General features: G+C 34.0%; 97 protein-coding genes, 3 pseudogenes and 2 riboswitches (2 of these 102 only partly in view). Of the genes and pseudogenes, 78 read left to right on the top strand and 22 right to left on the bottom strand.

Going from position 1 to position 115,343, the window contains the following annotated elements; all coding sequences use genetic code 11:
• Nucleotides 1–1,088: the 3' portion of an SNF2-related protein gene (locus J0J69_RS06965; protein WP_212725696.1), read on the top strand. Its footprint begins 2,152 nt before the window's first position; the window shows 1,088 of its 3,240 coding nt (coding positions 2,153–3,240); the start codon falls outside the window, past its left edge; its stop codon occupies nucleotides 1,086–1,088.
• Nucleotides 1,089–1,173: 85 nt separating this feature from the next.
• Here J0J69_RS06965 and J0J69_RS06960 read toward each other — a convergent pair whose 3' ends face one another.
• Nucleotides 1,174–1,569, bottom strand: coding sequence for an HI0074 family nucleotidyltransferase substrate-binding subunit (locus J0J69_RS06960; RefSeq protein ID WP_055242700.1), 396 nt, complete (start codon nucleotides 1,567–1,569; stop codon nucleotides 1,174–1,176).
• Entirely contained in the window at nucleotides 1,550–1,846 is a 297-nt protein-coding gene (locus J0J69_RS06955) for a nucleotidyltransferase domain-containing protein (RefSeq protein ID WP_055242698.1), read from the bottom strand. Before J0J69_RS06955 ends, J0J69_RS06960 begins: the two co-directional genes overlap by 20 nt.
• A gap of 301 nt (nucleotides 1,847–2,147) precedes the next feature.
• Between J0J69_RS06955 and J0J69_RS06950 the strand changes: the two genes are divergently transcribed.
• The 4 genes and pseudogenes from J0J69_RS06950 (at nucleotide 2,148) to J0J69_RS06935 (ending at nucleotide 3,867) form a co-directional block, all read left to right on the top strand.
• Complete coding sequence (locus J0J69_RS06950; protein WP_055242696.1) at nucleotides 2,148–2,330, top strand: SGNH/GDSL hydrolase family protein; 183 nt, start codon at nucleotides 2,148–2,150, stop codon at nucleotides 2,328–2,330.
• A 181-nt stretch (nucleotides 2,331–2,511) separates the two neighbouring features.
• Nucleotides 2,512–2,679: an NUDIX hydrolase gene (locus tag J0J69_RS06945; RefSeq protein ID WP_201023074.1), complete on the top strand. Its 168-nt coding sequence runs from the start codon at nucleotides 2,512–2,514 to the stop codon at nucleotides 2,677–2,679.
• A 111-nt stretch (nucleotides 2,680–2,790) separates the two neighbouring features.
• A complete protein-coding gene (locus J0J69_RS06940) occupies nucleotides 2,791–2,967 on the top strand; it encodes an NUDIX hydrolase (protein ID WP_201023073.1) in 177 nt (58 codons plus the stop codon).
• A 75-nt stretch (nucleotides 2,968–3,042) separates the two neighbouring features.
• A pseudogene (locus J0J69_RS06935) lies at nucleotides 3,043–3,867 on the top strand (Rpn family recombination-promoting nuclease/putative transposase).
• A 53-nt stretch (nucleotides 3,868–3,920) separates the two neighbouring features.
• Here J0J69_RS06935 and J0J69_RS06930 read toward each other — a convergent pair.
• Complete coding sequence (locus tag J0J69_RS06930) at nucleotides 3,921–4,358, bottom strand: globin domain-containing protein (protein WP_055242694.1); 438 nt, start codon at nucleotides 4,356–4,358, stop codon at nucleotides 3,921–3,923.
• Between the two features lie 171 nt (nucleotides 4,359–4,529).
• Between J0J69_RS06930 and J0J69_RS06925 the strand changes: the two genes are divergently transcribed.
• The 9 genes from J0J69_RS06925 (at nucleotide 4,530) to J0J69_RS06885 (ending at nucleotide 16,179) form a co-directional block, all read left to right on the top strand.
• A complete protein-coding gene (locus J0J69_RS06925) occupies nucleotides 4,530–4,925 on the top strand; it encodes an RrF2 family transcriptional regulator (RefSeq protein WP_055242692.1) in 396 nt (131 codons plus the stop codon).
• A 102-nt stretch (nucleotides 4,926–5,027) separates the two neighbouring features.
• A complete protein-coding gene (locus J0J69_RS06920; RefSeq protein ID WP_212725695.1) occupies nucleotides 5,028–6,599 on the top strand; it encodes a glycerophosphodiester phosphodiesterase family protein in 1,572 nt (523 codons plus the stop codon).
• Between the two features lie 319 nt (nucleotides 6,600–6,918).
• Nucleotides 6,919–8,598: an aspartate-alanine antiporter gene (gene aspT, locus J0J69_RS06915; protein WP_212725694.1), complete on the top strand. Its 1,680-nt coding sequence runs from the start codon at nucleotides 6,919–6,921 to the stop codon at nucleotides 8,596–8,598.
• 699 nt (nucleotides 8,599–9,297) lie between these two features.
• Nucleotides 9,298–9,398: riboswitch (purine riboswitch) on the top strand.
• Nucleotides 9,399–9,429: 31 nt separating this feature from the next.
• The gene (locus J0J69_RS06910) at nucleotides 9,430–10,263 is read left to right on the top strand and encodes an ABC transporter permease (protein ID WP_212725693.1); all 834 of its coding nucleotides are present in this window, start codon (nucleotides 9,430–9,432) and stop codon (nucleotides 10,261–10,263) included.
• Nucleotides 10,256–11,038 carry an ABC transporter permease gene (locus J0J69_RS06905; protein WP_055275123.1) on the top strand — a complete coding sequence of 261 codons (783 nt, stop codon included), beginning with the start codon at nucleotides 10,256–10,258 and terminating at the stop codon, nucleotides 11,036–11,038. The genes J0J69_RS06910 and J0J69_RS06905 overlap by 8 nt, the downstream gene beginning before the upstream one ends.
• An 11-nt stretch (nucleotides 11,039–11,049) precedes the next feature.
• Nucleotides 11,050–12,078 (top strand): ABC transporter ATP-binding protein, encoded by a 1,029-nt coding sequence (locus tag J0J69_RS06900; protein ID WP_212725692.1) that lies wholly within the window; start codon nucleotides 11,050–11,052, stop codon nucleotides 12,076–12,078.
• Nucleotides 12,079–12,103: 25 nt separating this feature from the next.
• On the top strand, nucleotides 12,104–13,150 hold the full coding sequence (locus J0J69_RS06895; RefSeq protein WP_055305703.1) for an ABC transporter substrate-binding protein: 1,047 nt from the start codon (nucleotides 12,104–12,106) through the stop codon (nucleotides 13,148–13,150).
• A 19-nt stretch (nucleotides 13,151–13,169) separates the two neighbouring features.
• Nucleotides 13,170–14,876, top strand: coding sequence for an adenine deaminase C-terminal domain-containing protein (locus J0J69_RS06890; RefSeq protein WP_212725691.1), 1,707 nt, complete (start codon nucleotides 13,170–13,172; stop codon nucleotides 14,874–14,876).
• On the top strand, nucleotides 14,860–16,179 hold the full coding sequence (locus J0J69_RS06885; RefSeq protein WP_212725690.1) for an amidohydrolase: 1,320 nt from the start codon (nucleotides 14,860–14,862) through the stop codon (nucleotides 16,177–16,179). Before J0J69_RS06890 ends, J0J69_RS06885 begins: the two co-directional genes overlap by 17 nt.
• A gap of 228 nt (nucleotides 16,180–16,407) precedes the next feature.
• Here the strand turns inward: J0J69_RS06885 and J0J69_RS06880 are convergent, their stop codons facing one another.
• The 3 genes from J0J69_RS06880 to J0J69_RS06870 form a co-directional block, all read right to left on the bottom strand.
• Entirely contained in the window at nucleotides 16,408–17,748 is a 1,341-nt protein-coding gene (locus J0J69_RS06880; RefSeq protein WP_212725689.1) for a sensor histidine kinase, read from the bottom strand.
• Nucleotides 17,749–17,758: 10 nt separating this feature from the next.
• On the bottom strand, nucleotides 17,759–18,490 hold the full coding sequence (locus J0J69_RS06875) for a LytR/AlgR family response regulator transcription factor (RefSeq protein WP_055242671.1): 732 nt from the start codon (nucleotides 18,488–18,490) through the stop codon (nucleotides 17,759–17,761).
• A 752-nt stretch (nucleotides 18,491–19,242) separates the two neighbouring features.
• On the bottom strand, nucleotides 19,243–20,706 hold the full coding sequence (locus J0J69_RS06870) for a Ppx/GppA phosphatase family protein (protein WP_055275113.1): 1,464 nt from the start codon (nucleotides 20,704–20,706) through the stop codon (nucleotides 19,243–19,245).
• Between the two features lie 197 nt (nucleotides 20,707–20,903).
• Here J0J69_RS06870 and J0J69_RS06865 point away from each other — a divergent pair, with 197 nt between their 5' ends.
• The 8 genes and pseudogenes from J0J69_RS06865 (at nucleotide 20,904) to J0J69_RS06830 (ending at nucleotide 30,895) form a co-directional block, all read left to right on the top strand.
• The gene (locus J0J69_RS06865; protein ID WP_055275111.1) at nucleotides 20,904–22,988 is read left to right on the top strand and encodes an RNA degradosome polyphosphate kinase; all 2,085 of its coding nucleotides are present in this window, start codon (nucleotides 20,904–20,906) and stop codon (nucleotides 22,986–22,988) included.
• 149 nt (nucleotides 22,989–23,137) lie between these two features.
• Nucleotides 23,138–23,629, top strand: a complete 492-nt coding sequence (locus tag J0J69_RS06860; protein ID WP_055242665.1) for a hypothetical protein — start codon at nucleotides 23,138–23,140, stop codon at nucleotides 23,627–23,629.
• 101 nt (nucleotides 23,630–23,730) lie between these two features.
• Nucleotides 23,731–24,348, top strand: coding sequence for a hypothetical protein (locus tag J0J69_RS06855; protein ID WP_212724149.1), 618 nt, complete (start codon nucleotides 23,731–23,733; stop codon nucleotides 24,346–24,348).
• Nucleotides 24,349–24,544: 196 nt separating this feature from the next.
• A complete protein-coding gene (locus tag J0J69_RS06850) occupies nucleotides 24,545–25,849 on the top strand; it encodes a hemolysin family protein (protein ID WP_212724148.1) in 1,305 nt (434 codons plus the stop codon).
• Nucleotides 25,850–26,139: 290 nt separating this feature from the next.
• Nucleotides 26,140–27,351, top strand: coding sequence for an N-acetylmuramoyl-L-alanine amidase (locus J0J69_RS06845; RefSeq protein WP_212725688.1), 1,212 nt, complete (start codon nucleotides 26,140–26,142; stop codon nucleotides 27,349–27,351).
• Nucleotides 27,352–27,416: 65 nt separating this feature from the next.
• Complete coding sequence (locus tag J0J69_RS06840; protein WP_055244956.1) at nucleotides 27,417–27,719, top strand: hypothetical protein; 303 nt, start codon at nucleotides 27,417–27,419, stop codon at nucleotides 27,717–27,719.
• Nucleotides 27,720–28,402: 683 nt separating this feature from the next.
• Nucleotides 28,403–29,131 (top strand): HAD family hydrolase, encoded by a 729-nt coding sequence (locus J0J69_RS06835; protein WP_055275105.1) that lies wholly within the window; start codon nucleotides 28,403–28,405, stop codon nucleotides 29,129–29,131.
• A gap of 491 nt (nucleotides 29,132–29,622) precedes the next feature.
• Nucleotides 29,623–30,895, top strand: a pseudogene (locus J0J69_RS06830) (IS256 family transposase).
• 264 nt (nucleotides 30,896–31,159) lie between these two features.
• On the opposite strand, the gene J0J69_RS06825 reads toward J0J69_RS06830, so the two are convergent.
• Nucleotides 31,160–33,193 (bottom strand): beta-galactosidase, encoded by a 2,034-nt coding sequence (locus tag J0J69_RS06825; protein ID WP_212726210.1) that lies wholly within the window; start codon nucleotides 33,191–33,193, stop codon nucleotides 31,160–31,162.
• 509 nt (nucleotides 33,194–33,702) lie between these two features.
• On the opposite strand from J0J69_RS06825, the gene J0J69_RS06820 reads away from it, so the two are divergent.
• Complete coding sequence (locus J0J69_RS06820; RefSeq protein ID WP_212726211.1) at nucleotides 33,703–35,256, top strand: nitrite/sulfite reductase; 1,554 nt, start codon at nucleotides 33,703–33,705, stop codon at nucleotides 35,254–35,256.
• A 137-nt stretch (nucleotides 35,257–35,393) separates the two neighbouring features.
• Here the strand turns inward: J0J69_RS06820 and J0J69_RS06815 are convergent, their stop codons facing one another.
• Complete coding sequence (locus J0J69_RS06815) at nucleotides 35,394–35,906, bottom strand: hypothetical protein (RefSeq protein ID WP_055243556.1); 513 nt, start codon at nucleotides 35,904–35,906, stop codon at nucleotides 35,394–35,396.
• Nucleotides 35,907–35,952: 46 nt separating this feature from the next.
• Nucleotides 35,953–36,477: a flavodoxin domain-containing protein gene (locus J0J69_RS06810; RefSeq protein WP_055243557.1), complete on the bottom strand. Its 525-nt coding sequence runs from the start codon at nucleotides 36,475–36,477 to the stop codon at nucleotides 35,953–35,955.
• A 167-nt stretch (nucleotides 36,478–36,644) separates the two neighbouring features.
• Here J0J69_RS06810 and J0J69_RS06805 point away from each other — a divergent pair, with 167 nt between their 5' ends.
• Nucleotides 36,645–37,295: a YoaK family protein gene (locus J0J69_RS06805; RefSeq protein ID WP_237252808.1), complete on the top strand. Its 651-nt coding sequence runs from the start codon at nucleotides 36,645–36,647 to the stop codon at nucleotides 37,293–37,295.
• A 60-nt stretch (nucleotides 37,296–37,355) separates the two neighbouring features.
• Here the strand turns inward: J0J69_RS06805 and J0J69_RS06800 are convergent, their stop codons facing one another.
• Both J0J69_RS06800 and J0J69_RS06795 read right to left on the bottom strand, forming a co-directional pair.
• Complete coding sequence (locus J0J69_RS06800; RefSeq protein WP_212726212.1) at nucleotides 37,356–37,865, bottom strand: hypothetical protein; 510 nt, start codon at nucleotides 37,863–37,865, stop codon at nucleotides 37,356–37,358.
• Nucleotides 37,866–37,918: 53 nt separating this feature from the next.
• Nucleotides 37,919–38,566 carry a putative ABC transporter permease gene (locus tag J0J69_RS06795; RefSeq protein ID WP_237252810.1) on the bottom strand — a complete coding sequence of 216 codons (648 nt, stop codon included), beginning with the start codon at nucleotides 38,564–38,566 and terminating at the stop codon, nucleotides 37,919–37,921.
• 165 nt (nucleotides 38,567–38,731) lie between these two features.
• Between J0J69_RS06795 and J0J69_RS06790 the strand changes: the two genes are divergently transcribed.
• The 4 genes from J0J69_RS06790 (at nucleotide 38,732) to ltrA (ending at nucleotide 47,305) form a co-directional block, all read left to right on the top strand.
• Nucleotides 38,732–40,171 carry an NADP-dependent glyceraldehyde-3-phosphate dehydrogenase gene (locus J0J69_RS06790; RefSeq protein WP_055305827.1) on the top strand — a complete coding sequence of 480 codons (1,440 nt, stop codon included), beginning with the start codon at nucleotides 38,732–38,734 and terminating at the stop codon, nucleotides 40,169–40,171.
• 12 nt (nucleotides 40,172–40,183) lie between these two features.
• Complete coding sequence (gene tpx / locus J0J69_RS06785) at nucleotides 40,184–40,669, top strand: thiol peroxidase (protein WP_055305828.1); 486 nt, start codon at nucleotides 40,184–40,186, stop codon at nucleotides 40,667–40,669.
• Between the two features lie 468 nt (nucleotides 40,670–41,137).
• Entirely contained in the window at nucleotides 41,138–45,430 is a 4,293-nt protein-coding gene (locus J0J69_RS06780; RefSeq protein ID WP_212726214.1) for a 2-hydroxyacyl-CoA dehydratase, read from the top strand.
• A gap of 597 nt (nucleotides 45,431–46,027) precedes the next feature.
• Nucleotides 46,028–47,305, top strand: a complete 1,278-nt coding sequence (gene ltrA, locus J0J69_RS06775) for a group II intron reverse transcriptase/maturase (RefSeq protein WP_055305912.1) — start codon at nucleotides 46,028–46,030, stop codon at nucleotides 47,303–47,305.
• A 68-nt stretch (nucleotides 47,306–47,373) separates the two neighbouring features.
• Here the strand turns inward: ltrA and J0J69_RS06770 are convergent, their stop codons facing one another.
• Genes J0J69_RS06770 through J0J69_RS06760 form a run of 3 tightly spaced genes read right to left on the bottom strand, consistent with a single transcriptional unit; the run spans nucleotide 47,374 to nucleotide 49,425 of the window.
• The gene (locus J0J69_RS06770; protein ID WP_055244071.1) at nucleotides 47,374–47,691 is read right to left on the bottom strand and encodes a hypothetical protein; all 318 of its coding nucleotides are present in this window, start codon (nucleotides 47,689–47,691) and stop codon (nucleotides 47,374–47,376) included.
• A 16-nt stretch (nucleotides 47,692–47,707) separates the two neighbouring features.
• Nucleotides 47,708–48,895 carry a zf-HC2 domain-containing protein gene (locus J0J69_RS06765; protein WP_212726215.1) on the bottom strand — a complete coding sequence of 396 codons (1,188 nt, stop codon included), beginning with the start codon at nucleotides 48,893–48,895 and terminating at the stop codon, nucleotides 47,708–47,710.
• A gap of 11 nt (nucleotides 48,896–48,906) precedes the next feature.
• On the bottom strand, nucleotides 48,907–49,425 hold the full coding sequence (locus J0J69_RS06760) for an RNA polymerase sigma factor (RefSeq protein WP_212726216.1): 519 nt from the start codon (nucleotides 49,423–49,425) through the stop codon (nucleotides 48,907–48,909).
• 657 nt (nucleotides 49,426–50,082) lie between these two features.
• Nucleotides 50,083–50,167: riboswitch (cyclic di-GMP riboswitch) on the top strand.
• A gap of 290 nt (nucleotides 50,168–50,457) precedes the next feature.
• Between J0J69_RS06760 and J0J69_RS06755 the strand changes: the two genes are divergently transcribed.
• The 4 genes from J0J69_RS06755 to J0J69_RS06740 all read left to right on the top strand — a co-directional run bounded on the left by J0J69_RS06755 (nucleotide 50,458) and on the right by J0J69_RS06740 (nucleotide 55,421).
• Complete coding sequence (locus J0J69_RS06755; protein ID WP_212724138.1) at nucleotides 50,458–50,868, top strand: Ig-like domain-containing protein; 411 nt, start codon at nucleotides 50,458–50,460, stop codon at nucleotides 50,866–50,868.
• A 681-nt stretch (nucleotides 50,869–51,549) separates the two neighbouring features.
• Entirely contained in the window at nucleotides 51,550–51,849 is a 300-nt protein-coding gene (locus J0J69_RS06750) for a PTS sugar transporter subunit IIB (RefSeq protein ID WP_212724137.1), read from the top strand.
• A 283-nt stretch (nucleotides 51,850–52,132) separates the two neighbouring features.
• A complete protein-coding gene (locus J0J69_RS06745; RefSeq protein WP_212724136.1) occupies nucleotides 52,133–53,428 on the top strand; it encodes a TrkH family potassium uptake protein in 1,296 nt (431 codons plus the stop codon).
• 697 nt (nucleotides 53,429–54,125) lie between these two features.
• Nucleotides 54,126–55,421 carry a TrkH family potassium uptake protein gene (locus J0J69_RS06740; protein WP_212724135.1) on the top strand — a complete coding sequence of 432 codons (1,296 nt, stop codon included), beginning with the start codon at nucleotides 54,126–54,128 and terminating at the stop codon, nucleotides 55,419–55,421.
• Nucleotides 55,422–56,198: 777 nt separating this feature from the next.
• Here J0J69_RS06740 and J0J69_RS06735 read toward each other — a convergent pair.
• Entirely contained in the window at nucleotides 56,199–56,471 is a 273-nt protein-coding gene (locus J0J69_RS06735) for a hypothetical protein (RefSeq protein ID WP_212724134.1), read from the bottom strand.
• 144 nt (nucleotides 56,472–56,615) lie between these two features.
• Here J0J69_RS06735 and J0J69_RS06730 point away from each other — a divergent pair, with 144 nt between their 5' ends.
• Complete coding sequence (locus tag J0J69_RS06730; RefSeq protein WP_212724133.1) at nucleotides 56,616–57,158, top strand: putative ABC transporter permease; 543 nt, start codon at nucleotides 56,616–56,618, stop codon at nucleotides 57,156–57,158.
• Nucleotides 57,159–57,168: 10 nt separating this feature from the next.
• Nucleotides 57,169–57,663: a DNA-deoxyinosine glycosylase gene (locus J0J69_RS06725; protein WP_212724132.1), complete on the top strand. Its 495-nt coding sequence runs from the start codon at nucleotides 57,169–57,171 to the stop codon at nucleotides 57,661–57,663.
• A 118-nt stretch (nucleotides 57,664–57,781) separates the two neighbouring features.
• On the opposite strand, the gene cls is transcribed toward J0J69_RS06725, so the two are convergent.
• Nucleotides 57,782–59,317, bottom strand: a complete 1,536-nt coding sequence (gene cls, locus J0J69_RS06720; RefSeq protein WP_212726217.1) for a cardiolipin synthase — start codon at nucleotides 59,315–59,317, stop codon at nucleotides 57,782–57,784.
• 153 nt (nucleotides 59,318–59,470) lie between these two features.
• Here cls and J0J69_RS06715 point away from each other — a divergent pair, with 153 nt between their 5' ends.
• The 19 genes from J0J69_RS06715 to J0J69_RS06625 all read left to right on the top strand — a co-directional run bounded on the left by J0J69_RS06715 (nucleotide 59,471) and on the right by J0J69_RS06625 (nucleotide 78,780).
• Complete coding sequence (locus tag J0J69_RS06715; RefSeq protein ID WP_212724130.1) at nucleotides 59,471–60,349, top strand: MurR/RpiR family transcriptional regulator; 879 nt, start codon at nucleotides 59,471–59,473, stop codon at nucleotides 60,347–60,349.
• Nucleotides 60,350–60,479: 130 nt separating this feature from the next.
• Nucleotides 60,480–61,892 (top strand): glycoside hydrolase family 1 protein, encoded by a 1,413-nt coding sequence (locus J0J69_RS06710; protein ID WP_212724129.1) that lies wholly within the window; start codon nucleotides 60,480–60,482, stop codon nucleotides 61,890–61,892.
• A gap of 146 nt (nucleotides 61,893–62,038) precedes the next feature.
• Nucleotides 62,039–63,448 (top strand): IS66 family transposase, encoded by a 1,410-nt coding sequence (gene tnpC, locus J0J69_RS06705; RefSeq protein ID WP_256637946.1) that lies wholly within the window; start codon nucleotides 62,039–62,041, stop codon nucleotides 63,446–63,448.
• Nucleotides 63,449–63,619: 171 nt separating this feature from the next.
• The gene (locus tag J0J69_RS06700) at nucleotides 63,620–64,012 is read left to right on the top strand and encodes a hypothetical protein (RefSeq protein ID WP_212726125.1); all 393 of its coding nucleotides are present in this window, start codon (nucleotides 63,620–63,622) and stop codon (nucleotides 64,010–64,012) included.
• A gap of 552 nt (nucleotides 64,013–64,564) precedes the next feature.
• Complete coding sequence (locus tag J0J69_RS06695; RefSeq protein ID WP_212724128.1) at nucleotides 64,565–65,644, top strand: metal ABC transporter substrate-binding protein; 1,080 nt, start codon at nucleotides 64,565–64,567, stop codon at nucleotides 65,642–65,644.
• Between the two features lies 1 nt (nucleotide 65,645).
• The gene (locus J0J69_RS06690; protein WP_055275074.1) at nucleotides 65,646–66,356 is read left to right on the top strand and encodes a metal ABC transporter ATP-binding protein; all 711 of its coding nucleotides are present in this window, start codon (nucleotides 65,646–65,648) and stop codon (nucleotides 66,354–66,356) included.
• Nucleotides 66,349–67,170, top strand: a complete 822-nt coding sequence (locus J0J69_RS06685) for a metal ABC transporter permease (RefSeq protein ID WP_068759065.1) — start codon at nucleotides 66,349–66,351, stop codon at nucleotides 67,168–67,170. The genes J0J69_RS06690 and J0J69_RS06685 overlap by 8 nt, the downstream gene beginning before the upstream one ends.
• A 50-nt stretch (nucleotides 67,171–67,220) precedes the next feature.
• A complete protein-coding gene (locus J0J69_RS06680) occupies nucleotides 67,221–67,847 on the top strand; it encodes a Crp/Fnr family transcriptional regulator (RefSeq protein WP_212724127.1) in 627 nt (208 codons plus the stop codon).
• Between the two features lie 94 nt (nucleotides 67,848–67,941).
• On the top strand, nucleotides 67,942–68,478 hold the full coding sequence (locus J0J69_RS06675; RefSeq protein WP_212724126.1) for a YeeE/YedE thiosulfate transporter family protein: 537 nt from the start codon (nucleotides 67,942–67,944) through the stop codon (nucleotides 68,476–68,478).
• Nucleotides 68,479–69,039: a YeeE/YedE thiosulfate transporter family protein gene (locus J0J69_RS06670; RefSeq protein ID WP_212724125.1), complete on the top strand. Its 561-nt coding sequence runs from the start codon at nucleotides 68,479–68,481 to the stop codon at nucleotides 69,037–69,039. It abuts the gene before it with no gap.
• Between the two features lie 265 nt (nucleotides 69,040–69,304).
• Nucleotides 69,305–70,516: an anaerobic ribonucleoside-triphosphate reductase gene (gene nrdD / locus J0J69_RS06665; RefSeq protein WP_256637945.1), complete on the top strand. Its 1,212-nt coding sequence runs from the start codon at nucleotides 69,305–69,307 to the stop codon at nucleotides 70,514–70,516.
• Between the two features lie 288 nt (nucleotides 70,517–70,804).
• Complete coding sequence (gene nrdD / locus J0J69_RS06660; RefSeq protein WP_212726124.1) at nucleotides 70,805–71,764, top strand: anaerobic ribonucleoside-triphosphate reductase; 960 nt, start codon at nucleotides 70,805–70,807, stop codon at nucleotides 71,762–71,764.
• Between the two features lie 224 nt (nucleotides 71,765–71,988).
• The gene (nrdG, locus tag J0J69_RS06655; RefSeq protein WP_055305674.1) at nucleotides 71,989–72,492 is read left to right on the top strand and encodes an anaerobic ribonucleoside-triphosphate reductase activating protein; all 504 of its coding nucleotides are present in this window, start codon (nucleotides 71,989–71,991) and stop codon (nucleotides 72,490–72,492) included.
• Nucleotides 72,493–72,586: 94 nt separating this feature from the next.
• The gene (locus tag J0J69_RS06650; RefSeq protein ID WP_237252745.1) at nucleotides 72,587–72,829 is read left to right on the top strand and encodes a dCTP deaminase/dUTPase family protein; all 243 of its coding nucleotides are present in this window, start codon (nucleotides 72,587–72,589) and stop codon (nucleotides 72,827–72,829) included.
• Between the two features lie 171 nt (nucleotides 72,830–73,000).
• A complete protein-coding gene (locus J0J69_RS06645; protein WP_212726123.1) occupies nucleotides 73,001–74,122 on the top strand; it encodes an LAGLIDADG family homing endonuclease in 1,122 nt (373 codons plus the stop codon).
• A gap of 311 nt (nucleotides 74,123–74,433) precedes the next feature.
• Nucleotides 74,434–74,619 (top strand): hypothetical protein, encoded by a 186-nt coding sequence (locus tag J0J69_RS06640; protein ID WP_237252743.1) that lies wholly within the window; start codon nucleotides 74,434–74,436, stop codon nucleotides 74,617–74,619.
• Nucleotides 74,620–74,698: 79 nt separating this feature from the next.
• Nucleotides 74,699–75,727 carry an acyltransferase family protein gene (locus tag J0J69_RS06635; RefSeq protein WP_212726122.1) on the top strand — a complete coding sequence of 343 codons (1,029 nt, stop codon included), beginning with the start codon at nucleotides 74,699–74,701 and terminating at the stop codon, nucleotides 75,725–75,727.
• 696 nt (nucleotides 75,728–76,423) lie between these two features.
• Complete coding sequence (locus J0J69_RS06630) at nucleotides 76,424–76,885, top strand: GNAT family N-acetyltransferase (RefSeq protein WP_212724120.1); 462 nt, start codon at nucleotides 76,424–76,426, stop codon at nucleotides 76,883–76,885.
• A gap of 128 nt (nucleotides 76,886–77,013) precedes the next feature.
• The gene (locus J0J69_RS06625; protein ID WP_237252741.1) at nucleotides 77,014–78,780 is read left to right on the top strand and encodes a LysM peptidoglycan-binding domain-containing protein; all 1,767 of its coding nucleotides are present in this window, start codon (nucleotides 77,014–77,016) and stop codon (nucleotides 78,778–78,780) included.
• A 125-nt stretch (nucleotides 78,781–78,905) separates the two neighbouring features.
• Here the strand turns inward: J0J69_RS06625 and J0J69_RS06620 are convergent, their stop codons facing one another.
• Nucleotides 78,906–79,814, bottom strand: a complete 909-nt coding sequence (locus J0J69_RS06620) for an SDR family oxidoreductase (protein ID WP_212726121.1) — start codon at nucleotides 79,812–79,814, stop codon at nucleotides 78,906–78,908.
• 272 nt (nucleotides 79,815–80,086) lie between these two features.
• Here J0J69_RS06620 and J0J69_RS06615 point away from each other — a divergent pair, with 272 nt between their 5' ends.
• From J0J69_RS06615 to J0J69_RS06590, 6 genes are all read left to right on the top strand, one after another.
• Nucleotides 80,087–82,039, top strand: coding sequence for a GGDEF domain-containing protein (locus tag J0J69_RS06615; RefSeq protein ID WP_212726120.1), 1,953 nt, complete (start codon nucleotides 80,087–80,089; stop codon nucleotides 82,037–82,039).
• A gap of 351 nt (nucleotides 82,040–82,390) precedes the next feature.
• Nucleotides 82,391–83,188 carry a tetratricopeptide repeat protein gene (locus J0J69_RS06610; protein WP_212726119.1) on the top strand — a complete coding sequence of 266 codons (798 nt, stop codon included), beginning with the start codon at nucleotides 82,391–82,393 and terminating at the stop codon, nucleotides 83,186–83,188.
• Between the two features lie 152 nt (nucleotides 83,189–83,340).
• Nucleotides 83,341–83,847 carry a DUF6933 domain-containing protein gene (locus J0J69_RS06605; RefSeq protein ID WP_212726118.1) on the top strand — a complete coding sequence of 169 codons (507 nt, stop codon included), beginning with the start codon at nucleotides 83,341–83,343 and terminating at the stop codon, nucleotides 83,845–83,847.
• A gap of 615 nt (nucleotides 83,848–84,462) precedes the next feature.
• The gene (locus J0J69_RS06600) at nucleotides 84,463–85,062 is read left to right on the top strand and encodes a DedA family protein (RefSeq protein ID WP_212724116.1); all 600 of its coding nucleotides are present in this window, start codon (nucleotides 84,463–84,465) and stop codon (nucleotides 85,060–85,062) included.
• Nucleotides 85,062–87,662 carry a cation-translocating P-type ATPase gene (locus tag J0J69_RS06595; RefSeq protein ID WP_212726117.1) on the top strand — a complete coding sequence of 867 codons (2,601 nt, stop codon included), beginning with the start codon at nucleotides 85,062–85,064 and terminating at the stop codon, nucleotides 87,660–87,662. The genes J0J69_RS06600 and J0J69_RS06595 overlap by 1 nt, the downstream gene beginning before the upstream one ends.
• 207 nt (nucleotides 87,663–87,869) lie before the next feature.
• On the top strand, nucleotides 87,870–88,271 hold the full coding sequence (locus tag J0J69_RS06590; protein ID WP_212726116.1) for a hypothetical protein: 402 nt from the start codon (nucleotides 87,870–87,872) through the stop codon (nucleotides 88,269–88,271).
• Between the two features lie 106 nt (nucleotides 88,272–88,377).
• Here the strand turns inward: J0J69_RS06590 and J0J69_RS06585 are convergent, their stop codons facing one another.
• Nucleotides 88,378–89,568 (bottom strand): IS701 family transposase, encoded by a 1,191-nt coding sequence (locus J0J69_RS06585; protein WP_212726115.1) that lies wholly within the window; start codon nucleotides 89,566–89,568, stop codon nucleotides 88,378–88,380.
• A gap of 287 nt (nucleotides 89,569–89,855) precedes the next feature.
• On the opposite strand from J0J69_RS06585, the gene J0J69_RS06580 reads away from it, so the two are divergent.
• The 3 genes from J0J69_RS06580 (at nucleotide 89,856) to J0J69_RS06570 (ending at nucleotide 95,042) form a co-directional block, all read left to right on the top strand.
• Nucleotides 89,856–90,362: a hypothetical protein gene (locus J0J69_RS06580; RefSeq protein WP_212726114.1), complete on the top strand. Its 507-nt coding sequence runs from the start codon at nucleotides 89,856–89,858 to the stop codon at nucleotides 90,360–90,362.
• A 366-nt stretch (nucleotides 90,363–90,728) separates the two neighbouring features.
• A complete protein-coding gene (locus J0J69_RS06575; RefSeq protein ID WP_256637944.1) occupies nucleotides 90,729–94,616 on the top strand; it encodes an Ig-like domain-containing protein in 3,888 nt (1,295 codons plus the stop codon).
• A gap of 231 nt (nucleotides 94,617–94,847) precedes the next feature.
• Nucleotides 94,848–95,042 carry a hypothetical protein gene (locus J0J69_RS06570; protein WP_212726242.1) on the top strand — a complete coding sequence of 65 codons (195 nt, stop codon included), beginning with the start codon at nucleotides 94,848–94,850 and terminating at the stop codon, nucleotides 95,040–95,042.
• A gap of 385 nt (nucleotides 95,043–95,427) precedes the next feature.
• On the opposite strand, the gene J0J69_RS06565 is transcribed toward J0J69_RS06570, so the two are convergent.
• The 3 genes and pseudogenes from J0J69_RS06565 to J0J69_RS06560 form a co-directional block, all read right to left on the bottom strand.
• The gene (locus J0J69_RS06565) at nucleotides 95,428–96,723 is read right to left on the bottom strand and encodes an ISL3 family transposase (RefSeq protein ID WP_055277709.1); all 1,296 of its coding nucleotides are present in this window, start codon (nucleotides 96,721–96,723) and stop codon (nucleotides 95,428–95,430) included.
• 135 nt (nucleotides 96,724–96,858) lie between these two features.
• Nucleotides 96,859–97,071 (bottom strand): annotated as a pseudogene (locus J0J69_RS13510) (transposase); the annotation flags it as partial.
• A 41-nt stretch (nucleotides 97,072–97,112) separates the two neighbouring features.
• Nucleotides 97,113–97,592, bottom strand: a complete 480-nt coding sequence (locus J0J69_RS06560) for a transposase (protein WP_256637952.1) — start codon at nucleotides 97,590–97,592, stop codon at nucleotides 97,113–97,115.
• 280 nt (nucleotides 97,593–97,872) lie between these two features.
• On the opposite strand from J0J69_RS06560, the gene J0J69_RS06555 reads away from it, so the two are divergent.
• The 14 genes from J0J69_RS06555 to J0J69_RS06490 all read left to right on the top strand — a co-directional run bounded on the left by J0J69_RS06555 (nucleotide 97,873) and on the right by J0J69_RS06490 (nucleotide 112,960).
• On the top strand, nucleotides 97,873–98,640 hold the full coding sequence (locus J0J69_RS06555; RefSeq protein ID WP_212726035.1) for an ABC transporter permease: 768 nt from the start codon (nucleotides 97,873–97,875) through the stop codon (nucleotides 98,638–98,640).
• 15 nt (nucleotides 98,641–98,655) lie between these two features.
• Entirely contained in the window at nucleotides 98,656–99,834 is a 1,179-nt protein-coding gene (locus J0J69_RS06550; protein WP_212726034.1) for an ABC transporter ATP-binding protein, read from the top strand.
• Between the two features lie 2 nt (nucleotides 99,835–99,836).
• The gene (locus J0J69_RS06545) at nucleotides 99,837–101,093 is read left to right on the top strand and encodes a methyltransferase domain-containing protein (RefSeq protein ID WP_212726033.1); all 1,257 of its coding nucleotides are present in this window, start codon (nucleotides 99,837–99,839) and stop codon (nucleotides 101,091–101,093) included.
• A gap of 17 nt (nucleotides 101,094–101,110) precedes the next feature.
• Nucleotides 101,111–103,237 (top strand): glycosyltransferase family 2 protein, encoded by a 2,127-nt coding sequence (locus J0J69_RS06540; RefSeq protein WP_212726032.1) that lies wholly within the window; start codon nucleotides 101,111–101,113, stop codon nucleotides 103,235–103,237.
• 1 nt (nucleotide 103,238) lies between these two features.
• Nucleotides 103,239–104,108 carry a glucose-1-phosphate thymidylyltransferase RfbA gene (gene rfbA, locus J0J69_RS06535; protein WP_212726031.1) on the top strand — a complete coding sequence of 290 codons (870 nt, stop codon included), beginning with the start codon at nucleotides 103,239–103,241 and terminating at the stop codon, nucleotides 104,106–104,108.
• A complete protein-coding gene (rfbC, locus tag J0J69_RS06530) occupies nucleotides 104,108–104,689 on the top strand; it encodes a dTDP-4-dehydrorhamnose 3,5-epimerase (protein ID WP_212726030.1) in 582 nt (193 codons plus the stop codon). Before rfbA ends, rfbC begins: the two co-directional genes overlap by 1 nt.
• On the top strand, nucleotides 104,689–105,717 hold the full coding sequence (rfbB, locus tag J0J69_RS06525; protein WP_212726029.1) for a dTDP-glucose 4,6-dehydratase: 1,029 nt from the start codon (nucleotides 104,689–104,691) through the stop codon (nucleotides 105,715–105,717). The genes rfbC and rfbB overlap by 1 nt, the downstream gene beginning before the upstream one ends.
• On the top strand, nucleotides 105,717–106,556 hold the full coding sequence (gene rfbD, locus J0J69_RS06520) for a dTDP-4-dehydrorhamnose reductase (RefSeq protein WP_055243729.1): 840 nt from the start codon (nucleotides 105,717–105,719) through the stop codon (nucleotides 106,554–106,556). The genes rfbB and rfbD overlap by 1 nt, the downstream gene beginning before the upstream one ends.
• Before the next feature lie 21 nt (nucleotides 106,557–106,577).
• Nucleotides 106,578–107,606 (top strand): glycosyltransferase, encoded by a 1,029-nt coding sequence (locus J0J69_RS06515; RefSeq protein WP_212726028.1) that lies wholly within the window; start codon nucleotides 106,578–106,580, stop codon nucleotides 107,604–107,606.
• Nucleotides 107,596–108,459, top strand: a complete 864-nt coding sequence (locus J0J69_RS06510) for a glycosyltransferase family 2 protein (protein WP_212726027.1) — start codon at nucleotides 107,596–107,598, stop codon at nucleotides 108,457–108,459. The genes J0J69_RS06515 and J0J69_RS06510 overlap by 11 nt, the downstream gene beginning before the upstream one ends.
• 10 nt (nucleotides 108,460–108,469) lie before the next feature.
• The gene (locus tag J0J69_RS06505; RefSeq protein ID WP_212726026.1) at nucleotides 108,470–109,474 is read left to right on the top strand and encodes a glycosyltransferase family 2 protein; all 1,005 of its coding nucleotides are present in this window, start codon (nucleotides 108,470–108,472) and stop codon (nucleotides 109,472–109,474) included.
• 58 nt (nucleotides 109,475–109,532) lie between these two features.
• The gene (locus J0J69_RS06500; RefSeq protein WP_212726025.1) at nucleotides 109,533–110,213 is read left to right on the top strand and encodes a glycosyltransferase family 2 protein; all 681 of its coding nucleotides are present in this window, start codon (nucleotides 109,533–109,535) and stop codon (nucleotides 110,211–110,213) included.
• A 7-nt stretch (nucleotides 110,214–110,220) separates the two neighbouring features.
• Nucleotides 110,221–110,598, top strand: coding sequence for a DUF2304 domain-containing protein (locus J0J69_RS06495; RefSeq protein ID WP_212726024.1), 378 nt, complete (start codon nucleotides 110,221–110,223; stop codon nucleotides 110,596–110,598).
• Nucleotides 110,599–111,037: 439 nt separating this feature from the next.
• Entirely contained in the window at nucleotides 111,038–112,960 is a 1,923-nt protein-coding gene (locus tag J0J69_RS06490) for a hypothetical protein (RefSeq protein ID WP_212726023.1), read from the top strand.
• A gap of 253 nt (nucleotides 112,961–113,213) precedes the next feature.
• Here the strand turns inward: J0J69_RS06490 and J0J69_RS06485 are convergent, their stop codons facing one another.
• The gene (locus tag J0J69_RS06485) at nucleotides 113,214–113,516 is read right to left on the bottom strand and encodes a glycosyltransferase family protein (protein WP_212726022.1); all 303 of its coding nucleotides are present in this window, start codon (nucleotides 113,514–113,516) and stop codon (nucleotides 113,214–113,216) included.
• Nucleotides 113,517–114,421: 905 nt separating this feature from the next.
• Between J0J69_RS06485 and J0J69_RS06480 the strand changes: the two genes are divergently transcribed.
• Nucleotides 114,422–115,114, top strand: coding sequence for a YveK family protein (locus J0J69_RS06480; protein ID WP_212726021.1), 693 nt, complete (start codon nucleotides 114,422–114,424; stop codon nucleotides 115,112–115,114).
• Nucleotides 115,115–115,126: 12 nt separating this feature from the next.
• Nucleotides 115,127–115,343: the start of a CpsD/CapB family tyrosine-protein kinase gene (locus tag J0J69_RS06475; RefSeq protein ID WP_212726020.1), read on the top strand. 500 nt of this gene lie beyond the right edge of the window; the window shows 217 of its 717 coding nt (coding positions 1–217); it begins with the start codon at nucleotides 115,127–115,129; its stop codon lies beyond the right edge, outside the window.

Genomic DNA, 115,343 nt, shown 5'->3' with positions numbered 1-115,343 from the left:
TGACGTCATACGATTTGCTGCGTCGTGATATTAAGGAATATGAGGCAGCATTTAAATATGTGATTTTAGATGAGGCGCATTATATTAAAAATCAGGCGACACAAAATGCGAAGGCGGTAAAAAAACTGAACGGTGAGATCCGTTTTGCCTTAACAGGAACACCGCTTGAGAATTCAATTGCAGATGTATGGTCAATTTTTGATTTTATTTTGCCAGGATATTTATTGAGTTATGCGAAGTTTAAAAAGCAGTACGAGAATCCGATTATTAAAGATAAAGATGAAAAGTTACTTGCGCGTGTTCATCAGTTAGTAGCACCATTTATTTTACGCCGATTGAAAAAAGATGTCTTAACGGAATTACCAGATAAGGTAGAATCAGTTGTTTACTGTGAGTTAGACAAGGCACAACGTAAGTTATATGAAGCAACACTTATCAGTATGAATAAAGAACTTCAAGCTGAACTTGGAGAAGGGAATGAAGGGCAAAGTCGTATGAAGATGTTAGCGATGTTAACACGTCTTCGCCAGCTCTGTTGTCATCCTGCACTTTATTTGGAAAACTATAAAGATGAAAGTGCAAAGTTAAATTTATGTTTAGAATTAATTCAGGAATGTAAAGACAGTGGACACCGTATGTTGTTATTCTCACAATTTACATCAATGTTTGATTTAATCGCACCAAAGCTTGATGAGTTAGGTATTTCTTATTTTACGTTAACAGGTGAAACAAAATCGGAACAACGTGTTGCCTTAGCAAACCGATTTAATGAAGGTGAAGCTGATGTGTTCTTGATTTCATTAAAAGCAGGTGGAACGGGATTGAATTTAACAGGAGCGGATGTCGTGATTCATTATGATCCATGGTGGAATATGAGTGCACAAAATCAGGCGACGGATCGTGCATACCGAATGGGACAACAAAATAAAGTTCAGGTTTATAAGTTAATCGCAAAAGATACAATCGAAGAAAAAATTGAAAAACTTCAACAAAGAAAATTAGAATTATCAGATTCTCTTGTTAAAGAAGGCGAAACATTCATTACCCATCTTTCAATGGATGATATTCAAGAACTATTTGAATCTTAATATGAAAGCTTAAAGGAAATATACGTTTATTTGTGTATATCCTTTAAGCCTTTTTTATGTAAAAAAAGCCCATCATATAATGGGCTTAAATTAATTCGTCTAATTTTTCAATCAGTTTTCCAATTACTTCAACATAATCAGTAACAATACGATGAGCAATTTCATTAGCAATCTGTTCGCTGTATAAATGGGACGTTGCATTTCGATCTTCTAATAAGTTAATCCATATTTTATCATTATCAATCAAATGGTTCGCGTAAGCTTTTTTGTAAATCATTCTTGGAAATGAATTTTCCATTGTAATACCAGAATATTTAAAAAATTCTTGAAGGGTTTTGTGTGTTAATTCATATGTGAATTCAAAGCGCTGAATCAAACTATCTCGAATGATTTCATTTTTTCCATCATATAGATTTGCAACCTCAACTAGTCTTTGATAGGCTTTTTTTAAATTAGTAAATTTATATTGAATTTTTCTCATAAATTACGATTCCTTCTCTATTAATTTGTTCTAAAAAATAATCTTCTGTTAATTCAGTAATATGTGTTATATCGTATTCAAGCAATGTCGTCGTCATAAGTTCTATTTCTTCAATAAACGTGGAGATAGATCCTTTGGCATAGACAGCTAAATCAATATCACTTCTCTCACTATTATCTCCTCTAGCTCGTGAACCAAATAATAATATTTTTTGGATTTCTGGGTGATGAGTCGCAATCTGTCCGATTTCTTTTAGTATTTGCTTATCTAGATTCATTAATATCACCTCTAATATGGGAAAAGTCAAAAGTTAATTATGTCATATTCATATTGTAACATAAGTGTAAAAAATAACGACAGATAATCATTGAGTATTTCATGTTTTATGGAAAGATATTGGAGTAATGAGATTTATTACATCAACTTGAAGTATACAATAAGAGTGAAATTCAAGTGTAAAGTTAGAAGTGATTCCTTTTAAAATAGTATTTTACTATATGAAATATAAAGCTAAAATGGAGGGGGTAATGAAAAAGTATGATTCTGATTGCAAGGTGATTACTAATGGTTGAAGTGGAATGAATTCTACTCAATTAAGAAGTTACTTATCGGAATTAGTTGAGGTAGATGATGATGTGGTGTTACTGATGATTGGTACAAATAATCGAAAGCTTTTTAATGAAATGGAGATTTTGTTTCATGATTTAGTAGCTATTATTAATCAGTTAAAAAATATAATAAAGAAGTTATTTTATTGCTGACAAATTCAGTTACCACATTAGACGATAGTTATGAGAATCGTTTGTTTAAACAGGCTGATGTAAACGAGGTTTTGAAGTGTTAATGGCAGAAGGAGATGGTTTGCATCCAACTGATAAGGTGTATGAATTGATGTTTAAGTATCGAGTCAAACGTTTGGAATTATAAAAGGAGAGAGTGATTATGGGATACATAATGGATTTAAGACAATTAGTTGGTTCACAACCCATTGTGATGGGGGGAGCTAATGTAATTTTATTAGATGAGAATGAGCGTCTTTTGCTTAAGCTAAGACACGACAATAATTGTTGGAGATTGCCTGGTGGAACTTTAGAACTTCTGGAAGTTTAGAAGAAGTCGCGAAGCGAGAATTATATGAAGAGAGTGGGTTCATTGCTAAAAGATTAACTTTGTTTAATATATTTTCAGGTGAGGAGTTTTATTACGGATATCCAAATGGGGATGAAGTATATAAATTTCATCGCGACTTATAGTTGCACTGATTATCGAGGAAACTTGAAAAAAGATGCGGCAGAAGCAAAGGATTTAAAATTCTTCTCTTTAGATGACTTACAAGAGAATATTAATCCTCCGGAAGTAGTAATTATTAAAGCTTTTTTAGAGTCAGATTTAATGTAATCTATTGATTAAAAATCAATTAATATCCGTTATAATAGAGGCAAAGGTTATATTTGATTTTTAAGGAGGTTTAAGATGAGTAGAGGTTTATTGGATCCTAAAGTTGATTTTGTATTTAAAAATATCTTTGGTTCACATAAGCACCCTAAAGTATTAATTTCATTTTTAAATGCAGTCTTAAAACCAGTGAATAAAATTACTCGAGTAGAAGTTCAAGGGACAGATTTAGAAAAATAATTTTTAGAGGATAAATATTCTCGATTAGATGTTGAAGCAACAACAAGTAATCAGGAGATTATCAATATTGAAATTCAGTTGAAGAATGAATATAACATGATTAAGAGGAGCCTCTACTATTTAAGTAAGATGTATGCAGAGCAGTTAAGTAATGGAGAAGATTATTCTCAATTAAATAGAACGATTTGTATTAATATTTTGAATTTTAAATATTTAAGATCAGAGAAGTTTCATACTGCTTATCGTTTTAAAGAGTTAGAAACGCATGAGGAGTTAACAGATGTTATGGAAGTTCATTTTATAGAGATTCCTAAACTTCCGAAAAATAGTGATGCTAAGGATATGTTAGTCGCTTGGACTGAGTTTTTAATCGATCCTGAAAGTGAGGCTGTACGTCGATTAGAGATGAGTATTGAGGAAATCCGGGAAGCAAAGGATGAACTTATCCGTATGAATAGTAATAGGGAGGAACGTTTATTATATGAAATGCGTTCTAAAATTTTACAAGATAACATAAGTGTTTTGAATGAGGCAGAGTGTAAAGGTGAGCAAAATAAAGCTTTTGAAATAGCAAGAAATTTATTAAAGTCTCTAGATAATGAAACGATTTGTAAAATGACGGGACTCTCGTCTGAGGTCATTGATAATTTAAGAAAAGAATAGATGAAAAAAATCCCCTGACCTAAATAGTTGGTAGGGGATTTTTTTGTTTTAAATTAAGCACGAGAAGCGTAAATTTCCTTTTCTGCATCGATGAAGACTTGTGCAATGACTTCATATGTTTTTGCCCATGCATCGATAATTTCATCTGTAGCAGCCTCACCTAAAACTTGTTTGATAGCCTCTAATAAATGCTTTCCTACGATTGGGTAGTGTTCTTCTTTTACTCCACAGTCGCAGTGACGAATGGCAATACGTTGTACAACGGGCATAATAGCGCCTAAGTTATCAACGTTTTGTGCAGCTGCTAAAACTGTCATAGCTAATGCTTTTGGTTGTTCCCCTGATTTTTGTTTACTCATATCAAATAAAGGTGCTACTTCTGGATTTTGTTCAAACATATTTTTGTAGAATGTTGTGGTAATATCTAAACCGTGCGCTTTTAATGCAGGGACAGTACTTTTAATGATATCAATTGTATGTTGATCTAACATATAAATCTCTCCTTATTCATTGTTTTTCTTACTGACAGTGATAGAATAACATACAGAAATTAAATGTGCAAGTAAAATGCACATTTAAGATGATGAAGGATTTTTAAGTCTTGTTTTCATTCAAGTGAAGACAGTTTCTGTTGTATAATTGAAACAAAGGTGGTGTTTAATATGCAATTATCAAAGTTTAGTGATTATAGTTTTCGAGCGCTCATTTATTTAGCTCATCATAGTGATGAATTATGTACCGTTGATGAGTTAGCAAAGGCATTAAATACATCAGAGCATCATATGAAAAAAGTTATCCATCATCTTGGAAAAACGGATTATATTATTTCAATTAAAGGTCGTGCTGGTGGATTAAAGCTCGGGTTAAAACCAAGTGAAATTAATCTAGGTGATCTTTTAAAGGTGACGGAAGATAATATGAACATTGTCGAATGTTTCAGTAAACCAGAGAGTTGTCCTTTAATGTCATCAGGATGTAAATTAAAGCACATTTCTTCTCAAGCACTCAATCAATTTATAAAAGAATTTTCAAAGTATACATTAGCAGATTTACTATAAAAAAAGTGCTCCATTAACTAGACAGGTCTAATGGAGTTTTTTTGCATATATGGGCCATGAATTTTGTATAATTTAGAGAATATACAGACTGGGGTGAAGAGGATGTATAAGAAGTATGTTCGCTTAAAGTTAAACGAAAGTAAAAAAACGATTTGTCGGATACGATATGATGAGTACGGAAGTCAGGTTGAAGTTAAATTGTTTAGTGAAGAAGAAGAAGAAGTACTAGATTTATCAGGATACCGAGTTAATGTTTGTGCGAATCAGACGAATGGGAAAAGTGTTTTTAATAGATGTGAAGTTGTTTCAAATAAAGTAGGAAGTGTGTCTTTAAATTTAACTAATTATTTAAGTGATTTTGATGTACGTATACCATGTGAAATAATGGTGTATGGGCCTGACGAGGAGTGTTTAGGCACAGCTTCTTTTTACTTGGTTGTTCCCCATCCATTGGCGCTAGGTGATCAAGAGATGAGAGCGACTGATGTGAAGAAATCGACGTTATCACCAAAGATAAGAATGATTGCACATCGAGGTCTAAGTTCATTAGCACCAGAAAATACGTTGCTAGCTTATGAGTTAGCAGGGAAATATGGTTACTATGGGGCGGAATGTGATATTCATGAAACAAAAGATGGGGAGTTTGTGTTACTGCATGATGACACATTAGAACGAATGACAAATGGAAGTGGAAAACCGGAACATTATTCATTGGATGAGTTAAAAGAACTTATTATAAATGGTGGGAATCAGGTGAAAAAGTATCCTCATCTAAGGATTCCAACGCTTGAGGAGTATTTAGCAGTCTGTAAAAAATGGGGATTAGTACCGGTGATTGAGATAAAAGAAATTGAACCGAAGAGTGTGGCTCGATTGTTAGAGGTTGTTGCTCAGTGGGGAAGCCTTCAATATGTGGTGATTATTTCTTTTTCAAAAGAGATTGTGACAGAGGTTCGAAAATTAAATCATCAAGTAAATATTCAGTGGTTAGCAGAGATGACCATAGAAAATATTGATTATTGTGCGAGATATGACATGGATATTGACTGTTATAAAAAGCAAGTTTCAAAAGAAATGGTCGATTATGCACATAGTAAGGGAGTACTCGTGAATACTTGGACGGTTGATCATGGGGAAGAGATGCAAAACTTAGTGGATATGGGTGTTGATTGCATTAGTACGAATGTGTTGCTTTATAATCAAGCGTTACAAAGTAGCGGAAAAGTAAAAAGTTATTTATTTGATCATCGTGTAAATTATGTGACGTGTCTTCATTCATCCATTGATAATCAAGATGAAAATGAATGGATGTGGAGAGAGACGGGGAGTATTTTAGAGATTCGGGGAAATCATGAAGCTAAGAAGATGTTACAAATTAAGTTGCCAGCATTAAATGCTGGGGATGTTGTGAGTGTCTCGTTTTTCTATCGAAATATTTCAGGGGATGAAGTTCGAGCAGGACTTGAATATATTGAGATGGATGAGGCTTCGACGATCGAGCGAAGTATTAAAACAAAGGCTATTAATGATTGGGGATATGTTGATTGCCAGTTTATCGTGATGAATCAAGTGAGTGGGAATAAAGACTATTATAATGTCCTGATAGGATCCTGGAATATGAGTAACTCCCATTTCATGCTCCGAGACGTCCGTATTAAAATAGAATATATGTAGTCAAGCTATAAAGGAGCTTTCAGAATTGAAAGCTCCTTTTATGGTATATTTAATGTTTTTATACATTAATTTACAACTTGTTTCTTGACATTGATGAAAATGCTATTATAATAGACTCGGCACAATAAATGATTTTTCGACAAAACGTGAGAATTTGACTCGAGAGGATAAATGAAGTACCTCATTTTTGTACTACCATGTGTAGATTTAAAAAGCAACAGAAATGGTCAATCAACGAGGAAAAATCGCATGATGAGTATTAAGAGGAAAGCAATTTAAATAGTGATTGCTTTCAATATTTTAAAATGAGGTGAAAGAGATGTCATGGTTAGTTGAAATCCTTCAATCATATCCAGAGCTAGCATTATTTTTAACACTAGCCATCGGATATGCGATTGGAAAGATTCAAATAGGTTCATTTAAGATTGGAACAGTACCGGGTGTATTAGTAACAGGTGTATTAGTCGGTCAGTTAGGAATTACAGTCGATAATACGGTTAAAGCTGTTTTCTTCTTATTATTTTTATTTGCATTAGGATATAATGCAGGTCCTCAATTCTTTAAGGGATTGAAAAAAGAAGGAATTCCACAGATGATTTTTGCTGTTATCGTTTGTGTGATAGGTTTAATTTCAGCCATCCTTGTTGGGAAAATGATGGGGTTCAATGCAGGACAAGCTGGAGGACTTGCAGCTGGTGCTTTAACGCAATCTTCTGTTATTGGCGTGGCCCAAGATGCTATTTCTAAGATGGATATTTCAAATCAAAAACAGATGATGGACTTTGTGCCAGTTGGATATGCTGTTACTTATATTTTTGGGACGCTTGGATGTACCTTTATTTTAACGACATTCGGACCAAAGATTTTAGGTGTTGATTTAGAAAAAGAATGTTTAGAACTAGATCAACAAGCGAAAGAATCATTTGAAGATGAGTTCGTTAGTTCACATGCAAGTGATGTTTTATATCGTATGTATAAAGTCAATGATGAATATGCAGGGAAAACTGTTTCTGAGATTGAAGCACAGTTATCACAAAAAAATATTCGATGCTTTATTGTTAAGATTAAACGTGATAATCAGGTGTTTAAAGCTAATACAAGCACTCTTATTCATACAAATGATTGTCTTGCGATCGCGTTTAAAGAGAAGGATGTACAACACATTAAATTTCTTGATTTAGGAGAAGAAATTTATGATCATCAATTAGTTAATTTTAGAACAGAATCGTTAGATGTATGTGTGAAAAATCAAGCGATTATCGGAAGATCTATTCAAGAAATCCAAGACAATGATTTAACACGAGGAGTTATTATTTCTAAACTTAAGCGTGCAGGTGAAGAGGTTGCTTATACGCTAGAGACGAAGCTTGATAAACATGATGTCTTAACGTTAGCAGGACCTGTTGATGATGTTGAAGGATTAGTTTCTCGTATCGGGAAGCCTGTTCGTCAATCAGATGAAACAGATATGACGTTTGTTGGTCTTGGAATTTTATTCGGTGGATTAATCGGTGTTCCATCTTTAATGATTGGTAAGATTGGTATTACGTTATCAACAAGTGGTGGAGCGTTGATTATGGGACTAATCTTTGGATACCTTCATTCCCGTCGTCCAACGATTGGCCGTATCCCATCGGGTGCCACTTGGTTCTTAAGTAACGTTGGTTTAGCTGCCTTTGTTGCAGTGGTTGGAATTAATGCAGGACCAGGATTTGTGGATGGATTACAAAGTTCGGGATTGAGTTTCTTCTTAGCTGGAATGATGGTAACAGCTATTTCCACTTTCTCAGGAATTTTCCTTGGCAAGTATGTATTTAAATTTTCAGCTCCCGTTATATTAGGGGCAACAGCTGGGGCTTTAACAACAACAGCTGCTGTCGGTGGACTTTGTGAAAAAGCAAAAAGTAATGCGCCTGTTCTAGGATACACAATCCCATATACAGTAGGAAATATTTTATTAACCGTTTGGGGATCATTAATCGTGATGTTTTTCTCTTAACATAATAACAAAGCCTTAGATTGGAAGTCATTTGACTTCTCATCTAAGGCTTTTTCTATTATAATTTAGCTAAATTTAAATACTGATTTAGTGTAGCTCTAAAGTTAAGTAGCAAAGCTTTTAGCTATCTTACCTGTGGTGGGAGAATATCAAGGTTGTTGATTGATAGTTGTAGATCAAATTATATTAAATACTTTTTTCATTTCAACGGTATAAATATGTCTCATTAGATTTCTCATTTTAAAATAGATGACTAGTTAATAACATTGAATGGTATTTTTAAGTAGGGGAGAGAGAAAATAAAGAAATCAAATTTATTATATTTTAGGGATATATGAACGAGGACCACCCTGCGTAGCTGGTTTCCTCAATTAATGGGGTGAATACAAAGTACAAATAAATTACCCTAGCAATTATAGATAAGATTGTCATAGACAATCGCTATGTGACCCAGTTGAGGAAAGCTAAGGTATCGTCTTTGACGATTTGCTTAGCGCAGGTAACACGATATTTAAGAAGTTTAAAAGTTATTAATCAAGGTATTGAATCTTAGGGTTCAATGCCTTTTTCTTTTTGAAAATGCCGAATTTACTTTTCACAAAGGTGTGTTTTTTATTTAACGAAATGGATTTTTAATACATATATCTACAAATTTTTACATAAATGCTGCAAAAATGTATAAAAATTTGATATAATGACGGTAGTTATCAAGGTTATTTTCATATATAACGCAAATATGGTGCGTAAGTTTCTACCCGATTTCCGTAAAAAATCGGACTATGAGAAGAGATAGAACAGAGATCATTCGCTCTATCGCAAGGAGGTAACTACATGAAGAAAAATTCAGCTTATATATTAATGGTTCCAGGATTTGTACTATTACTATTATTTTTAATGTTGCCATTATGTTCAACATTGTGGCCAACAATTTTTGATAATGGATTTTCTCTAAATCAATATATCGCATTTTTTAAGGATGAATATTATTTAGAGATTTTCTATCGTACGCTGAAAATCTCCTTGATTGCTACCTTGGTGTGTACAGTATTTGGAGTACCGACCGCCTATTTTATTTCACGTTGTTCAACAAAATGGAAAGGTTTATTAATTGCTATTTCGATTTTCCCATTATTAACGAATTCAGTTGTTCGTAGTTTTGCTTGGATTAATATCTTAGGTAAAAACGGGATTATCAACAATGCATTAATGAGCATGGGGTTAATTGAACAACCATTAAGTATGTTGTATACCGAATTTGCTGTCTTAGTCGGAACCATCTATTTATTCCTACCAATTATGATTATTACATTAGTTGGGGTTATGGATAATATCGATAACGATATGATGGAAGCCGCGGAGAGTTTAGGAGCTAATCGAATAACCGCCTTTATGAAAGTTGTGTTACCGATGAGTGTTCCAGGAATGATTACGGGGGCAGTTCTTGTGTTTACAGGATCTTTAACAGCATACACAACTCCACAGCTTTTAGGTGGAAACAAAGCATTAGTTTTACCAACTTTAATCTATCAACGTTCAATGACATTAAATGATTGGACGGGAGCAAGTGTTATCGCAGCCATCATGATTGTGACAACATTAATCGTTATGAAGGGATTAAACTTCGTAGCAGCCAAAGTAGATAAGCGAGGTGAACTTGATGCGTAAACATAAAATGTTAACATTCATTTCAATGTTCGTTTTTGCTTTTTTATTCTTCCCATTAGTTATTATTACTGTAACTGCGTTTGGGACAGAGAATACCATTTCATTCCCAATTAAAGGGTTCACCTTTGACTGGTTTGTTAAAGCATTAACGTCAAAAACATTTATAGATTCTTTCTATTTAAGTTTTAAATTAGCATTTATATCAACTTTAATTGCGTTAGTCATTGGGATTCCAGCAGCTTATGGAATGTCACGTTACTCAGTTACAGGGAAGAAATTATTAAAAAGTTTCTTCTTATCCCCAACAATTGTTCCTGGGATTGTAATCGGATATGCTTTATTCCAATTCCTTGTAATTAAATTACAAATTCCAGTCTTCCAAGGATTATTATTAGGACACTTCTTAGTTGTATTGCCTTATATTATTCGTATTGTTGGCGCTTCACTTGAGCAATTTGATTTCTCAATTGAAGAAGTAGCATGGAGTTTAGGATGTAATAAAATTCAGACATTCTTTAAGATTGTTTTACCAAACATCTCTAGCGGAATTATTTCAAGTTTCTTGTTAGCATTCATTAATTCATTTAATAATATTCCGGTTTCAATGTTCTTAACAGGTCCAGGGGTGACAACGTTACCAACGGCGTTAATGAATTATATTGAGTATTATTATGATCCAACGGTGTCAGCTGTTTCGGTCTTATTAATGGTGGCAACAATTGTAATCATGTTTATCGTGGAAAAAACACTTGGAATTAATTCATTAGCAAAATAGGAGGATACACCATGGCATTCGTAGAATTAAATGATATTCGTGTAACTTATGATGGAAAAAATGATATTTTAAAAGGTTTAAATTTACAGATGCGTGAAGGTGAGTTAGTGTCATTACTTGGTCCAAGTGGATGTGGTAAGACAACCACTTTACGCGTGATTGCAGGTTTTATTGATATAGCAGATGGGGACTTCTTAGTTGATGGTGATAACTTTACTAAGATTCCAGTTCATAAACGTAACTTTGGGTTAGTTTTTCAAAGCTATGCTTTATTCCCACATTTAACTGTAAAAGACAACGTCGCTTTTGGATTAAAGCTACGTAAAATGGACAAAAAACAAATCGAGGAAAAAGTCGATCATATGTTAGAAGTCTGTGGATTATTAGAGTATAAAGATCGTTTACCAAAACAATTATCAGGTGGTCAACGTCAACGTGTTGCATTAGCACGTGCTTTAGTCATCGAACCTAAATTGTTATTACTTGATGAACCATTAAGTAACTTAGATGCAAAACTTCGTATTCAAATGCGTGTTGAAATTAAACGAATTCAAAAAGCATTGGGAATTACAACTGTCTTTGTTACTCATGATCAAGAAGAATGTTTCGCTATTTCAGACCGTGTAGCTGTTATGAATAAAGGGGTTATTGAGCAATACGATACACCTGAGAATATTTATGCTAGACCAAAAACTGAGTTCGTTGCTCGTTTTATCGGATTTGAAAACTTTATTCCAATGAAGCATAAAGAAGGAAACACATTCTTAAGTGAGGACTTAGCATTTACGGTAACAGAATTACCAGAAACGGAAGCGACAATTGGAACAATTCGCCCAGACGATATTGAGATTGTTAAAGAAGCAAAGGAAAACTGTGTGAGTGGAAAGGTTCAAGTTCGCACATTCCTAGGTAAGAGTTATCAGTATGAAGTTGAAACAAAGTTAGGGAAAATTGTTGTAAATCATGATGGAGCAGATGTATATGAGATTAATGATGAATTAACAGTACATCTTCCAGCAAACAAAATCGTTTTAGTTTAAGCAAGTATAAAGGAGAATGAGAAGTATGAAGAAGACATGGAAATTAGCATTAGGTGCTGCAATGGCATTAACACTTGTAACAGGATGTTCAGCAACGGAAGATTCAGGGAAACAACAATTAGTCGTTTCAACTTGGGGATTAAGTCAAGATGTATGGGAACAAGAAGTTAAAATTCCATTTGAAGAAAAATATGATGTTGAATTAGTTTTAGATACAGGTGGCACAAACGATCGTTATACAAAATTAGCTAACAATCCAAACTCTACAGTTGACATCATTGAATTATCACAAGCAACTGCAGCAAATGGATATGAAGCGGGATTATTTGAAAAATTAGATTATTCAAAAATTCCAAATGCTAGTCAGTTAATTGAACCAGCAGCTGAATTAGCTGAGAACGGTTTTGGTGCCGCTTATACAGTAAACAGTATTGGAATTATCTACAATCCGGAAGCTGTTGGATTTGAAATCAACGATTGGTCAGATTTATGGAATGAAGAATTACAAGGAAAAATCTCAATCCCGGATATCTCAACAACGTTTGGACCAGCAATGGTTTATGTAGCAAATGATGTTGTAGGTGGAGATATTGAAGCCGATCAAGGTGAAGCTGCATTCAAAGCATTAGAAGAGTTAAAGCCAAACATTGTTAAAACTTATTCTAAATCAAGTGATTTAGCAAATATGTTTGCATCAGGTGAAATTGCAGTAGCGGTTGTTGGAGATTTCGGAATCCCTACAATTGAGCAAGCACAACCAAATGTTAAATTCGTCGTACCAGCATCAGGAACTTACGTAAACTTCAATACGATTGATATTAATAAAAATTCTCAAAATAAAGAGTTAGCTTACGAATATGTAAACTGGCGTTTAAGCCAAGAATTACAAAGTGCAACAGCAGTTAGCTTAAATGAAGCACCAACTAACAAAGATGTTGTTTTAGATGAAGAAACAGCACAAAATAAAACTTATGGTGAAGTAGCTGACAATGCTAAAGTGATCAACTATTCATTTGTTAATCCATTATTAAATAACTGGGTTGATCAATGGAACCGTATTGTTAATCGTTAATTAGGGCAGAGAATTCAATATGGATATGATCATTAAAAATATTTTAGTTTATCAAACATTTACACAACAATTTGAAATGAAAGATGTATTAATTGAGAATGGCCGTTTTTCTAGGATTGCTGATCAGCTATCAATCACTCATGAAGAGGTGATGGATGGAACAGGGAAATGGATGATACCAGGTCTAATTGATATACATATGCATATTGAAAGTTCTATGACGTTACCTTCACGTTTCTCTCAAGCCGTTTTACCTCATGGGGTTACAACCGTTGTGGCTGACCCTCATGAGATTGCAAACGTGTTTGGATTAGAAGGCATTCAATCATTTTTATCCAATGCAACTGAATTGGATATTTTTTATGGAATTCCTTCTTCAGTTCCGTCAACTTCACCTCAGTTAGAAACAACAGGTGGCTTCATTGGAGTAGAAGAAGTAAAGGAATTGCTTCAACACCCAGCTATTTTATGTCTTGGTGAAGTCATGAACTTTCAAGATTTATGTAAAAAAGAAACATCAACGATTAAAGAGATTATTAAAGTCTGTCAAGCGCTTAGACCATCTTTACCCATTGAAGGGCATTGTCCCAAAATTAGTGGAAAAGATTTAGCCGATTTCATTGGGGCAGGGGTAACAGCTGATCATACACAACAAACACCTGAAAGTATCATTGAAAAAATTAAGAGTGGAATGTTTTTAGAAATTCAGAAAAAATCAATGAATAAAGAAACGATTCAAACCTTGATGGATTATAACTTCTATGATTACTTTGCATTTGTCACTGATGATGTCATGGCGGATAAATTACCAAAAGGCCATTTAAATGAAATCATCAAATTAGCCGTTTCTTTAGGAATGCCTGTGGAAAAAGCGATCTATTGTTCAACATATACGCCAGCTAGACGAATGCATTTAGATGATCGTGGAATGATTGCTCCTGGTCGCTTAGCCGATTTTATTCTTCTGAGTAATGTCACTGACTTTACGATTCATTCAGTTTATAAAAATGGAAAGTGTGTTGCAAGTGAGACTGTTTCACTAGAGGAAAATCATGATCAGAAGTTTCCTAATCACTTCTATCAATCCATTCAATGTAAAAAAGCTTCAGTTGAAGATTTTCAAATTCATGTGAATGGCGTAAAAGCATTATGCAATGTCATTCAAACACAACCTCATTCAACATTTACGAAACAGCTTCAAAAAGAAGTCCCAATTAGAGGTGGGATCCTAGATTATTTATCAGAAAACCTCTGTTTATTAACGATTTATGAACGTTACGGGAAGAATGGAAATAGGGCTCATGCCTTATTAGATGCCCCTATCAACAAGCGTGGTGCGATTGCAACATCTTGGGCGCATGATCATCATAATGTCATGGTGATGGGGAATCATACTGAAGATATGATGTTAGCCCAACAGACGCTTTGCGAGATGCAGGGAGGGTATGTCGTTGTACAAGATGGTCATGTGGTAGCTAAAGCTTACTTAGAAATTGGAGGTATCATTAGTGCTCAGCCAATTGACGTTTTAGCTAAGCAACTTGAAGATGTTCGATTGGCGATGCAACAATTAGGTTATCAACATGATAATGAAATCATGTCTTTCTCAACATTATCACTTCCAGTCTCACCTGAACTGAAGGTAACTGATATTGGAATGATTAACACAAAAACACAAGAAATTGTTCCGTTGATTGAGGAGGTTTATTATGAAGACATTAATTAAAAATGCTTGGATTTTAACAATGGATGAAGTATTAACAACCTATCCTAAAGGAATGTTAGTCATCAAAGATGATAAGATTTCTTATGTAGGAGAATATAAGGCGGAAATGGAGCAACATGTGGATGAAATTATTGATGCGGCAGGGGGACTACTGATTCCAGGGATGATTAATACGCATGCTCATGTTTCAATGATTCCATTTCGTTCATTAGGTGATGATTGTCCAGACCGACTTCGTCGTTATCTTTTTCCATTGGAAATTGAATGTATGACAGAGCCACTTGTTTATGAGGCGGCACGTTATGGGATTTTAGAGATGCAGCGTAGTGGTGTGACGACGTTTTTAGATATGTATTATTTTGAAGAAGAAGTGGCCCGTGCCTGCGATGAATTAAATATGCGTGGTATGCTTGGTGAAACGGTGATTAACTTCCCAACTTGTGATTGTAAGGAAGCTTATGGTGGGTTAGCTTATAGTGAGGCATTCATTAGTAAATGGAAAAATCATGAGTTAGTAACCCCTATTATTGCCCCACATGCGACAAATACGAATGATGCAAATGCATTAAAGGAAGCACATGAGATCGCTGAAAAATACGAGACGTTAATTTCGATGCATGTAGCCGAGATGGATTATGAAATGAAAGAATTCCGTGAAACGTACGATATGACACCCGTTGAATATCTGGATTCAATTGGTGTTTTAAGTGATCGATTAGTCGCTGCTCATTGTATTCATGTAAACGAGCATGATATGAAGTTAATGGCAGGACGTGGGACAAGTGTTGCTCACTGTGTGGGATCAAATATGAAGGCAGGAAAGGGAATTGCCCCTGTTAAAGAGATGATCGAGCATGGAATTGCTGTTGGCCTTGGAACAGATGGACCAAGTAGTGGGAATACACTCGATTTATTTACACAAATGAAAATAGCCGTTTATGCGCAAAAGACTCATTATAAAGATCGTTCATTATTTAAAGCTGAAGAAATCGTTAAATTAGCGACGATTGGTGGGGCGAAGGCATTAAAAATGGATGATCGCATTGGTTCACTTGAAGTTGGGAAACAGGCTGATATTGTCTTAATTGAAACAGATTCGGTAAATATGTTCCCAATTTATGATGCATATTCAGCAATTGTTTATAGTGCAAATGCCTCAAATGTCGATAGTGTTTGGATTAATGGAGTTCGAGTTTTAAATCATAAACAATCTATTTTCAATCAACAAGAAATAAAAATAGCTCTTCAACAAGAAATGCAACAATTTCAAAAACGAGCAGTTGAACGTTCAAAAGAATTATAATCGGTATAAGAAAACCTCAGATGGAAAATCTGAGGTTTTCTTATTTTCTATTTAAATTATTGCTTTTAGGCTATAGTCTAAATAAATAGATGGGTGTAATTAAGCGCCATGCACAGGGGATTAAATTAATTGAGTTCATTTATAAGTAAGTATAGTGTATAATCCATCTTATAAAAAACATTCTGTCTTAGAGAGAACAGAGTGTTTGAAAATGTGGAAACAAAGATCTTACTCATGACTAAGAGGGATTTTAATGTAAAATCTGAACATATTTTTTTCCTCATTGACATCAAATAAGGCGATCCCATTAGCGGATTCGACGATGTTTTTAATACTTTCAATCCCAACGCCATGTTGTTTTTTATTTTGTTTTGTTGTTCTGATTCTATTGTGTTCAATAATAATTTCACCATTAAAGCTATTTTGAGTATAGATAATAAAGAAATCATCTTTAATATAACTTTTAAATGTGATTTTTCTCTCATCGTGTTGATCTTGTTTGATGCAGGCTTCATATGCATTATTTGCAAGATTACCAAAGATGCGACTTAATGATAAGTCTGTTAGTGATAAATGTTCAGGAATCAAGCATTCGGCATTAAACTCAATATTAGCTTGTTTACATTTTTCAGCCAAGGAGTTTAGAATGACATCAACAATGAGTCGATTTGAATAAGACTGATTTTCTGTAATAATAACTTTAATATCCGAATCAATCGTTTTTAAAATTTCTTTTGCTTTTTGGATATCTCCTTGATCGAGAAAATAACTGACATTAGTTAAGACACTTTTAAAGTCGTGATTATACGTTCTTAGAATTTCCGCATAGTGATCTCGCTTTTTATAAAGTTCCTCTTGATGTTCAAGTTGTAGTGAAATCAGCTTATTATTTAACTCAACTTCTTTAAATTTTATTTGTTGAATTTGTGTAAACAAAAGGAAATAGTAACAAAGAGCAATAATTCCTCGATTCATTAACAGTGGAATAGTTGTTGTTTTGATATTAGCAGAGTAAAAGTCAATATAGTTAGAATTTAGCATGAGAATCACGAGTGTTCCTTTTACTAAAATCGTAAACTTTAAAATAGGGATATTCATTAATATTTTCTTAGCAATATCTAATGGAAGTAGTTTATTAAAATTAAACAGGATAAAAAGTACAATAATGCGGGAGACACAGAATGAAAGCATATAGTTTCCTTTATCCTGGACAAGAGTATACATACTTTGGTTTGTGATGAGTGATGAGACACCAATGACGATATCACGTGTCAGAACGAGTTGAAAGACGATGTTAATGCAGATAATAAAAATAACTGACTTGAGATCAGTAAAACAAAGTCTTAGAGAAAAATATAAAACGATACTTAAAATAAAGTAGGTTAGAGGAATGAAAATCTTATAGGTGATTAAAAACATTGAAACAAGTGTTAAAAATAGTGATAAGAAGATAATCATCATGCGAGAAGAAAATCGCGTCGTTAATAGCTTGTTAAAATAGTTTAGCTGACAAACATTATAAATATAGATTAAAATAAAAAGAATTAATTGAATTAGCTGCTCACTCATAAGGGTACCTCTATAAAAGGATATGGTCTAGCTCATTTTTTAGATAGTTCTCTTTGAAGGTAGACGAGTACTTTCGTCCAATTGGAATCGTAATCCCTTGCTTAAGAGAGCATTCTGATTTATTAAAGGAGCTGATGTAGGTTGTGTTAACGATGTATGATTTGTGACAACGGATGAATCCATACTCGTTAATTTTTTCAGCTAAACTATTAAGTGTTGTATTCAGTTCTTCTTTTTCACCGGATAGATTATATAAGATGACCTTTTTTCCGATACTTTCAATATACAAAATATTATCAAGTTTAATTAGTTTATTTGTCTGTTTACTTGAAATCATAATACTTTTCTTTCTCTTTTTTTCAACTTCCATCATCGCTCTTAAAAAGGTTCCTTTTAATTGTTCTTCATCACGTAAATCTTTAATTAGATAATTGAATGGCTCAACTGAGAAAGAGTCGAGTGCATATTCTTTACTAGAAGTTAAAAAGATAATAATGCCAGTATAACCGAATTTTCTTAAAAGTTGCCCCGCTTCAATTCCATTCAACTTCTTCATAATAATATCAATAATAACAATATCGATTCGATTAGGATTGTCTTCTAATTCAAAAGTAAGGCTTTCACCGCTGGTATAGGTTTCCATCATAATCGGAATATGATAGATATCTGCTAATTCATTAATTTTTGTAGAATAGTAATTTAAATAATTAAGATCATCATCACATAAACAAATATTAATCATTGTTAAATTTCCCCCCTATAAAAATTCAATATAATACAAAAAATGTTCAATACGTATCATGAAAAAATAATGACTTATGCAGAGCTTGGAATCATTCTCATAATGACGACAAAATGTTTGTTTTTTCTACTATTCATATCTTACCATAAAAGAATTAGGAGACATAGGAAAAAACTATATAAAATAGAGGGAAGAATTATACTAAAATCTGAACAGTTTAAATTAATCCATTAGTTGATTTAAATGTCGTTTATGCCTTAGAAGATGTTGTTTGTACCCAAGTCGTAACTTTCTACTAGTTTCTTGTTATAATAAACATGTTCTTAGAGGTTTAATCTTTAAGAGAATATTCTCTATAAATTCCCAAAATCATATATTACCCTATTTACTCTAAGCAGATTCTCTTTCCCATATTTACAGAGATTTTTACTGAAGAGTATCGTTTTTAAAAGAAGCTACCTCCCAATAGCTTCTTTTTATATTGTAAATGAAACTATTAAATAATCTTTTTAGGAAAGACCTAAATTTTTCTATACAACTGGGTGGAATTTAGATAATCATGAATTGTAACATTTTATTATTGTTTAAGAATTAAGCGTGTTTAATGGAAAAAACCTCCCTTATCAAAGGATTTAAGATCTTTGGTAAGGGAGGTTTTAATTTATTAGAGATAAAAGAAGTAGTTATTTTGTTCTTTAGTTTGAAGATGACTCTAGCTTCGACTTTAGTAATATAGGCTTCATACCATCAGTTTAATGAATCATTAACTTTTTATTAAAGACTTCTGTGTAAAGTTTAGATAGGGTTTCAAGTTTTCCGATATAAATGCTTGGAATTGGATGTGAAAATTGGATTTGTATGTTATTTTCCTTTACATGAAGTGAGGTGAATTCTTGTTTTAATGCAGTTAGATAGCTTGCAAGTTGAAGGATAAGTGAAAGTTTTTTACAGTGAGCAAGATCTGGCTCATTTAAGACATTGGCATGTTCTAATTTAATATTGAAGCGATCTAACAATTTCACAGTATAAGCACACATTAATTGTTCCTTTGGAGTTAAGCCGTTTACTTGGACATTCATGAGTAAATGGAAGGTATGTTTATTCACATTTTGGTATGAGATGACTTGTCCAATCTGATGAAGTTTACTAATCGTTTTTAGAATATTGACTGAAGAAGGATCATTAATGCCTAATTGATTAGCAAGTGTTAACGTTGATTGTTTTAGTCGGTCGTTATGATGCTCATCAAGTTTAAAATGAGTGAGCAAGTTACAAAGTGAATAATCGAGAACTGAATGAGTTGGAAGATCAAGTTGTTTAAAGATTAAACCTTGACGGATTCCATAGCGGTTAATGACAAGTTCTTTAGAATCAATGTAGCTCATTAAAGCTCGAATTGTCATTAAACAACCTAACACAATATCCGCACGTTCCTTCGTAATTCCTTTTACACCTAAGCGATCTTTTAAAGAGAGAGGCGCTAACATATCGTAAACAGTTTGAAAGTTCTCACATGTGAGGATGTATTGATGTTGAAGTTTAAAGTTATCGCCAATAAGATTACGATAGATTTTACTAATCATACGAATTGTACCACCAATTCCGACGATTGGTAGATGAATGGCATCTTTTAACCAAGGAATGTCGTTAAACGATGAATTAATAAAATTCTTGAAAGCTTCCGATTTTTCTTGGGTAATTTCGTCTCCTAAATTGAAATTTTTACTTGTGACAATTGCTCCAAGTGGAAGACTGATCGAGTTAATCAATTTTTTATTTTTTACGAGGACGACTTCCATACTTGATCCTCCGATGTCGATTTGTAAATAATCTGATAAATCAATCGTATGAAGTGTTGCTAAGTAACCGTAATAAGCTTCCATTTCCCCAGGAAGAAGCTCGACCTGAATATTTAACTGCTGATTAATTTGATTTAAAATATGTTCTGAGTTTTTTAGACGGCGCGTCGCTTCGGTTGCAATTGCTAAGATGGTTTTCGATTGATGATAATCACTAAGATGTTTAAAGTAGCTTAGAATATCTATTAATTTCTTTGATCCCTCTTCACTTAAGGTTTGATCTGGCGTCATGTATTGACTCATACGGAATGGGACTTTTTCTTCACAAAGAATATCATAATATATCTTGGAATTAAGATTAGTAATTAAGACCTTAATTGAATTTGACCCAATATCGATAATACTTAATTTTTTCAATGAAATCACACCTTTGTTTTCGAGTTATTACTTATTATAACAAAATCTTATTGAAGAAAAACGTGATTTTAGACAAAGATAAAAAGGATGAATTTTTTAACCAAAAATTAATAAAAATATAACAGAAGATTAACAATTACCCCCAAAAAATATGGTAGTTTGAAATAAAATGGGTAAAAAGAATAGGGAGATGTGTGATGGAATCATTAGATCAGCCAAGTTATTTTTTTAATCGTGAATTAAGCTTATTAGAATTTAATCAACGCGTATTAGAGCAAGGGAAGAATAAAGAAAACCCGCTGCTAGAGCGTGCGAAATTTCTATCGATTGTTAGTTCAAATTTAGATGAATTTTTTATGGTGCGTGTTGCTGGTTTATATGATATTTGCCAGGCAAAAGTTCAGACAGAGGATATGTCTGGTCGAAGTCCAATTGAGCGAATGAAGGAAAGTTTGTTTAAGACTAGAACGATTGTTTCCGAGCTTTATCAGACGTATGATGCATTGTTAGATGAACTCAAAGAGTATGGGATTGAGCTAGTAAAATATGAGGAGTTAGATCAAAAAACAAAAGGATACATGGATTATTATTATCAAAATCAAATTTATCCTGTTTTGACACCGATGGTCATTGATCAAGCCCGTCCCTTTCCACTTATTTTAGATAAGACATTAAATATTGGGTTGTTACTGATGGGAAAACAAGATCATGAGCAAGTTTTTGCTACGATTCAAGTTCCCTCTGTTTTACCGCGAATCGTTCCTGTTCCGACGGAAAAAGGATCGGTCCATATGCTACTTGAAGATTTAATTAAACCAAAACTATCCGAGCTTTTTAGTAGCCATGAGGTCTTACATAGTTGCTGTTATCGAATCACGAAGAATGCAGCGATGCACGTTGATGAAGAAGACGCTGAAGATTTATTAGAAACGATTGAACAATCATTAAAACAACGTAAGTGGGGAGAAGTGATTCGTCTAGAAATTGAATCTTCAGCTCCGCGTGAAATTGTACAAATTCTTGAAGAGGAACTCGAAGTAGAAGACGCTTATGTTTTCCGTGTTCATGGACCAGTAGACTTAACCTTTTTATCTAAATTAGGTAATATTGAAGGTTATAATGAGTTGAAGTTTACACGCATTATACCTAATTCAATTTCTGAATTAAAAGAACGTTCCATCTTTGATGTCTTGCGTGAGAAAGATATATTATTACATCATCCGTTCCAATCCTTTGATCCCATTGTTAAAATGGTCCAACAAGCTGCGGATGATCCAAAGGTTTTAGCGATTAAACAAACGCTTTATCGAGTCAGTGGACATTCGCCAATTGTTGAAGCATTAGCACGTGCGGCTGAGAATGGGAAACAGGTAACAGTGCTAGTCGAGTTAAAAGCCCGTTTTGATGAGGAGAATAATATTCACTGGGCTCGTAAGCTTGAAAAATCGGGCTGCCATGTGATTTATGGTGTTATTGGATTAAAAACACATTGTAAAATTCTTTTAATTGTTCGTAAAGAAAAGGATGGCTTAACTCGTTATGTTCATTTTGGAACAGGTAATTACAATGATGTCACTGCTAATTTTTATACCGATATGGGGATTTTAACATCGAATCACCAAATGGGTGAGGATGCATCGATTCTATTTAATATGTTATCAGGTTATGCTTCAGCAGATAAAATGAAGAAAATTACGATTGCTCCCCATAAGCTTCGTTTAAAATTTGAAGCATTGATTGATCGAGAAATTAAGCATGCTAAAGCAGGGAAAAAGGCACATATCATTGCTAAAATGAATGGCTTATATGATAAACAGATGATTATGAAATTGTATGAAGCTTCCATGGCTGGCGTTAAGATTGAATTGATCGTTCGAGGCGTTTGTTGTTTGCGTCCACAAATGAAAGACATTAGTGAAAACATCACCGTACGTAGTATTGTTGGACGGTTCTTAGAGCATAGCCGTATTTATTATTTCTATAATGATGGTGAAGAAGAAATTTATATTTCAAGTGCTGACTGGATGTATCGTAATTTAAGTAAACGCGTGGAGACAATGGGAATTGTTGAGGATGAAGGTATTAAAGAAAAAATAAAACAAATCTTAGACATTTATTTAAGTGATAATACAAATGCCTATGAGTTACAGGCAGATGGAGGTTATGTTCCAGTTGAGATTAAGAAAAGAATTGTTAATTCTCAAATGGAGATGCTCCATGTAATGAAAGATGAAGCACCAAAGATTAAAATCTGCGACGTATTAATGCCAATTTTAAAATAACTGAGCAGTCTAAAAGCTAGTTTTAGCTTTGATAATTTAAGTGAAAAGCACCGATTAGATATTAATTTAATCGGTGCTTTTTTTCGTTCTGATTACCTATCTGTAGGAATAAAGTGATAGTAGAGTTAGACGAAATGAGGTGTTTAAGATTGGATTGGTTACATGTTAAAGATTTAGACGAATTAAAAAAATTAGGAAATTTTAAGGAAGTTAGAGCAGAAATCAAAAAGTTTGGTGGCAAAACAATTCATGTTTCTGGTCGGAGTTGGAAGGAGCTATTGGTATCGATTGAAGACTTTCAAAAAGCGATTCAACAATTAAATTTAAGCGAATGTAAAAACCTCGTAGATGAGGCAATGGTTAGTCCATCGAGTGAAAATACCAACCAAACGGTTAGCGAAAGCGGTTATTTTACAACAAAAGCAAGCGAATACATTTTTTACTTAACCGAATTGGATGGTGAAGCGCGAATGAATAAATTAGGAATTACGGCCACACATTTTAGTAGTAAACGAAAGGCTAAAACTTGGCGTGATCATATTTCTAAGGTCATTCATCCTGATGTTTGCAAACATGTTCATGCGAGTGATGCAATGGCTCAACTTAATGATTTGTACAATCAAATGGTTGGGAGGGAATAGCCATTGGGAAGAATGATTTAATTCTTTATCATCCAGGCAAAGATTTGAATTATCCCATTCCAGACATGGATGAAAGAATCTATAAAGGAGTTAAAACACAGTTGAAAAATGCATGGCGTGATGGTGTTTTAGTTGATGAAAAAGGATGGATATGGGTTAAAAAAGAGAAACTTCATACGATTTTACGAACTAGTGTGGATAATGCGAGATATATCGCAATGAAACTACCGAGTGAAGATAAGCAGTACTTTAATGGGGAGCCTTATATTAGAGGTTTTCAAGTCGTTGCGCAGTTAGCTAAAGAGATTGAAGAAAATGGAGTAGGAAAAAGAGGATTAGCTCTTATTGCATCAAAAGAATTTTATGAGAGTATTTATATGTGTGATACGGTTGTTCGTCTGAGGTTAGAATACGATAAAGATAAAGCGGTAGCGCGTCGGACATTAAAGAAAAAACGTAAGAAAACTTATAATGTTAAATATGATGAATTAACAGGTGATCCATTAAAGCTGAATTGTGAATTCTCACATATACGTAGTTATGCAATTTATAAACAATATGCTGATGATATAGACAATGGTTTAATGGTTAATAAAATGACACATCGCTTAATTACCGAGCGAGGTATTAATGATGAAAATCAATTACTCGCACTTTGCCAGGAACAAGGGTGGAAAACGGATTGGTATGAGCCGTATATAAATAAGTTTCGTTTTTAAGGGGGATATCTCAAGTTTGAGACAGCCCTTTTATGCGGGGATTTTTTGTTACCACCTGATAGGAAGTGAATATAGTATTAGTATCAAGGTAGATATTCAAAGAGAGTTGTAAAGATAATTTCCTGACTCATACTGAAGAGTCTTTCATATATTAGGATAACCGTAAATTCTATAATATAGAGGAGAGATAAATTTTATGGACCCGGAACCGATGAGCTTAGTGTCACAATTTATTTTGATTTTAGTATTAACGTTATTGAATGCATTTTTTGCGTCAGCGGAGATGGCGATTGTATCGGTCAATCGAAATCGAATAAAAATGTTAGCAGATGACGGAAATAAGAAAGCATCCTTACTCGTTGATTTATTAGAAGAACCAAATAAGTTTTTATCAACCATTCAAGTGGGGATTACATTAGCAGGATTTTTTTCAAGTGCTTCAGCAGCTACAGGAATCTCAGAAGTTATTGGTGCTTCCTTATCACAGCTCGGTATACCTTATGCACAATCTATCTCGCTAGTAGTCATTACCTTACTCTTATCTTATGTTACACTCGTCTTTGGTGAGCTTGTGCCTAAACGTATTGCTTTACAAAAATCAGAACAGATGGCGATGTTATCGGTGAGACCGATTGTCTTTGTTTTTAAATTTGCGAAGCCTTTCGTTAAACTTTTGTCTTTATCGACTAACGTATTACTTCGAGTCATTGGAATGAGTGACACGGATTTAGAAGAAAAAGTATCTCGTGAGGAAATAAAATCACTGGTTGATGCAGGAGAAGAATATGGTGTCATTAATCAAATTGAAAAAGAAATGATTAATAGTATCTTTGATTTTGATGATAAACTTGCTAAAGAGGTTATGACTCCTCGGACTGAAGTTTATATGATTAATATTAAGCTACCATTATCAATTGAAGAATTATTAGAAGAAAATTATTCACGTATTCCAGTTTATGAAGGCGATATGGACAACATTATTGGAATTTTATATCTTAAAGATTTTTTGCATGAAGCTTATCAAGTTGGATTTGAAAATGTGGGTATTAAAAAATTACTTCATCGGCCTTATTTCGTACCTGAGTGTAAAAACATTGATCAACTATTTAAGGAGTTACAAAAATCTAAAAACCATCTTGCTGTATTGATTGATGAGTATGGAGGGTTCTCAGGAATTGTAACGATTGAAGATTTAATTGAAGAAGTGATGGGTGACATTAATGATGAATACGATGACGATGATCCTGTTATTCGAAAAATTGATAATGATACATATATTGTTAACGGATTGATTAGCATAAAAGAACTTAATGATAAATTGCAATTAAATCTTGATGAAGAGACAGAAGACTATGATACATTAGGTGGATTTTTAATTAACCAAATTGACTATATTCCAAGTGAAACAGAAGAGTGCATGGTCGAATATGAAAACCTTGTATTTAAAATCGAATGTGTGAAAGATAAACGAATCGAAATGGTTAAGATTCATATTCAATAAATGATTTTATGAGCGACCACCTCGAAATGAAAAAGAGATGATTTCTGTATTGTGCAGGAGTCATCTCTTTTTAACTAATATTTCTAATTATTGTAAGATGAAATTAAATACAGAGGTGGTGAAACGACCATTCAATAAACTATTTTTTTGAATATGATAAAACAGGAACTAAGATATATAAGATTATAAGATATGTAACCGTCCCAGTGCATTATCCAAGTAATTGATTTAGTTCAAGAACTTCTAAATAACAATACAATATAAGACTCTTTAGAGGGAGGTTAATAAAAATGAGTTATATTTTTAAAGAAAACTTAGTTTCAAGTAGTAAATATTCAATCAAGTGTCCCTATCCCATGAAACCTAGATATGTTGTCTGTCATAATACTGCAAATGATGCATCAGCAACTAATGAAGTCAGCTATATGATTCGTAATAATAATTCAGTTTCTTATCATCTTGCCGTAGATGATACGTGTGTTATTCAAGGAATACCGCTTAACCGTAATGCTTGGCATGCCGGTGATGGTAGTAGTGGACCTGGTAATCGTTATGGAATTGCCGTTGAAATTTGTTATTCAAAATCAGGGGGGTCTAAATATACCGCTGCAGAAGAAAATGCAGTTTATGTAATGGCACGACTACTATATCAATATGATTTAGGAATTGATGCTTTAAAACAACATGCTGATTTTTCAGCTAAAAATTGTCCACACCGAATCCGGGATGAAGGTCGTTGGAATAGTGTCAAAACAAGAGTAGAAACTGTTTTGCAAGCGATTAAAGAGGGAAGATGTGACCCTAAATTATCTAGTGGAACAACGGTTATCTTACCTCCGTATTCACCTGGTGATGAGTCTCCAAGTTTACCAGGATTAAAATTTACAGTAAAAGTGATTTGTAATGAATTAAATATTCGTAAAGAAGCCTCATTCACAAGTCAAGTTGTAGGAACTGTTAAAAAAGGTGAAGTTTATACCATTGTAGAAGTATCCAATGGATTAGGACGCTTAAAATCTGGAGTGGGTTGGATTTCGATGGGAACAGACTATGTTGAAAAAGTTACAGTTGATTCATCATCAACTTCAACCGATAGTTTTTCAAGTTTTACTGTAAAAGTGATTTGTAATGAATTAAATATTCGTAAAGAAGCCTCATTCACAAGTCAAGTTGTAGGAACTGTTAAAAAAGGTGATGTTTATACCATTGTAGAAGTATCCAATGGATTAGGACGCTTGAAATCTGGAGCGGGTTGGATTTCAATGGGGACAGATTATGTTGAAAAAGTTACAACCACTTCATCTTCCAGTTCATCTGGCTATCAAGTTAAAATTGTGAATTGTTCCGTATTAAATGTTCGATCGGGTGCAGGTACTAGTTACCCTGTCGTTACTACTGTTAAAGCTAACGAAGTTTATACAATTGTTGATGAAAGTAATGGCTTCGGAAAGCTAAAAAGTGGGGCTGGTTGGATCAGTTTATCCTATACCAAAAAAATATAAGGTCAGGAAAGGATTTAACAATCAATCTTTATGAATAACTAATATTTTCGGGGGGAGGTTAACTAATGATGGAACTGCTAGCAGTTGTCGTAGTCGCAATTCTGATAGAATCAGCCGTTGAAACATTCAATACATTATTCAAAAATAATGGGAAATTAAGCTATAAAAAAATCGGAGCAATTATATTAAGTATCGCAGTTTGTGTTTGTGCTAAGTTAGATTTATTTAGTATATTAGGAATAACTATGGTTGTTCCATATGTTGGGGAGATAGTTACTGGGCTAGTTGTGAGTCGTGGTAGTGGCGTCGTCAATTCCCTAATTGAAAAACTTATGCAATTAAGATCTTCAAAATCTACACAAGTATAGCGAAGAAAATAATTAATTTGAAATAAGATGAACAATATAAAGGACCATAGAAAAAGCTAAATTCGCCTTCTTTTATGATCCTTTTATTCTTCTTTAGTTAATTCATGAACTGGAACGGGATTTCCTATTACACTAGTATCATTGATTGCGAGATCTAATTTTTCATAACATTCGATTGTTTGCTCGCCCATTTGTTTTGCATTTTCTTCAATGGAGGTATCTAAGTTTAGAAAGAGTGCCTCTCCAACTTTATCCTGAATATAAACTAGTGTTTTTGCGCCATTTACTTAATCATTATCAACAACGACGATTTTAGCGCCTTTTAATGGTCCTCTCATAGCAGTCACTCGTCCAATTTCCCATAATAATCATTAATTTATCTTTAAATCAATTTTTATAATAAGTTCCCATATAGATCCCTTTTCGATTTATCGTTCTTGATTAAAGGTATGATATTGTATGAACGTAATAGAATTTATTATCGCTGTAAATGATAAAAAATAGAATTTTATAAATCGACAAAGTAAAACGCATACAAAACTGAATGGTAAGAATAAATTTAATGTTGTTTTATTCTTGATTTTTTTTAATTAGTTTGCTATTATAGTCCGAACACCATTTGTTAACACTAAATCTTAGTGTCAGTATGTTGTTCAAAATTTAATTTCAGCAGGAGGGGTAACATGTCTAAGATTGCAGCCTTTTTTGATATTGATGGTACGATTTATCGTGAAGGACTTATTACGGAAGTATTCAAGAAAATTATTAAATATGAATTAATCGAAGAGGATGTTTGGCATAACGAAGTGAAACCTGTTTATTTAAAATGGGATCGTCGTGAAGGTGACTATGATGAGTATCTATTGAAGATGGTGGATGCTTATAAACAAGCTATTCTTGGTGTAAGTAAAGAACACATTGATCATGTTGCACAAAAAGTAATCAATCAAAAAGGAGATCGCATCTACACGTTTTCACGTGAACGTATGAAATGGCACAAAGAACAAGGTCATATTGTCATTGCGATTTCAGGCTCACCCCTTGAATTAGTTAGTAAAATGGCAAATAAATATAAAATGGATGACTTCAGAGGAACCATTTATGAAACAGATGAGCAAGGATGTTACAATGGAAATGTCATTCCGATGTGGGATGCTGTTAGTAAACAAAAAGCCATTAATGAGCTTCAAGCCAAATACGATATTGATTTAAGTAAAAGTTATGCTTATGGTGATACAACAGGCGATTTAACAATGTTTCATGCAGTTGGAACACCATTTGCCATTAATCCAACAAAAGAGTTGATTACAAAGTTAATGGAAGATGAACAATTAAAAGAAAAAATCAATGTCATTGTTGAACGTAAAGATGTAAAATACAAACTTGATATGAATCATATTGAATTACTATAGAAATGAGCTAAAGGGAGATGTCTCAAAATATATGTAAATAGCTAAAATTTGTTATAGAGAGACTCTCTTTGAATTAAAAATAAGTATTAGAATAAATCAAGGACTCTTTAGTCTACGAAAACATCTTAAATGGGTGGGGAAATTGTATTTCCTCATAAATAGCGAGCAAGCTCGCTAATCATCCCATATTTTCAGTTTTCTTGACTTTAGAGTCCCTTTTTAATACTTATTAAAAGAAATCATGAAGTTTTATTAGTTCTATAAGTGAGCATTCACTGATTACTTTAATAGTTTCCCCTAATAAATGACACACTGTTTTGATACTTTTTATATTCATCCTGTATCAAAATGATTTTCCATAAAGTGAAAGTTTCATTTTTGATGATTAATAAACGATACACTTTTTCTATTAAGAGGGTGTAAGATAAAGTGTGTAAACTCTTAGAACAGTTACCATAATAAGTTAACTATTTCAAAGGAGTTTATTATTTATGACAAGAAAAGCTACGATGAACCAATTATTTAATCTCCTCCAAGATGAATACAACATTAAATCTGCTAGTGATATTGAAGCTGTTTTATTAGACATGTTTGGAGGCTTTATTGAACAAGCATTAGAAGCTGAATTAGATCAACATCTAGGATATAGCCGATATGATTTTCGTAATAAATCAACTTCAAATGCACGAAATGGACGTCAATCTAAAACCATTCAAACGCGTCTTGGTGAAACAACGATTCAGACTCCCAGAGATCGGCAAGGTTCATTTGAACCTCAAATCGTGCCTAAACGTCAAACCAATGTCATCGGAATTGAAGAAAAGATTCTATCGCTTTATGCTAAAGGTTTATCAACGCGTGATATTTCTAAAACATTAGCAGAGATTTATGGCTTTGAAACGTCACATGAAACGATCTCTGCTGTAACTGATAAAGTGATTCCACTGATTCAAGATTGGCAACAACGGCCTTTAGAGCCTGTTTATCCTATCATTTATTTAGATGCGCTTCATGTCAAAGTGCGTGATGGAATGAGTGCCTCAAACAAAGCAGTTTACTGTATCATAGGTGTGTCTTTAGATGGTCGCAAAGATGTTTTAAGCCTCTCTATCGGAGAAGCAGAAAGTGCCTCTTATTGGATGAGTTTATTAGATGAATTAAAGGCTCGTGGAGTGCAAGATATTTGTATTGCCTGTGTGGATGGTTTAAGTGGCTTTAAACAGGCCATTCAAGCTGTTTTTCCTCATGCCCTCGTTCAACGTTGTTTAGTTCATTTAATCCGACAATCAACGAAATTTGTTTCTTATCAAGATAGAAAATCATTCTGTTATGATTTAAAACAAATCTATCAAGCGATTAATCGATCAGTAGCAGAACAAGCCTTTGAGACCTTTAAAAATAAATGGAGTCCCCTGGTACCTTTAGCCGTTAGAGTGTGGGAAAATAACATCGAAGAAGTTTATCAACTCTTTAATTTTCCTAAAGAAATTCGAAAAATGATTTATACGACAAACGCCATTGAAAGCTACAATAGCCAATTAAGAAAAGTTCTAAAAGGAAAAGGAGCTTTTCCAAATGAAACATCGGTGATGAAATTAATCTAACTTCAAACCATGGGTCCCCTGGCAGAGAACGAAGTGAACCATCCTCCGCTGCTAGGGAATGGAAGTTACTAAGAAGTGGCGACGTCAACTTTCAAATTGGAGTCAAATATTAAATCAATTATTAATCTTATACCCAGATCGTTTAACACCCTATCTATAATTTTTAAAAATTAGTTTACACACTTAACTTGACAGGCTCTCTATTAAAATAAACTGATATAAAAACTTTCATTATTTGAATTAGCCAATTCGTTTTAAAATAGTTGTGCTATTTTGTATAAAGACAGATGCCAATAATCAATGAGAACTAGGTAGTAGAACTAACTGAATTTCATTACTCATTAGGATTAGTATTTAAAAAGGGCTTAAAAGTTTTCATCGACTAATAAGCCCTTTAATTATTTTGAGATTATCTCTTTTTATATTAGTTATGAACGATTAAAACTTCAAATGGATTAAGGGTGAAATCATGGTGGATATCTTTATCTCCATCTATTAAATGACAACTTGTTGGAAGTGCTGGAATTATAACTGCTTCACGGTTAAAGTTTTGGATGAACAAGTAACCTTCACGATCAGTTATAATGATACCTTCTGGTAATGCAGTATCAAGTGGACGTTTAATTCCAAGTTCCTCTAGTACTTGAGCATAAAAATCATCGTAGAATTTATCTTCAAATTTCGTAGCGATATAGTAAGCTTGTCCTTGTCCAAATGAATTAACAGTTAGAGCCGGTTGATTAGTATAGAAATCTTCATTATAAGTCATTAATGTTTTTGCTGTACTTGGGATGATGAGATCACATAATTCAGAACATGTATAAGACTCTGATTGAGTTAACCATGAAGAGGTTGTGGCAGAGGCGCTATTTGTTTCTCCATCAAATAACCCATCGATTTCTTCGCTGCGAAGGCCTACGACGTCCATTAATCCATGTGGTGTACCTTCTAAGTAGCAAAGATCTGTTTCATTTACGATTCCTGACCAATAGGTCGTGATTAATGTTCCACCTGCTTCAACGAATGCCTTTATTTTTTGTTCAAATCCGTTGCGAAGTAAATACATCATTGGAGCAACTAATACTTTGTATTTTGAAATATCGCAGCTCATATCAACAAAATCAGTTGGAATCCCCATTTTCCAAAAGGCTTTGTAATGCTGTTGAACGGTTTCCTTATAATGCATCCCAATGTTACGAGGTCCTTGCATGTCATCAATGGCCCAACGATTTTCCCAATCAAATAGGATAGCGACTTGTGCTTGATTACATGTTTTTGTTAATGGTGTTAATCCTTCTAAGCGTTGACCCAGTTCAGACACTTCACGGAAAACGCGTGTATCAGATTTTCCATAATGATCAACAACGGCACCGTGGAATTTTTCAGAAGCTCCACGACTTTTACGCCATTGGAAGTATTGAACTGAATTTGATCCATGAGCGACAGCCTGCATTGAAGAAAGCATATGCATCCCTGGTTTTTTGAGTTTAGCGACGTTTTGCCAGTTTGTCATACTTGGTGTGCTTTCCATTAATAAGAAGGGTTCATTTTTAATAGAACGCATGATATCATGCATCATTGCTGTATCACAACCAATTTCTAAATCAGTAGTTCCGGCTTTATGCCAAACTGGGTAAGAATCCCAAGAAACAATATCGATTAAATCTTTCGTGTCAAAGTAGTTAATCCCATAGAAGTAGTACATCATGTTAATGGTGACTGGTAGTTCTGGGTTATATGATTTAACACTATCTTTTTCCCATTTCACGAAATCAAGTGTTTGGTGGCTGACAAATCGGTACCAATCTAAGTTTAATCCATGTAACATCATTTCTCCGTGCGGAGCGGGACTTTCGATTTGATCCCAAGACGTATAACGGTGACTCCAAAAAGTTGTCCACCAGGCATCATTGAGAGCATCAAGTGTTTGATATTTTTGTTTTAACCAATTGCGGAAAGCTTCCTGACAAAGTGGACAGTGACACTCTCCTCCATATTCATTGGAAAGATGCCAAAGAAGTACTCCTGGATGATTGGCAAAACGTTTAGCTAATTCACCATTAATCTGAGCCACTTTTTCACGATAAGCAGGTGACGTGTAGCAGTGATTATGGCGAAGCCCGAATAAGTTACGGACACGATTTTTTTCTACGCGTAAGACTTCAGGATACTTTTTTGCTAACCAGTGTGGACGAGCCCCACTTGGTGTTGAAAGGAAGGTATAAATTCCATTATTGTATAAATTATTAATCACTGATTCTAGCCATTCAAATTGATAATTGCCTTCTTCTGGTTCTAGCATTGACCAAGAGAACATCCCCATACTCACCACATTACAGTGAGCCTCTTTCATTAATTCAATATCTCGCGCTAAAATATCTGGATGGTCTAGCCATTGTTCAGGATTGTAATCAGCTCCATGTAATAAATCAGCAATGCGTAATTTGTTTGCCTCCATTTTTTAAATCCCCCTCGTATATAAAAAATACACTTTCATCTTAACAGATGAAAGCGATTAAATAAAGTAATTATTAGTAAAAATTTCTAATTATTTTACTGATTCAATCATATCTTGTATAAAGTGTTTTTGTATTAAGAAGGAAATTAAGATAGTGGATATAGTTATTTCTATCATGGAAACTTTTAAATCTTTAAAAACTGTAAGTGATATATCTCCTTCGAAAACTCCAGGTCAGTTGTCCCTAGTCATGAAGAGCAGTCAGAGATGGCCTATTGAAGGTGAGAATCTAAAGAGACATTTAGGAGAATTAATGACTTACATTATGTAATAACTAAGCTTTACGATGATAAAGTTATGAAAAGCGGGAGAATGCTGATGACCTTAGTCAGGTGAAGTTCAACTTTAAAACATAGTTTATAGGAATTTATCCATTAATATTTTGTATTTCTTTTTCAATTATTTGGTATACTTGAAACAGTAGAAAATATAAGAAGGGGAGTAATAGTATGCAGGATTTAAAGCAAGTCTTATATTCCGAGATTGAAGACTTTCGCCAAGTGGGTCATCAGTTTTTAAATGGTGAAATTAATATGATGAAATTTAAACATGTTTCTGGTGGATTAGGAGTGTATGCGCATCGTGATAAAAAAGAATTAATGATTCGTTTACGTATTCCATCAGGTGTTTTAACATTAGAAAATATGAAACTTGTAGGTGATTTAGCGAAAAAATATGGTCTTGAACGGATTCATTTAACAACACGTCAGGCTATTCAATTACATGGATTATCAATCGATGAGGTCTGTGATTTAATGAAAGAGGCTTTAGATCATGATTTGTATACACGTGGAGCAGGTGGAAATTTTCCACGAAATGTTGCCATTTCACCTTTATCAGGAGTTGATCCTAATGAAGCGTTTGATGTGACACCTTATGCTTTAGCAACAGGGGATTATTTCTTAAAAGATATTTATAAGTACAAGTTACCACGAAAATTAAAAGTTTCTTTTTCATGTAGTAATGCTGATGAAGCACATTGTACCGTACAGGATCTAGGATTCTTAGCAGTAACAAAAAACGGTGAAGAATATTTCCAAGTTTATTTAGGTGGAGGGCTTGGTCAAAATCCGCGTCTTGCCATTAAATATGAACCATTAATTAAACCAAATGAAGTATTATACTATGTGGAAGCAATGGTTCAACTGTTTATGGCAGAAGGAGATTATGAAAATCGTAATAAAGCACGTGTTCGTTATATTGTTGAACGATTAGGAGAAGAAGCCACGTTAGAAGCTTATCAAAAACATGTGGATGAGGTTAAAGCTAAAGGTGGTTTAGATTTAATCAACCTCCAAAAAACAATAATTAATAAGACAGCACAACCTCAACCGCTAGAAGATAAACGTATATTTGTTCAAAAGCAATCGGGGTTATACAGTGTTTATTTACATCCAGTTGGAGGTCAGCTGGAACTTAATGATTTTGTAAAATTAATTGAATTCGTTGAATCAGTAGAAGGGGTAGACGTCCGCTTAGCGATGGAAGAAGGAATATATTTTAGAAACTTAAGTGGTGAAGAAGCTAAACAGTTATTACAGATAACGGATTCAATGAGTGGAAAAACAAAGCTTGAACAAAGTGTTTCTTGTATTGGGGCCCCAACTTGTCAAATTGGTTTATGTAATAGTCAAGGAACGTTACGTCAAATTTTACAACACTTTAAATTTAAGAACTATAATCAGGATGTATTACCGCGAGTTTATCTTTCTGGATGTCAAAATTCATGTGGAGTGCATCAAATTGGCGCCCTTGGATTTACAGGTAAAAAGAAAAAAGTTGATGGAGCTGTAGCGGAGTGTTTCACATTTAGTGTGGGTGGAAAATTTGGTGCTGACAAGACTCAACTAGGTCATAGTTATGGTGAGATGGTTTCAACGAAAATTCCTGAATTCTTATATGAGTTAGCTCAAGCAGTAGAGAAATCTAATCTTGATTTTGAACGTTATATTGTTGAAGAAGAAGCAGTATTTAATGCGCTCGTTGAGAAGTATATAGTTTAAATGAGAAAACGCTAAGTATTAAGCATAACGTTTTGATTTTTTGCTAATGGTATGGTTGAAGAATTATTAGATTTATAAAAATATTGACTTATCAATGAAAACTGAAAAAGCTCAGGAATGGATTTTCCTGAGCTTTTTCAGTCTTCATATTGTGCACGTAGCCGGAGGAAGACATAAATTAAATAAATACTTTGTGCGATTCCAATAAGGATGGCTATAAAAGCAAAGATTGGGATGAGATACGTTAGGCAATTAGCTGCAAAACTAGTAATGGCTAAAACCAAATAAGTGTCAACATATTGTCTTGTTTGTTTTGATGGATGCCAGATATATTCAGCTTTTAATAATGAATAGTACATATAAATACTAGCTAAAGAAGCAATGAGTGTTAAGCATACTAATGCACTAGAATTGTTTAGAGATTGATTACTAAATAGAAAAGGTTGGATCAGTGCATAAATTCCTAGCGCAATCCCTAAATACTTGGCTTGGATAAATTCTTGAATGGGACGCTGTCTCTCTCCTTCTATAACCCCAAGTACAATGAGTAAGTAACCGATTGAATCATGAAGTAAGTCAATTTCATTGATTGTAATACTTAAAAAGATAAAGAAAAAACCAACAATAATATACGTATAGGCTCTTCTCATTTAATCCCCCCATTGGTTTCTATTATTATAACACAGATAATGGAAATTACAGTAATGCATTTTTTTGAACATAATGAATCAATGGTAGGATAAATTGACGATTTGTTTCATCAACTAGGTGATTGAAACTATTTAAAATTCGTTGTTCTTCATCCGTGAGTGATTGATGTTTTTTAATTTGAGCCTTCAATCCTCGCATTAAAAACTTATCTAACAACGTTAGATGTTGATAATCGAGTTTCCCTGGAAAGTAAAAAACTTCATCATCTTCAATGTTATTTTGTTTTTTTATGACTTGGATATATTCCTCACTTGGATCTTTTAATCCAACAGCAAAAATAAGAAATAATTTTGGTGGGTATAGCATCATAGTGTTTAGCATTTGATTATATTGATGAAGTTTGCCTATATAAAGTGGTGCTCCGAAAATGACTGTATCATAGTAGATTAGTTCATAAGATTTAACTTCAGAAATTTTTTTCAAATCAGCTTTTAATTCCTTTGCAATCCAGTTAGCATAGAGTTCTGTTGTTCCATATTTTGAACTATAAATCACGATTGTTGATGACATACTGCTCCCCCTTAAATCTGTCCTATTATAATGTATTCATTCCCTGTGAAAAATAGAAAAAATTGATGATTTTTAAATTCTTAAAGTAAATTAATTGCAATATTATGAACGCTTTTTGGGTAAAAAATTAGGTAATCATCATAGGTTAAATAGGAGGGGGGATTTTTTTGTTACAAAGTGTGACTAAGGTAAAGATTCATGAGACGAGAAGGGTAGGAATATTACTAGCTTTTGTTGGTGGATTTTTAGATGTGAATACTTATTTACTCCGTGGAGGAGTTTTTGCGAATGCTCAAACAGGAAATATGGTTTTATTGATGCTACAGATTTCAGAAGGTCAATGGATGAAGGCTTTGTATTATATCGTTCCGATTATAGCTTTCTTTAGTGGCGTAGTGGTGACAGAGTTTGTTAAATTACATGAACGGTGGCATGAATACGTGCTAATCATTGAGATTGGTTTATTATTTTTAATTGGCTTTTATCCTGTTACTTTTCCAGCCATGATTGTTAATATTACGATTTCATTTATTTGCGCCATGCAAATTAGTAGTTTTAGAAAACTAAGGGGAGCTGCTTATGCAACAACTGTTTGTACAGGGAATTTACGCTCAGCAGCTGAACAGTTAACTTTGTTTTATATTCGGCGCGATGAAGAAGCAAAGAAAAAGTGTTTAAATTATTTCATTATTATCTTTTCATTTTCTCTAGGGGCCTTAATTGGAGCTCTTCTAATTAAATGTCTAGAAATTTATGCGATTTGGATTTGTTGCTTTATCTTGATTGTCGTCGTTGTTCTTTTATTAAGGGAAAATTAAAAAGCTCGTCAGAACAGTGATTTCTGACGAGCTTTTTAATTTATGTTTCATGTATTTTTATTAATAACTATATGCGTTGATAAGCTTATAAAAAACATACACAATAAAAAAATAGAAACACAAATTAAGAATTGCAAATAAGGAAAAGGCAAGCGTGCTGAAATAAGAAATAAAATATAGGCCGAGAAGTCCAATACTCAATAAAAGCTCAGCTTGTTGATAAGTTTGGACTTCAAGCGATTCAGAAGCATCTCCTTCTGATTTAATGATAAGGTAAAAAATTGATAATTGCGTCACGAGAATTAATGTCATGAATCCAATAGATAATAGTGTATTTGACATAATGGCACGTGCGACTCCTACTTTTAATAGTTCGAAAATTAAAAGTCCAATGGTTAACTGGCTGGCAATCAATAATGATGGAGATTCACGTTGTTGAAGAATTAAAAGCATCCCTAAAATCATTAGCCCATATCCTGCTATATGAATAATAAGATCGAGAGCTATAATTCCCAGTGAAAAAAACATTAAGATTGTGCCAATTAGTAAGTAAAGATACGCTTTTTTCATTATTAACACCCCCTAAAATCGTGTTACTTCATAATGGACATTTTTGTGAAATTTTACTCACTCGTGATGATCATATTTGGATAAATTTTTAGTAAACGTTCATCAGGGTAATGATAATCAAGGAAGGTGTCGAGTTGAGTCGTTGCTGGAACATCATGACGACGTTCGGCCTGCCGTTCAAGGGCAAGGGCTGATATAGCACTGTCAAAAATAATAAATATAAGAAGAAATATAGCGAGTAGATGACCAATTTTCTTTGGAATTTTTCTAATTTCTATGAGGAGATAAGGATACATCCATTTCATCCAAGCGAGAGATAATAGTCCCCAAAAGCAAGAATAGAGTAAATTGACTCGTCCATTAAGATTAAATAGAAAATGACTATAATCCCAGGATACAGTTCCAAACCATAGCTCTTGAAAATAGCTACAAATATATTCAAATACGGTACCAATCATAAACCCAAAGAAAAAAATAGTCTTATCTTTTTTATGCTGTAAAGGATTTAAGCCAATCGTCATAAGTAAAGCCCCAAACCCATAGATGAGATTAAAGGGTCCATAAATGAGTCCGCTACGACTTTCATAATAACCACGAGTTAAGACACACCATATACTTTCGATTACAACACCTAAAAAACATCCGATGAAAAAAATCCAAAAAAGCTCATAAAATAACTGGCCGAGATGTTTTTTACTCATCATGTTGCTCCTCCTCCAAACTCATAATAGTCTATCTCTTATTAATCTATACAAAAGCTGGGAAACAGTACCTATTAAGAAGGGAAATAATAATAGATAATTTAGAAACACTAAAGAAGAGATATCGGTCGATATCTACTAAAGATAAGGAAGGTGAGTAAAACGGTGCAGACAGTTTATCAATATTACAGTCAAGGTCAGTGGAAAAGCAGTGAGTCCGGTGAAACCATTGCTATTGTATCCCCTTACTTAAAAACATCCATTGGTTCAGTACAAGCTTTAACGCAGGATGAAGTAAATCAATGTATTCAGAGTGCTAAAGCAGCTCAACCTGATTGGAGCTTAATGAGTATTTATGATCGAGCTCATTATTTACATGCGTGGGCAGATGAGTTATTGAAAATGAAAGAAGAATTGGCAACCATCATGATGAAAGAAGTTGGGAAAGCTTATCAAGATGCGATTAAAGAGGTAGAAAGAACAGCCGATTTAATTCATTATACAGTGGAAGAGGCGATTCACTTAAGTGGAGAAAGTTTAAATGGTGAACATTTCCCTGGTGGCAGTCGTTCCAAACTTGCTGTCATTGAGCGTGTTCCACTCGGAGTTGTTCTTGCGATTTCGCCTTTTAACTATCCTGTGAATCTTGCTGCCGCCAAATTAGCACCGGCGCTTATTACAGGGAATACAGTCATTTTTAAACCGGCAACACAAGGTTCTATTAGTGGAACAAAAATGATTGAGGCTTTAGCGAAAACAAATCTTCCTGCGGGTGTTTTAAATTTAGTAACAGGAAAAGGCTCTGTGATTGGAGATTATCTCATTGAACATGATGATATTGCTTTAGTAACCTTTACAGGAGGAACGAGTACAGGAGAACGTATCGCACAAAAAGCGAAGATGATTCCGCTTGTCATGGAGCTCGGTGGAAAAGATCCGGCCATCATTTGTGAAGATGCTAATTTAGAACTTGCTGCCAAACAAATTGTTTCAGGAGCCTACTCGTATTCAGGTCAGCGCTGTACAGCGATTAAACGTGTGTTAGTTCACCGTTCGGTAGCAGATGAATTAGTATCGCTTATTCAATCAGAAGTCGAAAAGTTATCCGTTGGCTCACCTGAAGATAACGCCACGATTGTGCCATTAATTGATGAACAATCTGCCGACTTTGTACAAGGGCTCATTGATGATGCACTAGAAAAAGGAGCAACCTTAGTACTAGGAAATAAACGAGAAGAAAATTTAATCTATCCAACATTACTCGATCATGTGACGAAAGAGATGCGCATTGCATGGGAAGAACCTTTCGGTCCAGTCTTACCAATTATTCGAGTGGACTCTCAAGAAGAAGCGATTGAAATTGCGAATGCCTCTGAATATGGATTACAAGCTAGTGTATTTACACAAAATCTTGATAAAGCTTTAACGATTGCACGAAAACTTGAGACGGGTTCAATTCAAATTAATGGTCGTACGGAGCGTGGGCCTGATCATTTACCATTCATCGGGATTAAAAAATCAGGGCTTGGAATTCAAGGGGTTCGCCGCAGTATTGAATCCATGACACGAGAAAAGGTCATTATTTTAAATATTAATGAAAAATAAAGGAGATTTATTATGCAAGTAACTTTTAAAGGCAATCCTGTGACATTAGAAGGAACTGTGATTAAAGCTGGAAATCCAGCCCCAACTTTCACGGCTATCGATAATCATTTAAAACCTATTTCATCGGATTTATTCACAGGGAAAAAAGTTTATGTTAGTGTTCCTTCCATTGATACAGATGTTTGTGATACAGAAGTTCGTCGTTTTAATCAAGAAGCAGCAAATTTAGAAGGGGTAAAGGTTTATACCATTTCAATGGACTTACCATTTGCTCAGGCACGTTGGTGTGGAGCAGCAGGGATAGAAAATGTTCAAACCTTATCGGACTATAAAGATCATGATTTTGGAGCGAAATTCGGAACGTATATTAAAGAGTTAGGTTTATTAGCACGTGCTGTGTTTGTTGTTGATGAACATAATACAGTAACATATGTGGAATATTGTAAAGAAGTTTCACAAGAACCAGATTACGAAGCTGTTTTAAATGCTCTAAAATAAAAATGAAAAAGCATGATTGTACATTATGTCACAATCATGCTTTTTGTTTTTTAATGATTTTGAGATCTCCTCATCCATAAGTTTTTATATAGAGTCAAAAGGTAATTTTATTTTGGAAGATAATTTTAGTTAACTCTTCATATTGATTAAATCATGAAATTTTGAAGAAAAAATGAAAGCCAAGTCTTATTATACTAAGGGTCTCTCATATAATACTTCTATAATGGGAATCGTCAGAAATATACTGAAGGGTAGGAAGAAAAATTAAGATCGATGGGAAATGATAAAATGCAGTTTAGTTTCTATATACAAACAGAAATGTTTTCTACATTTAATACAGCAACCGAAATATGAGATGGTTATGCCGTGCAAGGCAGACTATAGTCCAGCTAAAAGTTTTTACGATGTAAAAAACTTATCTGGACTTATATATAAAGAAGGGGGAGAAGCAGACAGACTGCGAACAGGATGAGTAAAACTCTACTTCATGTTGGAATTGATATTGGCTCAACAACAGTTAAGGTGATTGTTTTAGATACAAACCAAAAGGTATTATTTAGTGATTATCAACGGCATTTTGCAGATATCTTAAAAACACTCACACAAATATTAGAACAGGCGGAAAAAGTCATGAAATCCCATGACATAACAGTGATGATCACAGGTTCAGGTGGGATGGCATTAGCTAAATATATCGATGTTTCTTTTATTCAAGAAGTGGTAGCTGCAACGAAAGTAACAAAGCTTTATTATCCAGAAGTTGATGTCGCGATTGAACTTGGGGGAGAAGATGCAAAAATCACCTATTTTAAAGATGGAATTGAGCAACGAATGAATGGAACCTGTGCGGGAGGAACAGGTGCTTTTATTGATCAAATGGCATCTTTATTACAAGTGGATGCACTTGGATTGAATGAATTAGCTAAACATTATCAAGTGATCTATCCGATTGCAGCACGATGTGGTGTCTTTGCAAAAACGGACGTGCAACCTCTTTTAAATGAAGGGGTGGCTAAGGAGGATATTGCAGTTTCGGTGCTACAAGCGGTAGTCATTCAAACGATTAGTGGCTTAGCTTGTGGACGTCCAATCAAAGGAAATGTTGCCTTTTTAGGAGGACCGTTATATTTCTTATCAGAATTACGACAGCGATTTATTGAGACGCTTGAATTAGATGAATCTCAAGTGATCTTTCCAAAAAATTCACAGCTTTATGTGGCATTAGGAGCCGCACTATCAAGTATAGATGAACAATCAATCACTTTTTCCGAGTTAATTCATCGTTTGAAACATGTTAAATCAGCTGAAACAGAAGAGTCTGCTCGTTTGCAACCTTTATTTGAAACAGAAGAAGCGTACGAGTCTTTTAAGAGTCGTCATCAAGATTCGCGGGTTGGGCGTTGTGAGTTAGATACATATGAGGGAAACTGTTTTTTAGGAATCGATGCAGGATCAACCACTACGAAAGTAGCGCTAATTAATGAAGCGGGAGAGTTATTGTTTACTCATTATGGAAGTAATCAAGGAAGTCCACTTCAATCTAGCATTGCTGTTTTAAAAGAACTTTATCAACGACTTCCTAAAGGTGCTAAAATTGTAAATTCAAGTGTGACAGGTTATGGAGAAGCCCTACTTAAGGCAGCTTTAAAAGTCGATATTGGTGAAATTGAAACGGTCGCTCACTATAAAGCAGCTGATTATTTCTGTCCAGGTGTGGATACGATTTTAGATATTGGTGGACAAGACATGAAATGTCTTAAAATTAAAGAGGGGAATATTGAAAGTATTCTTTTAAACGAAGCTTGCTCTTCTGGATGTGGATCGTTTCTAGATACATTTGCGACGTCGATGAACCTTAACATTTCCGAATTTGCTAAGACAGCCATTAAATCAAAACGTCCGGTCGATTTAGGATCTCGTTGTACCGTCTTTATGAATTCTCGTGTGAAACAAGCACAAAAAGAAGGAGCTGAAGTGGGAGATATCTCGGCAGGGCTTTCCTATTCAGTCATTAAAAATGCTTTATTTAAAGTGATTAAACTTCGTAATCCGGAGGAGTTAGGCGATAAAATTGTCGTTCAAGGGGGAACCTTTTATAACGATGCGGTTTTACGAGCATTTGAATTATTATCAGGACGCGAAGCCATCCGTCCCGATATTTCAGGAATTATGGGGGCTTTTGGAGCGGCTTTAATTGCGAAAGAACGGTATGTAGCAGGAGAGGCTTCAACCCTTCTGGATGAAAAAGCACTAGAAAGCTTTGACATTAAGACGCGAAGTACTCGCTGTGGGCTTTGTAGTAATCATTGCTTGTTGACCATTAATAAATTTTCAAGTGGGGAACGATTTATTTCAGGAAATCGTTGTGAACGTGGAGCGGGAAAATCAAATGATGACAATGCCTTACCTAACTTAGTTCGTTATAAATATAACCGATTATTTAACTATAAAACAAAAGAATTAGAAGAAGCCCCACGCGGAACGGTCGGCATTCCACGTGTGTTAAATATGTATGAAAACTATCCATTTTGGGCAACGTTCTTTACCCGTCTGGGTTTTAGTGTTGTTCTTTCAGATTCATCATCCAAGGCAATTTACGAAAAAGGAATTGAAACCATTCCATCAGAATCAGTGTGTTATCCTGGAAAACTTGTTCATGGTCATATCATGAATCTTATTGAAAAGAACGTCGATTTTATTTTTTATCCCTCATTGACTTATTCGAAAAAAGAAGATTCAAAGGCAAATAATCATTATAACTGTCCGATTGTTATTTCTTACCCAGAAGTTATTAAAAATAATGTTGATGAGTTGAGAGAAAAAGAGATTCCTTATTATCATCCATTCTTACCATTTGATCAAAAAGATAAATTAGCAAAACGTCTTTATGAGATTTTTGAAGACTTAGATATTTCATGGACGGAACTTTATGATAGTGTCGATCAAGCTTGGAAAGAATTAGAGCGGTTTAAAGAAGATATTCGTCAAAATGGCGAACAGACACTTTTATATATGCGTGAGCATCACTTAAAAGGAATTGTTTTAGCAGGACGCCCTTATCATATCGACCCTCATATTAATCACGGGATTCCTGAAATGATTAACTCCTTAGGGATGGTGGTATTTACTGAAGATTCGATTGCTCATTTAGGAGAGGTCGAACGACCACTTCGTGTCGTTGACCAATGGGTCTACCATACAAGGTTATATCAAGCAGCAAGCTTTGTTGCTTTTCAAGACGACTTAGAACTTGTTCAACTCAATTCATTTGGTTGTGGACTTGATGCAGTGACCACTGATCAAGTTCACGATATTTTAGCACGTCATTCCAAAATTTATACGACGTTAAAGATTGATGAAGGAAGTAATTTAGGAGCGGCTCGTATTCGATTACGCTCATTAAAAGCAACGATGTTAGAACGTGAGAAAAATCATTTTGAACGTCATCTTGTTGATAATATTTATCGTCCAGTTGAATTCACCAAAGAAATGAAACAGTCCTATACGATTTTAGCCCCTCAGATGTCACCCATTCATTTTGGAATGTTACAAGAAGCGTTCCGCTATTCGGGATATCAGATTGAGGTGCTACCTTCACTCGATCATGGGGCTGTTGATGAAGGGTTGAAGTATGTAAATAACGATGCGTGCTATCCAGCCATTTTAGTGGTAGGACAAATGATGAGTGCCTTAAAATCAGGGCATTATGATGTGAATAAAACAGCACTTCTCATTACCCAGACAGGTGGAGGGTGTCGTGCTACAAATTACATCGGTTTTTTAAGAAAAGCCTTACAAGATTCAGGTTTAGAACAAGTTCCTGTCATCTCATTAAGTGCGCAAGGCTTTGAAAAAAATGAAGGATTTACGATTTCATATTCTCTTTTAAATCGTGCGATGCAAGCTCTCATGTATGGCGATTTATTGATGACCGTCCTCTATCGAACACGACCTTATGAAGTAGAGGAAGGCTCAGCCAATGCTCTTTATGAGAAATGGGAGCAAACGTGTAAACATGCTCTTAAAAAGGCAAGTCATCGAACATTTAGAAGCAATGTGAAAAAAATTGTGAAAGATTTTGAAGACTTACCGATTTTTAATACGAGAAAACCACGGGTTGGACTGGTTGGTGAAATTCTTGTTAAATTCCATCCAACAGCGAATAATAATGTAGTGAGTGTTGTTGAATCTGAAGGGGCGGAAGCTGTTGTACCAGGACTGGTTGATTTCTTATTATACTGTGCTTATCATAGTGATCAGCAATTGCTGCTTGGTAGTAAAGTGTCAAAAATTATTGGAGAATCATTAATCCAAGTGATTGAGTGGTATCGTAAACCAATGAAAGAGGCATTAGAAAAAAGCTCCCGCTTCACAGCACCTAAAACGATTCATCATGTAGCTAAAGGAGCTGAGCAATTTGTCTCATTAGGACATCGGACAGGGGAAGGTTGGTTATTAACCGGGGAAATGGTTGAACTCATCGAAATGAATGTTAAAAATATTATTTGCATGCAACCCTTTGCTTGTTTACCAAATCACGTCACTGGAAAAGGAATCATTAAAGAGCTTAAGAGAGCTTATCCAGGCACTAATATCGTTGCCGTTGATTACGATCCAGGAGCTAGTGAAGTCAACCAACTCAATCGAATTAAGCTGATGATTTCAACGGCCTTTGAAAACATGCCTGTTGAAACAGAAATCAAGGTTAAAGCTAAATCTAAACAAGAACCCAATGAAATAAAAGGGTTAGTCACAACCTAGAAGGCTAGCCTCAATACGGAATGACATAAATGATAACGAAAAAGAGGAAGCGTTATGACTGAACGCTTCCTCTTTTTTTTTGTGCGCCCGGCATGGGTATTATCTAACGGGTTAAAGTCCCGAGTACGACCAAGTAGCGGAAAGTACATAGCCTAAGACAAGGGTGTCCTCTGCGAGGAGGAATCTGAAGGAAGTCCGTGGGCAAACTTCTGGTCTGACGAACAGGAATCACATCAGGCAGGATACAAGGATAAGACTGCATAACAAGTTAAAGTCCAATAGCTACACAGAAAAAAAATGTATGTTGTAAATGTGGCAGATAGATGGAAGGGAAGATAATACACCTTACCCGGGGAGGTCTTATATTCTATCCCAAAGGTTGACCGTGAGGTAAACATGGAATATAAGAAGTCAGCCGAGGTCGTAGTAGTGAAGAGAGTTAGTGAAAACTAAAAGGAGCGAAGGACCGAACTATTTTATCCGTTAAAGAAATGATACTTGCACCTTCCTAATTAACCATTAGGTGATAAGACACATATCTAAAAAAAAAATAGATACGATGGATGGAAGGTTACGAAACTCATGGAGGTAACAAATATGAACACAGAGAATTTATTAAAACAAATCCTACACCCAAATAATCTAAACCAAGCTTATTTACAAGTTAAGCGTAATAAAGGTGCGGCAGGAGTGGATGGGATGACGATTAATGAATTGGGACACTATTTAAAAGAAAATGGTGAAGAGATAAAGGACCAAATTCGTACGCGTTCGTATCAACCTAAACCGGTGAAACGAATCGAGATTCCCAAGGCAGATGGGGGTGTGCGAAATTTAGGTGTCCCAACCGTGGTTGACCGATTCATTCAACAAGCGATGGCTCAAGTTCTCACCCCTATCTATGAAGAAAAGTTTCATGAAAACAGCTATGGATTTAGACCGGGACGATGTGCAGAAATGGCGATTATTAAAAGTCTAGAATTCATGAATGATGGGTATACATGGATTGTTGATATCGATTTAGAAAAGTTCTTTGATAAAGTCAACCATGATAAGTTAATGAGGTTGATATCAAATACGATTAAGGACGGAGATGTCATTTCACTCATCCGAAAATTCTTAGTCAGTGGAGTCATGATGGATGATGAATATAAAGAATCGGTGATTGGAACCCCACAAGGAGGCAATCTATCCCCATTACTGAGCAATATCATGTTAAATGAACTTGACCAAGAGCTAGAAGCAAGAGGGTTAAATTTTGTCCGATACGCAGATGATTGTTTAATTCTAGTGAAAAGTGAGAAGGCAGCGAAGCGAGTGATGAAAAGCATGACGAAATACCTTGAAGAAACGCTAGGTCTTAAAGTCAATGTGACAAAAAGTAAGGTTGAGCGACCAAGTGGAATTAAATTTCTAGGATTCGGTTTCTTTTGGGATAAAAATGCCTATCAGTTCAAAGCTAAACCTCACCAGATATCGATCATGAGAGTGAAAGAGAAATTAAAAAGACTCACCCGACGAAGTTGGAGTGTGAGTTTTGACTATCGACTGAAGAAACTAAAGCAGTTAATCATCGGATGGGTGAATTATTTTAAAATCGCTAAGATGAGGACGGTATGTGGAAATCTAGATAAAAATATTCGATTCCGATTAAGAATGTGTATATGGAAACAATGGAAGAAGGTTCAAACCAAATATAGAAGTTTAATGAGGTTGGGAATCGATAAGGATAAGGCGTGGGAATGGGCAAATACCCGAAAAGGATATGCGAGAGTCGCTCGCTCATTTATTTTATGTCGAACCATCACGAATGAAAGACTAAAAAGAAGAGGTCTAGTATCACTACTAGACCACTATCAAACTGTTCATATTTAGAGATAAAATAGAACCGCCGTATACGGAACCGTACGTACGGTGGTGTGAGAGGACGATGATTAAATTAATTAATTATCTCCTACTCGATTGATATATGAAAGGCCTGCTCCAAGATAGGCAATCATTGTATATCGAATAGGATATACCCATGCAGATTCATTATAGAAAAGATAGATGGCAGGAATAAATAATAGCCCAATACATAAGGGAAAAACTAATCTCCATTTAGGTACTATAAATCCGGCAACTAAGCTATAAAGTGGATAAAGAACTAATAAGGCAATCACCATTAATCCTAACGTCTCTATTCCAATCATTTTGAAAAAAACAGGACTAATGTAAAATAATAAAATTCCAATTCCAAGTAAAACTAATAGCTTTTTCATTTCATCTTCTCCTTTTTTATATACCGAATTCTTTTCCTTTTAAGGAATCTTCAATCGTTAGTTGATGGATAATCTCTTCTAAACTTAATGATAAATTAGATGTTTTTAACGTATAGGTACGATTACCATCTTCTAAAAACGAATAAATAGAAATAGTTTCAAAACGTAATCCACTGAATTGTAACACTTGTAATAGTTCGTAGCATTGTTTGGCAAACGCCTCTTTTGAATCATAAGTTATATCGTCTAAAATATTTAAACTAACAGGTAAAGTAGGATCATATGAGTCGGTTGATTTGTACGTATTTATTGGAACATCGATTTGTGGATAAAGTGATAACTGCCAGGCATTAATATCTGAATGCACAGCGATGAATAATTCTAAGACTTGTTGAACTTCGTCCTCCATTTTTAGTTGAGTTCTAAAGTGATAATCATCATATATTTCATTACCTTTAATATAGCAATAAATCGTTCCGCTATTTCGAGAATCTTCTTGATCGACAACGTCACCTAAATAACTCGCTTCTTTTGGGTTGTATCTAACATTAGTTAATATGAGCTGCTGATCGTAAACGTCATCAATATAAGCTTGTATTGCTGTTTTAGCCTGCCAATAAGTAAGCAAAGTCCCCTTCGTTGAAGAGTAAGCCATTAATGCATAGCCAAATAGTCCGCCACAAATGATGAGAGATAGAATCTGCATTGTTGTTGACTTATGTTTACGTAAAATCCAACTTGCAAGTGCGACGCCACAGGTGCTAAAAATAAAGATTTGTAAAAACATAACGATACAATAAGCGACTTGTTTAGTTGTAATCATTAAACAAAGCATCATGACGAGTAGCATGTAAAAAATCTTTTTTGGCTGTTGATAAAGTAGGGTTAAACAAAATGGAATAAGAACAATCCAAGGAATCGTATCAATTCCAGCAAGAGGCTGTAAAAATAAATAAACGGCAAGAATTAAACTAATAAAGACCGCAAAATATTGTTGACGAGTTAGCATTCTTTTTAGTTGCTTGAGTCCTTTTTTCTCTTGTTCATTGATTGGAACCTCAATCTTTGGAAGCGGGGCTCGATATAGTGACGAGCAATTAGCGCAACTTTTTAAATGTTCTTCAATTTCTTTTTTTGTCTGTTCACTTACTAAGTCCTCCTCATAAAGAGGTAACAAATCTTTAATCATTTCGCATTTACACATGCTATCCCTCCCTAATTGATACTGTCATCTTTTAATAAATGAGCTAATTTTTGTCGATTTCTAAAAAAGTTAACCCGACAATAATTTTCACTTCGCTTTAGAATACTACCAATTTCAACAAAGGACAATTGATTAATAAGCCGTAAAATCAAAATTTCTTTAGCTGGGGTTTCAAAGGTCTGTATGAACTTTAAGACCTCCTCAGTTGTATTATCCACTTGAGAGATTGTCGCCATTTCTGGCACATGATCGAGTGAATATATGCTTGGATTCTTTTTAATATAAGCAAAGTATTCATGTCGAGCAATTCCAATCAGCCAAGACTTGATGCTGGAATCTCCGCGAAATTTTTCAATCGCTCGAATAGCAACTAAAAAAGTTTGTGAAACGATATCCTCTGTCTGATAATGATTCAATGTTAATGAAAAAACATACCGATATAAATCATCAGAATACGTTTGATAGAGCCGTTCAATTTCATACACATCACTCCTTACTTGCGAAGGAAATATTCGTTTTGAAAATGGCATAAGATCCACCTCCTCCTTCATGAACCTAATAATAAGTGGAAAAAAATCAGTAAATCGTTACACTGTATCCATAATTTTCTTATCTATTATTTTATCGTTAAGGATATCTTATTGTAAATCGAGGAATAACTTTCACTAATCGAATCAATCAAAAATCTATACGCCATTAAAAATCGCTGAAGGAAGTAACTTAGGAGCCGCTCGAATTCGAATTCGCTCATTAAAAGCAACGATGCTTGAACGTGAAAAAAATCAGTTTATAAGACATGAAGTATATAAGTCCAGATAAGTTTTTCATATCGTAAAAACTTTTAAAGCCCTACTAATGGAGGATTAGATTATCTTTGATAATCGCTAGGAGACCATACCCCAGCAAAGGAGGATTGTTCGCTATGCTCACTGCTGTGGGCCCCATTCCTTACCAATGGTCGATTGTTTTACAAGTAAAACTGCTAGGTGACCCATTCCCTACTAATTGAGGAAATATGCTTCGCATGGTAGGTGACCCCTGGACGATAGTTTGTCTTAGTATTAAAAAGAATTGCCAACTAAGCCTACTATAGAATGATGAAATACATTTCTGTTTCCATATCGATTTTTTTATAAACAATTTGTGGAAATAATTGTATTTTTAATTACTTTATGATAAAATTTTGATGAAAGATGAGAAATGAGGAAGTATATTCTGTATGTGGGCACTTTGGAATATACGGAGTTAGTAGTGCAACCGGCTCTAAAAAAGATTATGGTAGATAATCTTTTTTAGAGTTTTTTTCTTACTTAAGAAAAAAATTTAGAAACGAAGAAGTATTTCTGTATGTAGGTCCTTTGAATATATGGAGTTAGTAGCACAACCGACTCTTATGCTAATTACTTTTGAGCGTTAGTGATAAGAGTTTTTTCTATTGTCTGACTCATGTTCAAGATTAGGAAATTAATCAGATTAGAATTTTATGATGATAGAGATTTGTTTGATTATAATTTAGACATAAAAATGATTAAGAATAAGGCTAATGATAGGGAGAGAGCAAATTGAGACACAATTCAGTTACAAGTAATATAGTCGGGGGAACAACAAAGTTAGAAACTAAAACTGAACTAAACAACCTAAATGAGAGTAAGAATAACTTTATCCAAATGAATCCTACAACTATAACAAAGGATAGGAAGGTCAATGATCAAGTTTCAGTAAAATCAGTCAATATTGAAATGCTAACATTGAATTATGAAGAACTAGAGTTAAATTCTGGAGAGATATGTAAATTAGAAGTAACAATCGATTCAGACAATGTGGCATATGACCAAGTACTTTTCATGTCTACTAGTGAAGACATTCTTGAAGTGGATAAAAACGGAATAGTCACAGCAGTTAATCAGGGAGTAGCTGTTGTTTTAGTGACAGTCGGTGAGAAGACTGTTGCATGTTATGTTGTTGTTAATTAGATACTATAAATAAAACCAAATCAATCAAATAATCACCGACAAGTATTTAAATTGCAACTGCATAGTTAGGTTTAGGTAGCCTTTCGTTAATGTTAGGAACACTTTTACGTAAAAAGAAATAAAGAATACCAAAAAAGCGTTGAGTCATTCAACGCTTTTTTTGTTTTTTACTTTGACTAGGAATCGAATCGAGTACTATTTCTTAATTAAAAAGGGAAAGTGTTATGAAATAATTTCCACTATTTTTTGATATAGGCTAAGATAACTCCAACATATGGAATGATCGTATATTTATAAGAGTATCCACAAGCTGTTTCGTTATATAGAAAAAAGATGCTAAGGATAAATAATAATTCAATGAACAGTGGTAGACCCCAGTTCCATTTAGAAGCTAAGAAGCCTACAACTAAGCTATAGATATGCGTAAATAACTAATAAAGCAATGATTATCAAACATAAGGTATCGATTCGAATCAACATTAAAGTAAATACGGTAATATAAAAAAGTAAAGCCCCAATTCCAAGTATTACAAACAATCCTTTCATTTCACTACACGGTCCCTTACCTTTTTAAATTTCGAACTCCTTTTAAGAGTTAGATTAAAAGTGTTTCGCTTTCATTGAAGTGTGTTAGAATATAAATGTAACCGTTGTTTATTTTGGAGAAAGGGGGTTTTAAAGATGAAAAAAATCGTTTTATTATGTGCCGCTGGAATGTCTACTAGTTTATTAGTTAATAAAATGCGTGAAGTTGCAACAAAAGAAGGGTTTGAATGCGATATTAATGCTTACTCTGTTTCAGAAGCTCAAAAACATGGATCTGAAGCTGATGTTATTTTATTAGGCCCACAAGTACGATTTGAATTATCACGTGTTAAAAGTTTAGCGAAATGCCCTGTTGATTCGATTGATATGCGTGCTTATGGGATGATGGATGGAGCAAAAGTTTTACAACAGGCAAAAACTTTAATGGGATTATAGAAAATAATGTATATAAATAGATAAATAAGCTTAACAAATGACCTAATTCATGTTATGTTATTCTATAAATAAGGGAGTAGTTAACACGATAGGTGGGATTTGATCAACATACTCGAATCATTTTGATTCTGGTCAAATCATAGCGACGAGACTTATTAAAAGGCAGTTAGTCTTTTAATAAGTCTTTTTTATTATCAGAAAGGAGGAGTTATCTTTTTCAGCATAGAGCTATTAGCAATTTATCAAAAGATAATCATAAGTAAATTATTAGGGAGGGTTAAGTGTGCTTCGATTTAATAAGTTACAACCAACACAATATGTTGTTTTGGGATTTTTCTTAGTGATTCTAATAGGTTCATTTCTGTTATTTTTACCTTTCACGCATATGGAGGGGGCAGAAGTCAGTTATATTGATGCCTTATTTACAGCGACTAGTGCCGTTAGTGTAACCGGATTAATTGCCATTGATACAGCAGAACATTTTAATGTTTTAGGGAGAACGATTATTGCTTTATTAATTCAGATTGGTGGATTGGGAGTCACCTCTGTTGGCGCAGCTTTTATTTTAATGATGCAGAAAAAATTTGGATTACATCATCGTCTTCTTTTAATGGAAGGGATGAATTTCAGCTCATTAAGTGGGGTTGTTCGATTAGTTAAATATGTTTTAAAATTCACGTTAATCGTTGAATTGATTGGGATGATTTTAAGCTTTATCGTTTTTTCTCAAGATTATCCATTTTGGTCAGCTTTAGGAATTAGTGCATTCCATTCAGTTGCTGCCTTTAATAATGCGGGATTTGATATTTTAGGTGGATTACAAAACTTAATTCCTTATCGCGAAAGTGTATTACTAAATCTAACAACGGCGGGGTTAATTATTATTGCCGGATTTGGATTTGTCACAACAATAGAGATTTATACAAAACGAAACTTTAAAAAGCTAAGTATGAATACAAAGATTGTTGTAATCATGACTGTGACATTATTAATTGTTGGAACACTTTTATTGAAAATGACGGAAGGATTTAGTTGGATGGACGCCTTCTTCCACAGTGTTTCAGCTCGTACTGCAGGTTTTTCTACCGTTCCAATTGGTAGCTTTACACATGCTGGATTACTCGTTTTATCTGTTTTAATGTTTATTGGGGCATCGCCAGGATCAACCGGTGGAGGGATTAAAACGACAACGTTTTTTACTATTATTCAAAGTATTAAAGGGATTGCAACGAATACACCAGTGACAGCTTTCAAACGTCGTATTCCCGCAGATAGTATTATTAAAGCTTTTAGTATTTTTACTTTAGCGATTATGGTCATTACAACAAGTACGCTTTTAATTCTTATTGTCGAACCTAACTTAACTTTTATTGAGGTGTTTGTTGAGGTTGTTTCAGCAGCGGGAACAGTTGGTCTTTCAACTGGGATTACCCCAGATTTAAGTGTCATTAGTAAATTAATTTTATGTGTGACAATGTTTATTGGTCGACTTGGACCTCTAAGTATTGCATGCGTTTGGGCTTATCAAAAAGCAGCTCCAAAATTTAATTATCCAGAAGAACAGATTACGATTGGTTAGATAAAAAACAAAACATCTTATGAAGCTTTTAGTTCAATAGGTTGTTTTTTATAAAATAATTGGGAGGAAGTTTATGAATATATAAGTCCAGATAAATTTTCTTCAAAGAATTTTTTTATAACCCTAGCAACGGTAGACAGCTAAGATCACACTCTTCGAGTGTGCCACTTAGCCTAGGGGACCATACCCTACCAGTGGAAGATACTTGCTTCGCAAGGCAGGGGATCCATACCCTACCAGTGGAAGATACTTGCTTCGCAAGGCAGGGGACCCATACCCTAGCAATTGAGGATAGCTAGGATCACAACCTTTCGGTTGTGCCACTTAGCCTAGGGAACCCCCGGACTATAGGCTGTTTTGATAGGTAAAAGAGATCAGTATTTTTTATTTGCTACTTTAGATGTAGAATGCTTATCTGTTTATATATATAAGTCCAGATAAGTTTTTCATATCGGAAAACTTTTAAGCCCTACTAATGGAGGAAACATGCTTCGCATGGTAGGTGACCCATTCCCTAGCAGTGGAGGATTAGATTATCTTTGATAATCGCCAGGTGACCCCTGGACTATAGGGTGTCTTTATAAATTAAAGGATATCAGTATTTTTGTTTGCCACCTTAGATGTAGAATACTTATCTGTTTATATATAGAATCAGCTTAAAAATTTAAAGTAAAAAGGTTTAATAGGGAGAAAAAGTATGTTTTATCTAAATAAATTAAGGCCGGTACAGTATGTAGTAATTCTCTTTCTATCAGTTATTTTGATAGGAGCACTTATCTTATCTTTGCCGATTACCCATATGGATGGAAAAGAGGTTACTTATATTGATGCCTTATTTACATCTATTAGTGCCGTCTGTGTCACTGGGTTAGTCGCAGTAGATATCTCTGAATACTTTAATTTATTTGGACGTATTATTATTGCTGTTTTAATTCAAATTGGTGGATTAGGTGTAACTTCGATAGGAGCAATTTTTATCTTGATTGCTCAGCGGAAATTTGGTTTATATCAGCGGTTATTATTGATGGAAGGGCTAAATTTGAATTCACTAAGTGGGAGTGTTAGGTTAATTAAATATGTTTTGAAATTTACCTTAATCGTCGAATTAATTGGAATGGTTTTAAGTTTTATTGTGTTTTCTAAAGATTATCCTTTTTGGTCAGCATTAGGGATTAGTGCGTTTCATTCAGTTGCTACTTTTAATAATTCAGGTCTAGATATTTTAGATGGATCACATAGTTTATTAGTTTATCGCGAGAATGTATTACTATATGTGACAACTATTGGACTGAGTTTAATAGGTGGATTTGGTTTTGTTCCAATGATTGAGATTTATTCCAAACGTCAATTTAGAAAATTTAGTTTAGATACAAAAGTTATTATGATAATGACTAGTTTATTAATTGGAATTGGAACTCTTCTTTTAATGGTAACAGAACATTTTAGTTTATCAGATGCATTGTTTTACAGTATTTCAGCTTGTACAGCAGGAATTACAATGCTACCTATTAGTAATTTTTCATCTGCTAGCTTATTAATTCTAATGATCTTAATGTTTATAGGAACTTCACCCGGGTCAACGGGAGGTGGAATAAAAACAACAACCTTTTTTACGATAATTCAAAGTATTAAAGGGATTGCTACTAATACCCCGGTAACAGCCTTTAAGCGGCGAATTCCAACGGATAGTATCATTAAGGCATTTAGTATTTTTTGTTTGGCTATCAGTATTAATATTGTTAGTACTTTAGTTATTCTATTTTTAGAGTCTGATTTTACTTTTACCGAAGTTTTATTTGAGGTTGTTTCAGCGACAGCTACTATTGGATTATCATTAGGAATTACTTCTGAACTAGGTGATTTCAGTAAATTAATTTTAGGGATTACTATGTTTATTGGACGAGTAGGACCACTTAGTATTGCTTGTATATGGTCTTATCAAAAAATGGCTCCACGATTTAATTATCCTGAAGAACAGGTCACGATTGGTTAATTCAAATAATAGAGACGATTTTGATTTAAAGATAATCAGAAGACATAAAAAAAAAGCTCCTATGTAAGTCCACATCGGTTTCAGTTTAGGGAGAGTTTTAGTCTTTTTACATGAAGTTTTACATTAAAAATTACATAAGTTTTTGCAACTCCCTTAAAGTAGGTAAAACCAATAGGTTAAGCCTACTTTTTCTTATTTTGTTTATATTTTTACAAGACTTTTTGTTAGACAAAATAGAGTGGTCATCATTTTATGACCGACTAAATTTAATATGTAAAAATAGTAACATTTTTTAATGTTGCTTATCTTTAAAAATACTTATAACTATTGATACGACAATAAAAAAAAGCAACTGCAAAAGCAGTCGCAATTTTCATAGTAAATTTGTGTGTAATTTCAGAAAAACACTCCCATATCTGAATCGGATGGTAAGTCCAGATAAGTGTTTTACATCGTAAAAAACTTTTAGCTGGACTATAGTCTGCCTTGAACTCCCTACCAGTGGAGGATACATGCTTCGCATGGTAGGTGACCCTACCCCAGCAAAGGAGGATTGTTCGCCATGCTCACTGCTGTGGGCCCCATTCCCTACTAGTGGTAGATACATTTTCTTCGAAAATGGTAGGTGACCCATTCCCTAGCAGCGGAGGATTAGATTATCTTTGATAATCGCCAGGTGACCCACGGCACAACGATCAAACATTTAGTGTGTCGTGATAAATGTAGATTTTATTTCTGTTTATATATAGAATATGAATGAGAAGCTTTTTATGCTAATTAAAAATATTTACCAGCAAACTTTTCTTTAACTGCCCCTAAGACAGGTCTAAATTTATCTTCGTTTTCAGAGAATAATTTAATTAATTTTTCTTTTGCTTCTATATACTTTTCATCTGTTTCATCAAGACTAACAATTGGTTTAAATAAATTATGATATTTCATAAATAAGACAGGGTGTTTTTTCGCAAACTCCTCTACTTCATCAATATGACGTTCTGGCTTCGTTGCTTGTTTTATCCATTTAAACATGTAATCATACTTTTCTGTCATGGAACGATCCTCCTTATGTTAATTTAAACTCTTCATAGTCTATCCTAAACTAATCTATTTATGAATGTTCTTAACTGGAATAACAAATCATAGTAGTATAACTTCACGTGATCGAGTCAAACTACTAAAAAGGAGTGTGGCTCGATGTTTTCATATCTTTTATATTTTTTGTTTAATTTCTTTTTATATGGAGTTATTGGCTGGATTATCGAAGAAGTTTATTGTTTAGTTATGACTGGACATTTTCAAGAAGATGGCTTTTTATACGGTCCCTTTAAGCCAATGTATGCTATTGCTATGTCACTGTTAATTTTAATTCAAGATACACTAAACTTATCAACAGTGCTTCTACTGATTCCATGTGCTATTATTCCAACTACAGTAGAATATTTGTCAGGTTTATTAACAAGACATGTGTTTCACGTCGATTATTGGGATTATCATAACTTAAAATGGAATGTCCATGGTTTAATATGTCTTCAATTTTCTCTTTATTGGACAGCCCTGACTTATATCGGAATTCGATGGGTACAACCGTTTATTCAAGCATATATGTATAAACCCTTCTTTTCAACTTGGTTTGTCTTAATCCCCTTTTTAATCATCGCCTTTTTAGTAGATGAAGGATTGACTATTAGAAAACATGTTATAATGAATCAAACAATAATGTCTGAGTCAAAGAAATGAGGGATAATATATGGCAGTCGTAGAACATACACTTCAGCCGATTTATGATCAAAATGCTAACGTTTTAATTTTAGGAACGATGCCATCTCCAAAATCAAGGGAGGTCGGGTTTTATTATGGGCATCCACAAAATCGATTTTGGAAAGTATTAGCGGATATCTTTCATGAAAAACCATTACTGACGATTGAAGAGAAAATTGATTTTTTACATCGTCATCATTTAGCACTTTGGGATGTTTTAAAAAGCTGTGATATTCAAGGAGCAGAAGATGCGAGTATTAAAAACCCAATTCCTAATGACCTGACAACTATTTTAAAAGAAGCGAACATTCAAGCTATTTTTACAACAGGTAAAAAAGCGACGGATTTTTATATGAAGTATATCTATCCAAACACCAACATTCCGGCAATCGGTTTACCTTCTACTAGCCCAGCGAACCGTCGCATCAGTTATGAACAACTAAGAGAGGAATACGCTAAGATTTTGAATTATTTACCTCACTAGAGGAGAAAAGGTAAGATGTCATAAAATGATTGAGACTGTTAAGATAAGCGGATATGAACAGATTCGATTAGTTAGATAAAAGAAAAAGGAGCATATTAGCTCCTTTTTTAATTTATGATTACATTAATGGGGCGAAAACTCGTAAGAAGGCATATAAAATTTTATTATACCAAGGGATTGCATTTAAGTCTTCATCTGTAATTCGTTGTGAAACCTTTAACGTTTCAATATAGTCATCTCGAACATCTAGCACACTTTTTGTTTTATATAACCAAGCGCCACATTCATAATGTAAATATAAACTACGATAGTCTAAGTTAATCGTTCCAACGACAGCATATTCATCATCTACGACAAACGTCTTCGCATGAACAAATCCAGGGGTGTATTCATAAATTTGAACGCCACTATCAATTAATGCTCGATAATTGGCACGTGTGACAGCATGAACATACCACTTATCTTCCTGATAAGGGGTTAATATTTTAACATCAACCCCACGCTTGGCAGCATTAGAAAGGGCCGTAATCATTTCGTTATCTAAAATTAAATACGGAGTCGTGATATAGACATAATCCATCGAATTATTAATTAAGTTCATATAAACTGTTTCACCGACGGATTCATTATCAAGTGGACTATCGGTAAATGGTTGAACAAATCCATCACTTTGAACGGATTCTGTTTGATAGATGTGTGGACGATATAGCTCATAATCTTCATTCGTATGACGTAAGTAATCCCACATCGTTAAAAACATCATTGTAAAGCTCCAAACTGCATCCCCTTTAATCATTAATGCCGTATCTTTCCAATGGCCATGTTTATCAATCGCATTAATGTATTCATCTGCTAAATTAATGCCACCTGTAAAAGCCGTATGACCATCGATGATACAAATTTTACGATGATCGCGATTATTCATTCGAATCGTTAACAGAGGAACGAAAGGATTAAACACACAACATTTAATTCCCATCGCTTCTAATTGCTTTGAATAATCCTGTGGAAGTAAAAATAAACAACCGAAGTCATCATAAATGACTCGAACATCAACACCTTCAGCAGCTTTTTCTTTAAGAATGTCTAAAATGGTATTCCACATTTGTCCTTCTTCAATAATAAAATACTCTAAGAAAATATAATGCTTAGCGTTTTTTAACTCTTCAATTAAGCGTTCAAACTTACGCTCCCCTAAATTTAAATATTCGCTACTCGTGTTTTGATAAATTGGACATAACGCATAATTGGTAATATAGCTTGATTGATTAGCAGCTCGTTTATCGAGGGCTTCTATTTCCTCTATAATTTTAGGTGATTGATTTAAATTTTGTTTTAGTTTCTCATTAATCGGTTGCATCTCATTTAAGAACTTTTTCTTCGTTTGATCGCTTCCGAATAAAAGATAAAATAAACCACCAAAGATCGGAAATAACAGAATCGGAACAATCCAAGCAATTTTATACGCTGGATTCAATCGACTATTCACAATCACCATGACAACAAGCACACTCAATAAAATACATAAAGCATAAAAATAAACAAAGTATTGTTGGAATCTTAAAATCACCACAATTAAAATAATGGCTTGAAGCGCGATTAAAAGTCCACAGAAACCAATACGTCCTAAAAGAATCCTTAGTGTCTTCTTCACTCGTATTTCTCTCCTTTTTAATAAAAAATATACCAGATAATGAAACATATTATAGCAAAATCCCCATAACCCGTAAACAGATATCGCTCCGATAGCGTTGTCAGAACGAACTTTCTTACGATAAAATAAGACATAAGAAAAGTGGGTGAAATCATGAAAATCATTAATGAATTAAACGAATTAAAACGGATGAATAAATTAACCTCAACGGAGCAAGGCATTGTTAATTACATCTTAACGTACCCAGAAGAACTCGAAAAAATCTCATCTCGGCAACTAGCAGAATTAACCTATACCTCTCCCGCAACCGTCGTGCGTATTTGCCAAAAACTTGGGTTTAGTGGATATTCTGAATTTAAAATTAAGTATTTACAAGAGGTGTATCAAACACCGAGGATGGATCAAATTAATCGAACGAATCCTATTACAAGTGAAGATTCACTTCATCGTATTGTTAATAAAGTGGCAGCCTTAGAAATCACAGCGATTGAACAGACCAAAAAGGGAATTGATTTAGATCAATTAAATCGTGTGTCAGAGCTTTTAAATCAAGCAACGTGTATTGATTTTTATGCGTTCGATAATAATTTGCATTTAGCTAAAAATGCTTGCTCTCATTTTTTATATGCAGGAAAACAGGCAGTTATTCATGATAGTTCTAATGCACAGTTTATGCAAGCTTTTGCTTCAGTAGAAGGACATGTTGCGATTATTATTTCTCGTACAGGAGAAAATCCGATGTTATATCGAATTGCAAACGTATTGCGTGAGCGAAAGATTCCCTTACTTGTCTTAACAGAATCTCGTCATTCTTCATTAGCCAAAATCAGTACGGAACATTTATACCTCTATAATGTTCATCGTTTTACTGATATGGGAACAATCCTCTTTCAAACATCGGTTCAATATTTATTTGATTTATTATTTGCTATTTTATTTTCACGCAACTTTGAAAATAGTGTGAAGCAAAATGAAATGTATGAGGAAATTAATGAATATCATCAGTTTTATAAAGAGCCTCAAAAACTGTAACACTGTTTCAAGAAAAGCAACGATTTTTTAATATTTTCTGTGACATTCAACCGGAAATCATCTCAAGGATTGAGTTGCTATTTTTGGTATGATATAAGTAAGTCATGACAGAATTAAAGGAGTGTTAAACATGACCAAACGTTTTCCAGATGGCTTCTTATGGGGAGGGGCAACGGCTGCTAATCAATTTGAGGGAGCCTATAATGAAGATGGAAAAGGACTTTCAACACAAGACGTTGCACCAAAAGGAATTAAGGGACCAATCACAGAGGTTCCAACAGAAGATAATATGAAATTAGTGGGGATCGACTTTTATCATCGTTATAAAGAAGATATTAAATTGTTTGCTGAAATGGGATTTAAAGTTTTCCGTTTATCTATTGCATGGTCAAGAATCTTTCCTAATGGAGATGATCAGGCACCAAATGAAGCGGGACTAAAATTTTATGACAATGTATTTGATGAATTAGCGAAATACGGGATTGAACCATTAGTCACGATTTCTCACTACGAAACACCATTAAACTTATCTAAAAAATATGATGGATGGGTGAGTCGTGACTTAATTAAGTTTTATGAGAATTATGTGCGCACGATTTTTACACGTTATAAAAATAAAGTTAAATATTGGTTAACGTTTAATGAAATCAATTCTGTTTTACATGCACCCTTTTTAAGTGGTGGAATTTATACGGATAAAGAAAAACTATCAAAGCAAGATTTATATCAAGCAGTTCACCATGAATTAGTGGCGAGTGCCTTAGCTGTTAAAATTGGACATGAAATCAATCCTGATTTCCAAATTGGATGCATGGTTTTAAGTATGCCAACGTATCCATTAACACCAAATCCAGATGATGTCATTGCTGTCATGAAAGCTGAACATATGAATTACTTCTTCTCAGATGTGCATGTACGTGGAGTCTACCCAGGATACATGAAACGTTATTTCCGTGATAACCATATTGAAATTCAATTCGCTGAGGGGGATGAGGAAATCTTAAAACATACAGTAGATTTCATCTCATTCAGTTATTACATGAGTAGTTGTGAAACGGCTGATCCAGCTCAGAAAGTAGCCGGTAAAGGAAATATTATGGGTGGGGTACCAAATCCAACATTAAAAGCTTCTGAGTGGGGATGGCAAATCGACCCTCAAGGATTACGTTATGTTTTAAATCAATTCTGGGATCGTTATCAAAAACCATTATTCATTGTTGAAAATGGATTAGGTGCTGTTGATGAATTAGTTGAAGATGAAGATGGAAACAAAACAGTTATCGATGACTATCGTATTAATTACTTAAATGACCACTTAGTACAAGTTTGGGAAGCAATTGAAGATGGGGTTGAAGTCATGGGATACACCTCTTGGGGATGTATTGATTTAGTCAGTGCTTCAACAGCTGAACTTAAAAAACGTTACGGATACATTTATGTCGATCGCCATGATGATGGAACGGGAACGTTAGAACGTTATAAAAAGAAATCATTCTACTGGTATAAAGAAGTCATTGCTACAAATGGTGAAAGTTTAAAATAAAGGTAACTATTCAGCCACCAAGTAAACGAATTCCGTTTCTTGGTGTTTTTGTTAATGATATGTAGCTCTCGTGAATAACTTACCTATTTGTAAGATTTACGTTATAATATCCTTACTATTCCAACTTTAGAAGAAGGTGTCATCTCATGTCAGAATCTGAAATCATCAAAGTTTATCAGGAGGGGATTCAATCCGTTATTAGTTTAGTTCAAGGACTTTCCACTCAAATCTCTGAGTTATCTCAGACTGTTTCAGATTTAGATGCTCGCCTTAAGAAACTTGAAAAACAATCAAATCAAACCAGTCAAAATAGTAGCTTACCTCCGTCAACCGATGGTTTTAAAAAGACAAAAAGTTTGCGTCAACCTTCAAATAAAAAAACGGGTGGTCAAGTCGGGCATCAAGGTTCAACCTTAAAAATGGTAAAAGATCCGGATCTTGTCGTCACACATCATCCGAAAACTTGCCAAGGGTGTGGGTGTTGTTTAGAAAACGTTGAACCTCAAAAAACGATTCGACGTCAAGTTTTTGATTTACCGAGCTTAAGGCTTCAAGTGACTGAGCATCAATCCCAAATTAAAGTCTGTCCTAACTGTCACTTTAAAAATGAAGGACTATTTCCGAAACATGTCACACAACCGACACAATATGGGCCACATTTAACAAGTGTATTAACTTATTTCAGTCACTATCAATTGATTCCTTTCAACCGTCTGAAACAATTGACTCAAGATATTTTCAAAGCGACCATCAGCCAAGGAACACTGGTGAATATGACGAAACGATGTGATGAGTTATTAGAAACGACTGAAGCTTCAATCAAAGAAAATCTTTTGGCATCAAATCATCTTCATTTAGATGAAACAGGCTGTTATGTCAATGGAAAGAGACACTGGCTTCACGTGACTTCAAATCAAAAATTCACGCATTACTTTGTTCATGAAAAGCGTGGCTCTCAAGCAATTGAAGCCAATGGCATTCTTCCCTCTTTCAAAGGAACCGTCATCCATGACCATTGGACCCCGTATTTTAAATATGATGATTGTACGCATGCTTTATGTAACGTTCATCATTTAAGAGAGTTTAAAGGAATCATCGATTTTGAGAACCAACAGTGGGCAAAAAACATGACGAAATTATTACTTGAAGCTAAAACTTATTCAGAAGAGACGGAATATCCTTTACCCTTATCTAAAATACAGGAGTTTGAGAAACGATACCAACAAATCATCGAAGAGGGTTACCGTGAGAATCCTTTAAAACTGCATGAAAAGAATACGGATTTCGTTCGATTACTCAATCGTTTATCGAAACGACAAGAAGAAGTATTAGAATTTCTGTATCAAGTTGAAGTTCCGTTTGATAATAATTTAGCTGAGCGTGATGTCCGAATGACTAAAACTAAACAAAAAATATCCGGATGTTTCCGAACAGAAAAAGGTGCTCATTGTTTCACCCGAATCAGAGGTTTCATCTCTACTTGTCAAAAGCAAGGATTAAATATTATCGAAAGTATTGAAACCATTTTAATGGGAAATACGATTCAATTTTCATAACATTCACAAGGAGTACTTCACTAAATGAGCACTCCTTTTTGTGATACTCTTTTCTACTAGGCTGAATAGTTACAAATAAAGTTGAATTCCCTCTAGGATATAGAGGGAATTTTTCATTCTATCTCATGAGTAATTAGTGTATAATAATAGTAAAGAAAAGAGGTGTTCGTATTGGAATGGTTTAAAAAATTTATGGAAGATCGAACAGGTGTTGATCATTTATCATTGGCTTTACTAATCGTTTCAATTCTTCTCTTTTTGGTTGGAAAGTTATTTGGATGGGAATTCTTTGCTTGGCTCGCTTTAGTTCCACTTGTTCTTTGTTACTATCGAGCACTATCTAAAAATAAACTAAAGCGTCATCAAGAAAATATTTTATTCTTAAAATACTGGTATCCTATTCAATCTAAATGGATCAACCAATATCGTGCATTCAAAGCAAAGCGCCAATATAAATATTTCAAATGTAAAGAATGTGGACAACAATTACGCGTTCCTCGTAAAAAAGGAAAAATTGAAATTACATGTCCAAAATGCCGTCATACGTTTATTAAGAAAACTTAAAGTACTTGTTTTTACAAGTACTTTTTTTATATCTTTCTTTTTCTTTTCAAATACTAAGTATCAGATAGGAGGGGGACTCCTACGCTAAGTACGAAATTCATTAGATTTGAGTCTTAGCCATCCTCAGATGGCAGAGGGAGTCCTCATCCTTCACCAATAAGTGAAGGGGAGCCCTCACTAAAGTCGGAGACTTTAAATCCACAATTAGTGAGGTAGATCTTCAACTAATGAGGGGACCCCTACGCTAAGTACGAAAATCCATTAGATTTGAGTCTTAGCTATCCTCCACTGATAGGGAAAGGGTTCCCTGCGCTAAGTATGAAAATCCTTTAGGATTGAGTCTTAGCCATCCTCAGCTGGCAGGGGGAGTTCTCGTCCTTCACGAACAAGTGAAGCTCTCTTCAACTAATGAGGCAATCACCTACATTAGAACCGTCTTATATGAGTACTTGCACATATATTCAACTCAACTGATAACTATTATCATTTGTATGAAACTGTGCTACAATAGACATAACATAAGTAAGAGTACTTTTTTAGGAGGAGCTTTTTATGAAAAAGTTTAAAGGATTAGTCTTTACTTTAATGAGTTTTGTTGTCCTATTAGTTGGATGTGATACTGATTCAAAAATGGGTTCAGTATCAGATAAATTACAAATTGTTACAACATTATTTCCACAATATGATTTTGCACGTGTAATCGGTGGCGATAAGGTAGATGTCACATTATTATTACCAGCTGGAATGGAATCACACTCATATGAGCCGACACCAGCTGATATTATTAAGATTAATAAAGCAGATTTATTTATTTATACGGGAGAATCAATGGAGCAATGGGCTCATAGTATTATTGAGAGTGTTGATAGTAACGAAGTTTATGTTTTAGATGTTTCAAAAAATGTTCCATTATTAGCTCCAAATAGTACAGTTGAAGATAATCACGACCATGAAGATGAAAATCATGACCATGATGCAGATACTGATCACAATCATGAAGATGAAAATCATGACCATGATGCAGATACTGATCACGACCATGAAGATGAAAATCATAACCATGATGCAGAAGTAGAAGCGGGACATGATCATTCTGAAGGGGATGGGCATAATCATACTTATGATCCACACATTTGGACAAGTCCAAAAAACGCGATGATTATGGTGAATAATATTTTGGAGGCCTTATGTGAAGTTGATCCAGAGAATGCAGACTACTATAAAGACAATGCTAATGCTTATTTAGCTGAATTAGAAGAGTTAGATCACGAACTTAAAGATGTGGTGGCGAATGCGAAGCGTGATACGATTTATCATGGTGGACGCTTTGCGATGCAGTATTTAACGAATCAATATGGAATTCATTATGTATCGGCGCCATTTGAAGCTGAACCGAGTGCTGCTTTAGTTGCACAAATGATTAAAGAGATTAAAGAACAAAATATTCCCGTTATTTATTATGAAGAATTAGTAGACCCAAAAATTTCGCAAATGATTAGTGACGAAACGGGAGCAAAAATGTTATTATTACATTCATGCCACAATGTTTCTAAAGAAGATTTTAATAATGGTGTCACTTATTTATCATTAATGAAACAGAATGTGGAAAATTTAAAAGTAGGATTGGATTAATATGGCGATTTTATCTTGTAAAGATTTAAATGTTCAATACGATAATCAAGTAGCGTTAAAAGATGTTAATTTTGAATTAGAAGATGGCGATTATTTATGTATCATTGGGGATAATGGTTCTGGGAAAAGTACATTAATGAAGTCAATTCTTGGATTAGTAACGCCAAAGTCAGGTAATATTCAATACGGATCTCACTTAAAAAGTCATGATATTGGTTATCTGCCACAACAAACAGTGGTTCAGCGAGATTTCCCAGCTTCTGTGTATGAAGTGGTATTATCAGGATGCTTAAATAAACGAGGGTGGCGCCCGTTTTATTCTGCCGAAGAAAAAAAACGTGCCCTTGAAAATCTTAAAAAATTGAAAATTGAACATTTGAAAAAGAAATGTTATCGTGATTTATCGGGTGGACAGCAGCAACGTGTTTTAATTGCACGCGCACTATGTGCGTCAGAGAAAATTTTATTGTTAGATGAACCGGTCACAGGTTTAGATCCAGTGACGACTGCTAACCTTTATCAAATCATTGAAGAGTTAAATAAAGAATATGGTATGAGTATTATTATGGTAACGCATGATATGAATAGTGGTTTAGAACATGCAACGAAGATCTTGAGATTGAATAAAGAAGTTGTATTTTATGGAACGCCAGAGGAGTATTTATGCTTTACGAATTCGTGCCATCATATGGGAGAGGTAAAGCATGTTTAGTATTTGGCAAGAGATGTTTTCGTATAGTTTTATGGTGCGTGCGATTGTGGTTGGAAGTGCGGTATCACTATGTGCAGCTTTACTGGGCGTAAGCTTAGTATTGAAGCGTTATTCGATGATTGGAGATGGATTATCTCACGTCGGATTCGGGGCACTATCAATTGCAATGGCCATGAACTTAGCACCGTTAAAAATTGCAGTACCAGTTGTTGTCATTGCAGCATTTTTCTTATTGCGAATTTCACAAAATAGTAAGATTAAAGGTGATGCTGCGATTGGATTAATTTCAAGTACTTCGATTGCGATTGGGGTAACGGTGACGTCACTAACGAGTGGATTAAATGCAGATATTAATAGCTACATGTTTGGTAGTGTTTTAGCAATGACACAAAGTGATGTGAAAATTAGTATTGTGTTATCAGTTCTTGTATTTATTTTGTTCGTTATTTTTTATGATCGTATTTTTGCGACCACATTTGATGAGAATTTTGCAAAGGCCACAGGTGTAAAAGTTGAACTGTATAATATGTTAATCGCATTCTTAACTGCAATTACGATTGTTCTTGGGATGCGTATTATGGGAACGATGTTAATTTCAAGCTTAATTATTTTCCCAGCCTTAACCTCTATGCGAGTGTTTAATAGTTTTAAGAGTGTCATTATTTCATCAGGAATTATTTCGGTCGCTTGTTTCTTTATAGGAATGACCGTTTCCTTCTTATATTCAACGCCTGCTGGGGCTAGTGTCGTATTAGTGAATGCAGTTGCTTTTCTTATTTTTAGTGTGATTGGTATGGTAACAAAGCGCATATAATTAATGGGGTGTTTCATTTGAAACTCCCTTTTTTATAAGGAGGAGGATGCATGTTAGACGGATTAATGAGTGATTATCCATTTTTAAAGATGTTAGATGAAGAGGCATTAGCAATTATTGAACGGAATTTAGTACAAAAAAAGGTTCAAGCAGGGGAATTATTAATTAATGGTGAGGAAGCATGCTGGGGATTTTCATTTATTAAAAGTGGCGTATTACGTGTGTATCGCTTAAATGATGAAGGACGTGAAGTAACATTATATCGTTTAAGAAAAGGTGATAGTTGTTTTATGACCGTGATTTGTGCATTAGCACAAAGTAAGACACACGCTTATGTCCGTGTAGAAGAAGATAGTGAGCTTGTTATTTTGCCAATTTTGTTATTTGAAAAGTATTTAATTAATCATCCAGTGTATTTACAGTTTGTCTTCAAGAATTTATATGAGAAGTTTTTAAGTGTGATACAAGTGGTTGAAAATGTGACGTTTAATAGTATTGAGCAGCGTGTGATTGATTATTTAAAAGAGCATAGTCGTGGTGGATTGTTATATCGCACCCATGAACAAATTGCCTTTGATATTGGTTCAACCCGTGAAGTTGTTAGTCGTACACTTAAATCGCTTGAGCGAAAAGGAAAGGTTAAGTTAGAGCGTGGAAAAATTTTAATCAAAAAATAGATTGCATTAACCATTGTGTGACTTTGTCACGGAATGGTTTTTTTATTTTATATATACTAGTACTATAAGTTACAAAAAAAGGAGTGAATGAATCATGAAGTTACCAAATTGGATGAAGAGTGCAATTCTTTTATCGTTATCATTTTTTATAGCAGTTTGGTTAGTAAAGCCAGTTGGCGTTTCAACGCAATTTAGTGTATTAAGTGGGATTATTCATACCGCAATTGATAAAGATGCTTTAGAAGAGAATGCATATTATCAAAAAGATGATGGGAAGATTGCTGAAGAAATTGAACATCCATGGAATTACAATTTTGTATTCGTATTAGCGATTCCGGTTGGTGGGATGATTGGCTATGCTTTAGATTCTAAGCGCCGTGAATCACGTCGTGAGAATACAACTTGTTCTATTAAATCATCAGTATGGCGTACGTATGTGTTACCGTTTATTGGAGGAATTCTATTGTTATTTGGAGCACGTATGGCAGGTGGATGTACAAGTGGTCATATGATGAGTGGAATGATGCAAAGTAGTGTGAGCGGCTATGTGTTTGCGGCGTCGGTTTTCATAGTTGCGATTCCAACCGCTTTAATTATAACTAAGATTCGTTCAAGAAAGGTGGGAATGTAAATGATGATTGTATTAGCTATTTTATTAGGTGGATTTTTTGGATTTGCCCTTTATAAAGTAGGAGCTGCTAATATGGATAATTTATTATCGATGTTAAGTTTACGTAATTTAACGTTAATGAAAATTATTTTATTTGCGATTGGATTAGCGAGTGTCTTAGTTGCGTTATTTTATGCGATTGGATGGTTTGATCCCGCGCATTTAAGTGTAAAAGCAACACACTTAGGTGTTGTTATCGGTGGATTAATTTTTGGTTTAGGATTTGGAGGGGTTGGTACTTGTCCTGGAACATGTGTTGCTGGTGCGATGACAGGCGGATTTAAAAAAGCTATTAGTGCGGTTTTAGGTGGATTAGTTGGTGCCTTTTTATTTTCAATGAGCTATGGATGGTTAGCTGATAAAGGATTTTTTGATGTGCTTAATTTAGGTAAATTAACACTATTTCATGTGTCAGACAAATATCCATCAGTGTTTAAAATGGGATATGGAGGACTAGCTATTGTTGGCGTAATTTTCATTACAGTTGCAATTATTTTACCGATCAAGGGATTAAAAAAATAATTGAATAAACATTAAAAGATAAACATAAAATAATATTGTTTTTCTTTGTCTTAAATGCTTTAAATAACATAAAAACCAAAAAAGTAAAGTGGTAAATGTTTTCAAAAATAATGAAAATAATGCTCAAAATTTACATGAATACTTTGCTTGAATCTTACGTTTTTTTTTAGTAAGATGGTTATATTAAATCTTCATCTTTTGTCCTTTTTCGCTAAAATGAGACGTTCAAAAGATGGAGATTTTTATGTGTAAAGGGGTGTTTACTGTGCGAGAAGTGATTAAACGTGATGGAACTCATGTAGCCTTTGATGAGTCTAAGATTTATCAGGCCATATTGAAAGCAATGAAATATGGAAGTGGAGTAATTGATAAGGAAATCGCAAAGAAGATTGCCCATGAGATCAATTTAACATTTGAACATTTACAAACAACGCCAACCATTTTTCAAATTGAAACGTATGTGTATTTAAAGTTAATTGAGAATGGTCATGAGTTGACAGCGAAAGCTTATGAAGGGTATCGTGCGATTCAACAGTTTAAGCGTGAAACGAATACAACAGATGATAGTATTTTAAGTTTGATTGATTTAAGTAATGAAGAGGTCATGAATGAGAACTCGAATAAGAACCCAATGATGGCTTCTACTCAGCGTGATTTAATCGCGGGAGAAGTGTCAAAGGATATTACGCGACGTAAGAAGTTGCCGGCACGTATCGTGCAGGCTCATGATGAGGGAGTCTTACACTTTCATGATATGGATTATTTCATGCAATCGATCTTCAACTGCTGCTTGATTGACATTAAAGATATGCTAGATAACGGAACGGTTATTAATAAGCGAATGATCGAAAGTCCAAAAAGTTTTCAAGTCGCTTGTACGGTTATGACGCAAATTATCGCGCAAGTAGCTAGTAGTCAGTACGGAGGACAGTCAATCGATATCCGACATCTTGGAAAATATTTAAGACGAAGCCGTGATAAGTATGTCGCGATGTTAGAAGGTGTTATTTCTTCAAAAGCTGAACTTTCACAAACAGTCGAAGCATTAATGGCTAAAGAATTAGCATCAGGTGTTCAAACAATTCAATATCAAATTAATACATTAATGACAACAAATGGTCAAAGTCCTTTCGTGACCCTATTTTTAAATTTAGATGAAACTGATGAATATGCCCAGGAGGTTGCTTTAATTATTGAGGAAATCTTGAAGCAGCGTATTCAAGGGATTAAGAATGAAAAAGGAATTTATACAACACCAACATTCCCTAAGTTAGTTTATGTCCTTCATGAACATAACTGCTTAGAAGGTGGAAAGTATGATTACATTACGGAATTAGCAGTTGAGTGTAGTTCGAAACGTTTATATCCAGATTATATTTCTGCTAAAGAGATGAGAAAAATTTACGAAGGAAATGTGTTTAGCCCAATGGGTCAAGGAACGGCCCATGTAAAACCTTGTGAACTGTTATGTGCATAACGGGTGTGCATTCTACACGAGAGTGGAACAGTAGGAAATGACTGTTTAAGGATGTGCTAACTGGGAAGCCTAAGTGTTTTTACATATGGTAATCCAGTGCTAAGCCATTCATTTTTGAATGGAAAGTCAATCGACTATCGAAAGCGTAGCTCTCTTTGAGGGTGAGTAAGTGAGTAGAGTACAGTGGGAGATGCACCCATTGGAAGTGCAAGGCGCGATGATGGATGTGGGAGTCCTGAGCGAAGATATAGTCAGAGTGGGTAACCAGTATAGAAATGTACACCTCACTTGTGTCGTAGTTTCTTATCTCCATGGAAAGATGAGAATGGAGAGTATAAGTTTGAAGGACGCTTTAATCAAGGGGTTGTGAGCTTAAATTTACCTCAGATTGGAATTGTTGCAGCTGGGGATGAGGACAAGTTCTGGAACTTGCTTGATAACCGTTTAGATTTATGTTATGAGGCGTTAATGTGCCGTCACAATGCGTTAAAAGGAACGTTATCAGATGAGTCTCCAATTCATTGGCAGTACGGTGCCATTGCCCGTTTACCACAAGGAGCGGTAATTGATCCATTGCTTATGGATGGATATTCAACCATTTCATTAGGATATATTGGATTATACGAAGTAACAAAACTGATGACAGGAGTGTCACACGTGCATCCTGATGGAGAAGCATTCGCTCTAAAAGTGATGAAACGTCTAGAGGAAGCGACAAAATTGTGGAAACAACAAACGGGAATTGGATTTGGTTTATATGGAAGTCCAGCTGAATCTTTATGTTATCGTTTTGCGAAGATTGATTTACAGAAATTCGGTGAAATTAAGGACGTGACGGATAAAGGATATTATACGAATTCTTATCACGTCGATGTGCGTGAGGAGATTGATGCATTCTCGAAATTACAGTTTGAATCTCAGTTCCAGCCAATTTCAACAGGAGGATGTATTTCATATATTGAAATCCCAAATATGTCGCATAACTTAGAAGCATTAAAGCAGTTAGTGAATTATATTTATCATAATATTCAATATGCTGAGTTTAATACGAAGTCAGATTGTTGTCATGTTTGTCACTTTGAGGGTGAAATTATTATCAATGATGACTTAACATGGGAATGTCCAAATTGTCATAATAAAGATCAGGCGAAGATGAATGTTATTCGCCGCACGTGCGGGTATTTAGGAGACAATTTCTGGAATAAAGGGAAAACAGCGGAAATTAAGAGTCGTGTACTTCATTTATAAGCTAAAAGGCTAGTATAAATTAGATATCTATTTGTATATAGCTGATGAAAATGAGTATATTATGAGTAGGAGTTTCATTTCTACTGTAATGATGGCTTCTATTTGTGATACAGATAAGAAAACAGAGCCAATTTGGCTCTGTTTTCCTTAGCTTATCATTAGGTATGTAGGGAACAGATATGATAAACTTATAGTAGTTAAGAATAGGAAATGTGGTGATTTTGATGTATTATGCACAAATTCGAAAATTTGATACTGCTAATGGAACTGGTATTCGTTCAAGTTTATTTGTATCTGGATGTACGCATTGTTGTGAAGGTTGTTTTAATCAAGATTATAAACATTTCAGATATGGTCATCCGTGGACTAAAGATGTAGAGGATCAATTTATAAACCACCTGACGAATCCTAATGTACATGGCGTAACGATCCTTGGTGGCGAACCCATGGATCAAGTTCGAGATAATGATTTACTTAATTTAGTGCAGCGAATTAAGGAAGAGACGAAGCAAAATATTTGGATTTATTCAGGATATACGTTTGAAGAGATTATGGCACATCCAAAGACGCGTGCTATTTTAATGCATTGTGATGTATTAGTGGATGGTCCATTTGTTGAAAATTTAAAAAATTTAAAACTACGATTTAGAGGAAGCAGTAATCAGCGAATTATTGATATCCAAAAGTCGTTACAAGAAGGACAAGTATGTGTATTGGAAAATTATTAATAGAAGCAGATTTATATGAGAAGTAGCTCAATTCAAGAGTGAGAGTTTAGTGATTCTTATTCATATAAAACAAGGTAGGGGAAGGAGTTTATAGATGAATCAGTTGATTTATTTTGCGAAGGTAAAACCGGAAGCAATTATTCCATCAAAACGTGTTGAAGATGGAGCATTTGATATTTATGCTTGTTTTAAAGAGGATTACATGAAAGTTGAACCTCATGAGACGGTGTTAGTTCCGACAGGAATTGCATCAGCATTTTCAAGTGACTATGTCGCAATTATTAAAGAGCGTGGCTCAACAGGATCAAAAGGAATCGGCCAAAGATGTGGTGAATAAAATTTATATAACTAACACAGTATAATCTCATTATAACCATATAATGAAGTAGAAAAAATTTTGACTTATATGGTCAGATTATGTTAGCGTGTTTTAAGTTTTTAACTTAGACTTGCTTAATGTAATTGATTTTATTTATCAATTATTATATAGATTGATAGGAGATTATACATGCAGAACTATGAATTTAATCCAGATAAGAATGAATTTATTGCTAATTACCAAAAATTAAAATCTGGTAAAAATATGTCAGAATATTATGGGGTTAGTGTTCGAAAAATATATTCTTATGCTCAAAAGATAAATTATAGAAATACTTTAAAGAAAGATATTTCATGGAAACCACAAGATAAAGAGGAATTTATTAAATTGTATAATCAGTTAAAATCATCAACATTGATGGCAGAGCATTATAGAGTTAGTAAGAAAACGATTCTCAAATATGCTAAATCTATTGGGTTTAGGAATGAATATAGAAACTCTTTAACGAAAGAAGAAGTAAACTATGTTTTAGAAAGTTATCATTTAAAAAAGGCAAATACTATAAGTAAAGAGTTAGGAGTTTCTAAATCACTTATTACTAAAACATGGAGAATCAATAATTTAAGTGGAAAGACGTGTAGGAGATACTATATAAATGAGGATTATTTTTTCAATATAGACACAAAAGATAAAGCATATTTTCTAGGGATAATTGCTTCAGATGGATGTGTCTATTATCAACAAAATCCAAATAAGTTAAAGATGTTATCCTTTCAATTTAATATAAAAGATAGGGAAATAATTGACTCTTTTCTTTACTATACAGAAGCAGAGTATAAACCTATTATTAAGAATAAATATATATCTTTACAGATTAATAGTGATAAAATTGTAAATGATCTAGAGAAATATAATATAGTTCAGCGAAAAACATGGATATATGTACCTTATTTAATAGATAATCAACTCATGTGGCATTATTTACGTGGTTATTTTGATGGAGATGGTTCAATTTATCTTTGTGGAAAAGTGAATCCAAGTAATTGGATAATATCTATCTGTGGGAATGAATGTACAATGCATGCTTTTCAAAACTTTCTTAGAACTCATGGGATTGAAAGTTATGTAAGGTTAGATAATAGAAAAGAAAAGTATAAATATGATTTTTATAATTTGATTATTCGTAAAAATAGTGAGAAGATTAAATTTATACAAATGCTATATCATGATTCAGAAAATTTAAGGTTAAATAGGAAATATCTTAAATGTGTTGAATTTTTAAAGCTATATAATGAACGCCATCCTAATTAGAAATAGTTAGGTAATAAAGTGGGGTGTATCGGTGAAGTCCACCAATTTATTGGATAATACCGAGGGCTATAATACCTAATATAGTCTGTAACGCATAGGTAGTGAGCGTAAGTTAGGGATTGCAATAATCTACCCAAGAGCCTCCACCACCCTAACGTAAAGTCGAGGGTGAAAATGTATGCTGGACTTACACGATGGAAAAGTGTAAGAACTAACAAATAAAAAGTTGTTAGGGTAACAATTCGGTCATCGATTCGGGATATCGTGGTGAGTGGTTTATTGCTTTAACGAACCATAATACAAAGTCTTTAGTGATTGCAAAGGAGTCTGTTAAAGATCAGTTTGAAGGATGTATTGTTTATCCTTATGAAAAAGGAATTTGCCAGTGTATGATGGTAGAAGTTCCTAAACTTCAGATTGAAGAAATGAGTTATGAAGACTTATTAAAGATTGAATCTGAGCGTGGAACAGGTGCGCTTGGTTCATCAGGTAAGTAAGAAGACAGCGAAAGCTGTCTTTTTTATTTTTACACTTTTTACTGAATAATATATAATTTTGTAAGAAGGGAGAGAGAGTATGATTCGATTATCACAGAGTTGGGTGCTTTATTTATTAATTTTTGGCATAGTCCCGCTACTTTTATCGGTGCGTTCATATGTTTGGGGACGTGAGGGATATGCTTTTTTAAATCGTACGAATATCGAAGTAGTCAAAGGATTCTCCATGTTATTAATTATTTTTCAAAGTTTATGTGATCGATTAGTGAATCAAAATCTTTTCACCATTAGTATTTCAAGAAGCGGGATACTAGGAGTGACACTGTTTTTATTTATTTGTGGGTATGAGGCAATGACTCAATATATGAATAACCGACGTTATTTAAGAGGTTTTATTTTTCATCAAGTGATTCGAATGGTCTGTGTGTTTTTAGTTTGTAATTTCCTAGGTGCACTTGTGAATATTTCAATGGGTGGTCATGATAGTTTGAAGGACATGTTATATCAGACAGTGACTTTTCATTTTTCAGACAGAACAAGTGCCTGGTTAATCGGTACACTTCTTTATTTTTATATCGCATTTTATCTAAGTTATCGAACAAAGTTTAAAATGAATTTATTATTATGGTTCAGTGTAATTTATATTGGGATTAGTTTCGCCGCAAGATGGAATTTTAGTATTGCGTTTTGCTTCTTAGTCGGTGTATTTGTTGCTAAATATAAAAAATATTTATTCCGTTTGATACGTGAATCTTTACTGGGCCTTTTTATAGGTTCATTGGTCTCGTTTAGTGGGATCTATTTACTATACCTGAAAGGATTTACGTTCATTTCTCCGCTGGTACCTTATGTGTTTTTAATATTAGTTTTATGTATATTGATGAAGTTGCAGTGTCGATCACGAGTATTTGCTATGATTGGATATGCAGCTACAGAGTTATATTTAGTTCATGAGGTATTATTAATTTTAGTTTTAGGTTATTCAGAGACACGAAGTGGTGGTTTCTTAGTATTATTCTTGATTCTTGCATTTGTTGGTGCATTTTTCTTGAAAAACGTTTCTTGTCGAATGTTCTCGGTTCCGAAGCAATATCATGTACAAAAATAGATATTTTTTGTCGGAAATCGAATGAGTATTTCCTCTTTCTCTTATAATTAGAGAAGGAGGGCGATTTGATGAGTGATGGGTTGATTAAACGAATATTTCAAGGATTAGTAGTCGCGTATATTTTATTATGCTTAATGTTAATATTAGGATCAGTTTTATGTTGAAAATCGGCTTGCTTTAGGCACCGATTTTTTTATTTAACCTTTGTGATCTCTATAGCTATTTGTTGATTGTATTGATATCACAAAGGTTTATTTGATGAGATTTGATATTTGGATAATTTCTAAGCAGTCAACTTCCTAAATATAGGTGTTGAGGTTAGAGGATTTGATTAATAAAAGTTTAACAATACTATGGGCTCAACTAGTTGTGACAACAATTTTATTTTTATCCAATTTAAGACATACCTTTACAAACAAATTCTATCAAAAAATTTCCTAGGAAAATATCTATAGATTGGTGTCTATTTTTATCAGAGCAATGAAATATTGCGTAATTGTAATAGAGATTTTGTAGTAAGAACTTAAAGTTTTGATAAACTAACGTTTTTAGACTATGAGAAATGATATTCTCAACGAAAACATCTCTCTCATCCATAGTTATCCAATTTTAACTTTCTTTGTCAAATAAGTTCTTTCATAGATTTTTTTCTCATAAGGTGTTAATGCCTTTTTAAATATAGGGGGAGGAATTTCAATGAAAGTACGCATCGCAACAGTAGAAGATGTTCAGGCCTTACATCAGCTTCATTTTGAATTAAATTGTCATCGTCATACATTACAGCCAACAAATTTTCAGGGGCATAGTGTTGATGAGGAATGGATTTGTGAGAATATTTTGAATGTTGACAAGGATTATTTGGTTTTAGAGATTAAGGATGAAGTTGTAGGAATGGCCCTTCTAGAGAAGAAAGAAGGTCATACGGTTAATGGAAGTGTTCGGTATCGATACTTATATCTTTGTGATTTTATGATTGACTCATCACTTTGCTTACAGAAGTATGGTCATGAGTTATTTAAGGAGATTCGTCGTTATGGTAAAAAGAATTTTCTTTCATATATTCAATTAAATGAGTTAATTAATGATGAGGAACGATTAAAGTTTTTTGAAAAAGAACAGTTATTGGTAACTCAGCAAACATTAAAAAGTGCGATTTAGCTACCCGTTTGGGTAGTTTTTTTATGGTGAAGTTTTAATAGAGAGGATCATCTACTGATTGGTAGAGGGTATTTTTTTTGATGTTTCTTCATAGGCTATAGAGAATGAATGGACAAGGAGGGCTATTTATGAAGAAAGGTTTTGTTGTGATGGGGGGGGTCATCACATGTCTCTTTATTGGAAAGACAGGTTTAGCTTTTGGGCCAAGTAGCGAGTTGTTATATGATGGAATTGATGTGAGCCAGTGGCAGGGCAATATTAATTTTGAAGCTGTGAGTCAGTCTGGGATTGAGGTTGTTTATATTAAGTCGAGTGAAGGTTACTCTGTAGATCCGTATTTCGAGACGAATTATAAGAAGGCGACGGATGCTGGATTAAAGGTTGGGGTTTATCATTATGTGACAGCGACAACGGTAGAGGAAGCACAATCGGAGGCGGCCTTTTTTGTATCGAATCTTGAAGGAAAAACGATTGATTGTCGATTAGCCATGGATTTTGAGTATTTTGGTAATTTATCGCGAAATCAAATCAATGAGATAGGATTAGCTTTTTTACAGACCGTAGAGTCATTAAGTGGAAAAGAAGTCGTCGTTTATAGTGATACATCAAATGCGATAAACATTTGGGATGAGACAATTGCCCAATATCCACTTTGGGTGGCAGAATATGGAGTAGAGAGTCCACAAGCAAATGGTACATGGTTAGACTGGGTTGGATTTCAGTATAGTGATACCGGAATTATTTCTGGAATTGATGGAAGCTCAGTTGATTTAGATTATTTTACGGATGGAATTTTCTTATCTGATGTTTCGACACCTGTTTCAAGTGTACCTGAAGAACAAAAGCCATCTAATCCAAGTGAATCTTCAACTTTGGTGACAACGTATACGGTACAGAGCGGAGATACATTATCAGAAATTGCGGCTCGATATGGAACAACGGTAAATGAGTTGATAAGCTTAAATGGAATTAGTAATCCAAATTTAATTTATCCGGGAGAAGTGTTGAGAATCCCAGGAAGAGTGAGTGAATCAAGTAGTTCTTCACTAACAATATATAAGGTACAGAGTGGAGATACATTATCAGAAATTGCGGCTCGATATGGAACAACGGTAAATGAGTTGATGAGCTTAAATGGAATTAGTAATCCCAATTTAATTTATCCGGGAGAAGTGTTGAGAATCCCAGGAAGAGTGAGTGAATCAAGTAGTTCTTCATTAACAATATATAAGGTACAGAGCGGAGATACATTATCAGAAATTGCAGCTCGATATGGAACAACGGTAAATGAGTTGATGAGCTTAAATGGAATTAGTAATCCAAATTTAATTTATCCGGGAGAAGTGTTGAGAATTCGAGGGAATGTAAGCGGATCAGTGGCAACTTATACGGTACAAAGTGGAGATACATTATCAGAAATTGCAGCTCGATATGGAACAACAGTGAATAGATTAGTCAGCTTAAATGGAATTAGTAATCTGGATTTGATTTATCCAGGAGAAGTGTTGAGAATTCGAGGAAGAATGATTGGATCAAGTAGTTCTTCACTAACAATATATAAGGTACAAAGTGGAGATACATTATCAGAAATTGCAGCTCGATATGGAACAACAGTGAATGAATTAGTGAACTTAAATGAGATTAGTAATCCGAACCTGATTTATCCAGGAGAAGTGTTGAGAATTCGAGGGAATGTGAGCGGATCAAGTAGTGCATCAGTGGCAACTTATACGGTACAAAGTGGAGATACATTATCAGAAATTGCAGCTCGATATGGAACAACAGTGAATGAATTAGTGAACTTAAATGAAATTAATAATCCCAATCTGATTTATACGGGAGAGGTTTTGCGCTTGAGTTTGTTAGATGAGGTATCCGATTCTATGATGGAATGACGATGTGGGAATATGATTCAGATACATTCCAATTTCAATTTATTATTACGATTCCTCTCCCCTCTTAGTAAAGTGTGGATTTGAAAAAACGGTTAGCCATCACAAATGATGACTAACCGTTTTTTTTAAGTACTTGTTATCGTTCCGCCGTTTGGATGAAGAATTTGTCCGGTCATGTAACTTGAATCATCACTAGCTAAAAAGAGAAAGGCTGGTGCCACTTCAAAAGGTTGTCCGGCTCTGTTCATCGGAACTTTAGATGTTTTTGTTCCGAATGTTTCGAGTGCTTCTGCTGGCCATGAGGCTGGTTGAAGGGGTGTCCAAATTGGGCCGGGTGCAACTCCGTTAACACGAATGCCTTTCTCAACTAGAGATTGGGAAAGTGAACGAGTGAAAGTAAGGATAGCGCCTTTTGTTGCACTATAATCAATTAAATGCTTATTTCCTTCGTAAGCTGTCACTGACGTGGTGTTAATGATAGTGCTTCCCCGCTTTAAATAAGGAAGTGCCGCTTGTGTCATATAAAAGAAAGAGTAGATATTTGTTTTAAAAGTTCGATCCAGTTGTTCTTCGCTAATATTTAAAATACTATCTGTTATGAATTGAACGGCGTGGTTATTCACAAGAATATCGATTTGTCCAAAGCGATTAAGTGCTCGACGCACGACTTCACTTGCCATTTCTTTTTTGCTTAAGTCGCCTGGAACAAGGATACAATCTCGCCCGAGCTCTAATATATGTTGTTGTGTTTCTTTCGCATCAATATGTTCATCAAGATAGGCAATGACAATATCTGCTCCTTCACGAGCAAAAAGATAGGCAACAGCGCGACCAATTCCAGAATCACCACCCGTAATAATCGCAACCTTATCTTTTAACTTCTGACTTGATGTTGCATATGGATTTTCTGAGATAGGGCGTGGCTGCATTAAGTATTCGAATCCTGGCTGTTGATCTTGGTGTTGAGGAGGGAAGGTTAAATTGACTTCTTCGCATTCTTCACGTTTTCCGATATATTTATAAACTGGATACATAAAACACCACCTTCAAAAGACTTGGAATAATATAAATATATTCGTTTAGTTTGATAAAAATGAAAGATTTCAATTAGATGAGATTGATGTTCAGGAAATGACATGATATGATAGTTAAGTTGCAATAAAATGTTATATTATGTAAAAATATAATGGGTATTGTTTGATTGTAAACCTTTTACTACTGATAGCTTATGTTGAGAATTATTTAAGACTTTAGTTTTCATATATATCATATAGATTTATTTATATTTCCATAGGAGGGAAAGAGGATGAAGGTGAAGGCCATATTGATTGGGGCAATAGGTATTATCCTTTTATTTGGAATTTTACTTACACTAACGTTAAAAGTGGTTTCGAAACCGCTAGCAAGTGATGAATTTATACAGTTAATGTACGATGGGGATGTACAGGAATTAACACAGGAACAATTAAAGCAGTATAAAGATGATATTAATCAGGAGTTAATCAAACTGAAACATCGCCAATCATTTGGAAAAATTTATCTTTCTCTTGGGAAAATTGCCTCGTTAGAAGAAGCATATGAGGATTCAAATAATTATTTATTAAATGTCATTAGCCCTGGGAGTCATACCAATAAAATGATTGACCTCAAGGTTTATGAAACATTAGCGGTTAATTATATAGCCATGGGGGATATTGAAAAAGGATATTTTTATTTTAATGAAGCAAATAATGTGGCCTATCAATTACGAGATGCTGAACTAACAGCTTCTTTTTATCAGCTTTTTTCTGAAACATTACTAAACTATACAAATCATACTAGCTTTCCAATTTATTTATTAGGTGAGGCAGTTGAATTAACTAATGATTATTATAAGAAGATTCAATTAAGAAAACAATTAGCCTCAGTTTATGAACTAAATGGTTTTTTTGATTTGGCCTTAAATGAATTTATAAGGGCACTAGATATGAGTGTTGAAGAGGGATATGAAGATTTGGAAATTGAAATTTTGGGTCGGCTGAGTTTGTCATACTATTCAAATCAGCGCTATCAAGAATCAATAGAGGTAATCAATCGTTATTTTGAATTGTCTCCAGATGATCCTGATTTAATTTATGTTTCACTATGGCTTCACAATCATTATTATTTGTATGGTTACGAGTCTATACAGGAGGAATTGAAATCATTAGAAGAAGCAACCTCTAATCTATCGATTGAACAAAAGATTCAATATTTAATATTTATTGATTTTAATCAAGCCTTTTTTCTTCATTCAGATGGGAGATATGAAGAATGTGAGATGTATATAAGAAAATTACAGGAATTAAAAACACAAACTACTGTATCAGACTTAACAAGTTTATTGATAGATAAAATGAAATTAGACTTAGAGTATGATAGAGGGAATCAAGAGATAGATTATGTAAAGGAATATCGACAATTATTATCTGACTTACAACTGACTAATGATTCGGTTGAACGGAAAAGACTGATTATCGATAATGTATTACTCCACTTATTAGAATTAGGTGATTATGAGACGGTTTATCAATACACAACGGATTTGCAAAAACCGGTGAATCAAGAAGTTAGAGCAATTAGTTTTATCATGGCTATGATTCAAAATAGCGATAATAGCCATTATCTATCTAAGAATAATATAACATCTATGGTGCTGAAGTTAGGTGGTTATCTCCTTACCGCACTAGCTGGGATGGGTGTAACTTATGGTGCATATAGATATAATAGTTACTTTAAATCCTTAAAACAGAAAGCTAAAGAAAGTACTATATTCGATCCATTAACAAAGACATTAACGAAAGAAGCCTTGTATGAAACATTAGAATTAGAAATAGAATTAGGTCATAATGAAATTTATTATTTCTTGTTAATAGATGTTAATGATTTAAGTTCTTATAATGAATCATTTGGGTATTTAGCAGGCGATAAAGTCTTAATAGAAATTTCTAATTTGCTGAAAATCTATTTTCCAAATGCTTATATTTCACGCCATTATGGCCAACATTTCATTGTTGTGATAAAAAAATCTAATGAGGAAGAGTTATTGAAGCTTATTACCTCTTTGATTAATGAGATCAGCAATAATGAAAAAATTTCTGCAAAAAGACAGATAACATGCTGTATCGGAGTTAGTAAAGGATATTTAGCTAATACATTAGATATTGACGAACAAATTAAATTAGCGACTAAAAAATTACAAATCTCTAAACAACGTGGAGTAGGAAGTTGTACGATGTAAAGTCATATCAGTTGATATGACTTTTTTAGATTTATCTATAGAAAACGAAAGTCGTATGTAAAACAAAAGTCATTAGTTTAGGCTAATGACTTTTGAATTGGAAATATCTTATTCAACAAAAGTTGACTGATTATGATACACTAGATACATAGCGAAATATGATTGACATTTTTAGAATCAGGCTGATGATATCGGCCTTTTTAATACCAAGACTAACTATAGTGGCGCTAAAAATTTTCAGTAATGAAAAAATTAGCGCCACTTATCTAGATACAAAATGAGCAATCATCTCATATTTCAATTTACTCTTAGTGAGTAAAAGAGATGATGATAAAGGGGGAGGGAGTTTTAATGATGAAAATGAAGGAACGAGTTGAATGGTTGAAGCAATGGTTTCAACTATATAAAAAACAGCTGCTGATAGGTATCTTAGCACTAATAGTGATGTTTATGATTGGGGTGTTTGCTTTTAACTATCAATTAAAAAAAGTATTTAATCAAGCTATTACCTATTATCAAGAAAATGATTTATTTGGCTTTGAGGAGATTCGCTATGACTTGTATGCGAAACAAGGAGAGGCATTTGATGCGTTTTTAACACAGGAGGCATTAGAAACATTTGAAAAATTTAAAGCCGAGGATATGAGTTATTACGAGGCGATAGGAATCGCTAAACGAATTGAATCCTTTGCGAATAAATCATCTAATATTCAAAGTTTCCAGGAACAAATTGAACAGTTAAATCAATCAAGAAAAGTCTTTGAGAAAGCTGAATCCTTTGCCATTAATAAGGAATGGGAGCAAGCCTACTACCATTATCAACAAGTTATTGAATGGGATCCTAACTATGAGAAAGCACAACAATTAGCCGATTCCGCTAAGCGTTGGTGGATACAAGACGTTTTAGTTGAGGCCGTAACGTATTATGAAGAAGGAGATTATGAACAATCATTAACAACCATTGAAAAGGGATTAGAACTATCACCGAATCATGAGGCCTTTGTTGACTTACAAGAAGCTGTCAATGTCGCGATGACAGAAGGACAAAAAGAAGATAAATGGACGGAATTTAAAGATAAAATCACCTCATCGATTCAGTCGGGAATCGAAAACATTCAAGGTGTTTTTAATAAAATCTTTAAAAAATAATATTGAATATTAATGCCATAGATCATACAAAATTCGGATATGTTGAAAAATAAAGTAAAAAACTCTTCTGGTTCAATGAAATCAGAAGAGTTCTTTTATTAGGAAGAGGTTATATGTTAAGATATAAATAATTTAAGAAGGAGGGCGTAAAATTGAAAATTCAGCTCACAAAACAATTAGCTGACACAATGAAAGTTTCATTAGAAGCCATCGATGAAATAAATAGAGATCCATTTTTTGAATGGCATGGTCATGTATATACGTTTAATCGTCGTAAAGTTGTCATTTTCATGAATAATGCGACACGTTATCCAATTGTTTTTTATGGATTAAAGATGGCACAGTTTAAAACATTTGATCTCTTATTTCAAGAGGCAATTAGAGAAACCTTTGTTCTAGAAGGTATTAATGCAGAACAAATCGATGCCTATTTGAAGGACTGCCAAATGATTCATTATACAAAAACGGATAATCGTAGTATTTTAGGACAAATTAAAGATTTTTGGATTTCTATCTCATACGAGATTGAAGATTATATGAATGAAGAAACGTACTATTTACCTAAGTTAAGTAATTGGGCGGCCCGCATTCCTTGTTGTAGTACAAGAAGTTTTCCTTACCAATCGCTGAAATTAGAAATAGATAGAAGATACAACTAAGTACAAACATAGAAAAGTTTGAATCTTTAGCTATAGAGTTCTTGGCCTTCTCGTACACAAGGTATGCCCCACTAATCACGAATTGCCAATAATAGCGAGATTATTATCTATCATTGATTAAAAAGAGATTTACTCATCTTTTATAAGAAGAATCCAATGTTTTTTATCACAAAATTTTTACAATCTAGTGGGTTAACATTTGGGCTTTTAGCTGCTATATTATTAGTAACAATAAGGGAGTAGTCAACACTGATACAAGTGTGGTGAACATCAACAATCGCGGAGGAGTTCTCTGTGCTATATGGCAGCTTATTGCCGACAGCTATCCTCAATGATGGGGATAATAGAGACTCATTCTGGTGTCACTAAGAATCTAAATTTTTCACTTAAAAGGTAAGCGACTTTATTTGTGAAGGATAGTTTAGGATTCTCGACGAGACTTATGTTATAACAACGCCTTTAGTTGGGATAACTTAAATCTTTTTTTGTATCTTAGTGTGCTTGACTGCTCCTTTTTTTCATATCATTAAAAGGATATGAGCCATTAGACGGATGAGACGAAAGATTAAGTTATCGTAACGAGGTTGAACAAACATAATCAAAAGGAGTGAAACGATGGAATGGATAATTGATTTCATTACTCAGTATGGACTGATTGCAATGTTTTTGTTTATTGCACTTGAGTATGCCTGTTTGCCACTACCAAGCGAAGTCGTGTTACCACTTTCAGGTGCCATGGCCGTTTCAAGTGGAAGGCCCCTTGTCCTTGTGATCATTATTAGTGTGGTTGCAGGACTTTTAGGTTCGATGATTTGCTACAGTATCGGATATAGCGGTGGAAATGCAGTTCTCGATAAAATCATGGATTATTATCCTAAGTCGAGAAAAGGGATTGAATCTACTAGACGCTTTTATCGACAATATGCGACGATTTCAGTTGGAATTGGCCGTGTCATTCCGCTATTTCGCACGTATATTTCGTTTATGGCAGGCATTACGAAACAAAACTTGAGCACCTTTTTACTCGCTTCAAGTCTTGGAATTTTAGTATGGAATAGTCTTTTAATTACACTTGGTTACTGGTTAGCGGAGCGTTGGACTGATGTGATGGGGTATTATGATCAAGGAAAGTGGTTTATTTTAGGAATAGCAGTCGTTGTGATTGCTTTCGTTGTGCTTAAAAAATTACGTCAAAGGAAAGTGGGGAAACTTTAATGGCTCATTTTTATCAATCGTCTCGTGATGAAGTATTAAAAGAATTAAAAACCTCAGAACAAGGATTAACACCAGAAGAGGTGAGTAAGCGTCAAGAACAATATGGATTAAATGCCTTACTTGAGGAAAAAGAGGCTACCATCTTTCAAATTTTCATTGATCAGTTTAAAGATCTACTCGTGTTCATTTTAATTGCAGCGGCCATTATCTCTATGCTTAGTGATAATGTTGAAAGTGCACTCGTTATTTTAGCGGTGATTACGTTAAATGCGATTTTAGGGACGGTACAAACCGTTAAAGCAAAAAAATCACTACAAAGCTTAAAGGCACTATCAACCCCACATGCGAAAGTCATTCGTCAGGGGGAGAAACAAGAGATTCCATCAACTGAGCTAACCGTTGGGGATATTGTTTTACTTGAAGCGGGAGATGTTGTGAGCGCGGATGCACGACTATTAGAAGCATATAGCTTACAAGTGAATGAAAGTGCGTTAACCGGGGAAGCAGTGAGTGTCGATAAAGGGATTGAGCCGATTTTAACTGAGAATTGTGCCCTTGGGGATCAAACAAATATGGTCTTCTCAAGTGGATTAGTCACTTATGGACGTGGAGTCGCTGTGGTCACCAATATTGGGATGGAAACTGAGATTGGGAAAATTGCAACGTTAATGAATGAAACAGAAGCCCGTAAAACACCTCTGCAACGAAATTTAGATGCCTTTAGTCGTCGTTTATCATTTGTGATTATTGGGGTTTGTATTATTGTCTTTATTTTAAATATGATTCAAGGCGCATCAACGATTGATGCGATGATGTTTGCAGTCGCATTAGCAGTTGCAGCGATTCCAGAAGCGTTAGCTTCGATTGTGACCATCGTCTTAGCGATCGGAACACAAAAGATGGCGAAAGAAAATGCTATTATTAAAAATTTAAATAGTGTCGAAAGTTTAGGATCTGTATCGGTTGTTTGCAGTGATAAAACGGGGACCTTAACACAAAACAAAATGGTGGCCCAGCAACTATATATTAGTGATGAATTAATTAATTGGGATCAACTTCATCCAAATCAAGATCCGGATCGATTATTGATGCTTGCTTGTGGATTATGTAATGATTCAACGACGACCACCCAGCAGCGTATTGGAGATCCAACCGAGTTAGCACTCGTTGATTTATTAGAAAAATATCAAATAGATGAGATGGATCTTCGTAACAAATATAACCGTTTAAGTGAGTTACCTTTCGATTCACAGCGCAAGTTAATGAGTACGCTCCAAATGATTGACGGTCAATCTACTATGCTCATCAAAGGGGCTCCTGATGAATTGTTGGCGCGTTGTCATCAAGTCTTTACTGTTGATGGCATTCGTCCACTTTCAAGTACTGACCAACAAGTCTATCAAGAAATCAACCAACAGTTTGCAAAGCAAGGGTTGCGCGTCTTAGGATTCGCCTATAAGAAAGTCGATAAAGACGAGTTGGAGATGAACGACGAGCATGACTTAGTATTATTAGGACTCATCTCATTGATGGATCCACCTCGAATTGAGAGCGCAGAGGCAGTCGCAGATTGTAAGCAGGCCGGAATCAAGCCGATCATGATTACAGGAGATCATAAAGTAACAGCGAAAAGTATCGCAGCGCAAATTGGGATTTATGAAGATGGCGATTTCGTTTTAGATGGCAATGAACTGGATCAATTATCAGATGAACAGTTAAAACAAAAATTACCTCATATTTCGGTCTATGCGCGTGTCGCACCAGCCCATAAAATTCGTATCGTTAAGGCATGGCAAGACTTAGGACATATCGTTGCTATGACAGGGGATGGCGTAAACGATGCGCCAGCATTAAAAAGTGCGGATATCGGAATTGCGATGGGAATTACGGGAACGGAAGTTTCAAAAGATGCAGCTTCGATGATTTTAACGGATGATAACTTCGCCACAATTGTGAAGGCCGTCATGACCGGACGTAATGTCTATGCGAATATTAAAAATACGATCACCTATTTATTATCAGGAAATTTTTCAGGAATTTTATGTGTGCTCTTTGCTTCGATTTTTATGTTACCTGTGCCGTTTTATTCCGTGCACTTACTATTCATCAATTTAGTGACCGATAGTTTACCAGCGATTGCAATCGGGATGGAAAAATCAACACGAAACTTATTACAGGAAAAACCGCGTGATGCTCGTGAATCGATTTTAGATACAATAACAATGAAAAGAATTGCAACAGAAGGGGTACTAATTGCAATTGTGACGATGATTGCATACTTTATTGGACTTGAAGAAAGTCATGGATTAGCAGCGACTTTAGCGTTTGCGACGCTTTGTTTATCTCGCCTATTCCATGGGTTCAATTGTCGTAGTAAAGAATTTATCTTTAATATTGGATTGTTCTCAAATATGTATAGTATTGGAGCCTTTGTTGTTGGGTTTATCTTATTAAACTCAATTTTATTGTTACCACAGTTAAACTCACTCTTCATGGTGACAGACATTACACTGAATCAATTAGGAATCATTTATCTTTTAGGGTTCATTCCAACGTTGATTATCCAAATGAATCGATGGATGAAAACTAATAAAGAATGATTATTTACAAAGTGAAAGATGAATGATAAAAGACAGCCACGCATATACTATTAGTAGCGTGATAGGCAAGTATGACAAAACCGTTCATCAACAAAAAAGGAAGTAATCAGCTAGACTACTTCCTTTTTAAGTTTTGAATATAAGAGTTTCTAGAGCATATTTATAAATGATTCAATATATGTTTACTTGATGGAAAGGGAAAAGGTAATGATGGAATTGTTAGAAATGATTGCAATAGGATATCACACGTTTTTATATGTGCCTGTACTGTTAACAGCATCTTATATTTGTACATTTTTCTATCGTTTAATGATAAGGGATCGGGATTGGACGTACGAGGTTGGGAAGATTTTTTTAGGCATTATTTCAGTCGTATCGATTCAAATTGTTAAGATGGTTGTTCTTCATTTAGTCGGTCCAGTACTAATAAAGCAATCTCTTTTATTTTTTCAAACCTTAATTGCTATTGAGTTTTTACTTTACATGATTAGATATTCAATTACACCTAATCTTTTAAAGTCAAAGTTAAGGACCTTATGTTTTATTCCGATGTTATTTTTTCTTTTTGGTACAGTTGATTTCATAATGACTATTTTTTTATTAAAATAACCAAAAGCAAGTTGTCCTAATGATAACTTGCTTTTTGAATTTATTTATCTACTATTAATGTACATTTTTTAGGAAAATTTTTTCAATACAAGAATTTTCACTTATCCTAAGCTACTTTCAACGTCTCAAAAATTGAGGACAGGTTCATACCATGACGTGTTTGATCGTGCACGAATTTAATAACATCTCGATAACATTCGATTTGATGCATACGTAATGTTTCACCAAACGATTGATGATTTGTTTTCTTTTGATGAATATAAAGATAGACCAATTGGATGAGTAACATTAAACGTCTAATTCCTTTTAAGGTGCGAATCTGATAGTTCGCCAATCCAAAGCTTTGTTTGGTATCACGGAAAAATGTTTCGATTGGCCATCGCTTAGTGTAGTGTTTGAGAATCTGTTTCGCGGATAATTGATTATCTTGACTAATAAAACAACGTAATGTCTTCTCATTAAAAACTGTCTTTTTAGGCCAACTTAAAATAATCTTAACGAGTTCACCACCCTTAATCCTCCCCTCATAGGTGTAGGTATAATATTGAGTCGATCCGACGGTCACTAGGTCTAAATCTTTTAAGTTCAGTTGGTGAGCGAATACTTTAAGTTGAATCCCTTTAGGACGGTGACCTTTAGGGAAAATAACACGGTTCGTTTTAACAGCTCCAAGATAGGCAAACCCTTCATCATGTGCCAGTGTTAATAATGAGGTACAGGTATACCAACTATCGGCAAGAAAATAGCCTTTTAGAGGTGGAGTAGGCAAAGTCTTTAGGATTTGTTGAACTAATTCAATTTTACTTGCTTTATCTTTTTCATACGGAATCAGTTGATAAGGGAGGGTGATTCCATCACAAGAAAGAACAACTGCTACAAATTGGTGTCCGTAGACTTGTCGTTTAGCGACGTGCGAAAAGTGCCACCCGCATCCTTGAATTGGATGACTGGCCTGTGACGAAGGTTTAGTCTTGACGCAGGTCATATCATCAATAGACACATAGACGGGTTGCCCAGTGCTTTGTGAACGATTATAGATATACGAGGTTATGTATGATTGAAGGTGTGTAGAAATGGCATCACATTCCCATTGGCTTTTGTTTAGAAAACGACCTAAAGAGGTGCGATGTCTATGTTTTACATTTGAAATTTTTCCATCATAAGATTCTCGTGTCATATGATTAAGAAAAGCTGTTAAATGATTAAATTGTGGTTTTGACAGAAATAGATCTAGGTCTAATCCACGTAAAAACTTGAAAATTGAATTGTCATCTGATAAAATACCTTCTATGAACATTAACTTAATCCCCCTTGTTGATTTGTTGTAGGAGACTAAATTATACACGGGATTGAGTTAATGTTTTTTCTTTTTTTACTGGAAATTAATTGGAAGTATTTTTGCACATTAATAGTATCTAGTTATCCTTAATAAGGACTATCATTTTTACTTGATGATGGACAAAGGTGAGATGATTCTCGTCCTGTTCAGAGATGATATCTAACAGAGGAGTTGTTTTTGTCATATTGTCGAACTTTCTATGAATATAATGTGATAAGGAGTTATTTGTGGAAGGGGGAGTAAGGATGACGACAGAACAAAAAGAAGCTCGATTTGAAGAAATGGTTAGCTGTCTAAAGAAACGAAATATTTTAAAGGTTCGTGAATTATTACTTGATAACTTGCAAGAAAACGCAGATGATAAAGATTTTCTAAACGACTGTTATCATCTTGTATTAGGAGATTCACTCGTTTTTCAAAAGCATAATACTGAAATGTTAGATTATACATTGACTCACTGGGATGAAGGAATGTATCCTAATTTATTAAACGATTTAAAAAAGAATTTTTCACGTAAAAGATACCACTTAGCTATGGACTTAGCTTTATATTTTTATGAGCAAAAGCATCAACAAGAAGAAGAGGAAAATGCAGAAGAATTAGAGATTGAACTTAAACCAAGGAAAAAGAAAAAACCTAAAAAGCCAAAACGTATCATACCACTTGAACAAAAATATACACTCACTGGAATTGGTACGACAAGCCTTTTGTTAATTGCAATGATCATCCAACTATTGATGAGTGGAGAATAATTTCTTTTAATAGAAATGCTAGCAACACTTTAATTAATGACTCATATTTTAAACAGTACGACACTCTTTATCATGAGAGGATATAGCGTATTTGTTTTAAGATAGTCGTTAACTCTGTGTTGCTTTTTTTCTAGAGAGAAAAAGAGGGAAAACTATATTAATTGTATGAAACTTAAAATCATTAACTACTAACAACATAGATTGACTATAGAAGCAGTCCAATTTTTTACGCATAGACAAAAAATACTATTTCTTATGTATGAAGTTATAGAAAAATAGAGATTATGTAGAGTTTTGATGACAAATCTTAGGTTATATTTTATAATTATATTGACTATGTCAATTTTGATAAAGGAGATTGGATGAATGGGTAAGAGGCAGAATAAGTTGATTCTGTTAAAGGGGATCTTAGCTGCCTGTTTATTATTTAATCATTTGGGTGGGTATGCAACGATTGTAAGTGCGATGTTACCTGATAATAGTTCAGCAGAGCTAGACTTGTCATCACAAGCTCAACGTGATGACCAAGAAAATTCGTTAGATAATAATCAGGCGACGCTGGATCCAAGTCAGGAGTCTGATTCGAATGACAAAACGATGAATTTCGAAGAAAATGACCCTGAAGTAGACGTAGAGGAAGAGACGTCTGGACAGGATCAAGAAGAGAGTACGATTGAAGTCAACAATAATGTTGATAAGCAACTAGAGGAAGATAATGTAGTACAACCAGATGAGGATTCAAATGATGTATCAGTAGAGGGCACTGAACTTATTGAAGGCTCAATTGAAGAAATCAGTTTATTTGCTGAGGAGCGTGCTACAGGAACAGGGCTTGTTCAATTATGGCAAGTCGTTCCAGAGGGACAAACTCAAGAAGGAAAGACTACGTCTGAAATTATGAAGGCATTACAATGCCGACCAAATCATAATTTATATCCTTTAAATGGTTCGACGCAGCATGGGACGTATGTGAATTCATGCTATGTTGATGATGCTTTATATCTTGGAGAAGATACGAATTATTATCATATTTATCTTTCTGGATATGAAGGAAAAGTTCCAAAATCACAGACGCATACGTTTAGTCTGGATTTAAATGGTGATGGAAAGTATGTTGATTACAAAATTGAGACAGTGGCATACTATGTGCCAGCCGGCTCAACAGCTAAGTCTTCAGTAGAAGAAGCACAGACGAATTTAAATGTACCGGAATTAAATTATTCTGATCAGTACTTAGATAAATATAATGATTCAAATGCAAAAAGTATTGAATTATATTCGACTGCGACTGTTCAATCACCTTCGTATTATGCTAATGAAAATGGTACTTTATTTCATTATTTAACAAGTAATGTTAAGGTAGCAGGAAATTACTCAAAAGTGACGGTAGGAAAAGCACCAAGCTGGATGTCTTCAGGTGTGAAGTACTATAGTTACGATGGGGTATACTTTTATACGAATTGGCAAAATATCCGTGTTGATGGAACGGGTGCTGTGAACCAAAGTAATCCGTTTTATAACTACTATCAGTATCTCCCAATCCGATCAAAATCAAATTACATTTCTAACACTTTCGATACGTATACTAACGCAAATGGCGGTGCCGCTGGAAAGCTAGTAAATACTGGTCAGTATTTCTATGCGGTTCAGGATAAGTATGGAATTAATGGTGCCTTACAGTATGCGATGGGAATTCACGAAAGTGAATGGGGAAAAAGTAGCCTAAGTATCAAAAAAAATAATTTATTTGGTATGAATGCCACGGATAATAACCCATATGGAAATGGAACAAGTTTCCCAAGTATTGAAGCAGGAATTAATTATCACGCTGATCGCTATTTATCGTGGGGTTATACGGATCCGATCGATGATTATCGTTACTTTGGTTCTCATGTTGGGAATAAAGGTAGTGGGATGAATGTTAAATATGCATCCGATCCATTCTGGGGTGAAAAAATTGCAGGATGGTATTATCGATTTGACAGTGCTAGCGGATTAAAGGATTACAACTACTACACGATAGGTATTAAGACATCAGACATTATTGTTGATATTAAATCATCTGCTAATACATCATCATCAACGTTATATCAAACCAAAAATAAAAAAAGTAACTATAAAATTAAAAACTATCCAGTATTAATTATTGGCGAGAGTAATGGATTCTATGCAATAAAAACAGATACTCCAATTTTAAATAATAAGCCGTCATTTAGTTCGCAATATACATGGAGTTCTACAAATGGATATATTTCTAAATCAAATATTAGTGCTTTTACTGGAGATTCATCAAAATCATTTAATAATCCTGGGAAAATAAGTAATCTATCGTATATCGGACACTTGGATACTCCAACTGAAGATTCGAATGTGAAAGAGACAATAATGATTAGTGGTTGGTATTTATATGGAGGAGCGATTGAACGAATTGAAGTATACGTTGATGGAGTGAAGCAAGGAAATGCTACCAGATATACACGATCAGATGTTCAAAATACATATCCACAATATAATGCCAATCAAGCAGCGTATCAATATTCAATGGATACAACTAAATTTATAAATGGAAAACATGAGTTGAAAATTGTAGCTGTGGGAATGGATGGAACAACAAATGAGATAAAACAACAGATTACGATTAAGAATTTATATTATATCGGAGTGATTGATAATCCAGGAGTTGATTGTACCGTAAGGGGAATAACAACAGTGAATGGATGGTACTTATATGGAGGAGCGATTGAACGAATTGAAGTGTACGTTGATGGAGTGAAGCAAGGAAATGCTACCAGATATACACGACCAGATGTTCAAAATGCATATCCACAATATAATACCAACCAAGCGGCATACCAATACGAGCTAGATACATCAAAGTTTACAAATGGAAACCATGAGTTGAAAATCGTAGCGGTTGGAGCGGATGGAACAACAAATGAATTAAAACGTAACATTGTTGTTGATAATTTGCCATATTTAGGAGTGATTGATAATCCAGTAGTGAACGGTACTGTAAGAGGAACAACAACAGTGAATGGATGGTACTTATATGGAGGAGCGATTGAACGAATTGAAGTATATGTTGATGGAATGAAGCAAGGAAATGCTACCAGATATACACGATCAGATGTTCAAAATGCATATCCACAATATAATGCCAACCAAGCGGCATACCAATACGAGCTAGATACATCAAAGTTTACAAATGGAAACCATGAGTTGAAAATCGTAGCGGTTGGAGCGAATGGAACAACAAATGAATTAAAACGTAATATTGTTGTTGATAATTTTCCATATTTAGGAGTGATTGATAATCCAGTAGTGAATGGTACTGTAAGAGGAACAACAACAGTGAATGGATGGTACTTATATGGAGGAGCGATTGAACGAATTGAAGTGTACGTTGATGGAGTGAAGCAAGGAAATGCTACCAGATATACACGACCAGATGTTCAAAATGCATATCCACAATATAATGCCAACCAAGCGGCATACCAATACGAGCTAGATACATCAAAGTTTACAAATGGAAACCATGAGTTGAAAATCGTAGCGGTTGGAGCGAATGGAACAACAAATGAATTAAAACGTAATATTGTTGTTGATAATTTTCCATATTTAGGAGTGATTGATAATCCAGTAGTGAATGGTACTGTAAGAGGAACAACAACAGTGAATGGATGGTACTTATATGGAGGAGCGATTGAACGAATTGAAGTGTACGTTGATGGAGTGAAGCAAGGAAATGCTACCAGATATACACGACCAGATGTTCAAAATGCATATCCACAATATAATGCCAACCAAGCGGCATACCAATACGAGCTAGATACATCAAAGTTTACAAATGGAAACCATGAGTTGAAAATCGTAGCGGTTGGAGCGAATGGAACAACAAATGAATTAAAACGTAACATTGTTGTTGATAATTTGCCATATTTAGGAGTGATTGATAATCCAGTAGTGAATGGTACTGTAAGAGGAACAACAACAGTGAATGGATGGTACTTATATGGAGGAGCGATTGAACGAATTGAAGTATATGTTGATGGAATGAAGCAAGGAAATGCTACCAGATATACACGATCAGATGTTCAAAATGCGTATCCAAAATATAATGCTACAGATGCTGCTTATCAATATACTTTGGATACAACCAAGTTTACCAATGGAAATCATGAATTGAAAGTTGTAGCTATTGGAGCAAATGGAACAAAGAATGAGTTAGCACAAACTATTATAATTAATAATTGATATTTATTAGTTATAGAAATCAAAAGGGTTTAATTGCTAAAAATCTGATTATGATAATTTTATTGGTTTTTTAGTACTATAGAACTTGTAGAGAAATACTGTAATCTAAAGTGATATGATCCCTTTACGGAAGACAATTTAAAAAATAAAACTTCTACTATAAACATGTCTATTTCGACCTCCAATTTTGAGCTATACTGTAGCTATCAAAACTAAGGAGGTCGATTTTTTATGAAAGGAAATTTGATGGCTGTTCCGCTTCAGCTGTCGAAGTCTATGCAATTTGAAGCCACTCATCATGAAATGAATTCCTCTATTTCTTCGTGGCACTTCAAAATGAATGGAGCGAAAGCTACTTTTTATAAAGGTTTTGATAAATATAGCTTGTATGTCATTTTAGCGGAGATGTCTAAGTATGCTCATTGATTTTCCAAATATTCGAAATATTTTATTGTTTGTGGCCGTACAGATATGCGTTGTAGAATTGATGTACTGGCAGCCCTAAATAGAATCTTTGTTATAAAATGAAGTTATCACACCAAATTTTTAGCAAGGAGATCGATTTATTGTAAAATAGTGTTACTGATTAAATTGTGACCTGTTTACAATGAATAATTGAAGTAAAATCCTAGTAGCATAGCTACTAGGATTTTTACTTTTGGTTTTGAATCATGTGAATACGAGATTTCATTTCTACCAGTGGAGGAGACATGCTGCGCATGGCAGGTGATTCAAGTGATAGAAACTGGTTCTTTGTCAACTGGTGTGGGTGAAGAAATTTTATACCTGTAATCGTGAGGGATTAAGCTGCTCATTGAGCAGTTTGATTCCTTTTATTTTTTTGTTCAAAGGTGTACTTATGGATAATCAAAATTCTAGCTTTGAAATGATAGAAACTACGGTATCCAAAGGCCATGCGTTTAATCACTTTAATCTTGTTATTAATCCCTTCAAGCACTCCATTGGTATAAGATGTTTCAATCGTATTTTTGATATAATCTTGGTAGTTAGTTAATGTTTTTAAAGCTGTTTTCATTTCAGGTGAAAGTAAGTCAGAGGGGTTTTGAATGGCATGATGAAAAGCATCAAAGTTGCGAAGTTTGATGGCCTGTTTGATGGTTTGATAGAAGTCATAAGTGGCTTTTAATTCCGGATCTAAAGCGAGTAAAAAGTCGATGATTTCTTGTTGAGAAATCTGCTTTTTGAAACAGTTAGAATAGAAGTAGTGGGTAGAATGGATATCCTCTTGGGCTTTTAATAAAAGGCGCCAATAATGTTTGAATTTATTGTAGAATTCTTTGTTTTGGTTCATGAAACGAATACGAGTTTTATTGAGGGCACGAGATAAAAGTTGAACGACGTGGAACTTATCTAAAACAATTTTAGCGTTGGGAAACACCTCTTTAATGAGTGTCATATACGGAGCATACATATCAATAACAACGTGAGTTACACCTTCACGGGCCTCCTTAGAAAATCGCATGAAATAAGGTTTTAAAGTGCTTAGACGACGGTCTTCAACGATATCAATTAACTTCCCATTAGAAGCATCACAAAAAATGAATGACATAGCCCCTTCCGCTGATTTGACCGACTTAAACTCATCAAAACAAAGCACCTTTGGAAGAGAGTTAAAATGAAGGGGTTGTTCCTCGTACGATGTATGAATGATCCGATTGACCGTTGAATGGGATACGTTGAGTTCACGGGCAATATCTGACTCGGATTTTTTATGGCTAGCCTCTAGGAAAATAGCTTGTTTAAGGGGATTAGAAAGGTAACAATTAGATTCCACAAGAGAGGTTTTAAGCGTAAAGGTACGATCACAATGACGGCATTTATAGCGTTGCTTTTTTAAATCGAGATAGGTATCAAAGCCAGAGAGTTTCATCATCTTAATACGAGAGGTTTTGAAGCCGTGTTTAATGATTTGTGAGTCAAAGAGATGACCACAGTTGTAACAATGGGTCGGTTGAAAAGAGAGGATACCAGAAATCACCTTAGAGCGGATCCCGTTAATCTGAACATCTTTCATCCAATTTTCTGAAAAAGTAATATTTTTATCTTTTAAATCGAGTAAAGTTAAGATACAATTATTGTGAGACATAAACCCAATCCTTTCGTGTTTTTTTTGGTCAATTACATGGTATAGAATTTGGGACGTGATGTCTCTTTTTTTATACTTATTTTTTATTCCAAATAAAAGAAGTGTGGGAATCACCCACACCAAATATTATAGAACCTAGAAACTACGGTATCCAAAGGCAATGCGTTTAATAACTTTGATTTTATTATTGATTCCTTTAATAGGACCATTAGTGTAAGGAATTATGAGTGTATTTGTAATATAAGGGTGATATGTTTTAAAGGTTTGAAAAGCTGTTTGAAGCTCAGGAGAAATAAGAGGATGTTCTGTTTCAAGTAAGTGTTTCAATCGTTCTAAGTTTTTGTTTTTAAGAACGAAAAGTAAGCCTGGATAAAAATCGTAAGTTTCCCTTAATTCAGGAGATAACCAAGTAGAAAATTCAAAATATCAATTTCACGAATCGGTTGTTTAAAACAGTAAACTGACCGATAAGTTGTCGTGTTAAGTAAGGTATGAGATTTTAAGAATAAGCGACAATAGCGTTTGAATTTACGACCGAGTTTTTTGAACTTCTTCATTAAACAAATTTGTGTTTTATTTAGGGCACGTGAGATGTGTTGAACGAGATGAAAGTTATCAAGAACGATTTTGGCATTAGGAAAAAGCTCCTTAATCAAACTTATATAAGGGGCGTACATATTAATGACAATGTGTTTCATACGAGTACATGCTTCTTTGGTATATTGTTTGAAATAGACTTGAAGTGAACTTAATCGGCGATTTTCAATGATATCGATAATTTGTTTTTTATCAGCATCGCAAAAGATAAAGGATATGTGTCCTTCGGCTGATTTCACAGACTTGGACTCATCAAAACAAAGGTTTTCCAGAAGATAATTAAAGTTTAACTTTTAGGGTGCACATCAAATTAGAACTATCCACAGCTTTTTTTAACTATCGTCGATAATTCAGGTAGATTATAGGTATATGAGGTGTATATAATAGCTAAGAATAGTAACATGAAGTAATTAAGAAGAGGAGACTTTTAAAGCTTCTCTTGTGTCTAAACTACAAATTCAACTATGACTAGCTCGAAGAGTTAACTTTATGGTATAATGTTAAAATATGAGATATTAATACAATAATTTTAAGTTATAGGTAGGTACAAACATGAAAGATTTGCGATTAGTTGTTAATTTGTCAAAGAATGACTTTAAAGTAAAATATGCTGGATCGTACTTTGGCGTATTTTGGGCTTTTTTTAATCCAATTGTTCAAATATTAATTTTTTGGTTTGTATTTCAAGTAGGTTTTCAATCTGGACCGGTTAATGGATATCCTTTTGTTTTGTGGTTAATAGCCGGAATGACACCATGGTTCTTTTATTCGGATGCATTAACAAGTGTAACAAATTGTTTTGCAGAATACAGTTTTCTTGTAAAGAAGGTTGTTTTCAATATTGATATTTTACCGATTGTGAAGATTACTTCGTCATCATTTGTTCATTTTTTCTTTATATTATTGATGATTATAATATACGTATTGAATGGATATAAACCTGATATATATTATCTTCAAATCCCATATTTTATACTGTGTAATTTTGCTGTAGTACTTTCAATTTCTTATTTAACAAGTGCAGTGGTTGTTTTTTTCAAAGACTTAAGTCAAATCGTTATAATCTCTCTACAGTTATTAAACTGGTTAACGCCAATCATGTGGAATTATACTATGGTTAGCGAACAATACAGATGGTTATTAAAGTTAAATCCTCTATACTATATTGTTGAAGGGTTTAGAGATACTTTTATTAATAAAGTATGGTTTTTTGAACACCCGGTTAATACGCTATACTTTTGGGGAATTTGTTTAGTTTCTATGTTAGTTAGTAAAAAAGTATACACAAAACTTAAACCGCATTTTTCAGATGTTTTATAAAAGAGGTGAATATTTATGGATAGTATAATTAAAATTGAACATATGGATAAGGTTTATAAAATGTATGCTTCAAATACAGATAGGTTAAAGGAAGCACTACATCCGTTTAAAAAGAAATATTCACACGCTCATTATGCACTTAAAGATATAAATTTAGAAATTAAGCAGGGGGAGAGTGTGGGATTATTAGGAACAAATGGGTCAGGGAAATCAACCTTGTTAAAAATTATAACAGGTGTTTTAACCCCATCTAATGGAAAAGTAGTTGTAGATGGGAAAGTATCAGCTCTATTAGAGTTGGGTGCAGGATTTAATCCAGAGTATACTGGATTAGAAAATATCTACTTAAATGGTTCTATGATGGGATATACACGAGAGGAAATTGATCAAAAAGTTAATGGGATTATTGACTTTGCTGATATTGGTGAATTTATTCATCAACCAGTTAAAACTTATTCAAGTGGGATGTTTGCACGTTTAGCTTTCTCAGTTGCTATTAGTGTAGAACCTGAGATTCTAATAGTAGATGAGGCATTGAGTGTTGGAGATTCAAAATTTCAAATTAAATGTATTGAAAAAATGGAACAAATTAAATCTCAGGGAACGACTGTACTGTTTGTATCGCATGGAATTGAACAAATTCGTCGATTCTGTGATAGAGCAGTGTGGATTGAGAAAGGAAACTTAAAAGCTGCTGGTCCAGTTAATGATATTTGTGATTTGTATGAAAATTATTTAATATATGGAGAGCAAATCGAAGAGCAAATCGAAGAGCAAGTGCCACAAAATCAACCAGTAGATATTTTAGGTAGAATAAAGAGTATCAATTTAAATAAAGAGAAGATCAAATCATTTGAAGAGTTAAGAGTCGAAATAGAATATGATATTTATGTTGATGAGATTAGCAACTTTTTAATTGGTGTTGCTTTTTATACACCAGATAGAGAATATATCTTTGGACCTAATACGTTTTTAGATGGCGTAGAAATTCCAAATACATTAGGAACTCATAAAGTTCAGTATATTATAAAAAAATTACCTTTATTAAATGGAATTTATCAAATAGATGTTGGAATATTTAGTCAAAAAGGACTGGTTTGTATAGATTATAAGGGTGAATCAAAAAGCTTTATGGTTGGAAATGACTATATTTCTGAAGGTAAGTTTTATATAGAACATGAATGGGAGATATAATAATGCATAATGTACATTTTGATCAATATCAACGTTATAAAACTGCACAAATACTAGTTAAAAATATGAAAAAGAAACTTGATGCTGAAAAGATTTCAATCTTAGAGATTGGAGCAAATGAGCATCGTAATTTAGAAAAATTTTGCCCTATTGAAGAAGTTAGATTCTTAGATATAGAGGTTCCAGATTATTTACTAAGTGATCCTCGCTATATTTTAGGAGATGCAACGAACTTAGTTAATGTTAATGATGATTCTTATGATTTGGTAATAGCTCTGGATGTTTATGAACACATCCCGAGAGATAAGAGAGAGGCATTTATATCCGAATTAGTAAGAGTTAGTAAGTATGGTGTATTTATTGGGGCACCTTTTTATACAGTTGCTACATCTAATTTAGAAAAAAGAGGTAATTTCTATTATAAATCAATTCATAAGATTGATCATAGATGGTTGCTAGAACATATTGAGAATGGATTACCACATCTAGACACTACTCTAAAGTTTATTGAAAGTTTGAACCAGAATTATTTTGTTTTTGAACAAGGATCACTTGAGATATGGGAAACAATAAATTATTATCTATGGCAAGTAGAGGGAATTGATACTGATTGTGAAAACTTAATTAATACTTTTTATAATAATGAAATATATATGAATGATATTTCAAGTGAAAATTATAGAAAATTTATTTTTATTTCTTCGAATCAAGACTTATGCCAATCGGTCAATAAAGATATGACAGCTTGTTTTAATTGTGATAAAAATAAATTTGATGAGACATTAAGAAAAGTTGATAGAATAATTTCACTATTTAATGACTTATTACTTAAGAAAGATGTTGAAAAAATTAGAATTCAACAAGAACAAATATCTCAAAAGGAAATAGCAGTTACTAAAAAAATTAGAAAACTTTACTTAGATTCTGGGAGAGGGTTTAGTGAAGACGAAATAATAGTTTTTGACTTAGACGAGAATGGAAAAGTATTAATTGATTTGACGAAAACACCAAATATAGAAAGATTGCGAGTGGATTTTGCAGAATCTAAAATTGTTTTTTTATTAAATGAAATTAAACTGATATTTGAGGAAAAAGAGCATGTAGTTAGAGTAAATGATTGTAAATCTAATGCAAAGTTCATATATCATAATTTATTTGGATTTTTAGATGATGACCCTTATTTAATTATAGAAAATACGGATTTAAAGGGAATAAAACAAATATTATTTCAAATTGAGATTTTGGAAGAAGGTTTTTAAAAAAGGGAGTTGCAAATATGTTTAAAGTTAATAGTGGGCATTATCCCATTCAATTTCATATTGATAATGTAGAGTATTTTAGAGAACAAAAAAGAGCAGTTATCACTGGATGGGCATTTTCTGCTTCAGATGTTGAAATTAAAGTGAGTAATAAGTATTGTACTGAATATAAAATTCAAAAAATAAAACGTGCAGATGTAGCTCACCATTTTAATATCGAGAGAAACGATATTGGATTTAGTTTAGAAGCTAACTTCGCTAAAAGTGTATCAAATATTACATTAGAGTTCCTAGATGATGAGAAGAAAAAATCAACTAAGATTAAACTTTTTAATCGTTTCGCAATTTTTAACTCAAAAAGTCTTTATCACTTTAAAACCTATTCAAGTCAGTATGGAGTTTTAGCGGCTATTAAGCATACAGTTGGACTGTTTTTACATGGACCAAAAAGCTATTCAGAGACAAAAATTGATTTGAATGCACAATATCAGATGTTTTTAAAACAAGAGCAATACATTCACCACACAAAAGTTAAATATAGTTATCAACCTAAAATTTCTATTTTAGTACCAGTTTACAATGTTCCTGAAAAATGGCTACGTGTATGTTTAGACTCTGTAATTAATCAGACATATAATAATTGGGAATTATGTATTGTTGATGACTGCTCACCGAATAAAAATATTATAAAGGTATTGGAAGAATATTCTCAAGAGGATAGTCGAATCAAGTATTATACTCGAGAAGTAAATGGTCATATTTCAGCAGCTTCTAATGATGCCTTACAGATGGCCACTGGAGATTATATTGCTTTATTAGATCATGATGATGAATTAGCTCCAACTGCCTTAGAAGAAGTAATTAAAAAATTAAATGAAAATCAAGCACTAGATTTAATCTATACAGATGAAGATAAAATTGATGAAAATGGAATAAGGTTTGATCCACATTTTAAGCCTGACTGGTCACCAGAAACATTATTATCAATGAATTATATTTGTCACTTCACAGTAATTCGTAGAAGTTTAGTGAAGGAAGTGGGAGGATTTAATTTAGGATATGAAGGTGCTCAAGATTATGATTTATTTTTACGAATAACAGAAAAAACAAATAATATTTATCATATTCCTAAAGTTCTTTATCATTGGAGAACACTTGATACATCAACAGCAAAAAATATGAGTCATAAAGATTATGCATATTATGCAGGAGAAAAGGCTATTAAAGATGCATTAAAGCGACGCGGATTGTTGGGGCATGTAAACCAAGTCGGAATGGTTTATTCAGTAGATTATGATGTAATTAAACAGGATAAGGTATCAATTATTATTCCAACTAAAGATTATGCTGATGTATTAAAAGTTTGTTTAGATTCAATATATAATAAATCAACATATAGTAATTTTGAAATTATTGTTGTAAATAATAATAGTAGTGAGTCCAAAACATTTGAACTATTTAAAGAGTACAAAGAAAAATATACAAACTTTAAGGTAATGGATAATAATATTAAGTTTAATTACTCAAAACTTAATAATGATGCTGTAAACGTTGCGAGTGGAGAATATCTGATTTTATTAAATAATGATATTGAGATTATTACTCCCAACTGGATTGAATTAATGTTGGGATACTGTCAACAATCACATATTGGTGCAGTTGGTGCTAAGCTATTGTATCCAGATAATACTGTACAACATTGTGGAGTCACTTTAGGTATTGGAGGAGTAGCTGGACACTTACAGAAGTATGCCGAGAGAAATGATTTTGGCTACTATAATAGGTTAGTGGTTCCTTATAATTATGCAGCAGTAACAGCGGCTTGTTTAATGGTAAGTAAAGATAATTTTATTGAAGTTTGTGGATTAGATGAAAAATTAGAGGTTGCATTTAATGATGTTGACTTTAATATTAAGCTTTTACAGTCAGGTTATTATAATGTAATTCTTCCACAAGTAGAAGCTTATCATCATGAGTCAAAATCTAGAGGACATGAGGATACTCCAGAAAAAGTAGCACGTTTCCAAAAGGAGACGAAGTATATGAAAGATAAATGGCCACAATATTTATCGAGAGATCCATTCTATAATGATAATTTATCATTATATAGTGAACAGATTCAAATAAAAAAGGTAGGTAAGTAAAATGAAAGGGATTATATTAGCAGGCGGATCGGGAACACGCCTATACCCAATTACGAAATCAGTTTCAAAACAAGCGTTGCCAATCTACGATAAACCAATGATTTACTATCCATTATCAGTGTTAATGTTAGCAGGAATTAAAGATATTTTAATCATCTCAACACCACGTGATATTACATTATTCCAAGAATTGTTAGAAGATGGGGCTCATTTAGGATTAAATATTGAATACAAAATTCAAGATCAACCAAATGGACTAGCAGAGGCGTTCATCATTGGAGAAGAATTTATCGGAGATGATAAAGTTGCTTTAGTTTTAGGAGATAATATTTTCCATGGATATGGATTCACAGAACGTCTTCAAAAAGCAGTTGAACGTGAAGAATCAACTATCTTTGGTTATCATGTGAGTGATCCAACAGCGTTTGGAGTCGTTGAATTTGACCAAGACTTCAATGTGTTATCGATTGAAGAAAAACCAGCAGAACCTAAATCAAATTATGCAGTTCCAGGGTTATATTTTTACGATAACGATGTGGTTGAAATCGCGAAAAATATTCAGCCGTCTCCACGTGGTGAGTTAGAAATCACAGATATTAATAATGAATATTTACGTCGTGGAAAATTAAAAGTCGAATTATTCGGACGTGGAATGGCTTGGCTTGACACAGGAACTCACCGTGGATTATTAGATGCAGCGAATTATGTTGAGGCGGTTCAAACACGTCAAGGGTTATATGTCTCATGTTTAGAAGAAATTGCATATCGTAAAGGTTACATTTCAAAAGCACAATTGTTAGAATTGGCACAGCCATTATTGAAAACAGAATACGGACAATACTTAGTGAAAATCGCAAATGAGGTGATTTAATGGGAAACTTTAATTTTATCGCAACTAAAATTCCAGATTTATATATTATTGAACCAAAAGTATTCGGAGATGAGCGTGGTTATTTTATGGAAAGTTACAGCCAAAAAGACTTCGCTGAAGCAGGCTTAACGATGACGTTCGTTCAAGATAACGAATCAAAATCGCGTAAAGGTGTTTTACGTGGGCTACACTTCCAAACGAAACACACGCAAGGAAAATTAGTACGTGTCACTCAAGGTGAAGTATGGGATGTTGCCGTTGACTTACGTAAGGGATCTCCAACGTATGGACAATGGGAAGGTGTTTACTTAAGTGCTGAAAATAAACGCCAATTCTATGTGCCAGAAGGATTCGCTCATGGATTTGTCGTGACATCTGATGAAGCGGTATTTAACTATAAATGTACGGACTTCTATGCTCCAGAATACGATAGCGGGTTACTTTGGAATGATGTTGACGTAGCGATTGAATGGCCATTAGAAGGAATTGAGGAACTTTTATTATCAGAAAAAGATAAAAAACAAAAGACATTAAAAGAATTAACAGATTTACCGTTTGTCTATGAAGGAGAGAGCAAGTAATGATGGATAAAAAGATTTTAGTGACAGGTGGAGCCGGATTTATCGGTGGAAACTTTGTTCATTACATGGTAGATAAATACCCAAACTATATGATTGTTAATTTAGATGCGTTAACTTACGCAGGAAACTTAGAAACATGTCAACCAGTTGAAGGGAAACCAAACTACAAATTCGTTAAAGGAGATATCGCCGATCGTGACTTTATCTTCAATTTATTCGAAAAAGAAAAGTTCGATATCGTCGTGAACTTTGCGGCAGAATCTCACGTAGACCGTTCAGTGACAGATCCAGAAATCTTCATCAAAACCAATGTCTTAGGAACACAAGTGTTAATGGATGCGTCTCGTGCTTATGGCGTAGAACGTTATCACCAAGTGTCAACAGACGAAGTATACGGAGACTTACCGTTAGATCGCCCAGATTTATTCTTCACAGAAGAAACACCATTACACACATCAAGTCCATACTCAGCTTCAAAGGCATCAGCTGACTTATTAGTTTTCGCTTACCACCGTACATTTGGATTACCAATCACGATTTCTCGTTGTTCAAATAACTATGGACCTTACCATTTCCCAGAAAAATTAATTCCATTAATGATTTCACGTGCATTAAATGATGAGCAATTACCGGTTTACGGAAATGGAGAGAACGTTCGTGACTGGTTACACGTGTATGATCACTGTGCAGCCATCGACTTAATTTTACACAAGGGTAAAGTTGGAGAAGTTTACAACGTTGGTGGACACAACGAACGTACCAACTTAGAAGTTGTTAAAACCATCTTAAAAGCCTTAAATAAGCCTGAATCATTAATTACTTACGTGAAAGATCGCCCAGGACATGACTTACGTTATGCGATTGACCCACAAAAATTAGAAAATGAATTAGGATGGAAACCAACGTATAACTTCGATACAGGGATCCAACAAACGATTGAGTGGTATTTAGACAATAAACAATGGTGGGAAAATATCATCTCAGGAGAATACCAAAACTACTTTGAAAAACAATATGGTGATCGCTAATGAAAGTACTAGTCACAGGAGTTAAAGGTCAATTAGGATATGACGTTGTTAAAGATTTAGAAAAACGCGGTCATCAGCCCATTGGGGTTGACCGTGATGAAATGGACTTAATGGATAATGAAGCGATTCGTACCTTTATCATGAACTTAAAACCAGAGGCTATCATTCACTGTGCCGCTTATACAGCGGTAGATAAAGCTGAAGAAGAGGTAGAGACTTGTTACCAAATTAATGCTGAAGCAGTCAAAGTCATTTCAGAATGTGCCAAAGAACTAGATGTCAAATTAATCTATATTAGTACGGATTATGTTTTTGATGGAACAAAAGAGGGAGAGTATGTGGAAACTGATCTTCCTAATCCAATCAACGTATACGGTGCAAGTAAATTAAAAGGGGAACAATACGTTCAAACCTTATTAGAAAAATACTATATTGTTCGTATTTCATGGGTCTTCGGTGTGAACGGAAACAACTTCATCAAAACGATGCGTCGTTTAGGATCAGAACGTGATGAACTAAATATCATCAACGATCAAGTCGGATCACCAACGTATACAGCCGATTTAGCACCCTTATTAGTCGATATGATGGAGACCGATAAATATGGCATCTATCATGCGACGAATGAAGAAACATGCTCATGGTATGAATTTGCGAATGAAATCTTTAAACAAAGTGGGATTGAAGTCAAAACAAATCCAATTACCACGGATCAATATCCAACAGCAGCGAAACGCCCGATGAATAGTCGTATGAGTAAAGCAAAGTTAAAAGCTAATGGATTTAACTTATTACCAACATGGCAAGAGGCATTAGCTCATTATCTTAAATTAATTTAAACAGTAAAATGAAAAGAAATAATGATTTTAAAATCATTATTCTTTTCATATATGAGTGAGTTAGAAGGTGAAAGCTTGTCTAAAATTGATATTTTGATGGCAACCTATAATGGGGGACAGTATATCTCTCAACAAATTGAAAGTATTCTTAATCAAGAGTTTAAAGAGTTTAATTTGATTGTTTGTGATGATCAGTCAACAGATAATACAGTTGAGATTATTAAAGAATATATGAATAAGGATTCTAGAATTAGTCTACATGTAAATGATCAAAATTTAGGCTACAATCAAAATTTTATGAAGCTCATTAATTTATCGACAGCACCTTTCTTTTCGATTGCAGATCAAGATGATATTTGGAATTCAAATCAATTAAAAGATTTATATCAAGCAATTATTAAGAAAGATGTCGATATTGTATATGGTAAATCAAGTTATATTGATCAATTTAATCATGTAGTCTCGAATCGACCGTATGTTCGAAATATTGATGTCAAAGTTCCATATTTATTATTTGAAGATAATATTATTCCTGGACGTAATATGCTAGTCAATGCTCGCTTAAAGGAGCAGTTATTCCCAGTACCAACTTTATCTCGTACGTTTATTTATGATTGGTACTTAGCTTTTAAAGCCGTTGAGAATCATGGAATTTATTATATCGACAAAACAATTAATCAATATCGAATACACACGAATAGTGTTACGAATACGGATGCGTATTCACCGTTAAAAGAGAAGAGTTTCCGAGAAAAGTTGATGTATATTGAAAATCTTCGAATAGAAGCCATTAAAAATCGTTTGAATCGAATTGAGGTATTTAAAACTTTTTTAAAGGACCAAGTAGCGGTAGAAGAATATGCAACATATGTTGATTCTTTAAAGAAAACGAGGTTTATAAATTTTCACTTTGCAAACTTCTTTAAATACATGAAGGTTCGAACGTTACATTATCAAATTATCTTCTTCATAATCTTACATCTTCCATTTTTATATCGAGTGTTTATTATGAAGTATGTAAATGAAAGTAGGAGAAGCTATGAAGGTTAGTTATGTTATCCTACAGTATAACTTATATGAAAAGACAGTTAAATGTATTGAGCATATCGAATTAAATACGAAGGTCGATTATCAAATTGTTGTAGTTGATAATTGTTCAACAAATGATGCTTATCAGAGGATAAAACAAAAATATGAACAGACTTCTCATGTAACTGTAATCCAGACACCTAAAAATCTAGGATTTGCAAACGGAAATAATTACGGTGTAGAATATGTTAATCAATATCACAATTATGATTGGTTAATTGTGATGAATAATGATATTTATCTCAAAACACCTCTCACTTCGGACATATTAAAGTTACCTTATGCAGTAGTAGGGCCAGATATTATTCGGATCGATACTAACGAACATCAAAATCCGTTACCAACTATTCAATATTCTAATTTTTATATTTTCTATATGACGATGATTTATCGAATTTATGTTATTTTGAATACGCTTTATTTAGATTATTATTTACACCGATTAGCAATTTATTGCTTAACTTATTTAACAAATCGAAAAGCAAAAAAACAACAGTTAGAAATCTCAAGTGAGGCGATTGTTGGTAAAATTCATGGTAGTGTCATCTTATTCAAAAAGGATTTTATTGATAGATATCCTTTACCATTTCATCCATCTACATTCATGTATTTAGAAGAAGATTTTTTATCATTACGATGTCTTCGTGCCAATATTCCAATGTATTATCAACCAGCAATTCAATTTATTCATGATCATAGCAGTACAGTTGATTCTATTTCAAAGAACGCACATGCCAAAAGTCGATATGTTTATCAAAATAATATTAAGTCGTTAATGGCCTTTAAAAAATATTTTAATAGTAATGAATATTGAGGGTGAAAATATGTACAAAGTTAGTGTAATTGTTCCAGTTTATAATGGGGAAAACTATGTCTCAATTTGTTTAGATTCGTTAGTAAATCAAACATTAAAAGAATTAGAAGTTATTATTATAAACGATGGATCAACCGATAATACCTTAACTGTTTTAAATTATTACGTCAGACAGTACCCTCAATTATTTAAAGTTTATACGATTAAAAATAGTGGTCAAGGAATCGCACGTAATATTGGTGTCTCATATGCGACTGGTGAATATTTGGCCTTTGCTGATAGCGATGATTATATGGCACCAGAGATGTATGAACAATTATATAAGTTTGCAAAACAATATTCATATGATTTAGTAGTTTGTCCCTATTACCGGGTGTCACAAGATCATACAATTTTAAATACAGAGATGAATCAGATGGACAGTATAACAGATATCAATACTAGCCCATGGAATAAACTTTTTCATCGTCAAACATGGTTGAATCATGAAGTGAAATTTGCTGAAAAGCTCTGGTATGAAGATGTATTAGCCATTTATTCTTATGCCTTCACGGTAAAAAATATCGGTTTTTATCAAATTCCGCTGTATTACTATGTTTTCCGTGAAAATTCGTCGATTAATTTATATAGTCCAAAGGTTAATGATATCTTTAAAGTTTTTAATCAATTATACGACTATTTAAATGAAAAGAGTGTTATAGCACGTTATCGTGAAGAGATTGAGGCTGTTTTTTTGATGCATATTATCTTAGGTCATCTTTCAAGATGTGCTAGTGAGAAAAGTCTATTTAAACGACATAACTATATAAAAGAAACTAAGCAGTATATTACAAATAAATTTCCTAGGTATAATCATAATAAGTATATGAATTTAAGGCGACCATTATCGCAGAATAACTTATTATCGATCGTGAAAGCTATCTCTTTAAAAGCGTTTAAATATAATCTTTTTGATATAGTGTTACTTGCTTATCGAATAACTCAAAAGTTAAAAATAAACGTAAATAGATGGTAGATGATTGAATTAAACCTAGAACAACTTAATTGTGGTTAATAGAGAGGAGCGGTGACTAATGAAGGTTTTACTAATTATTCCCGCCTATAATGAGGAAAAAAATATTAAACGAGTTATTGAAAATTTAAAAGTTAATTTACCTAATTGTGATTATATAATTATCAATGATTGTTCAAGTGATCGGACAGGTAAAGTATGTGAACAAAATCATTATAACTTCATTAACCTACCGGTAAACCTCGGTTTAGCCGGTGCGGTTCAAGCGGGATATAAGTATGCGTTTGAAAATGATTATGATGTAGCGATTCAATATGATGGGGATGGCCAACATCGGGCGGAATATATTCCATTACTAGTTGAATGTATTCAAAGTGGAGCTAATATCGCCATTGGTTCGCGCTTCGTGAGTGCCCCTAAACCATATAATTTACGTATGATTGGCTCAAGGTTAATCGCTTTTTCAATTAAAATTACTACTGGTGTGAGCGTTAAAGACCCAACAAGTGGGATGAGAGCTATTGATAAGAAATTAATCAAAGAGTTTGCTTATAAAATGAACTATCCACCTGAACCAGATACAATTGCGTATCAATTACGCAAAGGTGCTATTATTAAAGAGATTCAAGTTGAGATGGATGAGCGTATCGAAGGAGAAAGCTATTTAGGAATGGCAAATAGTATTAAATATATGATGAGAATGCTAACAAGTATCTTATTGATTCAAGGATTTAGAAAGTAGGGATAAAATGGGTGGCAGAATTATTTCGTTAGAATTACAATTCGCTTTAATCATCGGTGCATTAGCCACATATACTTACGTTATTTATAAAATTCGTAAGTCCAATGTAAGAATTGATGACATGATCATTTGGGTAATCGGGAGTGTTCTTCTCTTACTCTTAAGTATCTTCCCAATTATTCCTGCTAAAATAGCCTCAATCCTTGGATTTATCTCAGCAGCTAACTTTATCTTCTGTGCGATTATCTTCTTCTTACTGTTAATGGTTTTCTCATTATCTGTTAAGCTCAGTCAACAGCATGAAAAATTAAAAGACATCACTCATAATTTAGCGATGTTAGAAAAGCGTCTAGAAGAACGTCGAAAAAACGACGCTCATAAATAGACTTATTGTTTGAGAACTTCCACTTAAAAAGTGGTGATTTTGCGGTAGTATGAATGAAAGAACAGATTAAAAAAACTATCTAAGTTGGCATCAACTTGAACCTGTAATTCCGGCCAATAAGTAAAGCTATGATTGATATGTTTTGATTGCCTAAGAAAAACACCTCCATAGTAGACACTAAAGCGATTCTATCAGATTTGATAGTGTCGCTTTTATTTTTTTGTCTACCATGAAGGTACTATATCAACTTAGGTAGCTTTTTATTTTAATTCAATATTTTTATATGACGTTGATTGCAAAATTAGGAATATAAAGCCAGTGCAGTTATTAGTGTATAAGGCTGAAAAGTTCAGCTTATAAATAGAGCATGCTATTTAATTAATATTTATGGTAAGATAAGAATGAAATGGACGGTTCAAAAAGAAAAAAGGAGAAGAATATGTTAAAAAAAAGTTTTAAGGTATTATTAGCAGGGTTAATTTGTCTATTATTACTTTTGAATGTCTTAACGTTTATTGGTAGTGATGACTCACAAATCTCGGTTTATTCGGATAAAATGACGGATGAGACATTGCCAATCACTCAATCAAGCATTGAAAATTATGGGGGTGTTCCGACCTTATTTATTAATGGGGAACCACAGCCTGCTTTAGCATATATGACGTATTTTCAAGAAAATAATGAGTATGAATCATTTACTTCTGCAGGATATGAGTTGTTTTCTTTACCTGTGTTTTTTAGTACGCGAGGTATTAATACGCTTTCGAATATTTCGCCGTTTGAAGAGGGAATTTTTGAAATAAAAGGAGAGCCTAATTTTGAAATCTTTGACAAAAATATTGAGACTATTTTAGAACAAAATTCAAATGCTTATATTTTACCACGAATTAATATTTCAATGCCGACTTGGTGGGAAGAGGAAAATCCAACAGAAGTTAATATAACAGAGGATGGGGAATCAAAAAGAGAGTCGTTCTACTCAGAAAAATGGCGAAAAGATACAGGGGAATTATTGTTACAATTCATTGAACACATTAATCAGTCAGATTATCGTGATCGTATTTTAGGTTATCAAATTGCATGTGGAAATACAGAAGAGTGGTTTCACTTTGATTTAAATGGGGGGATAGGTCCTGCTGCCGAACGTAGTTTTAAAGCATTTATTAAGCAAATGTATCCGGATGAAGTAGGTGATTATGATGGATTACCTGAATTTAAGTCAGACGATGCGATGATAACGGATGACTTACATCATTTGCGATTTCTTGAATTTTGTAGTTTAGCAGTTGCAGATGCGATTTCTTATTTTAGTGGATTAGTGAAAGAGGCGACGAACTATCAATTAATTGTTGGGACATTTTACGGTTATGGCTTAGAAGTTTATAACTCGTTGTATGGCACTCATGCGTTGAATTATTTATTAGATAATGAAAATGTTGACTTTTTCTGTTCACCAAACTCGTATCAATTCCAACGAAAGGCGGGAATTGATTGGCCGGATATGACGGTAACGGACTCGATGAAACACCATAATAAATTTTATTTTGCCGAATGTGATACAAGGACGAGTTTAACGAAGTGGATTAACGACTCAAGGGAAGGTGCTGCTTTGGAGGGGACGTACAATTCAGAGCTATGGTTTGGACCAAAAACAGTTGAAGATTCGCTTCAACTCATTCGTAAAACCTTTACCAGACAGTTAACTAAGGGAAATGGGCTATGGTGGTTTGATATGTGGGGCGGCTGGTTTGAAAATGAGGAGATTATGGAGGAAATGAAGACTTACGAGGAGATTGCTACAGTAGCTTTACATGATAAGAAACGAGAAAGCATCGCTCAAGTCGCAGTTTTTACAGACGAAGCAGCTTACCAATATTTAAATCCCCGTTCACAGGCTGGAAGCATCGTTTCCGATGCTCGTCATGAACTAGGATTAACTGCTGTTCCTTATGATAGTTATGACTTAAATGACTTTGAATCGGTGTATAAAAACTACGAAGCGATTATCTTTTTATCACCGGTTGTTCGTCAAGAAATGCAAGAGGCCATCAATTTAGCACAAGAGAGTGAGATTGCCACATTAAGTATTAACTTACAAACACCAGAGTTATCGGTTAAGCAATTAAGAAATTTTTATAAAGATAATCAAATTCATATTTGGTGTGAAACTGATGATGTCATTTACGTGAATGACAACTTTATTGCCATTCATGCAGCGACTTCAGGGGAAAAAACATTAAATCTCGATCGAGAGCGTAACATTACGCAACTACTACCTCAAAAAACGAATTCATTTAAAAGCGATCAGATTACTGTTGAGATGAATGAATACGAAACGATCTTATTTCGATTAGAAGGCTAAATTATTCAAGTAATTGATGACTTGACCTTTTAATTCGTCCGGTTTAATGAGAATTCGATGGTAGCTTTAATGAATTCGAATTTATCTCAAACATCGTATCATTGTCCTTCGGTTTCATAAGTGTAAATCATCTGACGACCATTAAGCTGTCGTTGGCATCTGTTAACTGGATTTCTTCACAGCTCCAGCTTCTTGTATTTCTAGCATTTCGAAGATTTCTGGTGTTAAAGTGTAGCATCCCTTTACCGCTAAGTTAGACGGTGCTTCTTCTTTTTTCAGTTTTTTCAACTATTCCAGAAATCTTTACCATGAATCCAGCTGGTTGATGTGATTTTGATAGTTTCATGATTCTAAACTTAGAAGCGTCGTCATCGGCTACTATTTGAACCACCATAATTGAGTATTCATTTTTGTTATATGCATTAATTAATTGTTTAGTTGCTAGGTTTTCATCGTTTCCCAAGATGTCATCACCTAATAAAATAACGAATGGTTCATTTCCAATGAGTGTTTTTGCACATAATGAGTTGTCAATACAAATGTGAAACTTTCTCATGAAATAGCTTAAATGAATTTTTCCAACCTAATCATTTTCGTGTTTGATGATTAATGAGGCAGAGTGGTCTGGAGAGCTTTTAGCGTGGTAATAAAATGTTACTTGGAGTAATAAGCAAACTCTTTCCCCAGATACACCGTATATATTTTAAATGTATGTTCTTGATAGCGTTCATACAACTTACTAATCGCTCTGTACATTTTGTATGCTGAGCGATTTTCTATTTTAATGGCCACATAAAAAAGTATTTGAAGTTCAACAAAGGTCGCTAAACAACCTCTATTTTTACCATGACTTTAAACAATGGTATCTACTGCCCATCAAAGGAAGATACCTTGTTGTTTAACAACAGGGATGGGAATCCTACTCCAAGTGTCCAAATACTTGACGTCTTTTACTTCTTTTGGGAGTTGGTGACTCGATGTTCTAATGTTAAATCATCCCCGTTTTTCTCTTGGCAATAATAAACTAATTGACGATTTTGTGCTAGCTCAGTTTGATAAGCTTGAATAGCATTACGTTCAAGTTCACGTGAAATAATTGAATGATGGCGATTTAATTATTGAGAAATTTGTTTTGCTAAATATTCCACTTTCAAAAGAACCTCTATATGTGAACGTTCAAATGTATTAAGTCGGCGATTACGCATAAATAGATCTCCTTGTTAAGAATTTGGTGTGATAACTTCATTCTATAACAAACTATAACAAAGATTCTATTTATGAGCTGTTTTATGTGTTTTACTTAATATTACAATCTGTCGTAAAAAAAAGAGTTAAAATGTCGAAAAAAAGTAGTTAAAATGTAAAAAAAAGTATGTTATTATAGTAATGATAAAGTAAAACAGGAAAGATTATTCATTTATAGGGATTAAGTGAATAATATAGAGAGAAAGGGAGTTGACAATGGAAAATACAGAGTATGAAATTGATTTAAAAGAGATTTTTCACATGCTACAAAAAAGGTGGGTATTGATTACAGGTATAACAGTATCTGCTTTAATTATCTCAGCAATTGTGAGCTTTTTTATTTTAACGCCTATTTATGAGGCGTCAACAACGATGATTGTTAATTACAAGCAAAATCAAGAATCTGTGATGACTTATAATGACTTACAGACAAGTCAAAAGTTAGTAGCAACTTATACAGAGATTATAAAAAGTGAGCGTATTTTAGATGAAGTTATTAATAAGTTGAACTTGGAGCTATCATCTAAAGAATTAATTAATAAGATTTCTGTTTCACAGGTGGGGCAAACAGAAATTTTAAAATTAACAGTGAAGGATGCAGATGCAGAATTAGCAACTTTAATCGCAAATACAATTTCTAAAGTATTCCAAGAAGATATTGGTCAAATGATGGAAGTAGACAATGTTTCAACTGTTGATATTGCTAAAGTTCCGCAGGATCCAACATCACCAAATAAGATGATGAATATCGCCATTGCCGGCGTATTAGGCTTAGTGATTAGTGTGGGATTAGTCTTTGTATTGGAATTTTTAGATCGTACATACAAAACACCAACAGATGTTGAACGCCATTTAGGATTACCACTAATCGGTGCGATTCCAGATATGTTGTTAGAACAAGGGAAATAGGGAGAGACAGATATGAGTTCAGAATTAATTACGATTACGAATCCAAAGTCACCAATTGCTGAAGCTTATCGTACATTAAGAACAAATATTCAATTTTCTAATGTTGATGAGGATTTGAAAGTAATTTGTGTGACAAGTTCAGGGCCTTCAGAAGGAAAAACAACGACAAGTTGTAATTTAGCAGAAACGTTTGCGCAAGCGGGAAAACGCGTATTATTAATTGATGGAG

The sequence above is a fragment of the Turicibacter bilis genome (genome assembly GCF_024499055.1).
Lineage (GTDB): Bacteria > Bacillota_I > Bacilli_A > MOL361 > Turicibacteraceae > Turicibacter > Turicibacter bilis.
Note: the sequence above shows the minus strand (reverse complement) of the source record. Positions and strands in the feature narration are given on the sequence as shown.

Excerpts from the sequence above, each read along its gene's own strand:
- J0J69_RS06550 (WP_212726034.1), top strand. The coding sequence starts at position 98,656 with ATGGATAGTATAATTAAAATTGAACATATGGATAAGGTTTATAAAATG.
- J0J69_RS06505 (WP_212726026.1), top strand. The coding sequence starts at position 108,470 with ATGTACAAAGTTAGTGTAATTGTTCCAGTTTATAATGGGGAAAACTAT.
- J0J69_RS06545 (WP_212726033.1), top strand. The coding sequence starts at position 99,837 with ATGCATAATGTACATTTTGATCAATATCAACGTTATAAAACTGCACAA.
- ltrA (WP_055305912.1), top strand. The coding sequence starts at position 46,028 with ATGAACACAGAGAATTTATTAAAACAAATCCTACACCCAAATAATCTA.
- nrdG (WP_055305674.1), top strand. The coding sequence starts at position 71,989 with ATGTATTATGCACAAATTCGAAAATTTGATACTGCTAATGGAACTGGT.
- rfbD (WP_055243729.1), top strand. The coding sequence starts at position 105,717 with ATGAAAGTACTAGTCACAGGAGTTAAAGGTCAATTAGGATATGACGTT.
- J0J69_RS06835 (WP_055275105.1), top strand. The coding sequence starts at position 28,403 with ATGTCTAAGATTGCAGCCTTTTTTGATATTGATGGTACGATTTATCGT.
- J0J69_RS06885 (WP_212725690.1), top strand. The coding sequence starts at position 14,860 with ATGAAGACATTAATTAAAAATGCTTGGATTTTAACAATGGATGAAGTA.
- J0J69_RS06615 (WP_212726120.1), top strand. The coding sequence starts at position 80,087 with ATGAAGGTGAAGGCCATATTGATTGGGGCAATAGGTATTATCCTTTTA.
- J0J69_RS06820 (WP_212726211.1), top strand. The coding sequence starts at position 33,703 with ATGCAGGATTTAAAGCAAGTCTTATATTCCGAGATTGAAGACTTTCGC.
- J0J69_RS06570 (WP_212726242.1), top strand. The coding sequence starts at position 94,848 with ATGAAAGGAAATTTGATGGCTGTTCCGCTTCAGCTGTCGAAGTCTATG.
- rfbC (WP_212726030.1), top strand. The coding sequence starts at position 104,108 with ATGGGAAACTTTAATTTTATCGCAACTAAAATTCCAGATTTATATATT.
- J0J69_RS06895 (WP_055305703.1), top strand. The coding sequence starts at position 12,104 with ATGAAGAAGACATGGAAATTAGCATTAGGTGCTGCAATGGCATTAACA.
- J0J69_RS06590 (WP_212726116.1), top strand. The coding sequence starts at position 87,870 with ATGATGGAATTGTTAGAAATGATTGCAATAGGATATCACACGTTTTTA.
- J0J69_RS06580 (WP_212726114.1), top strand. The coding sequence starts at position 89,856 with ATGACGACAGAACAAAAAGAAGCTCGATTTGAAGAAATGGTTAGCTGT.
- J0J69_RS06770 (WP_055244071.1), bottom strand. The coding sequence starts at position 47,691 with ATGAAAAAGCTATTAGTTTTACTTGGAATTGGAATTTTATTATTTTAC.
- J0J69_RS06960 (WP_055242700.1), bottom strand. The coding sequence starts at position 1,569 with ATGAGAAAAATTCAATATAAATTTACTAATTTAAAAAAAGCCTATCAA.
- J0J69_RS06925 (WP_055242692.1), top strand. The coding sequence starts at position 4,530 with ATGCAATTATCAAAGTTTAGTGATTATAGTTTTCGAGCGCTCATTTAT.
- J0J69_RS06715 (WP_212724130.1), top strand. The coding sequence starts at position 59,471 with ATGAAAATCATTAATGAATTAAACGAATTAAAACGGATGAATAAATTA.
- J0J69_RS06685 (WP_068759065.1), top strand. The coding sequence starts at position 66,349 with ATGTTTAGTATTTGGCAAGAGATGTTTTCGTATAGTTTTATGGTGCGT.
- J0J69_RS06565 (WP_055277709.1), bottom strand. The coding sequence starts at position 96,723 with ATGTCTCACAATAATTGTATCTTAACTTTACTCGATTTAAAAGATAAA.
- J0J69_RS06645 (WP_212726123.1), top strand. The coding sequence starts at position 73,001 with ATGCAGAACTATGAATTTAATCCAGATAAGAATGAATTTATTGCTAAT.
- J0J69_RS06725 (WP_212724132.1), top strand. The coding sequence starts at position 57,169 with ATGGCAGTCGTAGAACATACACTTCAGCCGATTTATGATCAAAATGCT.
- J0J69_RS06920 (WP_212725695.1), top strand. The coding sequence starts at position 5,028 with ATGTATAAGAAGTATGTTCGCTTAAAGTTAAACGAAAGTAAAAAAACG.
- J0J69_RS06780 (WP_212726214.1), top strand. The coding sequence starts at position 41,138 with ATGAGTAAAACTCTACTTCATGTTGGAATTGATATTGGCTCAACAACA.
- J0J69_RS06695 (WP_212724128.1), top strand. The coding sequence starts at position 64,565 with ATGAAAAAGTTTAAAGGATTAGTCTTTACTTTAATGAGTTTTGTTGTC.
- J0J69_RS06765 (WP_212726215.1), bottom strand. The coding sequence starts at position 48,895 with ATGTGTAAATGCGAAATGATTAAAGATTTGTTACCTCTTTATGAGGAG.
- J0J69_RS06750 (WP_212724137.1), top strand. The coding sequence starts at position 51,550 with ATGAAAAAAATCGTTTTATTATGTGCCGCTGGAATGTCTACTAGTTTA.
- tpx (WP_055305828.1), top strand. The coding sequence starts at position 40,184 with ATGCAAGTAACTTTTAAAGGCAATCCTGTGACATTAGAAGGAACTGTG.
- J0J69_RS06900 (WP_212725692.1), top strand. The coding sequence starts at position 11,050 with ATGGCATTCGTAGAATTAAATGATATTCGTGTAACTTATGATGGAAAA.
- J0J69_RS06515 (WP_212726028.1), top strand. The coding sequence starts at position 106,578 with ATGATTTTAAAATCATTATTCTTTTCATATATGAGTGAGTTAGAAGGT.
- J0J69_RS06880 (WP_212725689.1), bottom strand. The coding sequence starts at position 17,748 with ATGAGTGAGCAGCTAATTCAATTAATTCTTTTTATTTTAATCTATATT.
- J0J69_RS06740 (WP_212724135.1), top strand. The coding sequence starts at position 54,126 with ATGTTTTATCTAAATAAATTAAGGCCGGTACAGTATGTAGTAATTCTC.
- J0J69_RS06585 (WP_212726115.1), bottom strand. The coding sequence starts at position 89,568 with ATGTTCATAGAAGGTATTTTATCAGATGACAATTCAATTTTCAAGTTT.
- J0J69_RS06595 (WP_212726117.1), top strand. The coding sequence starts at position 85,062 with ATGGCTCATTTTTATCAATCGTCTCGTGATGAAGTATTAAAAGAATTA.
- tnpC (WP_256637946.1), top strand. The coding sequence starts at position 62,039 with ATGTCAGAATCTGAAATCATCAAAGTTTATCAGGAGGGGATTCAATCC.
- J0J69_RS06955 (WP_055242698.1), bottom strand. The coding sequence starts at position 1,846 with ATGAATCTAGATAAGCAAATACTAAAAGAAATCGGACAGATTGCGACT.
- J0J69_RS06845 (WP_212725688.1), top strand. The coding sequence starts at position 26,140 with ATGAGTTATATTTTTAAAGAAAACTTAGTTTCAAGTAGTAAATATTCA.
- J0J69_RS06795 (WP_237252810.1), bottom strand. The coding sequence starts at position 38,566 with ATGAGTAAAAAACATCTCGGCCAGTTATTTTATGAGCTTTTTTGGATT.
- J0J69_RS06800 (WP_212726212.1), bottom strand. The coding sequence starts at position 37,865 with ATGAAAAAAGCGTATCTTTACTTACTAATTGGCACAATCTTAATGTTT.
- J0J69_RS06865 (WP_055275111.1), top strand. The coding sequence starts at position 20,904 with ATGGAATCATTAGATCAGCCAAGTTATTTTTTTAATCGTGAATTAAGC.
- J0J69_RS06910 (WP_212725693.1), top strand. The coding sequence starts at position 9,430 with ATGAAGAAAAATTCAGCTTATATATTAATGGTTCCAGGATTTGTACTA.
- J0J69_RS06840 (WP_055244956.1), top strand. The coding sequence starts at position 27,417 with ATGATGGAACTGCTAGCAGTTGTCGTAGTCGCAATTCTGATAGAATCA.
- J0J69_RS06945 (WP_201023074.1), top strand. The coding sequence starts at position 2,512 with ATGGGATACATAATGGATTTAAGACAATTAGTTGGTTCACAACCCATT.
- J0J69_RS06575 (WP_256637944.1), top strand. The coding sequence starts at position 90,729 with ATGGGTAAGAGGCAGAATAAGTTGATTCTGTTAAAGGGGATCTTAGCT.
- J0J69_RS06680 (WP_212724127.1), top strand. The coding sequence starts at position 67,221 with ATGTTAGACGGATTAATGAGTGATTATCCATTTTTAAAGATGTTAGAT.
- J0J69_RS06825 (WP_212726210.1), bottom strand. The coding sequence starts at position 33,193 with ATGGAGGCAAACAAATTACGCATTGCTGATTTATTACATGGAGCTGAT.
- J0J69_RS06500 (WP_212726025.1), top strand. The coding sequence starts at position 109,533 with ATGAAGGTTTTACTAATTATTCCCGCCTATAATGAGGAAAAAAATATT.
- J0J69_RS06815 (WP_055243556.1), bottom strand. The coding sequence starts at position 35,906 with ATGAGAAGAGCCTATACGTATATTATTGTTGGTTTTTTCTTTATCTTT.
- J0J69_RS06735 (WP_212724134.1), bottom strand. The coding sequence starts at position 56,471 with ATGACAGAAAAGTATGATTACATGTTTAAATGGATAAAACAAGCAACG.
- J0J69_RS06710 (WP_212724129.1), top strand. The coding sequence starts at position 60,480 with ATGACCAAACGTTTTCCAGATGGCTTCTTATGGGGAGGGGCAACGGCT.
- J0J69_RS06490 (WP_212726023.1), top strand. The coding sequence starts at position 111,038 with ATGTTAAAAAAAAGTTTTAAGGTATTATTAGCAGGGTTAATTTGTCTA.
- J0J69_RS06610 (WP_212726119.1), top strand. The coding sequence starts at position 82,391 with ATGATGAAAATGAAGGAACGAGTTGAATGGTTGAAGCAATGGTTTCAA.
- J0J69_RS06905 (WP_055275123.1), top strand. The coding sequence starts at position 10,256 with ATGCGTAAACATAAAATGTTAACATTCATTTCAATGTTCGTTTTTGCT.
- J0J69_RS06650 (WP_237252745.1), top strand. The coding sequence starts at position 72,587 with ATGAATCAGTTGATTTATTTTGCGAAGGTAAAACCGGAAGCAATTATT.
- J0J69_RS06930 (WP_055242694.1), bottom strand. The coding sequence starts at position 4,358 with ATGTTAGATCAACATACAATTGATATCATTAAAAGTACTGTCCCTGCA.
- J0J69_RS06630 (WP_212724120.1), top strand. The coding sequence starts at position 76,424 with ATGAAAGTACGCATCGCAACAGTAGAAGATGTTCAGGCCTTACATCAG.
- J0J69_RS06620 (WP_212726121.1), bottom strand. The coding sequence starts at position 79,814 with ATGTATCCAGTTTATAAATATATCGGAAAACGTGAAGAATGCGAAGAA.
- J0J69_RS06875 (WP_055242671.1), bottom strand. The coding sequence starts at position 18,490 with ATGATTAATATTTGTTTATGTGATGATGATCTTAATTATTTAAATTAC.
- J0J69_RS06890 (WP_212725691.1), top strand. The coding sequence starts at position 13,170 with ATGGATATGATCATTAAAAATATTTTAGTTTATCAAACATTTACACAA.
- rfbB (WP_212726029.1), top strand. The coding sequence starts at position 104,689 with ATGATGGATAAAAAGATTTTAGTGACAGGTGGAGCCGGATTTATCGGT.
- J0J69_RS06760 (WP_212726216.1), bottom strand. The coding sequence starts at position 49,425 with ATGCCATTTTCAAAACGAATATTTCCTTCGCAAGTAAGGAGTGATGTG.
- J0J69_RS06670 (WP_212724125.1), top strand. The coding sequence starts at position 68,479 with ATGATGATTGTATTAGCTATTTTATTAGGTGGATTTTTTGGATTTGCC.
- J0J69_RS06940 (WP_201023073.1), top strand. The coding sequence starts at position 2,791 with ATGAAGTATATAAATTTCATCGCGACTTATAGTTGCACTGATTATCGA.
- J0J69_RS06950 (WP_055242696.1), top strand. The coding sequence starts at position 2,148 with ATGAATTCTACTCAATTAAGAAGTTACTTATCGGAATTAGTTGAGGTA.
- J0J69_RS06850 (WP_212724148.1), top strand. The coding sequence starts at position 24,545 with ATGGACCCGGAACCGATGAGCTTAGTGTCACAATTTATTTTGATTTTA.
- J0J69_RS06675 (WP_212724126.1), top strand. The coding sequence starts at position 67,942 with ATGAAGTTACCAAATTGGATGAAGAGTGCAATTCTTTTATCGTTATCA.
- J0J69_RS06810 (WP_055243557.1), bottom strand. The coding sequence starts at position 36,477 with ATGTCATCAACAATCGTGATTTATAGTTCAAAATATGGAACAACAGAA.
- J0J69_RS06635 (WP_212726122.1), top strand. The coding sequence starts at position 74,699 with ATGATTCGATTATCACAGAGTTGGGTGCTTTATTTATTAATTTTTGGC.
- J0J69_RS06600 (WP_212724116.1), top strand. The coding sequence starts at position 84,463 with ATGGAATGGATAATTGATTTCATTACTCAGTATGGACTGATTGCAATG.
- aspT (WP_212725694.1), top strand. The coding sequence starts at position 6,919 with ATGTCATGGTTAGTTGAAATCCTTCAATCATATCCAGAGCTAGCATTA.
- J0J69_RS06540 (WP_212726032.1), top strand. The coding sequence starts at position 101,111 with ATGTTTAAAGTTAATAGTGGGCATTATCCCATTCAATTTCATATTGAT.
- J0J69_RS06690 (WP_055275074.1), top strand. The coding sequence starts at position 65,646 with ATGGCGATTTTATCTTGTAAAGATTTAAATGTTCAATACGATAATCAA.
- J0J69_RS06480 (WP_212726021.1), top strand. The coding sequence starts at position 114,422 with ATGGAAAATACAGAGTATGAAATTGATTTAAAAGAGATTTTTCACATG.
- J0J69_RS06485 (WP_212726022.1), bottom strand. The coding sequence starts at position 113,516 with ATGAGAAAGTTTCACATTTGTATTGACAACTCATTATGTGCAAAAACA.
- J0J69_RS06510 (WP_212726027.1), top strand. The coding sequence starts at position 107,596 with ATGAAGGTTAGTTATGTTATCCTACAGTATAACTTATATGAAAAGACA.
- J0J69_RS06625 (WP_237252741.1), top strand. The coding sequence starts at position 77,014 with ATGAAGAAAGGTTTTGTTGTGATGGGGGGGGTCATCACATGTCTCTTT.
- J0J69_RS06730 (WP_212724133.1), top strand. The coding sequence starts at position 56,616 with ATGTTTTCATATCTTTTATATTTTTTGTTTAATTTCTTTTTATATGGA.
- J0J69_RS06495 (WP_212726024.1), top strand. The coding sequence starts at position 110,221 with ATGGGTGGCAGAATTATTTCGTTAGAATTACAATTCGCTTTAATCATC.
- rfbA (WP_212726031.1), top strand. The coding sequence starts at position 103,239 with ATGAAAGGGATTATATTAGCAGGCGGATCGGGAACACGCCTATACCCA.
- J0J69_RS06555 (WP_212726035.1), top strand. The coding sequence starts at position 97,873 with ATGAAAGATTTGCGATTAGTTGTTAATTTGTCAAAGAATGACTTTAAA.